Source organism: Streptomyces sp. NPDC025806, assembly GCF_055558275.1.
On the sequence record NZ_JBVHMU010000005.1, the window covers coordinates 168,681 to 276,404 of the forward strand.

A 107,724-nucleotide genomic window follows, 5' to 3' on the forward strand; every position below is an offset into this window, starting at 1 on the left:
GCGCTGAGGCCGGACATCCGGGCAGGTGCGACCGTGAAGCCGAGGCCCAGCAGCGCGATCGCGATCCCCATGACGAGGTTGTGCGACGCGAGGACGGGCTGGTTGGCGGTGAAGTGCACGACCCAGGGGGAGATGGCGCAGTAGAGGCCGAGCAGGAACACCGGCCCGTCCACGAGCGCGCTTTGGCGGCCACCGAGCATGCGTGCGTACCGGTCCCGCATTTCGTGTACGTCGGGGTGACTCGAGAGATCGCCCCTGTGATGGGAAACGTCGGCCATGGAAATCGACTCCTCTTTCACCGAGTCCGACCGCGTCGCGCGGTGGGGCCGACCATCGGGACGGCAGAGCCGCGCATATCCATTCTGCACTTATTTGTTACTTATGTGTACCCGGGTTGACCAGGTGATGGTTGGGGATCATGGCGGCCTCGGCGAGCTCGGGCACCTCCGCGACCGCGATGCCCGCCGCGGCGAGCACTCCGATCCCGTCCGCGCCCGGCACGAACGTGTCCGGCTCGCGCCACGCCGTCACCACCCGGCCCGCACCGGCCTCCACGATCAGCCGGGCGCACGGCTTCGGCCGCGAGGCCCGCCGGGCGCAGGGCTCCAGGCTGCTGTAGACGGTGGCCCCGGCCAGGCGCGGCTCGTCGGCGCCGAGTTTGGCGAGCGCCGCCTCCTCCGCGTGCACGGTCGGGTCGCCGCCCTCCCGCGAGTAGCCGCGGGCCAGCTCGGTGCCGTCCGCCGCCACGACCACCGCGCCCACGCTGAACGCCGTCCGCGACGGCGGGCACAGCGTCGCCAGGTCGCAGGCGATCCGCAGCCAGTGCCGGTCCGCCGGGGTGGCCCGCGCCGAGGTCCCCGGGACCGTGGGCGCGTACCGCGTCACGATGACGTCCCCGACCTGCTCGCTGCCGAGGACCCGCATCCGGCTGCGCGGTCCGCCCGGGTAGGCGCCGGGTCCGAACAGGCGCGGCGCGTCCGGATCGCCCACGACCAGGGGTGCCACGGCCAGCCGCAGTTCGTCCGCGAGGCCGAGCCGCAGCAGCTGGGTGTGCACCCGCGCCCCGCCCTCGACCATCAGTCGCCGCACCCCACGCCCGCCCAGGTCGTCGAGGAGCGCCGCCCAGTCGACGGCCGGGCCGAGCGCCACGACCTCGGCGGCGGCCCCGAGCCGCTCCCGCGCCCGCCCGGCGCCCTCGTCCGTCGTGTAGACGAGCCGGTCGCCGCCCGTCGTCCAGAACGGGTCCGCCGGGTCGAACGCGCCCGACGCGCTCACCGTCACCTTGAGCGGGAACGCGGGGCGGCCCTCCTCGACCCGCCGGGCGCGCCGCGGCTCCGAGTTGACGAGCAGTCGGGGCCGGTCGGCGCGCAGGGTGCCCGCCCCGACGAGCACCGCGTCGCTCGCCGCGCGCAGGGCGTCGACCCGGTCGAAGTCCTCGGGGCCCGACAGCAGCAGCCGCTCCGGGCCGGTGTCGTTGAGACAGCCGTCGAGCGAGACGGCGGCGGACAGCAGCACGTGGGGGCGGGACATGGCGGCTCCGTGACCAGGAAGGACGTGGAGAACGAGCCTATCGAGACCGGGATTCGGGACGGCGGCGGCCATCAGGGGGAGTGCGGCCCGGGACCGAAGGCGGGGACGGGCCTCGGACTCAGGCCGGCGGATGGGTCCGGCTCGCCCCGATGTCCGCGCTCAGCCAGTGCTCGGGCAGCAGCTCCACCAGGGCCACCCCCTCGGGGCCGAATCCGCGCAGCGCGTTGTCGGTGTACGTGGCCACCACGTCCGGGGCCAGATACCGGCCGACGATCGCCGCGATGTCCTCGGCCGTCGCCGTGCGCAGCCGCACCGGGCCCTCCGCCGACACGTACCGGAACGTGGGCTCGACGCGCTGCACGAGCAGCGTGGCCCGGCCCGCGGCGGCCAGCAGGCGCGCCTTGCGGCTGTCGCTGCCGGTGACGACGGTGAACGGGCCGCCGCCGGGCCGGTAGGCGTACCAGATCGGGACGTTGAGCGGGCCGCGCCCGTCGCGGGCGTCGACCGCGAGGCACGCGGGATGCGTCCCGGCGAGGAACTCCTCGCGCTGCTCCGGCGTGAGCGGCATGGCCCTCCCTCGGTCGTGGGACGGTGCTGCCCCTCCCGTTGTACCGGTGGTGCGCGGGTCACGCATGTGGCGGAAGTGCGAGATCGCCGAGGCGGCCCCAGAATCTTAGACATGTCCCTTATGTCCGCAGGTGTGACATGGCTCGGACTCGGCCTGACGGTCGGCACGGCCGGACTGGTGACCTACGGTCTCGCGGTGCTGCCCTGTTCGGCCTCGGTCCGCCAGGAGGACGCCGAGACGGCCTGCCGCCCGGCACGCCGTACGGCACTGGCGCTGGGGTTGCTGGGTGTGGCCTCACTGGTCGTGGGCACGGTGTTCCTCGTGCTCCACATGACGGACTTCAGCTGACACGGATCCCGAAGCACTCACGAAGGAGCGTTCCATGACCACCGGTCAGAAGACCGTCATCACGCCCGTACGGGATCTCGACGCGGCCAAGGCCCTCTACACGGAACTGCTCGGCGTGCAGCCCGCCGTCGACGAGCCGTACTACGTGGGCTTCGAGGTCGCCGGACAGCATTTCGGGCTCGATCCCAACGGACACAAGAGCGGGATGACCGCACCGGTCGGCTTCTGGACCGTGGACGACATCACCAAGTCGGTGGAGTCCCTGGTCGCCCGGGGCGCGGAGGTCGTCCAGGACGTGACCGAGGTGGGCGGCACCCGGCGGGTGGCCAAACTCAAGGACGCCGACGGCAACGTGTTCGGCGTGCTCCAGGACTGATCCGCGCACGGCCGGGGCCGGCACCCCCTCGGGGTGCCGGCCCCGGCCTCGGCGCCGATCGCTCAGAACCCGCCGTACGGGCGCGTGATGACTTCCATCCCGTGGCCCGCCGGGTCCACGAAGTAGACCCCGCGGCCCCCGTCGTTGTGGTTGATCTCGCCCGGTCGCGCGAGGCGCGGATCGGCGTAGTACGTGATGCCGGCGTCCCGGATCCGCCGGAAGGTCCCGTCGAACTCCTCCTCGGTGACGAGGAAGGCGTAGTGCTGGGTGACGATCGAGTCGGCCGGGACGGTCGCGAAGTCGAGCGTCACGCCGTTGCTGAGTTCGAGCGGGATGAAGGGGCCCCATCCGTCCCCGGCGACGAGCCCGAGAATGCCTGCCAGAAACTCGGCGGACTCCCGGTTGTCCCGGGAGTGGACGATGGTGTGGTTGAGATGTACGGCCACGGTGGATTGCCTCCAGAAGGCAACTCCGGCACCTCCATGCCTCACCCGGACGGTGACCGGCACGCGATGCTGTCTCGATCGTAACCCGCCCGCCGCGCCGGTCACACAGTTGTTCGCAGCGCCCCGTCGAAGGTCGCCGCCGCCAGTCCGAAGGACAGCGTCATGCCGATGCCGGACGTCACCGTCAGCGCCCGGACGCCCGGGGCGAGGTCACGGACCAGGAGCGGGCCGCGCGGGCTGCTCGCGTAGACCCCCTGCCAGCGCTCGGTCACCCGCACCCCGGCCGGGTCGACCCCGAGGACCCGGGCCGCCTCGCGCAGCAGCAGGCGGTTCGTCGCCTCGTCCTGGAAGGGGATCTCGGTCGTGTCGTACGCGTGCGAGTCGCCGACCAGGACCGTGCCGTCGGGCAGCCGCGTGAACATCACGTTGGCGCCGATGTCCAGCAACTCCGCGCCGTGCCCGCTCACTTCGTCCCGCAGGGCGGTGGCGGACGGCATCGCGGTGAAGCCGTCGTAGCGCAGCATCGAGGTCGCGGTGAGGACCGCCGCGTCGCTGCGGAAGCCGGCCGGCGCCGCTATCCGGGCCATCGACAGACGGCAGCGCTGGACGCCGTGGGCCTCCGCCTCGGCCGGGCGCAGCCGGTCCAGGTCGTGGCCGACGCAGAGCAGGACCTGGTCGCCGTGCACCGGGCCCCGGCTGGTGTGCACGGTGCCGCTCTCGACGCCGACGACGTTCGTGCCCCACGCGATGTGCACACCCGGCTGCGCGGCGAGCCACGCGGCGAGCTTCGGCGCCGCCTCCCGCGGGTTCACCCGCAGGTCGGCGGGGAGCACGGCGCCGCCGACCAGATCCTCACGTCCGTGCGGGGTGCGGCCGAGGGCGTCGGCCACCTCGTCGCGGGTTTGCATGCGGACCGCGTCGGCGCCCCGCTCGTCGCGCAGTTCCTCCAGGACGGCCAGTTCGGTCGCGGACCTCGCCACGACGAGCGCGCCCGCCTCCGGGGCCCACAGTCCGGCTTTCGCCGCGGCGTCCAGCCATCCGGTCCGGGACCGCCGCGCCAGGTCGAGCAGCTCCCCGCGCTGGGCCGTGACGCAGCAGTGCCCGAAGTTGCGGACGGACGCGCCGACCGGCCGCAGGTCCCGCTCGACGATCGTGACGCTCAGTCCGCGCCGGACCGCCTCGACGGCGTGGGCGAGGCCGACGATGCCCGCGCCGACGACCACGAGGTCGGAGCGGGTGCCCGGCAGGCAGGAGCGGGCGGGAGTGGGTGCGGTTGCGATGCTCATGCCGACCACCCTGCGGACCGATCCACACCTTGGGCAAGTGTTGTCTATACAAGTTTCCCGACTGTTTACCGGACGGCCGCCAGGCCTCACCTTGATTCGCCCGGCACCGGGCTGCGAGACTTCGAGTTGTGAAGATAAGTGATGACGGGCCGCTGCATCAGCGGCTCGGGGCCGAGTTCCGGCGGCGGATCGCGTCGGGGGAGTGGCCCGAGGGGCAGCCCGTGCCGACCGAGGCGCAACTGTGCGAGGAGTTCGGCACCTCGCGCGGACCGGTCCGCCAGGCGCTGGCGCAGCTGCGCGGCGAGGGCCACCTCGTGGGCGGGCGCGGCCGGCCGCCGGTGGCCCGCAGGATCGCGCCCTCGCAGCCGTTCGCGTCCCTGATGTCGTTCACGCAGTGGGCGCACTCCATCGGGCGCACCCCGGGCCAGTACACCGTCGAGGTCGCCCGCCGCCGCGCCCTGCCCGACGTCGCGGGCCGGCTCGGCCTGGACGAGGGCGCGCCCGTCGTCGACCTGGTCCGGGTCCGTCACCTCGACGGGGTGCCCGCCATGATCGAGCGCTCCACGTTCGTCCTCGACGCCGGCCTGCACCTGTTCGCCGTCGACCCCGACGCCGGATCCGTCTACGAGGCCCTGACCTCCCGGGGCGTCGACCTCCACCACGCCCGGCACACCATCGACGCCATCGCGGCCGGACCCGAGGACGCCGGACTCCTCGGCATCGAGGCCGGGCAGCCGCTGCTGCGCGTCCGCAGGCTCGCCCACACCCGTGACGGCACCCCCGTCGAGTACGCGGACGACCGCTACCTGCCCGCCATGGCCACCTTCACCATCGAGAACACCGTCGGGGGCCGCACCGTCGCCGGACGCGACCCCTCCGACGCCGCACCGCACCGAACCACCAGTGAGGAAACCGAGTGACCGCCCAGACCCCCGCCCCCGCGATCGAGCTCGCCGTCTTCGACATGGCCGGCACCACCGTCGAGGAGCACGGCGCCGTGTACGAGGCGCTGCGCCACGCCGTCGAGACGACCGGAGCGACCGTCGCCGCGACCGACCTGCAGACCTGGATGGGCACCGACAAGCGCGAGGCCATCGCCGCGCTCGTCCGCATCGGTGGCGGCACGCCCGACGCCGCGCTCGTGGAGCGCCAGTACGAGGTGTTCCGCGCGTATCTGCGCGAGGCCTACGCGAAGACGCCGCCGGAGCCGATCGCGCAGGCCGACAAGGCACTTGCCGAGCTGCGCGCCCGCGGCATCAAGGTCGCGCTCACCACGGGCTTCAGCGACGACGTGGCCCTGCCGCTGCTGGAGTCGCTGGGCTGGGCGACGGGCGAGGGCGGCAACCTCGACGCCGTCGTGACCTCCGACGAGGTGCTCCGCGGCCGGCCGGCCCCGTACATGATCCACCGCGCCATGGAGAAGGCCGGTGTCGTCGACGTGCGCCGGGTGCTCGTCGCCGGGGACACCGTCGTCGACCTGGAGGCGGGGACGAACGCGGGCGCCGGGGTCGTGGTGGGCGTGCTCACCGGTCAGCTGACCCGCGAGCAGCTGGAGGCCCACCCGCACTCCCACGTCCTGGACAGCGTCGCGGACGTCCCCGGCCTGCCGGAGACGTCCGCGCGCGCCTGACCTACGCCAGCGCCGCGTCCACGATGGCCTGCGCCTCGGCCTGCACCTGGGCGAGGTGCTCGGCTCCGCGGAAGGACTCGGCGTAGATCTTGTACACGTCCTCCGTGCCGCTGGGCCGGGCCGCGAACCACGCGTTCTCCGTGGTCACCTTCACGCCGCCGATCGCCGCGCCGTTGCCCGGCGCCTTGGACAGCCGGGCCGTGATCGGCTCGCCCGCGAGGGTGTCCGCGGTGATCGCGTCCCCGGTGAGCTTCGCCAGGCGGGCCTTCTGCTCCTTGGTCGCCTTCGCGTCGATCCGGGCGTACGCGGCGCCGGACGCCCCGTGCTCGGCGGCGAGTTCCGCGTAGTACGCCGACGGGGTCCTCCCGGTGACGGCGGTGATCTCGGCGGCGAGCAGGGCCAGCAGGATGCCGTCCTTGTCGGTCGTCCAGACCGTGCCGTCCGTGCGCACGAAGCTCGCGCCGGCGCTCTCCTCGCCGCCGAACGCCACCGAGCCGTCGACCAGTCCGGGCACGAACCACTTGAACCCGACCGGCACCTCCACCAGTTCACGCCCGAGCGAGGCCGCGATCCGGTCGATGACGGCGCTGGAGACCAGCGTCTTGCCGACGGCCGCCGACGCCGACCAGTCGGGCCGGTGCGTGAACAGGTAGTGGATCGCGACGGCCAGATAGTGGTTGGGGTTCATCAGGCCCGCGTCCGGGGTGACGATGCCGTGCCGGTCGGCGTCCGCGTCGTTGCCGGTCAGCAGGTCGTAGTCGTCCCGCCGGGCGAGGACCGAGGCCATCGCGGGCGCCGAGGACGGGTCCATCCGGATCTTGCCGTCCCAGTCCAGCGTCATGAACCGCCACGTCGGATCGACCTCCGGGTTCACCACCGTGAGGTCGAGCCCGTACATCTCGGCGATCCGCGCCCAGTAGTCGACGCTCGCCCCGCCCAGCGGATCGGCGCCCACGCGCACCCCGGCCGCCCGGATCGCCTCCACGTCCACGATGTTCCTCAGGTCCGCGACGTAGTGCTCACGGAAGTCGTACGGCTCCCAGGCCGGCTCGGCGTCCGAGCGCGGGGACCACGCGGGGTCCTCCAGCAGCTCGTTGGCGCGGTCCGCGATCCACGCGGTGGTCGTCGAGTCGGCGGGACCGCCGTTCGGCGGGTTGTACTTGAAGCCGCCGTCGCGCGGCGGGTTGTGGCTCGGTGTGATCACGATGCCGTCGGCGCGGTCGGCCGGCCCCGTCGCGTTCCACCGCAGGATCGCGTGGCTCAGCGCGGGCGTCGGCACGAAACCGTCGTGCGCGTCGGCCAGCACCCGCACCCCGTGCGCGCTCAGCACCCCGAGCGCGGTCTTCAGCGCGGGCCGGGACAGGGCGTGCGTGTCCGGGCCGATGAACAGCGGGCCCGTGATGCCCTCGGCCGTGCGGTGTTCGACGATGGCCTGCGTGATCGCGGCGATGTGCTTCTCGTTGAAGGCGCCGTCGAGGCTGGAGCCGCGATGGCCACTCGTACCGAAGACGACACGCTGCTCGGGGCGCGTGACGTCGGGCTCCCTCGTGTAATAGGCATCGATCAGCTCGTCGAGGTCGACGAGGTCGTCCGGCCGGGCGGGGGTTCCAGAGCGGTCAGTCATGGGAGCAGTCTCCCATCCGCGGTGCGGGCGGGACCGGGACGCCCGGCGACGTGTCCTGTCCGGTGGCGCGCGGCCACCGGACCGGACGGACCGTCAGTACCGTCAGCCCTGGGACCCTTCCTGAGCGTCCTGTGCGTACTGCTCCAGGGCCTGGGCGATGTCGGCCTCGGACGCCTCCTTGGTGATGTCGAGCTCGGAGAGCACGCCGGTGCCGTTCTCCTGCTCCAGGAGCGCGAGCAGGATGTGCTCCGTGCCGACGTAGTTGTGCCCGAGGCGCAGCGCCTCACGGAACGTCAGCTCCAGTGCCTTCTTCGCGTCCGCGTCGAACGGGATGAGCGCGGGGACGTCGCCGTCGCCCTCGGGCAGTGCCGCCGTCGCCGCCTGCCGCACGGTGTCGAGCAGGACGCCCTGCGCGCGGATCGCCTTGGCGCCGAGCCCGTCCGGCTCGTGCAGCAGCCCGAGCAGCAGGTGGGCGGTGCCGATGGAGCCGTGGCCGCCGGCCTTCGCCTCGTTCTGCGAGGCGACGACGACGTTGCGCGCCCGCGGGGTGTAGCGGTTGAAGCCCTGCTGCGGGTCGAGGTCGCCCTCGGAGCCCTTCGCCACGAAGCGCTTCTGCGCCGCCTGGCGGGTGACCCCCATGCTCTTGCCGATCTCCGTCCAGGAGGCGCCGGAGCGGCGGGCCTGGTCGACGAAGTGGCCGATCAGGTGGTCTGCGATGTCGCCGAGGTGGTCCGCGGCGAGCACCGCGTCCTGGAGTTGTTCGAGGGCGTCGGTGTGGACGTTCTTGATGGCCTCGATCAGGTCGTCGAGGCGTACGGGCTGTTTCATGCCGACCGGATTCGTCATGAGGCAACCTTAGGTTGACAGTGCCCGGGTGTCAACCTTCAGTTGACACCTCGCTTCGAGGGGGAGGGCGGCGCGCGTTCGGGCAGCCTTCGTCGGGGAAATGCCGCCCGCAGGGCGTGCATTTCAGGGGCGCGGGGAACTGCGCGAGAAGCCCCACCGGGCGGCACCCGGCGACGAAGGGGCGAAGCTACGGCGCCGAACCGCACCCGCCCCCACACCCGCGTAGGCTGCCGACCCGTCGACCGCCACGGAGGAACCACGACGATGCCCGCCGCCCACGTCACCCTCACCGACGTACTGGCCACCGCCGCCCCGGACGCGACCGGCGCCCTGTGGCGCCTGGAGGGCGCGGCCCGCCAACTGGACGCGAACATGATCCGGCTGCGAGAGGACACGCAGGGCACCGCCCACGTCGAGGCGGACCTGGACGTACTCCTCCTCGTGATCGCCGGAGGCGGAACGCTCCATCGGGCGGGCACCGACGAGGAGTTGACCCCCGGCGTCCTCGCCTTCGTCCCGCGCGGCGAACAGCGAGCCGTGAGCGCGGGCCCCGACGGCCTCGTCTACCTCACCGCCCACCGCCGCCGCCCCGGCATGACGATCCGCCGTGCCCAGGGCGCCGTGACCGCAGGGGGTGGCGAGGCGCCGTGCCTGCTGCCCCGGGTCTGCGCGGAGTGCGGCCGCGCGACCGACGACGCCGCCGCGCGCTACTGCTCGCGCTGCGGCGAGCGCCTGCCGACCGCGGAGAGCCGGCCGTAGCGATCTCGGTACGGCCGTCGGGCCATAGTCATCCGGCCGTAGTTCCGTCGACGCGATCGCGCCAGTGGTCGTATTCCGAACTTCGGTGTCCGCCATGCGTACGGCCCCTGACGTCCGGGGCACGTCACTTCCGGCCACTGATTCAACACGGACGGTTGCCGAAAGGCGGGGGTCCGAGATGAGATCGCGGACCGTCCGGGGCAGACTCTGGCCCGCGGCGGACACCGGCTCCCGCTCCGGCCGCCGCGGAGTGGGGAAGCACCACCGGGGGAGCCCGCGCGTGTGGGGCGCGCGGGCTCCCCGACCCCGCCGGACCACTCCCGGGCCGCTGCTCCGGGGGCGCCGCGCGGCCCGCGTCGATACCGTTCCGCCATGGCCGACTACCGCATCGAGACCGTCCGCAACGGCGATCGCGACTGGACCGCCCGCAACGACCGGGGCGCCGAGGTCCGCATCGCCCCCGCCGACTCCGCCGGCGCCCAGCCCTCCTTCACCCCCGTCGAACTGCTGCTCGCCGCTCTCGGCGGCTGCGGCGGCCTCGTCGTGGACCGCACCGCCCGCACCGTCGAGCACGACGCCCTGCGCATCGTCGTCGAGTCCGTGTCCCGCCCCGAGGACGACGGACGGATCGGCGCCGTCCGCGTCTCGTACGAGATCGAGCTGCCCGAGGGCGACCCCCGCGCCGCAGAGGCGCTGGAGCGCGGCATCCGCCTCACCCACGAGAAGTACTGCACGGTCAGCCGCACCGTCGAGCACGGCGCCCGCGTCGAGGCCCTGGGTCCCGACGGGACGATGCTCTTCATGGGCGGCTGACCGCGGACCGGCCCGCCCGCGCTACGGCAGGGCGTGCACCTTCGGTCCGACCGCGCTCGACCACGCGCCGCCCGCCGTCGCGTCCCAGTTGGTCGACCAGGTCATCGCGCCGCGCAGCCCCGGGTACGTCTTCGACGGCTTGAACGTGCCGCAGCCGGTGCCGCGCGCCAGGCAGTCGAGGGCCGCGTTGACCACTGACGGGGCGACGTAGCCGCTGCCCGCGCCGCGCGTGGACGCCGGGACGCCGAGTCCGACCTGCGACGGGTCGAGGCCGCCCTCCAGCTGGATGCAGGCGAGCGCGGTGAGGAAGTCGACGGTGCCCTGGCTGTAGACCTTGCCGTCGCAGCCCAGCATCGAACCGCTGTTGTAGTACTGCATGTTGACGACCGTGAGGATGTCCTTCACGTTCAGCGCGGTCTTGAAGTACTCGCCGGCCGTCGACTGCATGTCGATCGTCTGCGGCGCCATCGTCAGCACGAACTTCGACCCGGCCTTGGCGGCGAGCTGACGCAGCGCCTTGGTCATGTACGTCGAGTTCAGCCCGTTCTCCAGGTCGATGTCGACGCCGTCGAAGCCGTACTCCTGCATCAGCGCGTACGCGCTGTCGGCGAAGGCGGTCGCGGAGGCGTCGCTGTTGACGGAGATGCTGCCCTTCTCGCCGCCGACCGAGAGGATCACGGACTTGCCCGCGGCGTGCTTCGCCGCGATGTCCGCCTTGAAGTCCGCGGCGGAGGCGTACCCGACGGCCGGGTCCAGGTTGAACGTGATCTGCCCGGGCGTGGTCGTCGCGTCGGCGAAGGACACGGCGATGATGTCGTACTGCGCGGAGACGTCACGGAGCTTCTGCACCGTCGCGCCGTTGTCGAAGTTCTGCCAGTAGCCGGTCAGCGCGTGCGCGGGCACCGTCCCGCCACCGCCACCGCCACCGCCTCCGCCGCCCCCGGCCTTCGCCGTGCGCGCGCTCACCGCCGTGGACCGGGCGGACTCGCCCGCCGCGTTCGACGCGCTGACCTGGAAGCTGTACGCCGTGTCGGCCGCGAGCCCCGTGACGGTCGTGGCGGCGCCCGCGACCGAGGCCACCTTCGTGCCGTCCCGGTAGACCGTGTAGCCGGTGGCGCCGGTGACCGGCGTCCAGGACAGGTCGACCGACGAGGCGGTCACGGTGCCGGCGACGAGCCCCGAGGGCGTCGCCGGGACCACGACCGGGTCGGTGCCGCCGCCCCCGTCCGGGCCGCGCACGTCGAGGTCGTCCGCGTAGTAGGCGCTCTGCCCGTACCAGCCGTGCGTGTAGATCGTGACCGACGTCGTGTTCGCGCCGGTCGTGAAGCTCGTCGTCAGCTGCTGCCAGGACGATCCGCCGGGGGTCCAGGTCGAGACGTCGGTCGTGCCGGTGCCCCGGGCGCCCAGGTACACATAGCTGCCCTGCACCCAACCACTCATCTGGTAGGTCGAGTTGGGCTTGACGGCGACGGTCTGGCTGCACTCGGCGGTGTCCTGGCCCGACGGGGTCGCCTTGAGGGCCTTGGCGCCGCCGTGCACCGGGGAGGTCACGGCGGTGCCGCTGTTCGCGCTGCACGTCCAGCCGCTCAGGTCCGCCTCGAAGCCGGCGTTCTTGGCGACGTTCACATCGGCGGCCTGGGCGGGCGCGGCGAGCGCCGTGACGCCGAGCGCCGCGGCCGAGGTGACGGCGAGCAGGGCGCCGCCGAGTCGCCGGCCGTTGCCGGATCTGCGATGACGTACACGGTCCACGGGTGCCTCCGGGGGGAGAGGTGAGGAACGAGGAGTGAACGGTGGCCACCGCTGCTGTGCGCCAAAGCTGGTCCAGACCAATCGAGTTGTCAAGAGTTCACGTTCCGGCCGGGCCCGATGAGTTCTCCGGCGGGCCGCGGTCATCACAGGTGGGAGGGCCGCGCAGGACCGGCCCTCGGACGATCACCGGAGGCCGCGATGAGCGCGCACACGAACGCCGGAACGGCGCTGAACAAGGAGTTCAGCGCCGTCCTGGAGAAGAGCCCGGAGCCGGGCGGATGGACTTATGTGGTGTGGCCGGAATCGGCCGCCTTCTTCGGCACCCGGGGCCTGGTCAAGGTCCGCGGCACCGTCGACGGCCGCCCCTTCACCAGCTCCTTCATGGCCCTCGGCGACGGCCGCCACAAGCTCCCCGTGAAGGCCGAGCTGCGCCGGGCGATCGGCAAGGAGGCGGGCGACTCCGTCACGGTCCGGCTGGAGGAGCGGCTCGGCTGAGCGGGCCCCGGCGGCTCAGGGCAGGCCGCGTACGTACGCCGCCTGGCCGGCGTGCTGAAGGTCGTCCGACAGCACGCTGAGCAGCCGGACGCCCAGCGACACCGGCGGGTCCCACCGGGTGTCGACGATCCGGTCGAGCGCCGCGTCGTCGAGCCCGGACAGGAAGGCCAGGGTCTGCTCGTGCACCGCGTCGTAGTACTCGCGCAGCACCGCGCCGGACTCCACCCGCACCTCGCCGACCTGCTTCGGTGAATGCCCGTACCCCGTGTCCGCCTCGGGCAGCGGCAGGCCGAAGCGCTCGGCCCAGCCCTGGGACCGCCACACCTGCTCGCGGTCCGCCGCGTCCGCCAGGTGGTCGTCCTGCACCCGGGTGAGATGCCAGATCAGCCACGCGACGGAATTCGCCTCGGCTGTCGGGCGGGCATGAAGATCCGCCACGGAAATACCGTCGAGCACCGCGTGCACTTCCTCGCGAATTCTTCCGTAACCGTCGATGAGTACCTCGTGTGAGCGCATGAGGAGCAGTGTCGTCCACCGTGCCGGTTTCGGCCAATTCTGGGCCCGACTTTGTCAAGAGAGTGGCGCGAAAGCTGTGGTGACAGTGGGTCCTGAGTGCCGATACTCAACAGGTGGGATGGTTGAAATCCGTTCTGCGACAACGGGACACGGTACGTCGAGAACCGCATCGCCGGCTGTTCCTGCCGCCGCGCTCGATCACTGATCAATTGCTCATCACGTACTGATCAATGACGTCAGGCAATGGGGGAGATCGTGCACGACGAATTCCTGTGCCATGTCACGGCGTACGGAATCTGCGGCGGACAGCGCGTGGGGGTCCCGCTCGGCACCTACCGCGCCCCGACCCTGCCGCTGGCTCTGTGGTGGTTACGGGACCGGGCGACCTGGATCGCCGAGCGCCTCGACCCCCGCCCCGGGCTCCCGCACTTACCCGACGGGGCCCTCGTGCCCGTCGCCGAGGACGCCCCCGACGTACCGGCCCGGCTGCGCGACTGGTGCACCGACGACGGGCAGCAGGACCGCGCCGCGGAGGAGCTGGCCGACGGCCGGCTGGTGCGGATCGCCGCCCACGACGACACGACCGAGTACGAACTCCTCGCCGAGTCCGTCGACGCCCTGCGGATGGCCAGGACAGCGCCGCGCGTCACATCCCCCGGCAGGACTGCCCTGCCCGTCCCGGGGTAGCAGCCCGCTGCGGAAGCCTCCACGACGGAGGTCCTCCCGGTGTGAGAGAGACGCGGAATGACCGAACGATTCGACGAGGCGCCGGCGCCGAGATGCGGCGCGGCGACCATGGAACCCCTGTGGGGGGCGACCCACTACTCGGGCGGCACGGGGGCCAGCGCCCAGGCGCGCGCCTTCGCGGAGGCCTTCCTTGCCCGGCTGCGGCAGACCTGGAGCGTGGCCCTGGACCGCGTGACCGCCGGCGACGTCCTGCTGGTCGTCAGCGAGCTGATCACCAACGTGGACCGGCACAGCCCGGGCCCCTGCGTCCTCGAGCTGGAGGGGACGCCCTGCCAGGTCACCGTCACCGTCTACGACAGCGGGGTCGCCGTCCCGTGTCGACGGCCGCGCGATCCCGCCCGGGTCGGCGGACACGGACTCGAGATCGTGGGCGCGCTCGCCGAGCTCAGGGTGGAGCGCGTACCGGTCGGCAAGCGCGTCAGCGCCGTCCTGACGCTCCCGGCCTGACCGTGCGGTCCTGACGTTCCCGGCCCGAGAGCTCCGGCCCGACCCTCCCTTTGCCCGGCTTAAGGGCCCTTTTGCGCGCCACGCCGCCTGAAATGAACCTTTTGTCCGTTTATCGGTTCTACGGTGCGGGGGTCGGTGTCCGTGTGGGGGGACACACAACGCGCCCTCGCGCGGCGCGGGTTGGGATGTCCATGAGTTCCAGCAAGGGAATGAGCCGCAGGGAGATGGGGCGCCTGGGCCTCGGGGTCGGTCTCGGTGCTGCCGCCGCGGCGACGCTCAGCGGCTGCGCCGGCGAGGCGGAGCAGCCCCGCCCCCAGGCCGGTCCGGGCCGCCGGCCCGAACGGCCCACGGCGCCCAAGAAGGCCGCCCCGCGGCTGATCGGTGACGGCTCCACCGCGTACACCGGGGCCCAGCCCAACCAGCCGGCCGCGCCCGCGCCGCTGGAGCCGGGCCAGACCCCGCCGCAGTTCGTGATCTTCTCCTGGGACGGCGCCGGCGAGGTCGGCAACGGTCTCTTCCCGCGCTTCCTCGACCTGGCCCGTGAGCACAACGCGCACATGACCTTCTTCCTCTCCGGCCTCTATCTCCTGCCGGAGTCCAGGAAGCGGCTCTACAACCCGCCGAACAACCCGGTCGGCGCCTCCGACATCGGTTACCTCACCGACGGACACGTCCGGGAGACTCTCAGGAACGTCCACCAGGCGTGGATGGACGGCCACGAGATCGGCACCCACTTCAACGGACACTTCTGCGGCGGCTCCGGCTCCGTCGCCAACTGGACCGCCGCCCAGTGGCGCAGCGAGATCGAGCAGGCCCGCACCTTCGTCAAGTCCTGGCGCACCCACACCGGTTGGCACGACCACCCCTCGCTGCCCTTCGACTACGACAAGGAACTCATCGGCGGCCGCACCCCCTGCCTGCTCGGCCAGGAGAACCTGCTGCCTGTCGCCCGCGAGCTCGGCTGGCGCTACGACGCCTCCTCGCCCGGCGGACTCCAGCGCTGGCCCGACAAGAAGCAGGGCATCTGGGACCTGCCCCTGCAGGGCATCCCGTTCCCCGGCCACCGCTTCGAGGTCCTGTCGATGGACTACAACATCCTCGCCAACCAGTCGAAGAACTCCACCCGCGCCCCGTCCTACAACTACCCCGGCTGGCGCACCCAGGCCACCGAGTCCTACCTCGCCGGATTCCAGCGGGCCTACGAGACGAACCGCGCCCCGTTCTTCATCGGCAACCACTTCGAGGAGTGGAACGGCGGCATCTACATGGACGCCGTCGAGACCACCCTCAAGCAGATCTCCGACAAGAAGGACGTACGGCTCGTTTCCTTCCGTCAGTTCGTCGACTGGCTGGACGCCCAGGACCCGGCCGTCCTCGACCGGCTGCGCTCGCTCCAGGTCGGCGAGCGTCCGCCCGGCGGCTGGAACACCTTCCTGCGCCCCGAGAAGGCCGGGACGGCGGGCAAGCCGGCCGGGGGCGGCGCCGGTCACCGGGCGTAGTGAGGCAGGATCGGGAGGAGACACACGTACGCCGCACGAGGAGGAGAGCCGGATGAACAGGCCGATCACCGCGGGAGTGGACGGATCACCCGAGAGCGCGGCCGCCGCCGCGTGGGCGGCCCGCGAGGCGGTGCGCCGCGACCTGCCGCTGCGGCTCGTGCACGTCGGACAGCTCCTGCCCGAGACCCTGGTGCTCGCCGCCGACGAGGCCGCGCAGATCCAGTGGGCGCACGACCTGCTCGCCGAGACCCGACGGGAACTCGCCGAGCGCCACCCCGGACTCGCCGTCACCACCGACGTCCTGGAGGACGACGGCGCCGGTGAGTCCCTGATCGCCGCCGCGGCCGGCGCGGAACTCCTCGCGCTCGGTTCGCGCGGCCACGGCCCGCTCGTCGGCTTCCTGCTCGGCTCCGTCGGGCAGCAGGTCATCGCGGGCGCCGAGCGCCCCGTCGTCCTGGTCCGCTCCGGCGACGAGGCCTCCGCCGAGGCGGCTGGGCGCGATGTCGTCGTCGGGCAGGAGGGCGATCCGCAGGACAGCGCGGACGCCCTGGAGTTCGCGTTCCGCGCCGCCGCCGCCCGCGGCGCGCGGGTGCGGGCGGTACGCGCCTGGAGCCTCCCGCCGGTCTTCGCCTACAGCCCGGCCTCGCTCGAACTCCTCGACGAGTCCGGCGGCCTGGAACCGTACGAGAAGAAGGCTCTCGGCGACGCCCTCGCCCCGCTGCGCGAGCGCTACCCCGACGTGCCGGTCGTCGAGCACACCGAGATCGGCAGCGCCGGACAGGTCCTCCTGTCGGTCGCCTCCGACGCCCAGCTCCTCGTCGTCGGGCGGCGCGCCCGCCGCACCGCCGTCGGAGCCCGCATCGGCTCCGTCGCCCACGCGGTCCTGCACCACGCGCCCTGCCCGGTGGCGGTGGTGCCGCACCGGGCTTGAGTCTCCCCTTACGTCAGGCTGCATGCTCGAGACCGACGAAAGGGCACGGGCATGCAGTACGCGATCGGGCAGCTCTCCGAGGCCGCCGGGGTGACGGTGCGAACCCTGCACCACTACGACCGCACCGGGCTGCTCTCGCCGAGCACCCGCACCCCGGCGGGCTACCGCCGCTACGGCGACGCCGACCTGGCCCGCCTGCGGCAGATCCTCTTCTACCGCGAACTCGGCTTCCCCCTCGACGAGATCGCCGTCATCCTCGCCGACCCGGACGCCGACGTGCTCGACCACCTGCGGGCCCGCCGGCGTCAGCTCACCGAGCAGATCGAACGGCTCACCCACCTCGCCGCACTCACCGACCGGGCCATCGAGGTGCAGACGACCGGCGTGCGCCTCACCCCCGAGGAACGCCTCGACGTCTTCGGCGACATCACCTTCGACCTCAGCTACGCGACCGAGGCCGACGTCCGAGGACAGGACTCGGCGGGCCACCGCACCGCGATGGCCCGCGCCGCCGCCCACTCCAAAGAGGACTGGCGCACCCTGATGCGTGAGGCCGCCGCCTGGCGCCGCGACCTGCTCGCCGCCTACGACGACGGCCTGCCCGCCGACAGCCCCGAAGTCATGGCCCTCGCGGAGGAACAGCGCCGCCACACCGCCCGCTGGTTCACCCCCTGCCCGCCGCGGACCCACCGCCGCATCGCCGACGGCTTCGCCCGCGACCCCCGCGCCTTCGCCCTCGTCGTCCCGCCGGGCCAACAGCGCCCCGGCCTCGCCGCGTACCTCAGGACCGCGATCCACGCGAACGCGGCCCGCCTCGACGCCGACCCGGAGACCTCTGAGGATTCCCCGGATCAGTGATGGAGGCCCCGCCCGTCTCGGGGCGCGGTGCGCGACATCTCTGCCGGTCGCGGCGCACAGGCCGTGCCGCAGACGCCCCGGCTGCCCCTGAGCAGCGTCGAGCAGTCGGCGCCTTCGCCCTCGCATCACCCGAGCCGGCCGGCCGCCTGGTCGAGCCGGCCGCCGACACCCACCCTCCCCGGAGCAGCCGTGAAGATTCTCATCGCCACCGCGGGGTCCCGCGGGGACATCGCCCCCTACACCGGACTCGGCGCCGGACTGCTCGCCGCCGGGCACGACGTGTGCCTCGCCACGCAGGAGGAGTTCGCCCCGATGGTGCGGGCCGCGGGGCTCGGCTTTCGGGCGCTGGCCGACGGCCCGCGCCGTCCCCCGGGGGCGGGCCGCGCGCTGATACGGACCGCCGCCGCGTTCGTCGCCGAACTCGGGCGCGGCTTCGAGGACGTCCTGGAGGCCGACACCGACCTGATGCTGCTCTCCGCCACCACGGCCCCGCTCGGCCCGCACCTCACCGAGGCCACCGGGATCCCCGCGGTCGGCGCGCACCTCCAGCCCAACGCCCCCACCGGCGCGTTCCCGCCCGTCGTCGCCGGGACCCGCTCCCTGGGACGGTTCGGCAACCGCCTCGCGGGCCGCTTCGCCCTGCGCATGGTCGACCGGGTCTACGCCTCCGCCGTACGGGACCTGCGCGCCCGTCTCGACCTGCCGCCCGCGCACGGCCCCGAGATCCGGCGCCGCGAGGAGCGCGCCCGCCGTCCGGTGCTGCACGGCTTCAGTGAGGCGCTCGTGCCGCTCCCCACGGACTGGCGGCCCGGACTGGAGGTCGTCGGCACCTGGTGGCCGTATCTCGCCACGCGTGAACTGCCGCCGGAGGTCGAGGACTTCCTCGCCGCCGGGCCGCCGCCCGTCCTGGTCGGCTTCGGCAGCATGGCGGCGGGGGAGGGGGAGCGGCTGAGCGCGCTCGCCGTCGAGGCGCTGCGCGGCGCGGGGCTGCGCGGCATCCTCCAGTCCGGCGCCGCCGGGCTCGCCGCCGACGCCGACGGCATCCTCACCGTCGGCGAGCTGCCTCATGAACTCCTGCTGCCCCGCACCGCCGGCGTCGTGCACCACTGCGGCGCGGGCACTTCGGCCGCCGCCGCTCGCGCGGGCGTGCCCTCGGTGCCGGTGCCGGTCACCGCCGACCAGCCGTTCTGGGCCGACCGGCTGCACCGGGCAGGAGCCGCCGTCGCCCCGGTCCCGTTCGCGGAGCTCACCGCCGCCCGCCTCACCACGGCCCTGCGGGCCCTGCCGGAGGCGACCGGGGCACAGGACGTCGCCGCCCGGATGGCCGCGGAGGACGGCACCGGCGCGGCGGTGAAGGCCGTCGAGCGCCTCATGCGTGACTGAGGATCGCCACCAGCGCCGTGCACTCCAGGGCGAGCTGCGCGCCGAGCGCCCACCGGCGCACCCGCACGCCCGGTGCCGCCTGCACCACCACGAGCGCGGCGAGCCCGAGCACCAGCGCCCCGGCGAACACCTGGTTCGGCAGCGAGGAACCGCACTGCTCCCCGTAGGTGAGACAGCGTCCCGCCCGTTCGGACATCAGGGTGAGCACGGCCGTGCCGAGGGCCGCCGGAAGGAACAGCACGGCGGACACGACGGACCAGAAGCGCAGCCGCTGCGGCGACTCGGAAGGCCCGGAGAGCCCGGAGGGCAGAGGATCCATGGCGCCATGGAACGCGCCGGGCCCGCACCGGCGCACCGGTGCGGGTACTCAACGGCAGGGGCGCGCGTACTCAGGCGTTGAGCGCCACCACGGCCTCGTCCGTGTAGGGCAGGAAGGTCAGCGTCTGCTGGAAGTACAGCTCGATGCCGTGCGCGTCGTGCGCCGTGTAGCCGATCGCCAGGTCCTGGCCGAGCCGCAGCTCGAAGTCGCCGCCCCGCGTGGACAGCACGAACGCGCCGTTGAGCGCGGGCGCCCAGATCAGCTCGCCGTTCAGGATGCGGCCCAGGTGGTTGGCGATCGGATAGCCGTGGTCGGAGGTCTCGCTGACGGCCGTGTAGGCGTCCGCGCCGAGCAGCAACGCGTACGGACCGTCGACACCGGCGAGGCGCAGCGCGGTCAGGGCCCGGCTGATCGTGTCGGGGTAGTCGCGCGGCTCGGCCGGCAGGCTGAGTACCGGGTTCGAGGTGCGCTCGCGCAGCCCCGGGATGCCCGCCGCCGCGTACCCGTCGAAGATCGCCTGGTCCTCCGCGAAGGCCATGGCGCGGGCCGCGTCCTTCACCGGCTGCCAGTCGGAGTCCTGCGCGCCCCGCTCCACGTCGTCGACGGCGTCCCGGCTCACGGTGAACGGCACCCGCAGGTCGACCAGCTGCTGCACCCCGCGCAGCCGGGCCAGGACGCCCGGCGCGGGCGGGCTGATGTCGCTGAGATGGCCGGTGCCGACCGCGGCGAGCTCGGGCCCGTCGGGCCCGGTGACGTCCACGACGCGGCGGCCCGCCACATGGCGCTGGAAGGTGCGCCGCGCCTCCTCCTCGATCTCGGCCCAGGCGGCGGGGGTGATCGGCGCGAGTTCCCGGTGCAGGTTCGTACTCATGGTGCTCAGGCTCCTTTGAGGCTGCCGATGCCGAGGGTGCCGTCGACGGGGTCGGCGGTCCGGGCGGGCGGCGCGGGCAGGTCGTCGAGGAAGTCGGCGGTCGGCACGTGGAAGAGGCAGCCGGTGACCGCCGTGGAGAAGTCGAGGATGCGGTCGTGGTTGCCCGGCGGGTCGCCGAGGAACATGTTGCGCAGCATCCGCTCGGTCACGTCGGGCGTGCGCGCGTAGCCGATGAAGTAGGTGCCGAACTCGCCGGCGCCGACCGTGCCGAACGGCATGTTCTCGCGCACGATCTGCCGCTGCGTGCCGTCCTCGTCGACGATCGTGTTGAGCGCGACGTGCGAGTTCGACGGCTTGACGTCGTCGGCCATCTCCACGTTGGTGAGCTTGGCGCGGCCGATGACCTTCTCCTGCTCGGAGGTCGGCAGGGCCTCCCAGGCCGCCATGTCGTGCACGTACTTCTGCACGATGACGTAGCTGCCGCCGCGGAAGTCCGGGTCCTCGTCGCCGATGTGGACGGCGGCCGGCGCGGCGTTCCCCGTGGGGTTCTCGCTGCCGTCGACGAAGCCGAGCAGATCGCGCTCGTCGAAGTACTTGAACCCGTGCACCTCGTCCACGACGGTCACCGCGCGGCCGAGCCGCTCGATCAGCAGCCGGGCCAGCTCGAAGCAGAGGTCCATGCGCCGGGCGCGGATGTGGAAGAGCAGGTCGCCGGGGGTGGCCGGGGCGAGGTGGCGCGGCCCGGCCAGGGCCTGGAAGGGGTGCAGGTCGCGCGGGCGGGGCCCGGCGAAGAGCCGGTCCCAGGCGGTCGACCCGATCCCCGTGATGCAGGTGAGGGTGTCCTCGGGGGCGCGGAAGGCGACCGATCTGCGCAGCCCCGACAGGTCCTCCAGGGTGTCCCGCACGGTCTCCTCCCCGCCGGGCGCGACGGTGACGACGAGGAAGACCGAGGCTTTGACGGGTGCGGTGAGGACGTCCTGCGGTTGAACCACGAGCTCTCCCTGCACAGGTGGCGGCGAATGCTGGCCTTTGACACCTTATGGGCAGTGGTGGAACGCGGCATGTGCGCCTGATCGAACGATGTGTCCGACCTCACCCCCGTGCGGAGCGGAGGCGGCGCGGAGCCGGTTGGTTCGATGTTAAACTTTGAACCAGGCCCCGACCGTTCTCCCCCGTACGGTCGGGGTCCTTTTTTGCCCTGGGAGATGTCCCATGGGGACATGTGTCCCGGTGGGACGCAAGCGGGAGTACGGTGGAGGGGCGGGGGCACGCGAGAGCGACGAAGGAGTCGAGCCATGAAGGCACTTCAGTACCGGACCGTCGGAGCAGCCCCCGAGGTCGTCACCGTTCCCGATCCGGAACCGGGCCCCGGGCAGGTCCTCCTGAAGGTCACCGCGGCCGGTGTCTGTCACTCCGACATCGCCGTCATGAGCTGGTCCGCCGAGGAGCTCTCCTTCCCGCTGCCCCTCACCCTCGGCCACGAGGGTGTCGGCACCGTCGCCGCCCTCGGCGCCGGAGTCACCGGTCTGAGCGAGGGCGACTCCGTCGCCGTCTACGGCCCCTGGGGCTGCGGCGCCTGCATCAAGTGTGCCGAGGGCAAGGAGAACTACTGCCTGCGCGCCGCCGAACTCGGCATCCGCCCGCCCGGCCTCGGCGCCCCCGGCTCCATGGCCGAGTACATGCTCGTCGACGACCCGCGCCACCTCGTGCCCCTCGGCGGCCTCGACCCCGTCGCCGCCGTGCCGCTCACCGACGCCGGCCTCACCCCGTACCACGCCATCAAGCGCTCGCTGCCCAAGCTCGTACCCGGCTCCACCGCCGTCGTCATCGGCACCGGCGGCCTCGGCCACGTCGCCATCCAGCTGCTGCGCGCCATGACCGCCGCCCGCGTCGTCGCCCTCGACGTCTCCGAGGAGAAGCTCGCGCTCGCCCGCACCGTCGGCGCCCACCAGGCGATCCTCTCGGACGCCGGCGCGGCGGCGAAGGTCCGCGAGCTCACCGGCGGGCGCGGCGCCGAGGCCGTCTTCGACTTCGTCGGCATCCAGCCCACCGTCGACACCGCGGGAGCCATCGCCGCGACCGAGGGCGACGTCACCCTCGTCGGCATCGGCGGCGGCGCCCTCCCCGTCGGCTTCGGCCGGCAGAAGTACGAGGTCAGCGTCACCGCCCCGTACTGGGGCAGCCGCGCCGAACTCATCGAGGTGCTCGACCTCGCGCGGGCCGGCGACGTCTCCGTGCACACCGAGACGTACTCGCTCGACGACGCCCCCGAGGCGTACGCGCGCCTGCACGACGGCAAGATCAACGGCCGGGCCGTCATCCTCCCCAACGGCTGAGCCGTCCGCTCCCTGCCGGACCGAGTGGCCGGTACTCTGCGGTGAACAGGCCGTTTCTCTCAGGGGGTTGGGGTGTCGGGCGTGCGGACCAAGTGGGTCGGGAGCTGGGCGTTCTGGTATGTGACCGCGATCGCAGGACTGTCCGCCATGATCGGCGTGGGCCTCACCCGGCGCCACGTCGCCCCGACCGTCGTCGCGTTCCTGGCGGCCGTCCTGCTCGTCTCGCGGTTCGGCTCGCGTCTCGAGAAGGGCTGGCGGCAGGCCGCCGCGGACGCCGAGTTCCGCAAGCTGGTGGAAGGCGCGCCGGCTCCGGACGCCGGCCGGTAGGGGAGAGGAACGCGCGGTGATCGGGCGGCGGTTTTCGGCCACGCGGATCGTGCAGCGCTCAACTGACGGCGTGGAGCAGCCTGTTCCGGGTGACGGGTGATCAATAACCTGAGGTGGACCGTCCGTCACCCCACTCAGGGAGCTCCATGTCCACCGCGCAGATCCCCGACATCCTGTCGCCGGAGTTCGCCGCGAACCCCTATCCCGCCTACCGCGCCATGCGGGAGTCCGCGCCGCTCATCCGGCACGAGCCGACGCAGAGCTGGATCGTCTCGCGGTACGCCGACGTCGAGCGCGTCTTCAAGGACAAGGAGGCGCAGTTCACCACCGACAACTACGACTGGCAGATCGAGCCGGTGCACGGCCGGACGATCCTCCAGCTCAGCGGGCGCGAGCACGCGGTGCGCCGGGCGCTCGTCGCCCCGGCCTTCCGCGGCAGCGACCTCCAGGAGAAGTTCCTGCCCGTCATCGAGGCCAACTCCCGTGAGCTGATAGACACCTTCCGCGCCACCGGCTCCGCCGACCTCGTCGCGGACTACGCCACCCGCTTCCCGGTCAACGTCATCGCCGACATGCTCGGCCTCGACAAGGCCGACCACGCCCGCTTCCACGGCTGGTACACGACGGTCATCGCCTTCCTCGGCAACCTCGCCGGCGACCCCGACGTCGCCGCCGCGGGCGAGCGCACCCGCGTCGAGTTCGCCGAGTACATGATCCCGATCATCCGGGCCCGCCGCGACCACCTCGGCGACGACCTGCTCTCCGCGCTCTGCGCCGCCGAGGTCGACGGCGTCCGCATGAGCGACGAGGACATCAAGGCGTTCTGCAGCCTGCTCCTCGCCGCCGGCGGCGAGACCACCGACAAGGCCATCGCCAGCATCTTCGCCAACCTGCTCACCCACCCCGAGCAGCTGGCCGCCGTGCGCGAGGACCGCTCCCTGATCGCCCGCGCCTTCGCGGAGACGCTCCGCTTCACCCCGCCCGTCCACATGATCATGCGGCAGTCCGCCGTCGACGTGGAGCTGAGCGGCGGCACCGTCCCCGCGGGCGCCACCGTCACCTGCCTCATCGGCTCCGCCAACCGCGACGAGAACCGCTACAAGGACCCCGACCGCTTCGACATCTTCCGCGAGGACCTGACCACCACCACCGCCTTCTCGGCCGCCGCCGACCACCTCGCCTTCGCACTCGGCCGGCACTTCTGCGTCGGCGCGCTGCTCGCCAAGGCCGAGGTCGAGACCGGAGTGAACCAGCTCCTCGACGCCATGCCCGACCTGCGGCTCGCCGACGGCTTCGACCCCGTCGAACAGGGCGTGTTCACCCGCGGCCCGCAGTCCCTGCCGGTGCGCTTCACCCCCGTGGGGGCCTGACCTCCGCCGGGGTCCCGTGTAGCATGGCGGTATGCATCGTTCTTCGTGCCTGAACTGGTGGCGCCTCACTTAGAGGCGGCCACCCACTCAGCACGTACAAGGGCCGTCCCCGGACGGCCCTTTCTGCTTCCCCGGAAGTCTCCGGAAGTCTCCGGAAGCGGTGCCGTCCCGAGGGCGACCACGACCCCGGGAGACAGACACCATGAGCACCAGCACCGGCACCGACGTCCTCGGCACCAGTACCGCGCAGGCCCGCAGCGCCGAGCTCGAGCAGCTGATCCGCAAGGACTCCGCACGGTTCCGCGTCCTGACCGGAGACCGCCCCACCGGGCGCCTCCATCTCGGCCACTACTTCGGCACCCTGCACAACCGCGTCAGACTCCAGGACCTCGGCGTCGAGACCCTCGTCCTCGTCGCCGACTACCAGGTCCTCACCGACCGTGACATCGCCGAGAACCTGAAGGAGTACGTCGAGGAGCTCGTCCTCGACTATCTCGCCATCGGCATCGACCCCGAGCGCTCCACGATCTTCACGCACAGCGCCGTGCCCGCCCTCAACCAGCTGCTGCTGCCCTTCCTGAGCCTCGTCTCCGTCTCCGAACTCAACCGCAACCCCACCGTCAAGGACGAGATCGCCCACTCCCGGCAGGCCTCCGTCAGCGGCCTCATGTTCACCTACCCCGTCCACCAGGCCGCCGACATCCTCTTCTGCAAGGCCGACCTCGTCCCCGTCGGCCAGGACCAGCTGCCCCACCTGGAGATCACCCGCACCGTCGCCCGCCGCTTCAACGAGCGCTACGCCAAGGGCCGTCCGGTCTTCCCCGAGCCCGAGGCGCTGCTCTCCACCGCGCCGCTGCTGCTCGGCACCGACGGCGGCAAGATGAGCAAGAGCCGCGGCAACGCGATCTCCCTGTCCGCCGACGCCGACGAGACCGCCCGGCTCATCCGCGGCGCCAAGACCGACGCCGAGCGCCGCATCACCTACGACCCTGCGCACCGGCCCGAGGTGTCCTCCCTCGTGCTGCTCGCCGCGCTCTGCGAGGACAGCGACCCGCACCGGGTCGCCGAGGAGATCGGCGACGGGGGCGGCGCCGCGCTCAAGCGCCGGGTCACCGAGGCCGTCAACACCCGCCTCGCCCCGATCCGGGCCCGCCGCGCCGCGTTCGCCACGGACCGGGCGCTGGTCAGGGACGTGCTCCGGGCCGGCAACGCCCGCGCCAACGAGATCGCGGAGCGGACCCTCCGGGAGGTGCGGGAAGCCATGGGCGCCGATTACTAGAGCCCCGCCAGGGGCCCGGCGTCTACGCTGCCGGTGTGCAGCAGAATCGGAGGCGTGACCGGCGACCGGGGCGGCGGCCGGCGCCGGGCCCGGCGCCGGTGCAGGCCCCGCCTCTGGCCGGTGCGGACATCGTCCTCATAGGGCACTTCAGCGCACGCCACAAGAATCACACGGCTCGCATGGACGCCGCCGAGACCGAGCTGACCGCCGCGGGCGCCCGGGTCGTCGGACGGATCGTGCAGCGGCGCGGGGTCTCGGCGGGCGGCGCCGCCAAGATGGACCTGCCGCACTCCACCCGTACGGTCCTCAGCCCCGGCAAGGCGCGGGAGGCGGCGGCCCTGTGCGCGCGGACCGGGGCCGACGCCGCCGTCTTCGTCACACCGGTGACGGACCGTCAACGCGCCCTGCTGGCCGAACTGTTCGGCTGCCCGGTGCTCGGGCCGCTCAGTGCACCACCGGAGTGAACCGCACCGGCAGCGAGGTCAGACCCCGCATCCAGATCGACGGACGCCAGGTGAGCTCCGCCGGCTCCACCGCGAGCACCAGGTCCGGCAGCCGGTCCAGGAGCGTCTCCACCGCCGTGCGCGCGATGACGTCGGCGAGGAGCGGCGCCGGATAGGGGCAGCGGTGCTCGCCGTTGCTGAACGACAGGTGCGCCGCGTTCTCCGCGCCCACGTGCGACTCGGGCCAGATCTGCGGATCCGTGTTCGCCGCCGCGAGCCCCAGCACCACACAGTCGCCGGCGCGGATCAGACGGCCACCGAGCTGGGTGTCGCGCACCGCCCACCGGCCGATGAAGTTCTGCGTCGGCGTGTCCAGCCACAGCACCTCGTTGAGCGCCTCGCCGACGCTCACCCGGCCGCCCGACACGTTCAGCGCGAACCGCTCGTCGGTCAGCAGCAGCCGCAGCGTGTTGCAGATCCAGTTCGCCGTCGGCTGCTGGGCCGCGGCGATCACCGAGATCAGGTCCTGCACGATCTCCTCGTCGGTCAGCCCCGCCGGGTCCAGGATCATCCGCGAGGTGACGTCCGCGCCGGGCCGCTCCCGCTTCTCCTTGACCAGCGCCGCGATCCGCTCGCCCACCCGCACGTACGCGGCGACCGGATCGTCGCCCTCGGCCGCGTCCAGCGAGATCCGCAGATCGTCCACCAGATCCTGCGTGTCCGTACCCAGCTGCGGCATCCCGCACATCTGCACCGCGGCCCGCATCGGCAGCGCGTGCGCGTACGCCGCCATCAGCTCGGCCTGGCCGCTGCCCGCGAACCGCGAGATCAGCGCGTCGGCGATCTGCCCGCAGTCCCGGGCCAGTTCGAACTGGTCGACCTGCTCCAGGGCGTGCGTGATCACCCCGGCCCGTCGCTGGTGCTCCGCGCCCTCCGTGAACAGCACCGAGGGCTGGTGGCCGACGAACGGCATCAGCGGCCAGTCCGCGGGGATGTTCTCCCACTGGTTCCAGCGGCGCGAGTCACGGGCGAACAGCTCGTCGTGCGCGGTCACATAGCTGACCTCGGAGTAGCCGAGCACCAGCCACGCCGGTACGCCCCCGTCGAGCAGCACGGGGGCCACCGGACCGTGCTCACGGCGCAGCGAGCGGTAGAGCTGGGACGGCGTCTGCTGGTACTCCAGGCCGCTCAGCGGGACCGCGCCCGCGTGCGCCGGGCAGCCTGCGGGGGCGGTGGGGCTCTGGTCGGTCACGGTGTCGTCTCCTGGGCCATGGCCAGTTCGTAGAGGTGGTCGACGAGGGTGATCAGCACGTCCTTGCCCGAGGATCTGACCCGGGCGTCGCAGTCCACCATCGGCACGTGGGCGGGCAGCGCGAGCGCCTGGCGGATCTCGTCGAGGGAGTGCCGCACCGGCTCGTCGTCGAACCGGTTGACCGCCACCACGAACGGTGTGCCGTGGTGCTCCAGCCGGTCGATGGCGTACCAGGAGTCGTCCATGCGCCGGGTGTCGACGAGGACGACCGCGCCCAGCGTGCCGGAGAACAGCCGGTCCCACAGGAACCAGAAACGCTCCTGGCCCGGGGCGCCGAACAAGTAGAGGACCATGCGGTCGTTGAGGCTGATGCGGCCGAAGTCGAAGGCCACGGTGGTGGTCGTCTTCGAGGCGACGCCCGCCGTCGAGTCGACGCCCACCCCGGCCTGCGTCATGACCTCCTCGGTGTTCAGCGGGCGGATCTCGCTGACCGAGCGCACCAGCGTGGTCTTGCCGACGCCGAAGCCGCCCACGACGACGATCTTCAGGCCGGTGTCCGCGGTGTCGCCGAGCGGGGTGCGCGCGGAAAGCTCCGAGATCGCGGACCGTTCAGAGGTTGCGGAGCCCATGGAGCACCTCCTTGAGAAGGGCGGAATCGGGGAGCGCGGCGACCCCTGGGGCCGCGCGCGGATGACGGGCGGTGACCTTGCCGCCGGCCAGCAGGTCGCCGAGCAGGATGCGGATCACGGTGATCGGCATCCTCAGCTCGGCGGCGATCTCGACCACGGCCGTCGGATGCCGGCACAGCTCCAGGATCCGGACGTGCTCGGACTGCATCCCCGCGGTCGGGGCGCACTCGCTGACCACCAGCGTGACCAGGTCGAACGAGGTGTCGTCGACACGCGAGCGGCCCCCGGTGACGGTGTAGAGCCGGTCCGGGTCGCCGGTGTCCACCGGCCGCCGGGTCACGAGGCGCCGCTCCCCACGACGGGCTCGCGCGGCGCGGCCTGCAGGTGCTCGCCGATCTGCTCCACCAGCTCCGTCATCTGGTGCCCGACGACGCCCGGGTCGGCGTCCTCGTCCGCGAGCACCGCGAGGTGGGCGCCGTCGCCCGCGTCCACGATGAACAGCAGGCCGCCGTGGAACTCCGTCATCGAGTGCCGGACACCGCCGGTGCCGTCGCCGAACTCGACGGAGGCGCCCTGGGCGAGGGCCTGGATGCCGGAACAGATCGCCGACAGCTGGTCGGCCTGGTCGAGCGTCAGATGCTCGCTCCAGCACAGCTTCAGGCCGTCCCGGGACAGGACCAGGGCGTGCCGGGTGCCGGGGGTGCGCTCCAGGAGGTTCTCCAGGAGCCAGGTCAGGCTGGTGTCAGTGGTCTGCATGGCGGGTCGGGCGGACCGGGCCGGCGGGGGAGCCGGGGTGCCGCCCGTGCCTCCAATCTCAGGTGTCGAGCGGGGGTGAGTGGGTCTCGGGAGCGGCGGCTACGCGGGACGGTCCGGCCCGGCCGCGTCGTCCGCCGGGCCGCCGGGGTGTCGGCCGGAGGTGTCCGGCGCGGACGGGGCGCCGTCATCGAGCCGGCTCTCCGCGGTCCTGCGCCCCCGGTGGAAGGCGCCGAAGCGGGCGCCCGCGCTCCGGGCGGGGTCCGTGGCGCGCCCGGGGGAGGGCGCGGGACGGGAACGCTCCTGTTCGGCGGCGGCCATGGTGCGGCCGGGGGCGCGCACCGGCAGGCCGCCGGGCGTCGCGCCGGTCGAGGGCGCGGGGCGCGGAGCGGGCACCTCGGCTCGCTCGTGCGTCTCCTCCGGCGCCGGCGGCGCGGCAGACGCGGGCTCGGCGACCGGCGCCGCGGCGGGAGCGGACGCGGCCGGGGCGGGCGGCGCCATGGCGTCGGGCCGCACGGCCTCCCGCTGCTGGGCCAGCAGCTGCGGGGGCAGCAGGACGACGACACCGGTGCCGCCGCGCGAGGACGGCCGGAAGTTGACGTCGATCCGGTACTTCAGCGCGAGCCGGCCGACGACCGCGAGCCCGAGCCGGGTGCCCTGGAGCGAGGCGAGGTCGGTGACCCGTCCGGAGACGGCCTCCTCCGCGCGGCGCATCGCGGCGTCGGCCATCTTCAGGCCGCTGTCCTCGATGGTGACGACGATCCCGGCGGACCGTTCCTCCACGTAGACGTGCACCTCGTCGATGGGCGGCGAGAAGTTGGCCGCGTTGTCCATCAGCTCGGCGAGCAGGTGCATCACGCCTTCGGCGGCGAACCCGGCGATCGCCGCGTTCGTGGCGCAGTGCAGCCGCACCCGCTGGTAGGCGGCGATGCGGCCGACGGCGCCGCGCAGCACGCTCTCCATGACGATGGGCTTGTTCCAGGCACGGCTGGAGCGACCGCCCATGAGCAGGGCGAGCCGGTCCGTCATCAGGCCGAGCTGGGAGGTGGAGTGGTCCAGGCGGAGCAGATCGCCGAAGACCTCCTCGCCGTGACGTTCCTGCATGCTGCGCAGATCGGCCAGCATGCTCACGGACTTGGCCTGGACGCGGCTGAGCGCCTTCGCGGAGGCGGCCTGCGCCGCGGCGGCGCGGCGCTCGCTCAGCGCGAGCTCGCGCAGGAACGCCTCGGCGGGCACGCGGAGCACCGGGGTCGCGGGCCAGTCGAGCTCCGCGAGGACCGCGTCGGCGGACACACCGTCGTGCAGCCGGGCCACGGCGGTCGGGAACGTCTCCTGGGTCATACGGGCCAACTCGGCGGTGCCCCGGTCGAGTTCGGCACGTGCGGCGTCCCGCTCGGCGGCGGCCTGCCGGGCGCGGTGGTCCACCGTCTCCAGGGCAGCGGTGAACTCGTCCAGAATCCGCCGCAGTTGCGGATCGGAGGGGGCCTGCGCGGCCGGCGCCGCCTCGGCGCCCTCCTCGACGCGGCGCAGCACGGCGGGCAGTCCGAGGTTCACGAGCTGGGCGGTCTCGGCGGTCTGCTGCGTCAGCCGGCCCTGTGCCAGGGCGAGTTCCTCGCGGGCCCGCCGGGCGTCGCGCCGGGCACGGTCACCGGCCGTGTGCCCCAGGAGGACGGCGACGGCCAGAGCCGCCCAGGCGACCACGACCGTGACGACCGCCCAGCCGGTGGCGCCCGACGGGGCGAGAGCGGCGGCGGCACCGGCCGCCGCGGCGGCCGCCACGAGCACGGCGAGCGGTCTGCCGAGCGAGGTGCGCCGGGCCTTCGCGGTCGCGCGCGGGCGGGGAGGAGCAGGCACTGACATTCCGCGGTCCTCGGTCCTTGAGTGCGGGGGTGATGCGCCGACCGGTCACGTCGACGGCTCGGTCCACCAGGCGGACGCCGAATGGGACGCCGATCTTCCGGACCGTACGAGCGCTCATGCTAGTCATGCCGCGGGCCGAGCAGATCGGACAATCCGGGTAGTACGCCCTGGCGGTGACTTCGTCGTGAACTCGCCTTCTGCGGCAGGGGGCGTGATACGGCGTGAGGAACCGGAAGGGGAGGCGGAAGCCGGTCCGGGAGGGGGCGGAACGGGACCGCGTGCGGGGCCGCGAACGACGGATGCCCCCGGCGCGCGAGCGCCGGAGGCATCGGAACCGCCCGGGGCAAGGCGCCGGGCGGATATTTTCGGCCAAACGTCGGGCCGGAGCCGGTCCCGGACGAGGACGGCGCCGGGCCGGGCTCAGCCCTGGACGTGCTGCTGGTGCGCGCTGCCGCCGGGCGCCGCCGTGGCCTGCGCGAGCATTCCCTCGGCGTGCTCCCTGGGCAGCTGCTGCTCCAGCCCGCAGAAGGTGCACTGGGTGCGGTACTTGGTCGAGATCGGGAAGAGCGGTACGAAGAACAGCGTGAACTTCGTGACGTACTTGCGCAGGGCGTGCGCGGCCGGATTGCCGCAGTTGCCGCACAGCAGCGTGAGCATGGCGAGCTGGTACACGTAGCCCCGCGTGCCGAAGATGATCATGATGTCCCCTCCCGATGGCCGACCCGCCGCCGGGATCCCGGGGCTGCCGTCATCGTAGGCGGCCCCGGCCCGGTCCTCACAAGCCGTAACGCCTGGTCGTCAGCTCCTCCTGGGCGAGCCGGCGCAGCGCGAGGAGCACCGGCTCGAAGAGCACCGCGGCGCCGACCACGATCTCGGCCTTCTCCGTGGTGTCGTCGTAGCGGTCCAGATGGTCGAGGTCCACCGTCGCGATCTCCTCCACGGCGCGCCCGTAGGGGGTCAGCTGTTCCGGCGGGAACTCGTAGCCGACCCGGGGCAGGGTCGCCAGCGAGCTGATCAGGGCGCGGTAGCTGGGGGAGAGCGCGCCGATCTCCCGCGCGTGCGTCCAGCCGAGCTCGTCGAGCAGCGACTCGACCAGCGCGGTCGCCCGCACGATGTGCGGGTCCTCCGGGTCCGGGTCCGGCGGCTGGGGCAGGGCCCACATCGCGGCGCCCACCCGGAACGTCGTGTTGAGCGAGTCGTCGTCGATCGCCGCGATCACCTCGCGCGCCGTGGCCACCGGCACCCGGCCGACCTGGATCAGCGCCCGGATCAGCGCGAGCCGGCGCACGTGCGCCTCCTCGTACTCCGCCTGGGTCGCGCTGATCCGCCGCCCCGGCGGGAGCAGCTCTTCGCGCAGGTAGTACTTGATCGTGCCCACCGGCACCCCGCTGCGCTCGCTCAGCTCCGCAAGCCGCATCTCTTGTGCCCCTTCTTGGAAAGTGCCACTATCCAACCATGGCTCTGGTGATCGCCACAGCCGCAGCACGCTCATGGCCTGCAGTCTCACATTGGTAGTCCGACGGATCGGGGGAGTCGTGTCCGCGCACACACAACTGGGACGCTCGACCGCTGCCGTCGATGAGGAAGTCGTCGTCTTCCTCATCGGCATGCGGATCAATCACTTCTGGGCGGTGCACCGCTGGGTGCCGGTGTTCCTCGCCATGCCCATGATGCTCAGGGAGCTGAAGAAGGACCGCAGTCTGGGACTCCTCGACCACATTCTGGGCACCGCGAGCCCGCGGTCCTATTTCGTCATCCAGTACTGGGAGTCCAAGGACAAGCTGCTCACCTACGCAGCCCTGCCCGACAAGCGGCACCGCCCGTGGTGGGCCCGGATCAACAAGCTCCTGCGCAACAGTGGCGGCCACGTCGGGCTCTGGCACGAGACCTACGTCGTCCCGGCCGGCTCGTACGAGACCATCTACGGGGACATGCCGCCGTACGGGCTCGCCAAGGCCCACGGGATGCGATCGCTCAAGGACGGCGTGCAGGCCCGCGACCGGATGTCGGCCTGAAACGGTCACGGACAGCCACGCGGCGGCTACCAGGTGTCCCCGCGCGGTCGTCCGGGCGGGCCGAATCGGCAATCCGCCCGTCGTGATGAAAAGATTGGGCCATGGCAATCAAGACCTACTTCGACATCACGATCAACGACGAGCCCGCCGGGCGGATCACGTTCAACCTCTTCGAGGACGTCGTCCCGAAGACCGCGGAGAACTTCCGCGCGCTGTGCACCGGTGAGAAGGGCTTCGGCTACGCCGGTTCCTCCTTCCACCGCGTCATCCCGCAGTTCATGCTGCAGGGCGGCGACTTCACCGCCGGCAACGGCACCGGCGGCAAGAGCATCTACGGCGAGAAGTTCGCCGACGAGAACTTCCAGCTCAAGCACACCAAGCCGGGCCTGCTCTCCATGGCCAACGCGGGCCCGAACACCAACGGCTCGCAGTTCTTCATCACCACCATCGTCACCGACTGGCTCGACGGCAAGCACGTCGTCTTCGGCGAGGTCGAGGACGGCATGGAGCTCGTGAAGAAGATCGAGTCCCTCGGCTCGCGCAGCGGTGCCACCGCCGCCAAGATCACGATCTCCGAGTCCGGCCAGCTCTGATCCACCGGCTCTGATCCACGCGTAGAGGCCGGGCCCCGCCATGCGGCGGGGCCCGGCCTCTACGCGTTCCCGGACCCACCCGCACCCGGGCGGAGCGCAGTAACGAGCAGTAACTTCCCGCACTCAACTCCCGGCGGCCCCGGGCGCGTTAGGGTCACGCTCACCGATCGTGATCCAACTCGTCGTGCCCACAACCCGGGAGGCATCCGTGCGCCTGCGCACCGTACCCACGCTCCTGCTGTCCGCCGCTCTGACCGCCGGCGCCCTCGCCGCGACCGCCGCACCGGCGACCGCCGCGGATCAGTCCTTCGAGGACCGGCTGCGCGCGATACCCGGCGTGTCCGTCACCGGCGTGACGGACAAGGAGGGCTTCCCGCTCTACTCCCTGTCGATCACCCAGCCCGTCGACCACGACGACCCGGCGGCCGGCACCTTCCAGCAGCGCTTCACGCTCTGGCACAAGTCCGCCGACCGGCCCGTCGTCTTCTACACCGGCGGCTACGGGCTGTCCTCCTCTACCCGCGAACCCACCACGCTCCTCGACGCCAACCAGTTGAGCATGGAGCACCGCTTCTTCGGCCCGTCCGTCCCCGCCGGGGCCACACCCTGGAACAAGATGACCGTCCAGCAGGAGGCCGCCGACGAGCACGCCGTCGTCCAGGCCGTCAGACCGCTGTACGAGAAGACCTCGAAGTGGCTCGCGACGGGTGGCTCCAAGGGCGGCATGACCGCGACCTACCACTACCGCTTCTACCCGCGCGACTACGACGGCGTCGTCGCCTACGTCGCCCCGAACGACGCGAACAACGACGACGACAGCACCTACGAGCGCTTCTTCACGTCCGTCGGCACCCAGCAGTGCCGGGACGCACTCGCCGCCGTCCAGCGCGAGATGCTCGTCCGCCGCGACACCCTGCTCCCCAAGTTCGAGCAGACCGCGAAGGACGAGGGCTACACCTTCTCCGAGACGCTCGGCACCACCGACCGCGCCTACGAGTTCGCCGTCCTGGACCAGGTGTGGAACTTCTGGCAGTCCGGCACCGCCGCCGACTGCCCCACCGTCCCCGACGCGAAGACCGTCTCCGACGACGCGCTCTACACCTGGTCCCTCGGCCACGGCCTGTCCGTCTACGAGGACTCCACCCTCGGCGCCAACGGCAGCGGCCCCTACTACCGGCAGGCCGCCGCCCAGCTCGGCTGGGCCGACCTCAAGTTCAAGAACCTCCAGGGCGTGCGCCACTACCCGGACATCTACCAGCCCAACTCGGTCCTGCCCGAGGGCATGCGCACCACCTACGACGGCACCGCGATCAAGGGCGTCGACAAGTGGGTGCGCAACGACTCGCGGCGCATGCTCTTCGTGTACGGGCAGAACGACCCGTGGAGCGCCGAGCAGTTCACCCCGAGCGCCCACGACTCGTACAAGTACGTCGTGCCCGGCTCCAACCACGGCGCGCGGATCTCCGCCCTGCCGGCCGACCAGCGGGACGCCGCCACCGCGACGATCCGCCGGTGGGCCGGGAAGTAGGCCTGTCGCCGGAGCCCGGCGTCAGGCCTTGCGGGCCACGCCGCCGTACGCGTCGACCGCCGGCCCGCCGGCCGGCGCGGCGCCGGGCTCCGGCCGCCAGTCCGTGACCCGCACGACGCCGGGCTCCAGCAGCTCCAGGCCGTCGAACAGCGAGGTGAGCTCCGCGACCGAGCGCACGTGGTACGGCACCGCGCCGCTGTCCTTGTACGCCTCGGACGCGGCGATCATGCCCGGGCTCGTGGCCGTGCCGTCGCTGACGGCCAGGAAACTGCCCGGCGCGAGCCCGGCCATGAGCTCCTTGATCAGTCCCTGCGCCCGCTCGACCGGGTCGACGTGCCCCAGCGTGTTGAGGATCATCAGCGCGACCGGCCGCGACAGGTCGAGCGTGCTCGCGGCCTGCTTCAGGATCGTCGCCGGGTCGTAGAGGTCCGCGTCGAGATACGCCGTGGCGCCCTCGGGCGTGCTGGTCAGCAGGGCCCGCGCGTGGGTCAGGACCAGCGGGTCGTTGTCCACGTACACGATGCGCGCGTCCGGGGCCACGCTCTGCGCGACCTGGTGCGTGTTGTCCCCGGTCGGCAGCCCCGTACCGATGTCCAGGAACTGCCGCACCCCCTGCTCGACCGCCAGATGGCGCACCACGCGGCCCAGGAAGTACCGGCTGGTGCGGGCCACGTCGACGAGCCCGGGGAATATCTCCTTGATCTGGTCACCGACCTGCCGGTCCACCTCGTAGTGGTCCTTGCCGCCCACGAAGTAGTTCCAGAAGCGGGCCGAATGCGGCGTCGTGGTGTCGATGCGGCTGCGCAGCTCGGACGCGGCGGCGTATCCGGAACCCTGGTCCGACATGAAGTGCCTCCTCAAACACGGGTGTTCGAGCCAGTCAATCATCAACTCCCGTCACGCACGCGGGCCCACGGGAACGTCCAGCGGCCGGGCCAGACCCGTGATGCCCTCGTCGAGGCGCTGCAGATGGCGCAGCACGCGGAACGTCACGGTGTTCGCGGCCGGTACGCCGAGACCGTCCGTCTCCAGCATCGCCGCGATGCTCGCGCCCGACTCCACGCGGCCGCTCTTGTCGGCCTCGGTGACGTGCGCGACCAGCACGTCGATGTTGTGCGCGATGCGCCGCGCCGCACGCCCGAGCCGGGGATCGGCCCCGACCCGCTTGCTGTAGGGCACGAGCTCGGCCGTCGCCGCGAGGGAACGCGCGTGGTACGCCGAGGTCTCCAGCAGGGCCACCAGATAGCGGGCCGTCTGACGGCGCTCGCGCAGCGGCGTGATCGGATGCGTCAGCGGCTGGGTGGACGCCCGCAGGTCGTCGAGCGCCGTGTCCAGGTCCCGCGCCTTGTCGAGGAGGTCGGCCGCGGGTCCGCCGCTGAGCTGTTCGACCGCGCCCGCCACCACGTCGCCGAGCCGCTCCAGGACCGTCGCCAGCTGCTCGTCCGTCCGGCTGTCGGTGCGCACCGGGAGCACCAGCATCGCGGCGACGATGCCGCAGGCCGCGCCGAGCGCCGTCTCCTCGATGCGCAGCACGAGCACGTCGACGCTGTACGTGTTGAGCAGGGTGTAGAGCAGCCCGAGCATCGCCGTCACGAAGAACGACATCAGCGCGTACGAGAGCGGGGCGGTGAAGAACATGGCGAACACGCAGAGCAGGACGAGCCCGAACGCGATCCACGTGTGGTGGCCGACCGCGCCCGCGAGCCCCACACCGGCGAGGACGCCGAGCACCGTGCCGAGCAGCCGCCGGTAGCCCTTGACCACGATCTCGCCCGTGGACGCGGTGTTCAGGAACACGACCCAACAGGTGAGCACCGCCCAGTACCAGCGCTGGGCGGACAGGAACTCGCCGCCGACGATGGCGAGCGAGGAGCCCACCGCGACCTGGAACGCGGCGCGGGTCGTCGGGCGGCGCAGCCCCGACGGCTCCTCCTCCGTCTCCTCGGCGATCTCCTTCTCCACCGAGATCGACACGTCCTCCGCGTCGAACTCCTCGCGCGAACGCGTCGTCGCGGGGGAGTCGTCCGACTCGTCCTGCGGTCCGTCCAGCGCGAGCCGCAGACCGAGCACGGCGCGGGCCGCCTCACCGATGCCGCGGAACACGTCCTGCACGGCGAGCGTGGCACCCGGCGGGATGCGCTCCTCGTCGCGGTAGCCGAGCAGCCGGTTGCGGATCTGGGCGACGGCCGCGCCCCGGTTGGACTCCGCGGGGCGGATCACCATCAGGTGGAGGGCGCCCAGATCGCGGCGCAGCGTCGCCGTCGCCTCGTCCTCGCGGCGCAGCAGCCGCCCGGTCGCCGGTACCGGCGCGCCCGGCAGGTGCAGGGTCAGGGTGTCGGCGCGGTCCGCGCTGCGGGCGTTCAGAAGCAGCATCCCGAGCCGTTCGGCCGCGACCTCCGCGTCCGCGACACGGCGCTGGACGAGCGCGGCGGCCGCCTCGTCGCGGGTGCCGTCCTCCAGGCGGCCCTGGATCATCAGCGCCGACTCGTGCAGCCGGGCCGTGTGCCGGCGCAAGTCGTCCAGGACGTCGTCGAGCTCCTCGGGCGGCGCGTCCAGCAGCCGCGTCTGCGCCGTGACCAGTTGTCCGAGCCGGGCCCGGAACGCCTCGCGCAGTCGGCCGAGCACCTGCTGCGGGGTCTCCGGCACCAGCGCGAACCGCGCCACGGCACTGCACGCGAAGGCGATGGCCAGGACCCCGTACAGGGGCGGCAGTTGGCTCGTGCCCGCGCCGACGAACAGGGACACGAAGTACACCTGGAAGCCGATCAGGCCGAGCGCGGTGCCCCGGTCGCCGAAGCGCCGGGAGTAGACCGCGCCGAAGATCAGCGCGATGAAGAAGAGGTCGCCCGCCACGACGCGGTGGTTGAGGACGGCGCCCAGGGATATCGCGACGAGCGCGACCGGCAGCCCGAGCGCGAGCGTGACGGCCTGTCCGCGGACGGTCTTCTCCCGGATCGCGAACGTGCTCACCATCGCGGTCATGGCGCCCACGACCATCTGCGTCACGCTCATGCCGATGATCGCGAGCACGGCGAGCGCGAGACCGATCGCGGCGACGGTCCGCAGTCCCGCCATCAGCCGGAGCAGACCGGGGTCGGACGCCACGAAGCGGTCCCAGGTTCCCTTGAGGGTCGGCCGTCGCGCCACCGTGTCACTCCAAGATCGATCCGTCGTGCCGCCTCCGAGCATACGAGCCCACGGAAGCGGCTCCGACGTGCGGCCGTTCGGTCGGAACCGGCCGGGACGCGCCCGCCGGTTGCGGCCGACCGGCGCGGTCGCATCGGACGATCAGCACATGATCGATGTAGTGGTGATGCTGAGTGGAGTCGTGGGAGTCGCCCTGCTCGCCGAGGCAGTGTGGGCGATGCGGCGCAGCGTTCAGGAAGGGGGTGACACGACCGCGGTCGTGGCCAAGGGCGTCAGCATCGCGCTGGCCGCCTCACTGTGCGGTGCGCTCGGCCTGGCCGCCGTGCTCTTCTTCGCCGTCCCGCACTAACTCGTCTCCTCGACCGCCTTCAGGACGGCCGCCACGAGCGGTCCCGACGACTCGCCGCCCCGGCCGCCGCGCTGCATCACCGCGGCGGCGGCGAGGTCGCCGTGCCAGGCGGCGAACCAGCCGTTGGGGTCCTCCTGTCCGACGACCTCCGCGGAGCCGGTCTTCGCGCCGATGTCCCCGGAGAGTCCGGCCATGGACCCGGCGGCCGAGCCGGAGGTCGCTGTCGTGTGCAGCAGGTCCCGCAGCCGTCGGTGGGCCGTTCGGTCGAGGGTGCGCGTGGCCTTCGCGAGCGCGCGGTGGTCGACGGACGGCGCGACGAGGTACGGCTGGCGGAACGTGCCGGTGCGCGCGGTGGAGATCACCGACGCCATCGTCAGCGGGTTCATCCGCACCTCGCCCTGGCCGATCAGCGCGGCGGCCTTCGACGCGGCGTGCTGCACCGGCACCGACCCGTCGAACGCGTCGACCCCGACCGACCAGCGGGCACCGATGCCGAACACCTCACGGGCCTGGCGGGGCAGATCGTCGTCCGCGAGCTTGCCGGCCTGCGTGATGAACGCGGTGTTGCAGGAGGCCGCGAAGTCGGCGCGGAAGGTGCCGCCCGGGATCTCGAAGTCGTCCACGTTGTGGAAGGTCCAGCCGCCGTACGAGGCGTTCTTCGGGCACGGGTGCGGCGCGTCCGGTGTCGCCAGCTTCTTCTCCAGGAGCAGCGATGCCGTGATCATCTTCATCGTGGACCCGGGCGCGAGCCGACCCTCCAGCGCGGTGTTCGGCCCGTCGGTCCGGGAGTTGGCGACCGCGAGCACCTCGCCGGTCGAGGGCTTCAGGACGACGATCGAGGCGTCGGAGCGCTTGGCCACCTCTTCCTCGGCCGCCTTCTGCACCTGCGGGTCGATCGTGGTGCGCACCGTCCCGGGCCGCCCCTCGGCGACCTTGAGCAGCGTCTCACCGGCGGGCGGCTCGGCGTCCCCACCCGCCCCGCCGACCGGCACCACCCGCAGTTCGAGCCCGGGCCGCCCACCCACGGCCTTGCCGTACGTCCGGCCGAGCCCGGCGACCACCGGCGCGAGCGAGGGGAAGTCCCCGGTGTCGAGCGCCTTGCCGTCGCGGTCCGTCGCGCTCACCGGTGCGGGGCCCGTGTCCCGCACCGAGAGGCGCTCGCCCTGGTCCAGCCGAGGATGCAGCACCGACGGCGCCCAGCGCACGACCGCCTTCCCGTCCCCGGCCCGCCGCACCACCGTCAGCGCGTCCTCGTAACGGAGCGGCGCCCGCGCCCCGTCGTAGCGGAACTCGGCGCGCACCGCGTAGGGGACCCGGGTGCCGCGCGCCGTGCCGGGCCGGATGGTGACCGGGGTGAGGCGCGCCCCGTCGAGGTACTCGCGCAGCGCGGCCTTCGCGGCCTTCTCGTCGTCGGTGCGGGACGCGGCGCGTCCGGCGTCCCCATCGGCCCACGCGTCCAGGAACCCGGCGGCGGCCGAGCGGACCTCGGAGGCGGACAGCGGACCGGTGCGGGGCGCCGCCTCACCGGGCGTCACCACCGCCCAGGCCACCGTGCCCGCCCCGGCGACGGCGAGCGCCGCCGCTCCCGCGAGCCATGCCTTCCTGCGCCTGGTGTGCCGCTCGCCGCCCACGGGCCCTCCGACCTCGTCGTTCCACACCCCCTGGGCCCTCACCGTAGGCAGGCCCAAGGGGCGTGTCCCTGTCGGACTGCGCCGTTCAGGTCAGCGCAGGCCCAGCGCGCCCAGGGTCAGGTCGGCCATCGCCGCCTCGCCCCGCGCGTTGGGGTGCACGGGCACGAAGTTGGTGCCGAACAGCGCGGGCTCCACCCAGCGGGTGCCGCTCGACTGGCACGCGTCGTGCCCCTCGGAGGCCGTGCCCAGGTCGACGTACGTGGACCCGGTCTCGGCGGCGGCCCTGCGCACCGCCTCGTTCAGGTGCGTCTGGATGTCCCGCACGTACGAGACGTCGCCGGAGGCGATCGGCATCTTCAGGAAGCAGCCCGCCTGGGCCTTCGCCGGCATGATCCACGGGTAGCCGAGCACCGCGACCCGTGCCTTCGGTGCCTTGTTGCGCACCGCCTCCAGCGCCGCCTTCACCGCCGGGTACGTCTTGCCGTCGATGTCCTTGGCGAAGCTGTCGCCGTACAGGGTGCGGCACGGATCGCCCTGACCGGCCGTCGCGATCCCGGCGGAGGCGCAGGCCAGGATCGTGTTGATGAACGTGTTGTTGTCGTTGCCGCCGATGGTCAGCGTCACCAGCCGGGTGTCGTCCGACAGCGCGTCCAGCTGCGGGGCCACACCCGGGTACTGGGACCCGGCGAAGTCCTTGGTCTGCGCGCCGCCGCAGGTCACGTCCTTGAGCGCGGCTCCGGTCCGCGTGGCGATCACGTGCGGGTAGTTCGCCGTGGACCGGGCGCACAGCGGGCTTGCCGAGGGGTCCAGGGGCAGCACCCCGGACGCGGCGCTGTAGCTGTCGCCGAGGGCGACGTAGGGGAGGGGCTGCCCGGTGGCATGGGCCGGCCCGCCGAGGGTGACGAGGGCTGCGCCGGCCGTGGCCGCCACGGCCGCGACACGGCCGCCGAACGCGCGGATCGCCATCTGAACTCCTTCGAATGCGGCTCGGCCCAAGGCCAAGTTCCGTGTGAGAACAGGGGGTTCCAGCGCGCTGAAGTTGAAGCTACCGACGAGTTCGAAAACGAGTCAATAGGCGTGCACGGACATGACAAATGGGCGGGCGGGGCCGATGAGGCCCCGGCCGCCCATCAGGGGGTGCGACAGCTCAGCGCACGTGCTCTCCGGGCGCGGGGCGGGCGAAGTCGAGGACGTTCTCGGCGGTGCGCTCGGTCTCCCGGGCCGCCGAACGGACGTCGGCGAGCACGTCGCCCTGCTCGTCCACGAGCTGGTCGTAGATGGGGGCAGGGGAGCTGGAGGGTGCGGGCACGGTGTGAACTCCTGTTGGTGTGGATCTTCAGGTCCCCTGGGGCGGGGGACGAGAGGGGGACAGACAGGGACCTTATGCGGGCGCGCGGGCCCGCGCGCGAGCGGGGGTCCATTACTGACGAGTTGTCCAGGAAGCCGTGCGAGACTCGGAACATGCTGATCAGGGATGCCCGCGCGGACGACTGGGAGCGCGTCTGGCCCTTCTGGCGGCGGATCGTCGCCGCCGGCGAGACGTACACCTGGGACCGCGACACCGGTGAGCCCGAGGCCCGCGCGCTGTGGACCGGGCCGGGCCGGCGGGTGTTCGTGGTGGAGGACGACGCCGGGACGGTCGTCGCCTCCGCGTACGTGAAGGCCAACTACGGAGGGCCCGCCGCGGACGTCGCGAACGCCGGATTCATGGTGGACCCCGCGCGGTCCGGCCACGGCTACGGGCGCGCCCTCGCCGAGCGCGTCCTGGCCGAGGCGAAGGCGGACGGGTTCCGGGCGATGGTCTTCAACGCGGTCGTCGAGACGAACCCGGCCGTCCGTCTGTGGACCTCGCTGGGCTTCACCGTTCTGGGCACGGTCCCGGACGCGTTCGACCACCCGCGTCACGGACGGGTCGGGCTGCACGTGATGCACCGGGTGCTCTGAAGTCCCCGGGCGCTCAATGGCCGGCGAGCAGCTTCACCGCGACCACGCCCATGCCGATCACCGCGTTGAGCGCGCCCACGACCAGGGCGCCCAGCGGGCCCGCGCCCGTGCGCAGGCCGCCCGCGCAGCCCCAGGCCGCCAGGGACGCCACCTCACTGCCGACCGCGATCCACAGCGCCGTCGTCAGGTGCAGGGCGCCCAGGGCGGACAGACCGATCAGCAGGAGCGGCCCGGCGGCACTCGTCAGCAGGGGGCTGGAGACGAAAAGTGTGTGCCGGATCTCCGTGAACCGGGGCATCCGGCCGTGCGCCACCGGATGGGCCTGCATGTCGGCGACCAGTGTGGCGAGCCACAGGCCGAGCGCGGTGACGCCGACCGAGGCCGCCGCGCCGAGGTGGGAGGCGTGTCCGTTCTGGGCGAGGCCCACCAGTACGGCCAGCAGCGTCAGTGACGCGTAGATGCGCTCCTTGAGCCGCTCGCGCAGTACGTCGGCCCGCTCCTGCGCCGCGATCTGAGGCGCGATCTGAGGCGCCGTCCCCTCGGTCATGTCCGCAATCTAGGACGGCTGTGCCCCGCGCCCGCAAGTTACTCAACCGTAACCGCTGCGACGCTACCGGCGGTAACCCCCGGGCCGATAGCGTCCGGCGACGCGCGAGGAGCCGGTGGCATCGGCCCCCCGCGCCTGTCGGCCTGCCCGCCTTCCGGCCCGTACCCAGGAGGTCCGCCTTGCCCGCCCCCACCCGTCTGCTGGCCGCGGCCGTCACCGCCGCCGCCTGCCTCGGCGCCCAGGCCCTGCCCGCCGCTGCCGCGTCCGGCGCGACCGGGGAGGTCTCGCGCGGGGTCCCGATCCCCGCGTTCTACGACCCGCCCGCCGAACTCCCCGCCGCCGACGGCGCCGTGATCCGCACCGAGCCGCTGCCGCTCGCCCTCAGCCTGCCGACCCTGCACGGCCCGCTGCCCGGGACCGCGACCCGGCTCATGTACAAGACCACCGACGCCTCCGGGCGGCCGGCCGCCGTCACCGGCGCCTACATCGAGCCCGCCGCCCGGTGGCGCGGCACGGGTCCCCGCCCGCTCGTCGCGCTCGCCCCCGGCACCATGGGGCAGGGCGACCAGTGCGCGGCCTCGATGGGTCTGGAGCACCCGCTGCGCCTCAACGGGCAGACCGTGTCCGTCGGTTACGAGGACCTCGCGATCTACCGGCTGCTCGCCAAGGGCGTCGCCGTCGTCGTCACCGACTACATCGGCCTGGGCGCCACCGACCGGCTGCACACCTATGTCAACCGGCTCGATGAGGCGCACGCCGTGCTCGACGCGGTCCGTGCCGCCCGCTCCCTGAAGCAGGCCACGGTCACGGAGGGCTCACCCGTGGGCCTGTTCGGCTACAGCCAGGGCGGCGGTGCCACCGCGGCCGCCGCCGAACTCCAGCCCGCGTACGCCCCGGACGTCCGGCTCTCCGGCACGTACGCGGGGGCCCCGCCCGCCGACCTCACCGAGACGACCAAGGCGATCGACGGCACCGACCTCGTCGGCGCGCTCGGCTGGTCGCTCAACGGCTTCCTCCAGTCGGACCCCGAACTGAGGCCGATCGCCGAAGCTCACCTCGGCGCCCAGGGCAAGGCCGCCCTGAAAGACCTGTCGACGATGTGCGTCGGCGACGCGATCTTCTCCTACTCGTCGCAGCGCAGCTCCTCGTGGACGAACGACGGGAGGTCCCTCGCGCAGATCATCGAGGCCGAACCGCGGCTCCAGGTCTTCCTGGCCGAGCAACGCATCGGCAAGCTGCGGCCCGCGAGCCCGGTGCGGGTCGCGACCGGGGTGAGCGACGACCTCGTCCCGCACGGCCAGGCGCGGCAGCTGGCCGTCGACTGGTGCGGGCGCGGTGCCCAGGTCACGTACAAGCCCGTGGTGCTGCCGGACGTGGGCCGGGCGCTGATCAACCACTTCGCGCCGCTCCTGACCGACCAGGGGCCCGCGGTCGACTGGCTCACCGACCGGATCGCCGGGAAGCCCGCGGGGACGAACTGCTCGACGCTGCCCTGGAAGCCCTGACCTCCGGAAATTCGGCGGAGTCCGGGGTGGGTCCTGTGTCAGCATGACCGGGTTTTCCGCCCCGCTCCGCCGATCGAAGGGACCTGCCGCCGTGGCCCGTTCCGTCACGCTCATCCGTTCCGACGCCCTGTCCGACGTCGCCGAGTACGCCTACGCCGCGACGGCTCCGGCCGAGGCGCGGCTCGTGTTCCTCGCCGGTTCCTGCCCGCTGGACGACGGCGGCTCGACCGTGGCCGTCGGTGACTACGCGGGCCAGGCGGCGCGCTGCGTCGCGAACCTGCGGACCGCGCTCGCCGCCGCGGACGCGACGCTGGAGGACGTCATCAGCACCCGTGTCCTGGTCGCCACGACGCGGCAGGAGGATCTCGTGACCGCGTGGCAGGTCGTACGGGACTCCTTCGGCGATCACGACGTGCCCAGCACGCTGATGGGCGTCACGGTGCTGGGCTACCACGACCAGTTGGTGGAGGTGGAGGCCGTCGCGGCCGTCGTCGACGGCGCCGAGGGCTGACCCTGTTCCCTTTTTGGTCTCCTTGACGAAAAAGACTCCCCGATTTAGAGTCATGCTGACTCGAACGAGGGGAGCCTTTCGTCATGGCCGACATCACCAAGCGCTTCGGCTGGCGCCATCTGCGGGGCACGCCGACCGCCCACATCCGTCACCACCGCGGTGGCCGGCTCGCCCACGACGGCGCGGGCGTGAGCTTCTGGTTCCGCCCGCTCGTCGCCGCGCTCTCCGAAGTGCCGGTCGACGACCGGGAACTGGCGATGACCTTCCACGGACGTACCGCCGACTTCCAGGACATCGCCGTCCAGGCCACGCTCACGTACCGGATCGCCGACCCGGCCGTCGCCGCCGAGCACCTCGACTTCTCCGTCGACCCGGACACCGGCGTCTGGCGCGGCGCCCCGCTGGAGCAGCTCTCCACCCTTCTGACGGAGAGCGCCCAGCAGCACGCGCTCGACGTCCTCGCGCGCACCCCGCTGGAGACGGCCGTGACCGACGGCGTCACAGCCGTACGGGAGCGGGTCGCGGCCGGGCTCGCCGCCGAACCCCGGCTGCCCGCCTCCGGGATCGAGGTCGTCGCCGTCCGCGTCATGGCGCTGCGCCCCGAGCCCGAGGTCGAGCGCGCGCTGCGCACCCCGGCCCGCGAGCGGATCCAGCAGGAGGCCGACCGGGCCACGTACGAACGCCGGGCCGTGGCCGTCGAGCGCGAGCGGACCATCGCCGAGAACGAACTGGCCAGCCGGATCGAACTCGCCCGCCGGGAGGAGCAGCTCGTCGAGCAGCGCGGCACCAACGCCCGCCGCGAGGCCGAGGAGCAGGCCGCCGCCGACGCCGTGCGCGCCACGGCGGAGGCCGAGCGTTCCGTCCGGCTGGCCCGCGCCGAGGCCGAGGGCGCCCGTGAGATCGGCGAGGCCCGCGCCCAGGCGCAGGCGGCGTGGCTGCGGGTGCACGCCGACACCGACGCGGCCACCCTGCACGCGCTCACCGGCACCCGGCTCGCCGAGAACCTGCCGCGCATCGACAGCCTCACCGTGTCCCCGGACGTGCTGACCGGGCTGCTGGCGAAGCTCGGCGCCGGGCAGGGTGCGAACGGCGGCCGGTCGGCATGAGCCTCGCCCCGCGCGCCGTCCTCGTTCATCGCACCACCGAGTACGAGGAGCTGGTCGCCCACCACGGGACACACGGCCAGGCCGCGTTCTTTCTGGCCGGACGGGGACGTGCCATCGAGGAGATCGCCGAGCGGCACCACCGGGCGCACCGGGCGCTCGCCGAGGCGGCCGCGGCCGTACCGCTGAACTGGCGCCAGGCCCGGGTGGAGCGGGCCGACCTGGACCGCTTCCTGTTCGCGCCGGAGGACGTCGTGGTGGTCGTCGGTCAGGACGGGCTCGTGGCCAACGCGGCGAAGTACGTGGCCGGGCGGCCCGTGGTGGGCGTGGACGCCGAGCCGGGCCGCAATCCGGGCGTGCTCGTCCGGCACCGGCCCGCCGACGTGTCGCGGCTGCTGCCCGCCGCGCTCGCGTCCGGGGCCGGGGTGGACGAGCTGACCATGGTCGAGGCCGTCACGGACGACGGTCAGCGCCTGGTCGCGCTCAACGAGATCTACGTGGGCTCCGCCGGTCATCAGACCGCCCGCTACCGCCTGGGCCTCGAGGACGACGGGGGTGTCGTCGAGGCCCAGGCCTCCTCCGGAGTGCTGGTCGGCACCGGAACGGGGGCCACGGGATGGATCCGCTCGGTGTGGCAGGAGCGCGGCGGCGGGCTCGCGCTGCCGGCGCCGACCGACGACCGCCTCCTGTGGTACGTCCGCGAGGCCTGGCCCTCGCCGGCCACCGGGACGAGCCTGAACGGGGGCGAACTGCGGGCCGCCGCCCGGCTGAGCCTGACCGTCGAGTCCGAGCGGCTCGTCGCCTTCGGCGACGGCGTGGAGAGCGACGCGCTCGGCCTGACCTGGGGTCAGACCGTCCGGGTGGGCCGCTGCGCGGACCGGCTCAGGCTGCTCGTCTGAACGGGGTTCACCAGGTCAGCGGATAGCGCACCGGGTGGGCGCCGATGCGGCCGGGGAGCAGGCCGATGGCGACGAGGAGGGCGGTGCCGAGCGCCAGCAGGGGGAGGAACGGCAGTGGGTGCGGCGCCTGGAGCACCACGATCACCGTGGTGGCCACGGCGGGGGAGTGCGAGGTGTGGGTGAGCATCATCGCGCCGAGCGAAAGACCGGCGGCGACGGCCGCGGCCCAGCCGTTGCTCCCCATGACGGCGAGCGTCCCGAAGCCTATGGCGGCGGAGAGCAGCTGGCCGCAGATGATGTTGCGCGGCTGTGAGATCGGCAGACCGGGCGCGCCGTGCACCAGCGCGGCGCTCGCCGCCAGCGGCGGTATGAGCAGCGGCTGGTGGAGCAGGCCCCGACCCCGACGAGCACGAGCAGGGCGCCGATCGCGAAGGCGGTGGTCCGCAGGACGTGCAGGGGGTGCGGACGAGGCGCGGCGGGCGGGGGTGGCGTGGGCATGCGGGACTCCGGTCGGGCGGCTGGGGTCCCGCGATCATAAACAAAACGTTGAATGAGGGTTCAAGTATCCGCATGGTGGTCAGCGCGCTCCTCCCGGGCGCGCCGCCTGCTAGCGGGCCGCGCGCAGGACCTCCAGCGCCCGGTCCGCGTGCGCGCTCATCCGGAACTCGCTGCGCACGACCTCCAGGACGCGGCGGTCCGTGCCGATCACGAACGTCGCCCGCTTCGTGGGCAGCGGACCGAAGCCGCGCGCCGCGCCGAACTGCCCGCGCACCACGCCCTCCGGGTCGGAGAGCAGCGGGAAGCCCAGCGTGTGGCGCCCCGCGAACTCGGCCTGCCGCTCGACCGCGTCGGAGCTGACCCCGACCGGCCGGGCGCCCACCTCGGCGAACTCGGCCGCCAGATCGCGGAAGTGGCAGGCCTCGGCGGTGCAGCCCGGCGTCAGCGCGGCCGGGTAGAAGAACAGCACGACCGGCCCGTCCGCCAGCAGCGAGGAGAGCGAGGTCGGCGTCCCGGTCGCGTCGGGCAGCTCGAAGTCCGGGACGACGGAACCGACTTGGATCCGGTTGGCTGTGGGCACGGCACACTCCACGGTTCGGGGGTCGGGCGCGGTTCTACGGGGACGAGCGCGATCGTACTCGCCGGTACGGGTAGGGATCGGGCGCGGGGCCCGCAGGGCCCGGGGCGCTTCGCCCCTCGCCTTCCCCCTCGCTTCACGTCGATGTCGGATTCCTGCCGGAACCACGCCCCGCCCCGGTGCTTGACTCCTCGTATGACGACCACCCCGCACGACGAGCTCGCCCGCCGCTTCCGCGCCCTGCATACCGCCTCCCGTCCGCTCGCCCTCGCCAACGCCTGGGACGTCGCCTCCGCCCGCGTCGTCGAGGCCGCCGGAGCGCCCGCGATCGCCACCACGAGCGCCGGGGTCGCCTGGTCGCTCGGCCGCCCGGACGGGGACGCGCTGAACCGCGAGGACGCCCTCGGCGCGATCCGCCGCGTCACCGCCGCCGTCACCGTCCCGGTCACCGTGGACATCGAGAGCGGGTACGGCGCCGACCCCGCCGAGGTCGGCGCGACCGTGCGCCAGGTGCTCGCGGCCGGAGCCGTCGGCATCAACATCGAGGACGGCACGCGTCCGCCCGCCGAACTCGCCGCACGGATCCGCGCGGCCCGCGCCGCCGCCGACGCGGAAGGCCTCGACCTGTTCGTCAACGCCCGGGTCGACACGTACCTCTTCGGACTCGGCGCGGAGGCGGACCGGCTCGCCGACACCCTGGACCGGGCCCGGCAGTACGTGGACGCGGGCGCCGACGGCGTCTTCGTCCCCGGAGTCGTCGACCTCGACGTCCTCACCACCCTCGCGGCGAAGATTTCCGTACCGCTCAACGCCATGGCGGGGCCGGGCGCCCCCACCGTCACCGCACTGGGCCGGGCCGGTGTGGCCAGGGTCAGTCTCGGCTCGGGCGTCGCGCAGGCCGCCTACACGGCCGCTCGCCGGGCCACGCTCGAACTGCTCGGCACCGGCGGCTACGGACCGCTCGCCGACGCCCTCGACTTCGGCGACCTGAACGCCCTGCTCACGGCAGGGCCCGCCGCGGGCGCCCGCGGCGCCGAGGGGTAGCGTTCCGGCGGGGGCGCCGGCCGTGCCGGGCCCTGGACGACGCGGTGCGCGGGAGGGAGCCGGTGATGGTGGAGTGGCGATGGATGAGCCGAGGCGCCCGCCAGGTCCCCGACCCCTGGGCGACTCCGCTGATCTGGACCGTCGCCTACGCGGGCGCGTTCGCTCTGGTCGTCCTCCTCGACGTGTGCGGGATGCTCGACCGCACCGGCGTCGCACTCGTCACCGTGTCCCTGCTCGCCGCCCTGCTGGGCAGCCGGGGCCGCCTCGCCGCGGCCCCGGGCACCGCCCTCCTGTGCTGGATCTGCCTCAACGTCCTGGGCACCGAACCCGCGGGCGAACTCTCCTGGGCCGGCCACCGCGACCCGGGCTGGATGGCCTGCCTCCTGACGGCCACGGTCCTCGGCACGGTCACGGCCCGCGTCCTCCACGCGCGCGCCGCCTACCACCGCCTCTCCCCGCCGGACGACCCGAACTGACGGTGCGGGCGCGGGCATGTGGATCCGCCACATATGCGCTCGGGTCGTCCGAGGTGCCGTACTACGCTGCTCCTCCATGATCAGCAGCAGGGAAGACGGCTACACGCTCTCCACCGACCCGGCGCGGGTCGACCTCGACCTCGTGCACCACTGGCTCTCCACCGACGCCTTCTGGGCCCTCGGCCGAAGCCGCGAGAAGGTCGAGACGGCGGCACGGAACTCGGTGAACCTCACCGTCCACGACGCCGCCGGAGCCCAGGTCGCGTACGCCCGGGTCGTCACCGACCACGCGACCTTCGTCTGGCTCTGCGACGTCTACGTCAGCCCCGCGCACCGCGGCGTCGGTCTCGGCACCTGGCTCGCCCGGGCGGTGCGCGATCATCTCGAACCGTGCGGCCTGAAACGCGTGCTGCTCAGCACACGCGACGCCCACGCGGTCTACGCCCGGGCCGGGTTCGTCCCCTACCCCGATCCGGACGGCCTCATGGTCCTCACGCCGTGACGGAGGCTCAGACGCGCACGCCTTGACGGGAGACGGCCCGACCTGCACCGTTGGCCGGGGCTGCGTTCCGGTCGAGGGGGAGACGTGAACAGACGACTGCTCGGTGCGTGCACGGTGATGTCGGCGCTGGCGGTGGTCGGAGGCCTGGTCGCGCCCGCCGCGTCCGCGCCCCGCGCCGACGGCGACCGGGGCCTGCCGCTCGGCGCGCCCGGCCTGACCGAGACCCGGACCACCCGGACGCTCCAACCCGGCGTCACCCTCACCCGCATCGTGCGCGGCGCCGACGCCCCCGCACTGCCGTGGACCGTGGAGGTCTCCATCCCCGGCGGCCCGGGCTCACCTGACCCCGACGCCCCGCCCAGCGCGCTCAACGACCGGGCCAGCGCCGACCGGTTGGTGACCGCGCTGCGCGCGGACGGCTTCGACGCGCGCACCGAAGAGGTCGTCACCGAGGCGGTCGCCGACTACGCGGGCGGCAGCCTCGGCCGGCGCGTCCGCGTCGGGACCTTCGACGCCCGGACCGACGCCGACGCCGTACGCACCCGGCTGCGCGCCGCCGGCTACACGGGCTCCACCGTCTACACCGGCTGGGACGGGGACGCGGACGACCGGGGGCCCTGGCGCGTCGACGTCCTCACCATCGACCCGCATCGCTTCCGCGGCTCGCTGAAGGCCTCGTACGGACCCGATCTGGAGCAGCGCGAGACGACCAGCCGGCTGGCCGCCGACGCCGGGGCGAGCGCCGCCGTGAACGCGGGCTTCTTCGTCCTCGACCCGCGCGCGGGCGCACCCGGCGATCCCGCCGGCATCGGCGTCTACGACGGGCGGCTGCTGAGCGAACCGGTGCGCGGACGCCCCGGGTTCGTGTTCCGCGAGGACGCCCGGCGCGGCGAGATCAGCCGCCTGTCCTGGCAGGGCCGGGTGGCCGGCCCGCACGGCTCGCTCCCGCTGGACGGCGTCGACCGCGTCCCCGGCCTGATCCGCAACTGCGGCGGCACCGCCGACGACACCCCCACGGCGCTCCCGCTGCACGACGTCACCTGCGCCGACCCGGACGAACTCGTCGCGTTCACCCCCGAGTTCGGCGCCCGCACCCCGGCCGGTGACGGGGCGGAGGCGGTCCTGGACGCGACCGGCGAGGTCATCGAGGTGCGGACGCCGCGCGGTGGACCGCTCCCGGCCGGCGGCAGTTCGGTCCAGGCCACCGGAGACCTCGTGGACGACCTGGAGGGGCTCGCGACCGTGGGGCGGCGCCTCGCGGTGCGCGGCGATCTGCGCGACGAGGACGGCCGCAAGCTCACGCCCACCCCGGGCACGAGCGTGCTCAACGGCGGACCCGAACTCGTCCGGGGCGGACGCCCGCACGTCACCCCCGCGGCCGACGGCATGGTCCAGCCCGGCAACCCGAGCTTCTACTACGGCTGGGTCCACAAGCGGAACCCGCGCACCCTCGCCGGGATCGACGCCGCCGGACGCACCGTCCTCGTCACCGCCGACGGCCGGTCGACCGACGCGCTCGGACTGTCGATTCCCGAGAGCGCCGCCGTGGCCCGGAGCCTCGGCCTGCGCGACGCCGTGAACCTCGACGGGGGCGGCTCGACCACGATGGTCGTGGACGACGCGGTGATCAACAAACCGTCCGACGCGACCGGTGAACGGCCGGTGGGAGACGCCCTGTTGATCCTGCCCTGAGCGGGAGCACCGCGCCCGGCGCCGCCCGAGTCGTCCGACTATCCGTGGATTGCGTCCATCGTGTGAACCTCGGCCGGCGCCGCAACCGCGCGGCGCCCCGAGCGCCTCTCGGAGGGGGACAGGAACGGCTCACCCCACCGAGGAGAGCGGCATGCAGACGATCACGACGCACCCCGACGACCTGCTGATGTACGACGCCCCGCCGGCCGGCGACTGGCTCCTGCCCCCGCCGAACCCGGCCGACCGGCTGCCCTGCCACGTCGACCCGCGCGACCTGCGCCGCCTCGACCTGCACGCCCTGCTCACCGCGGCCGGGGTCGCCCCCTCGCCCGGCGACACCGAGGCGATCGAACGACTCAGCGCCCTGCCCGACACCGTGCATCACGCGCTGCGCCGCTGGCTCGGGACCTGCGGCCGGTGCGGGTCCACGACCTGAGCGCCGCCCCCGCCCGTGACGTCAGCCGCGTCGGATACAGGCTGTACGCGGCGAGCGGTCTGACCTCCACCGAGCACACGACGCCGATGCCCCCGTCCTCGTCCCCGCCCGGGCCCGTCCCCGGCCCCAGATGGGTGCGCAGCAGCTCCAGCACCTTCGCCGACAGCCGCGCGAGCGTCCCCTCGCTGCGCCCGGGCAGCAGCGCCACCTCCACGTGCGCGACCGGGGTGTCCTCGTCCTCGCTCCCCATCACGTACGTCTCCGTGGCCGCGCGGAAGAAGACCTTGCACGTCCCCTGGGAGCCCGCGGCCTCCACCACCAGCGCGTGCAGCGCGGCGGCGAAGGCCCGCCGGTCGAAGGTGCCGGCGAGCCCCGGCGAGTAGTCGACGGTGACGTGAGGCACGGCGCCTCCAGGGCAGGTGCACAGGGCGGAAAAATAAGTTCAGAATGCAACTACAGCGTCTGTCACCTTAACCCCCCGCGCCGTCCGGGGCAGAATCGCGGCGACGTGCCGACGACGTAGGGGGAGGGCGGGGCGGATGCCCGAGAAGGAGATCGCCGGGGCGCGGCGGGAACTGCGCCGCTCGGTGGAGGAGTTGGCCCGGCACATGGAGCGGTTCGCGTCCGAGCTGGTTCCCGGAGCCGCGCCCGGCCTCACCGGCTTCGACCACCTGTGGACCGACGACCCCTGGACACCGGACGGCCGTTACCAGGCCCTGTCCGGGCGCCTTCCGCGCCCGGCGGAGGCACTCGGGCCGGACTCCGGGCTCCCGGAACGGGCCCGTGCCGTCCTGGCGGCGGCGGGCTGGACGACCGGGACCGGAGCGGGGGAACGCGAGAGCGTCCGGACGCGGTACGACGCGATCGTCTCCGGGGCCCGGGACGGCTTCGAGATCCAGTTCCGGCTGTCCGCCCGGGCCGTCGACCTCTACGGCCGCACCCCCGTGACCCGGCTGTACACCTGGGTGAGCCCCGAACCCGTCGTCACCACGCGGACCGTGAGCCCGGGGCACGAGCTGTGCCCCGAGTGCGAGGGGCTCGGCGGGTGCCCCACCTGCGAGGGCCGCATCGTCTTCCTGCGCAGCGGCTCCTACACCGGCTACCGCTCCGGCTGCCCGGACTGCCACGGCGACAACGTGTGCCTGGTGTGCCGGGGTGCGGGTCAGCGGCCGCGGCGGTCCGGCTGAGCGCGGTCAGGCGTCGTCACGCGGGCGAGCCGCCGGCCCCGGAGGTCCCGGGGCCGGCGGCTCGCCTGTGCGTACTGGTGGTGGCGGATCAGGCGCCGCTCGCGTCCAGCATCTCGTCGCGCTCGACGATCTTCACGCGCTCGCGGCCCTGCGGCTCGCCGAGCGCCTTCTCGGCGGCGTCGAGCTTGTACCAGCCCTCCCACGTCGTGTAGCGCACGCCGCGCTCCCCGAGGAAGGCCTCGACGGCCTCGGGGGCCGGGGTGGACGGCGTCTGGAGGCGGCCCTCGGCGTGGTCCTCGAGCAGGTTGGCGATCGTCTCGTTGGCGTCGCCCTTGGTGTGCCCGATCAGGCCCACGGGACCGCGTCGGATCCAGCCGGTGACGTACGTCGACGACAGGTGCGTGCCGCCCTCCTCGATGACACGGCCACCCTCGTCGGGCACGGTGCCGGTGGTGACGTCCCAGGGGAGCTTGGGCAGCTCGTCGGAGAGGTAGCCGACGGCGCGGTAGACGGACGTGATGTCCCAGTCGGTCGTGCGGCCCGTGCCCTTGACGTTGCCCGTGCCGTCCAGCTCGGTGCGCTCGGTGCGCAGGCCGACGACCTTGCCGTCCTCGCCGAGGATCTCGACCGGCGACTCGAAGAAGTGCAGGAAGAGCTTGTGCGGGCGGTCGCCGACGTCGCGGATCGCCCAGTTCTCCAGCGTCTTGGCGACCATGTCGGTCTGCTTGTTCTTGCGGCGCTCCGCGATCGAGCCCTCGTCGTAGTCGATGTCCTCGGGGTTGACGATGACCTCGATGGTGGGGGAGTGGTCCAGCTCGCGCAGCTCCATGGGGCTGAACTTGGCCTGGGCCGGTCCGCGGCGGCCGAAGACGTGGATCTCCACGGCCTTGTTGGCCTTGAGCCCGTCGTGGACGTTGGCCGGGATCTCGGTCGGCAGCAGCTCCTCGGCGGTCTTCGCGAGGATGCGGGCGACGTCGAGGGCGACGTTGCCGACGCCGAGGACGGCGACCTTCTCGGCCGACAGGTCCCAGGTGCGGGGCACGTCCGGGTGGCCGTCGTACCAGGAGGCGAAGTCGGCGGCGCCGAAGGAGCCGTCCAGGCCGACGCCGGGGATCTTCAGCTCGCGGTCGAACATGGCGCCGGTCGAGAAGACCACGGCGTCGTAGAACGCACGCAGATCGTCCAGGTGGATGTCGGCGCCGTAGTTCACGTTGCCGAAGAGGCGGACCTGCGGCTTGTCGAGGACCTGGTGGAGAGCGGTGACGATGCCCTTGATGCGGGGGTGGTCGGGGGCGACGCCGTAGCGGATCAGGCCGAAGGGGGCCGGCATGCGCTCGAAGAGGTCGATGGACACCCCCGGCTCGGCGGCCGCGGCGGACTTGAGCAGCGCGTCTGCGGCGTAGATGCCGGCGGGGCCGGCTCCGACGACGGCGACCCTCAGGGGGCGGGGCATGTTCAGGTTCCCTTCGAGTGGTCCAGGGGGTACTCGAAGAGATCTTAAAGTAAGGCAAGCCTTAGTTGGCAGGCGGGTCCGGTCTATGGGGTCATAAGGGAAGGTTATGAGATGCCATAGCCTGGCTTGGGTGCCTGCGGGCTTCGGGCATAGACCGTACGGTGCCGCTGTTGGACACGTCCGGGCGGGGCTGAAGGTCAGCCGTGCCACGTAGTACAGGGAGCGTCGCATGACCAAGGAAACCGAGAAGGCCGTACTGGCGGGCGGCTGCTTCTGGGGGATGCAGGACCTGATCCGGAAGCTGCCCGGAGTGCTGTCCACTCGCGTCGGCTACACCGGCGGTGACACTCCGAACGCGACGTACCGCAACCACGGCGATCACGCCGAGGCCATCGAGATCGTCTACGACCCGTCGGCCACCACCTACCGTGACCTGCTGGAGTTCTTCTTCCAGATCCACGACCCGAGCACCCGCGACCGCCAGGGCAACGACCTGGGCCGCAGCTACCGCTCCGCGATCTACTTCGCGGACGACGCGCAGCGCGCGACCGCCGTCGACACCATCGCCGACGTGGACGCCAGTGGCCTGTGGCCCGGCAAGGTCGTCACCGAGGTCGAGCCGCTCGGTGACTTCTGGGAGGCCGAGCCCGAGCACCAGGACTACCTGGAGCGCTACCCCGACGGATACACCTGCCACTTCCCGCGCCCGAACTGGAAGCTGCCCCGGCGCGCGGAGGCCTGAGAGAAAATCACGTGACCGGGTCGGCGGGGCGCGTTACCGTCGACTCATGAACGTCATCCACCGCAGCATCACCGCGACCGCGCGAGCGACCAGCTCGCCGGTTGCCGCCGCCTGACGTTCCACCTTCCACCGGCGACCGGACACGGTCCGCCGGTGTTTCTCTGTGGTGCTCCTCTGGCGCTTCCACCCTGTGACGATCGCGGCCCGCCGTCCGGCGCCTCCGCCTCGACGCGACGACCCCACGGTCACGCGGACGCACAGGAGACACCCCATGAACAGTGAGACCACGAAGACGAGCACCGGTACGAGCGTCGATCCGGGCACGAGCCCAGGATCCGGCATCGACACCGACACGGTCGTACGGACCTTCGTCGAGTACTTCGAGGACCGCGGACACCGCCGCATCACCGGCTCGACCCTGCTTCCCCCGCCCGGCGACCCGGTGCTGTTCACCACCTCGGGCATGCATCCGCTCACCCCGTACCTGGAGGGGCGCCCGCATCCCCTCGGCCGGCGCCTGGTGAACGTCCAGCGCTGTCTGCGCACCACCGACCTCGACGAGGTCGGCGACCGCACCCACCTCACCGTCTTCGAGATGCTCGGCAGCTGGTCGCTCGGCGACTACGAGGGCCGGCAGAGCCTCGAATGGGGCTACGACCTGCTCACCGAGGGCTTCGGCGTCGACCCCGGCCGGCTGCACGCCACCGTCTTCGGCGGCGACGAACAGGTCGGCCCGGACACGGACTCCCTCGAACTCTGGCAGGAGCGCGGCGTGCCCGTGGAGCTCACCGTCGACGACAACTGGTGGTCCAACGGCCCGGTCGGCCCCTGCGGCCCCGACTCCGAGATCTTCCTGTGGACCGGCGACACCCCGCCACACTCCACGCCCACCCAGGACGACCGGTGGGTCGAGATCTGGAACCACGTGATGATGCGGCACCGCCGCCTCGACGACGGCTCCCTCGTCCCGCTGCCGCAGCGCAACATCGACACCGGTCTCGGTCTGGAGCGCCTCACGACCCTGCTGCAGGGCCGGAGCTCCGTGTTCGAGTGCGACGTCTTCGATCCGTGGCGCCGACTGGTCCCGACGCTGTGGCCGCTCGACGAGTCCGACCTGCGCCTCGTCTGCGACCACCTGCGCTCCGCCGTCGTCATCCTCGGCGACGGCGTCCGCCCCTCCCACACAGGCCGCGGCTACGTGCTGCGCCGGCTGCTGCGCCGCACGCTCACCGTCCTGTGGCGCGACGACCCCTCGCGCAGCCTGGGCGACCTGCCCGCCGAGCTGGTCCGGCACACCCAGGACCACTTCCGCCAGGACGGCGGCCCGGAGCCCGACGCCGTACGGCAGTTGCTGGCCGACGAGGAGCGGCGCTTCCGCCGGCTGCTCGAGCGCGGACGGCGCGTCCTGGCCCGGCCGCGCTTCCAGGGGCCGCTGGACGAGGAGGACTTCCGGTACCTCCACGACACGCACGGCCTGCCCCGCGACCTGGTGGTGAGCCTGCGCGACCGGTGAGCCTCAGGTGTGGATGTCGTGAAGATCGTGGAGGCCAAGTGAGTGACAGGGGGCGATTCTGGCGGTGTGTCGCCCCTTAACGGTCGATTTGTCTGCTCATCCTTTCATGTGAAGAACCATCAGACATGGAGGTGGTACGGATGAAGCCGACCGCTCGAGGAATCATCGTGGCAGGGGCGGGACCCCTGCTGGCGCTGGGGTGCTGGACGGCCAGCGCCGTGGCCGCCTCGGACGCGCCGCATCCGGCGTCGTCCGGACAGGCGCAGGTGCCGTTCGGTGTGCAGGGTGCGGCCGGTCCGGGGCTGGACGTCCCGGGGTACGGGGATGACGACGACGCGCAGCAAGGGCCTTCGGGCTACGGCGCGTCGGAGGGTCCGAAGGGCCATGACGAGCACGGTCCCAAGGGTGGTGACGAGCAGGGCCCCAAGGGTCATGACGAGCACGGACCCAAGGGCGGCGACGAGCAGGGCCCGAAGGGTGGCGAGGACGAGGGGCCTTCGGGCTACGGCGAGGAGACCCCGCCGACCTCGCCCCCCGTGACGCACCCTCCGGTCACGACTCCGCCGGTGACGCATCCGCCGGTCACGACTCCGCCGGTGACGCATCCGCCGGTCACGACGCCTCCGGTCACGACACCTCCGGTGACGCATCCGCCGGTCACGACACCTCCGGTGACGCATCCGCCGGTGACGCATCCGCCGGTGACGACTCCTCCTGTGACGACGCCTCCCGTGACGCATCCGCCGGTCACGACGCCGCCGGGGACGACGACCCCGCCGACGGGCCACCACACGAAGCCGCCGGAGCTCGCCGAGTCCGGTAGCGACAAGGGGCTGTACGTGCTCGGCGGGATCGCCGCGGCCTGCGTCGCGGCCGGTGCGGTCTGCCTGCGGATCGCCCGCCCGGCGAAGCGCCGCGCGCACTGAGCGGAGCCCGCGAGGACGTGTGCCCGCGGCCGGACCCCTCGTCCGGCCGCGGGCACACGCGTTCCTACTTCTGCCGGGCGTGCTTGGCGCCGTAGAACACCGAACGGGCCGCGCGGATCCTGGCCGCCTGCCGGTCGGTGTCGCGGGCGAGCTCCAACGCCGCCCGCAGCACGTCGGGGTCGGCGAGCCGGCCGCTGCCGTCCGGCGGCACCCGCCACATGTACGTGTGCTGCTGCACCCCGGTGATGTCGTCGGCGTGCGGCGACGGCACGGAAAGCTCCGTTCCGGCGCCCAGCAGTACCGCGTCGTCCTGCGGCTGCGGCCAGTCGTCCGCGCTGCCGGGCTGGGTGAGGATGTAGAACACCGGACGCGGCGGCGCGTGCTCTTCGAGCACCGGCACCTTGCCGGCGTCGTCGCCGAGCTCCCACAGGACGGTCAGCCCGAGCGGCTGATGCACCCGTAGCGCGTCGAAGCGGCGACCGGCCGGCAGCCGGGCGAGAAAAGGTGCCTGCTCCCACTGCGCGAAGGCCTTTTCAGGCTGCGCATGACAGGCGGCTAACCACTGGGCCCCGTCCATGAGTTGACCGTACGTCACACCCCTGTGGTCGGACAGCGGGAACGCCGGTTTGTCCAGGGAGGTGATGCTTCGCCCGTACGCGGCGCGCGCCCGGGGCCGGATGGACCGACGGACTCCGGCGGCTGGGAACCGAAGCCCGCGCAGTGCCCCGGGGCGCGCTGGGGGCCGCCGGGCGAGAGGGGAGGGCAGCGGCCCGGCACCACTCCACGAGGCCGTGTGGTGCGGTGCATGAGCTCAGTGGACCGCGCAATTCCGGCCACGGCGAGGGTGCGTGAGTGACCGGGGTGTGCGCACGGTTCACACGGGGCGCGAACACCGCCGGGATCAGGCCGAGTCGAGGGGCGGAGCCGGTGCGTGAGACCGCCTGTCCCGTGGGCCCCTCCCGAACCGCGCCTCGATTCCGGCCACTTCGCCCCCGTCACGTCATCCCCACGGTTTGACCACGACGGCTCCACGACTACAGTGCGGGAATGGCACCTGAGCGCGCGCCGAGCGGCTACCGGACTGACGGGCTGTGGGCCGCCTCCGCGATCGCGTTCGCCGCGCTGGTCGTCGGCTGCGGGGTCGCCCTCCTCGGCATGATGGAGTTCGGCGAGCGCTGCACGCAGGGCCTGACCGAGGGGCCCGGTCGGCTGATCCGCGTGCACGACCGGGCGTTCCCGCCCGCCACCGTCTGCGTGTTCGATCAGGGTGAGGTCGCGTCCGTCGGCGGCCGGGCACCGCTCGGCTTCCTGCTGTGGGCCGCACTCGTCGTCATGGTCGTCACCCTGCTCGGGGCCCTGGTCGCCGAGTGCCTCGACCCGCGGCCCGGCAGTGATCTGGTGCGCCCCATGTCCCGTACCGAGAAGGTGCGCAGGACCGGGGCGGCCTTCTTCGTGCTCGGCTCCGTCTTCCTCATGGCCTACCTCCTCGCCGTGTGGAGGCTCCTGCCCAGCCCGTCGACGGCCTGTTCCGACGGTGACGGCTGGAGCTCCAGCGCGCCGCGGACCCTCGACGCGAGCCTCTTCCCGCCCCAGGCGACCTGCCGGTTCGTCAGCGGTGAGACGAGGGGGATCAACCCGGACTGGCTCGTGTCGCTCGTCGTCGAACTGACCGTCCCCGCACTGATCGCCGCCTTCGCCTTCGGGCTCGCGGTGCGGCGCCGCGCGGCCGAGCGGGCGGGCGGCGGGCCGGGGACCTCGCCCCTTCCCGGCCGCCGTCCTCCGTCTAGAGTGGGCTGATCATGACGCGCTTCCGAGAGGCCGTCCGCGACCTGCTCCGCGAGCGGGTGCTGGACGCCGCATACGAGCTGGTGACGACGGAGGGCTGGGGGCGGCTCCGGGTCGCCGCCGTGGCGCGGACCGCGGGGGTCAGCCGGCAGACGGTCTACAACGAGTTCGGCTCGAACTCGAAGGACGCGATCGGCCTGGCCCTCGTGGAGCGCGAGGCCGAGCGGTTCCTGCTCGGGATCCAGCGGGAGCTCGACGCGCACCGCGACTCCCTCGACGCGGCTGCTCGCGCGGGTGTCGGTTTCGTCCTCGGCCAGGCCGCGGACAACCCGCTGATCAAGTCCGTGCTCACCGCGGCCCGCGGCGGCGAGGACGACGACCTGCTCGCCTATCTGACGACCCGCCCCGAGCCGGTCTTCGACACCGCGACGGTCATGCTGGACGCCTACGCGGCCGACGCCTGGCCCGAGGTCGACGACCTCTCCCGCAGCCTCGCCGTGGAGGCGATCGTCCGGCTCACGGTCAGTCACATCGTGCAGCCCGCCGCCTCGCCCGAGGAATCGGCCCGGAGGATCGCCGCGATCACCACCCGGATCGCCTATCCCGCGCCGACCGCCGAAGACTCCTGACGGGACATCAACCCCCTTACGCGCCGCGGGCCTTCACCGGAACGACGCCTCGCGTCCCCATGGTGACGGCTTCTTCACGCCTCGATTGCACCGATCCCTGCGCGGGCCATTGACGCCCGGCCGGACGGGTGTCACTTTGCCGGACAGTACGTGCCTCAAGTGTCCAATGACGTGATCCGTGAGGAGCCCGGCCGTGCCGTTGCACCGCGAGACCGAACCCCTGCACGAGGCACCGCCCTGGCGGGACCCGAAGCGCTACCTGTGGCTGATGGGCCTGATCGTGCCGTGCTTCCCCTTCATCGCCTGGGGCCTGGTGGAACTCACCGGCCTCGCCGTCTTCTGGTGGAGCGGGGTGATCCTGCTCTACGTCCTCTTCCCGGTCATCGACCAGCTCATCGGCAAGGACTCCGCGAACCCGCCGGACAGCGCCCTCGCCCGCCTGGAGACCGACCGCTACTACCGGTGGTGCACGTACATGTACCTGCCGCTCCAGTACGCGGGCCTCGTCGCCGGCTGCGCGCTGCTCACCGGCGGCGACCTCTCGCTCATCTCCCGGATCGGCCTGACGGTCACCCTCGGCGGCGTCGCCGGCATCGGCATCAACACCGCCCACGAACTGGGCCACAAGAAGGAGTCCACCGAGCGCTGGCTCTCCCGCGTCGCGCTCGCGCAGACCGTCTACGGCCACTTCTACATCGAGCACAACCGCGGGCACCACGTCCGGGTGGCCACCCCCGACGACCCGGCGAGCGCCCGGCTCGGCGAGAGCTTCTGGCGTTTCCTGCCGCGCACCGTCGTCGGCAGCCTCGCCTCCGCCTGGCGGCTCGAGAAGCGCCGCCTGACCCGCCGCGGCGGCTCCCCGTGGACCCCGCGCAACGACATCCTCAGCGCCTGGGCCATGTCCGCGGCCCTCTTCGCCGCGCTCGCGATCGCATTCGGACCGGAGGTCCTGCCGTACCTCGTCGGTCAGGCCGTCTTCGGGTTCTGCCTGCTCGAAGTCATCAACTACACCGAGCACTACGGCCTGCTGCGCGAGCGCACCGAGAGCGGCCGGTTCGAGCGCTGCGCCCCCAAGCACAGCTGGAACAGCGACAACGTCGCCTCCAACGTCTTCCTGTACCACCTCCAGCGGCACAGCGACCACCACGCGAACCCCACCCGCCGCTACCAGGCCCTGCGCCACTTCGAGGACGCCCCCGAACTGCCGACCGGTTACGCGGGCATGATCGTCCTCGCGTACTTCCCGCCGCTGTGGCGCCGCGTCATGGACCACCGGGTGCTCGCCCACTACGGAGGCGACGTCCGGCGCGCCAATCTCCAGCCCGCGCGGCGCGGCGCGCTGCTCGCCCGGTACGGCGCGGGAGAGCGTCCCGAGGGCACCCCGGGCGTCGTCGCATGAGCCGGTACCGCTGCCCGTCCTGCGACTACGTCTACGACGAGGGCGCGGGCCATCCCCGCGAAGGCTTCCCGGCCGGAACCCCGTGGGAGGAGGTCCCCGACGACTGGTGCTGCCCCGACTGCGGCGTCCGCGAGAAGATCGACTTCGACCCCGTGGGGGTCTCCTGAGAGCAGGGGTGACCGGCTCCGCCGACACGGGGATGAGACGGCGGAGCCGGGCCGCGCAGAACGCGACCCGCTCATTGTCGTGCCTCAACTCGACCTCTGCCAGAGGGACTTGTGTCGGTGTTGCGGGTGGGGTCGGTGGATCGAGTGGGTGTGCCGGGGCGCCCGGGTGGAGGGCGCCGGACGGGACACGAGGGGCACGCGTTCCCCGCCGCCGGGCGGTGAGCGAGAAGCCGTCCCATAATGCGGGCAACCGCACCCGCAGCGAAGGGAACAGGCAGTGGCTTCTCGACTCAACCCCTACATCCAGTTCGACGGCGACGCCCGCCCGGCCATGGAGTTCTACCAGCAGGTGTTCGGCGGGGAGTTGGCCCTGAACACCTTCGGCGAGACGGGCGCCCCGGGTGTCGAGCAGGTGGCGGACAAGATCATGCACGCCATGCTCGACACCCCGTCCGGCTACACCCTGATGGCCTCCGACACGCCGCCCGGCATGGAGTACCGGCCGGGCCGCAACATCTCGCTCTCGCTCAGCGGCGACGACGCCGACGAGCTGCGCGGCTACTGGGCGAAGCTCTCCGAAGGCGGTGTCGTCGGCGTGCCCCTGGAGAAGCAGATGTGGGGCGACGTCTTCGGCATGTGCACCGACCGCTTCGGGATCGCCTGGATGGTCAACATCTCGGAACCGCAGGGCTGAACGCCTCGGCCTCCGGGACGCGCGCCGTGTGCAGCACGGGCGTCGGCGGTCGCGGCACCCGCAGGGCCGGCTGATGTTCGTGGGTCCGGTGCGAGAACCAGGTGAGCGTGCCGGACCTGCCCGCGCACACGCCCCAGCCGTCGCTGAGCGCCGCCACCCGGACGAGCCCCGGATGCAGCCCCGTGGCGTCCCGCAGGACACCCGGCTGCGTACCGGACACGGCGGTGATCAGGTGGCGCCCGTTCCACCACATCTCCACGGTGTGCGCTCCACCGGCCCGGGGCTCGCCGGCCAGACGCAGCAGGATGTCGACGCAACGGCCGACCGGCCGCACATACGCGCCGAGCCCCCAGTCCAGCAGCCGTGCGGTCACATCGCGGTCCACGAGCGCGATGTCCTGCGTGGTGACCCCCGCGTCGATGTGGACGTAACGCGGATCCATGCCGTTCATCCTTTCTGTCTCTGGGGGCTCACCCGGCGCTCACTCCAAGTGAGTGGTGGTGTCGGGAGAGTCACCTACAGACTCAGGTCATTACTCCGTTCGTGCAACTCGGAGCCGGCCCCGCGCTCGGCGGGCACGCCGTACGCTGGCGCGATGACGACCCGAATGATCATCCTCAACGGCGGTTCCAGCGCCGGGAAATCAGGCATCGTGCGGTGCCTGCAGGAGCTGCTCCCCGAGCCCTGGCTGGCGTTCGGCGCGGACTCGTTCGTCGACGCGCTGCCCGCGCGCATGCAGTCGGGGCAGGAGGGCATCGACATCGAGCCGGACGGCACGGTGCAGGTCGGCGAGGCTTTCCGCACCCTGGAGACGGCCTGGACCGAGGGCGTCGTCGCGATGGCGCGGGCCGGTGCCCGCATCGTGATCGACGAGATCTTCCTGGGCGGCGCGGCCTCGCAGCAGCGCTGGCTGCGGGCCCTCGGCGACCTGGACGTGCTGTGGGTGGGCGTGCACTGCGAGCCCGAGGTCGCTGCGGAACGCGAGGTGGCCCGCGGCGACCGGGCCCGGGGGATGGCCGCCGCCCAGGCGAAGACCGTCCACGAGGGCGTGGTCTACGACCTGGAGGTCGACACGACCCGCACCGGCGCGATGGAGTGCGCCCGCGTCATCGCGGCCCGTACGGCCTGAGTCGCGGCCCGGCGCCGCCTCAGGCGTCGCCGAGCGGCTCGCCCGCCGGGCCCTCGTGGTGCGGCGCGGGGTCCCGCGGACCCGCCGGCCTGCTGTCCCAGCGTTCGAGTCGCCAGCCGTCGGCGGGGGAGCCGGTCACCACGACCATCCCCGTGTTGTCGAGGTGCTGATCCGCCGCTTCGAGGGGGGGGCGAGGCGGGCCGCGCGGGCCGCGGTCCACATGCGGATCGCGGCGCCGTGACTCACCATGGCCGCGGTCCGGGCGCCGCCCGCGGCGGCCTCGGCGACGACCTCGTCGAACCGGGAGAGGGCGGCGAGCCCGGTCTCGCCGCCGGGCATCCGCCGGTCCAGGTCTCCGGCGGCCCAGGCGAGCGCCGTCGTCAGATAGGTCGTGATGGCCGCCTCGTCGCCCCGCATCTCCAGCTCGCCGGCCTCGATCTCGCGGATGCCGGACCGGACCACGATGTCGAGTCCACGCGCCTGCGCCAGCGGCGTCGCCGTCAACTGGGTGCGCAGCAGTGTCGACGCGTACAGGGCGTCGATCCGCTCCTCCGCGAGCGCTCCGGGCAGCGCCGCCGCCTGCCGCTGCCCGAGCGGCGTCAGCCCCGGGCCCGGCTCCGCCGTGTCCAGGAGGCGCATCAGGTTCGCCGGAGTCTGACCGTGCCGGATGAGCAACAGACGCATACGAGGGCCGCCTTCGGACTCGTGGATCAACGGTGTCCACTCTGCCATCCGGCCTGGTCGGGACGCGCCCCCGATGGAGTGATGGCCGGTGGGCGACCAGGACGGACGGATATGAATGAACCCCGAATGACCCCCTGTACGTGAAGAATCCCCCCACAAGAGGAGTCTGTTCTGTGTCCATTCGTCTGGTGTTGAGCGCCGCCGCCGGAGCCCTCGCCCTGCTGGCCGTCGCCCCCCTGGCCCAGGCCGCCGCGCCCGGAGAATCGGTGACGGTCGACCGCGTCGGCCATGTCTCCGCCGACGGCACGGTGTCGCTGTCCGGCACCTACCGCTGCTCCGGCGCCGAGGGCCCCGTCTTCGTCTCGTCCTCCGTGCGCGACACCGAGAACCCGGGTCTGCGCCGTGGCATCGGCGGCACCCGCGCCGTGTGCGACGGCGCCGAGCACGCCTGGCACAACACGGGCCAGGTGCCCGAGGGCGCGGTCGAGCCGGGCGAGGCCGAGGTCGAGGCGACGGTCCTCGAACTGGCTCCGGAGGGCGGCCTGCCCGTGCCACGCTTCCACGCGACGGGGCAGCAGGACGTGCTGCTGGTCGCCGGCGACTGACGGAGTCCTGTGAAGCGGCCCGGGCGCGCAAGGCCCGGGCCGTTTCAGTGCATTGCCGGCCCGCGACGCGCGGGGCTGCGCGGTGGACCCTGCACCTCGGCGAGCGCCCGCCGCACGGCCAGCCGGCCCGCCGTGCGGAACGCGCCGGCGTGCGAGTCGACCTCGTGCACCCGCACGGCGCGCAGGACGACGGCCACGGCCGGCCGGGAGTCCGGGCCGAGCGCCGCCAGTTCCGCGCGGAGCCCCTCCTCGACGGCGGCCACGTACACGGCCAGTTCCCCGGCCGGCACCGGGTGGCGCCGCTCCAGGCCGGCGTGCACCTCGAAGACGAAGCCCGGCTCCCAGGGCTCGAAGTCCACGAGGATCTCCGCGAAGTCGGCGGGGCAGCCGGCCTGGCGCGCGTACACGACCCGCAGGTCCCGCAGCGGGCGCGGCGGAAAGGTGGCGGGCGGGGCGTCGTCGGGGGTCATGGGAGCACGTTAGGGCCTCTTGGCGCGGCAGGCCGTGGCCCCGGCCCCGCCCGCTCGTTGGGCAGTCCGTGGTTGACACGGGGAAAACCGTTCCTGCGCCGCGCGACCAGCACGGGGAGCCAGGGCGGGACGATGCGAGGACGCGGGCGGCGACGCATTCCGCGACGCCGATCTACGACGCGCTCGTGGCGCACTGGCAGGCGCTCGGCCGCGAGGTGCCCGGGCGGCCGGACGCGACCGGGACCCGGCGCGGGGAACCGGCGGACCTGTTCGGCCGGGGCTGATCCACAGCACTCACCCACCGGGAGGGGGTGACGTGCTCATGGTCGGCAAGGTACTGTGCATTGCATGGAACCAGGCAAGACGAGTAAGCGCGACGCGGGGAAGGCGGCGAGCCAGCTCCGCAAGGGCGTGCTCGAGTACTGCGTCCTGGCGCTGATGCGCGACGGTCCGCTGTACGGAGTGGAGCTGCTGCGCAGGCTGGAGGAGAGCGGGGCGCTGGCCACGAGCCAAGGCACCGTGTATCCGCTGCTGTCCCGGCTCAGGCGGGACGAGCTCGTCGAGACGAGCTGGCAGGAATCGGCGTCCGGACCGCCGCGGCGCTACTACGAACTGACCGCGGCGGGTCATGCCGCACTCGCCGAGTTCACCCACGTCTGGCCTGCGTTCCGGGATGCCGTGGACCACTTTCTCGCCCCGTCACGGCAGGGCGACCACCGATCAGGAGACACCCCATGAAGACCGCCGAGCCGTCGGCCCGGATCCAGGACTACCTCGCGTCGGTGGAGCGTGAGGCCGCGGGGCTGCCCGCCGAGCGCAGGCAGGAACTGATCGCGGACCTGGCCGAACACATAGCGGTGGCCCTCGCCGAGCGCCCCGACGCCGAGACCGAGGTGCTGCGCGAGCTGGGGGACCCGCGCACCATCGCCGCGACCGCGCTGGCCGAGGCCGGAGTCGCCGCACCCGCCAAGGGCGGCGTGCACCCGGTGGCCCCCGTGCTGCTCCTGGCGCTCGCCTCGCCGGCCGCCCTCGTGTGGTCGTTCCTGCAGCTCGGCTGCTGGATCGTGGGCCTCGTCCTGCTGTGGATGTCCGCACGCTGGACGGTCGCGCACAAGACGGTCGGCACCCTGCTCGGCGTCGTCGGCCCTGTTGTCGTCTCCCTCGCGATGGCGACCGTCGACCCGGCCGGCGAGCTGCCGCAGATGCTGTTCGCCCTGGGGGTCATCGCGCTGGGCGTCGCGGGCGGTGTCTACCTCTGGTGCACGCGCAAGCGCTGAGCCGTCACGCCGCACACACGGCCGGGGAACGCTGACGCCGCCACGGGGGGAGCGGCGTCAGCGTGTGCCGAGTGTGACACGGGCGCACCCTCGGGCGCGCCCGTTTCGTTGGAGAACCTCCGGCTCACCCGCCCGCGGTGAGCGCGGCGACGTCGGCCAGGACCCGGGCCGCCGGAGCCGGATCGACCAGCCACCTCAAGTGGCTGCCCGGCAGCGTGCGCACGTCGTACGGGTTGTCCGGGGTCGGTGCGTTCCCCTCCCTGATCAGCCGGTCCTGCAGTGCGAGCGGCAAGCTCGTGTCGTCGGCCAGGCGCACGTACGTCTTCGGGATCCGTCCCCACGTCGCGGCCCGCGCCCGGTCGGCCGAGCCGCCGACGTCCAGGTTCTCGTCCGGCTGGAACGTGTTGAGGAACGTCAGGAACTGCTCGTCCGTGACGTCCGCCGCGAACGCGGAGCGGAACGCGGCGAGCGCCGCCGGGTCCGCGGTGCGGAAGTTCACCCGGAGCAGGCCCAGTTCGGCCGGGTTCCCGACCATGGCGAGGGCCAGCGAACCCGCGTCCACGGCGGCCATCTCCTGCTCCGCGTAGTAGTCGCCCACGTCCAGGTCGACCGGGCACCACGCCGACACGTACACGAGTCGGTCGATGAGATCGGGCCGGGCGTTGGCCGCCGCCGTCGCCGTGACCCCGCCACGGCTGTGCGAGACGAGGATCACCGGCCCGTTCCGCTTCGCCCGTTCCAGCACACCGATCAGATGCGCCGCGTTGTCGGCGAGCGTGACGCCCTTGATGGCGCCCGGTGCCTCGGCCAGCGCCGCCGTGTCCTGCGGCGCCTGGTACGCGTAGGTGTAGGTCGCCGCGAAGCCGTGCCCGGGCAGGTCCACCGCGACCGGCCGGTGCCCCAGCAGCCCCAGTTCGGCCTGGAGCGGCGCGAACGAGAAGGAGTTCGCGAACGCGCCGTGGACCAGTACGAAGGTCGGTTGCATCAGGTGTGCTCGCTCTCTGCCGTCGGGGCGCCGCTGCCGTCGCACGCTACGCAGCCGGTGATCACGGGCGCCACCGGTTTCGCGGCCTCCGTTCGTGGAGCGCGGGCCGCCCGGCGTCGCTCACCCGACTGCCGCGCTCCGGGGGCGGGCGTCGGCCGCCGATGGCACGGTGAAGTCGTGGCTGCCGCCGCGCTCCGTTAATCCCCCCCGGCGGGCGCGGCGGCCCACACTCTCCCCGAACTCCCTACGCCGGTGCGGCGTTCTCCCGCTCCGGCCGCTCCGCGAGCAGGTGCAGTGCCGAGTCCCGGGTGTCCGCCACATGGGCCCGCGCCAGTTCCTCGGCCCGTGCCTCGTCGCCGTCGCGGATCGCCTCGAAGAGCCGCTCGTGCGCCCCGCACATCGGCTCGCCGTCGGCCTGCCCCGACGTGAGCCGGAACAACCGGCGCAGCCGCGAGTCCAGCGGCGCCATCACGTCCACGAGCAGTGGATTGCCCGACAGCTCCACGATCCGCCGGTGGAAGTCCGCGTTGAGCGACACCGCCGCCCGCAGCCGGCCCGACTCGGCGGCCTTGCGGGCCCGCGCGAGCAGCTTCTCCAGGTCCTTCAGCTCGGCGGGCGTCGCCCCGCGGGCGACCAGCCGGGCCGCGAGCCCCTCCAGGTTCTCCCGGATGTCGAACAGGTGCGCCGCTTCCTCGGGCCCGAAGCCCGCCACCACCGAACCCCGCCGCTGCTGCACCGTGAGGAAGCCCTCCGAGGCGAGCCGCTGCATGGCCTCGCGCACCGGCACCCGGGACACCCGCAGCTCGTCGGCGATCTCCCGCTCGACCAGGCGCATCCCCGCCGGGTACTGCCCCTCGATGATCCGCTCGCGCAGCTCCACGTAGACCCGCTCGCGCAGGGACCGATGGGTGTCCCCGATGGCGGTGTCGGCGGTCGTACGGGGCGTCGGCATGACAGGAGCTCCAGGCGGTGCTGAGACGGGTGGTGCAGAGCCGATCTTCGCAGACCCGGTGACCCGGCAGGAAGATCCGTTCCCGAGAAGCGTTGTCTGGTATTCGGTATACCAGTTACGTTGACGTCGCACCGCGCTCACCAGCCACTTTCCCAGACGCTGGGCCGAGCTGTACGACTGAAGGAGATGACATGCGCGAGGCTGCCGCCCCGCCCGAACCCGCCGCCCTGCTCGGAGCGACGCTCCCCGACGGCCGCACCGTCGACGTCCGCCTGCGCGGCGGGCGGGTGCACGCCGTCGAGGAACACGTCCTCGGCCGGACCCCGGCACCGGACGAGCTGCCCCTGCACGGGGCGCTGCTGCTGCCCGCCTTCGTGGACGGCCACGCCCACCTCGACAAGACCTTCCTCGGCGGGCCCTGGCAGCCGCACCGCGAGACCGCCACCCTCCAGGAGCAGATCGCCTCCGAGCGCGCCGCCCGGACCGGCTCGCCCGTGCCGGTCGTGGAGCGGGCCGCCGCCCTCGCCCACCGCATGGTCGCGCACGGCACCGGGCACGTCCGCAGTCACGTCGACATCGACCTCGCGACCGGACTCGACCACCTCCACGCGGTGCAGACGGTCCGTGAACAGTTCCGCGACCGGCTCGGCATCCAGATCGTCGCCTTCCCGCAGAGCGGCGTCATCGCCGCGCCCGGCGTCGCGGACCTCCTCGACGCCGCCCTCGCCGAAGGCGCCGACCTGATCGGCGGCCTCGACCCGGCCGGCTTCGACCAGGACGCGGCCGGCCAGCTCGACATCGTCTTCGGCCTCGCCGAACGCCACGGCAAGGGCATCGACATCCACCTCCATGACGGAGGCGAGAGCGGCACCGCGCAACTGCGCGACATCGCCGCCCGCACCGCCGCCCTCGGTCTCGGCGGCCACGTCGCCGTCTCCCACGCCTACGCCCTCGGCGACGTCGACGACGCCGAACTCGACCGCACCGCCAAGGCGCTCGCGACCGCCGGCGTCTCGATCATGACCAACGGACCGCGCGGCCCCCTCCCGCCCGTCCTGCGCCTGCGCGAGCACGGCGTCCGCGTCTTCGGCGGCTCCGACAACATCCGCGACACCTGGTGGCCGTACGGAACCGGCGACATGCTGGAGCGCGCCACGATCATCGGCCTGCGCTCCGGCCTCATGACCGACGCCGAACTCCACCACGCCGCCGCCCTCGTCACCGACGAGGCCGCCGCCGCGCTCGGCCTCACCGACTACGGACTCACCCCCGGCAGCCGCGCCGACCTCGTCGCCGTCGCCGCCGGATCCGTCCCCGAGGCCGTCGCCGCGCACCCGCGCCGCGTCGCCGTCCTCCACGCGGGCCGCGTCGTCGGACCCGGGCCGATCGACCCCTACCCGCGCTACGCGCAGGCGGGAGACACCAGATGACGACCGCCACCGACAGCCCGGCACGCCCCGACGCCGCACCGGGTGCCGAGGAGCAGGGCGCCGGGCGGCTCGCCGCGGGCCGGATCGGCACCTTCGACCTCGTCTTCTTCGTCGTGGCCGCCGCGGCCCCGCTCACCGTTCTCGCCGGCGTCGCCCCCTTCGCGATCGGCATCGGCGGGTCCGGCGCGCCCCTGGCCTACCTGGTCTCCGGCGCCCTGCTCGCCCTCTTCGCCGCCGGCTTCACCGCGATGAGCCGCCACGTCCGCAACGCCGGCGCCTTCTACGCGTACGTCGCCCGCGGCCTCGGCCGCGCGCTCGGCGTCGGCACCGCCTACGTCGCCGTCGTCTCCTACAACCTCGTCACCCCGGGCGTCGCCGCCGCCTTCGGCTACTTCGCCACCGGCTCCGTCCGGGACGCCACCGGCGCCGACGTGCCGTGGTGGCTGCTCTCCGGCGTGTGCGTGGCCGCCGTCGGCGTGCTCGGCTGGCTGCGCGTCACCCTGAGCGCCAAGGTCCTCGGTGTCGCGCTCGTCCTGGAGGTCCTTTCGCTGCTCGTCATGGACGGCGGCATCCTCGGCGACCGCGGCACCGCCGCGCTCGACCCCGCCTCCTTCGATCCGTCGACCCTCGCCGTCGGCGGCGCGGCCGGCATGTTCGTCCTGGTCATCGGCGCGTTCACCGGGTTCGAGTCCACCGCGATCTTCGCCGAGGAGGTGCGGGACCCGCAGCGCACCGTGCCCCGCGCCACGTTCATCGCGATCGGCTTCCTCGCGGTGTTCTACGCGGCCGGGTGCTGGCTCGTCATGGGCGCGTTCGGGACTGACCGCGCCGTGGAACTGGCCCGGGCCGCCGCCGGACCCGATCTCACCTTCACCGCCGCCGAGACGTACGCGGGCCCGTGGCTCGCCGACGCCATGCACGGCCTCATCGTGGTGAGCGCCTTCGCCGCGACGCTCGCCTTCCACAACGCCGCCGCCCGCTACCTCTACGCGCTCGGCCGTGAGGGCCTGCTGCCCCGGAGGCTCGGCGCGGTGTCCCGCCGGCACGGATCGCCGAGCGGCGCCGTCGTCGCGCAGACCCTGTTCAACCTCGCCCTGATCGGCGTCGGCGCGCTGCTCGCGGCCGACCCGTACGGGGAGGTCTTCCTCTGGACGAACAGCGTCGGTGTTCTCGGCATCATGGGCATGCAGGCGCTGGCCGCCCTCGCCGTGTGGGCGTACTTCCGCCACGACCGCAAGGGCCTGTCGGCCTTCCGTGTGGTCTGGGCGCCGCTCGTGTCCTGTGCGGGCCTGGCCGTGCTCACCGTTCTCGCGGTGATCCACTTCGACCTGCTCACCGGCCGCACCGGTCTCACGAACACGGTGCTGCTGGTGCCGCTCCCGCTGGTCCTCGTCGTGGGCCTGGCCGTGGCTCTCCGCATCCGCCGCCGCGAACCCGAGCGGTACGCGTCGCTGACCACGGTCGACGTCGAGCGCGACTGACCCCGTCCGAACCCGGCGGCTCCTGCCTCATCTCCCGGTGGGGCAGGAGCCGTTGGTGGCGTGGCGTCACCCATCGCACAGGCTCATGTGGACGACCACTGTGATGCCGCCGGTCTCAGGCGCCCACCGTGCCGTCCACGCCCTCCCTGAGGAAGTCCGCGTGGCCGTTGTGGCGGCCGTACTCCAGGAGCACGTGGACCATCACCATCCGCAGCGACACCTGCTCCTCCCAGCGCGGCTGGTAGCCGGCCACGTCCAGCGACGCGGCCGCGCGCTCGACGCGCCGGGAGTGCTCCACCTCGGCCTCCCACGCGCCGAACGCCTCGGCGCGGCTCGAACCGGTCGCGTCGTACGCGGCCTGGAAGTCGACCTTGTCGGACCAGACCATCGGCGCGTCGTGGTCCTCGAACACGCGGCGGAACCAGGCGCGTTCGACCTCGGCCATGTGCCGCACGAGGCCGAGCAGGGTGAGCGTCGACGGCGGCATCGACCGCTGCTTCAGCTCCTCGTCGCCGAGCCCCTCGCACTTCATGGCGAGCGTCGCGCGCTGATAGTCGAGGAACGCCCGCAGCGTCTCCCGCTCGTCGCCGAAACTCGGCGGTCCCACCCGGTGATCGACAGTCACTGGACCCCTGCCCCTCGTCCTTGCCTTCGGTGATCGACGGCAAGTATCCCCGCTCAGCCGCGCAGCAGACGGGCGACCGCGTCCTGGCCGCGCAACTCGGCCTGTTCCAACGCCGTCTTGCCGTCTTTGTCCTCGACGGAGCGGTCGGCGCCGGCCGCCAGGAGCAGCCGCACGCTCTCCTGGTGGTCCTCGCCGCCGTCGCCGAGGACGACCGCCTCCAGCAGGGCGGTCCAGCCGAGATCGTTCACGTGGTTCACGTCGACGTCGATGTCCGGGCTGGTGGTGACTTCGCGGATGTAGTCGACGTGCCCGTGCTCGCCGGCCGGGATGAGGGACGTACCGCCGTAGCGGTTCACGATCGTGTAGTCGGGGTCGGCCCGGGCGAGGGTGCGGGCCATCGCGGCGCTGCCCGTCACTCCGGTCACCAGCCAGGGCGTGTCGTGCCGGGCGTCGAGGGCGTCGGGGTCGGCGCCCGCGTCGACGAGGGCCTTCGCGGCGTCCACGTGGTCGCCGGACGCGGCCAGGAGCAGCGCGGTGCGCTCGTCGCCGTCGCGGGTCTCCAGGTCGGCGCCGCGCTCGACGGCCGTACGGACGGCGTCGGCGTCACCCGAGCGGGCGGCCCGGAGCAGGTCGGCGTCCGCGCCGGCGTCCTCGGCGGCGGAGGAGCTCGGGCGGCCGGACCCGGTGCTTCGGGTCTCGGCCGTGCACGCGCTCGCCAGGACGAGCAGACCGGTGATGGCGACGTACACGAGGGTGTGGCGGCGGGGAGAGGCGGCCATGGTTCTTCCCTTCTCGGCGCGGGGGTGCCGGGCGTGCGGGTGATGTGCGAACGGGCGGTGGCGGACGGCGGGAGCCGCCCGCCACCGCCGCTCGTACAGGGGGTGACGCTCTATGGACGAATCGTCGGAGACAGGAGAAGGGGTCAGAAGGGCTTGGTCGGCAGGTACTTGCCGTCCAGGGTGATGACCGCGCGCTCGCCGCCCTCGGGGTCGGCGACCTTCTTCACGTCCAGCTTGAAGTTGATCGCGGAGATGATGCCGTCGCCGAACTGCTCGTGGACCAGGGCCTTCAGGGTGGTGCCGTAGACCTGGAGCATCTCGTAGAAGCGGTAGATCGTCGGGTCGGTGGGGATGCCGCCCGGGATGGAGCCGCGGGTCGGGATGGTCTGGAGGAGGAGGATCGCCTCCTCGTCGAGGCCGAGCAGCTCGCCGACGGCCTGGGCGGACGCCTCGGGCAGGGCGTGCTGGCCGAGGACGGCGGCCGTCACGAACGCGGGGGACAGGCCGGCCGCGTCGGCGATCTGCTGCCACGACATGTCGCGCCGCGTCTTGGCGGCGACGGCGGCGGTGGCGACGGCGTCGCGGGCCTCGGGGGAGAACTGGGCGTGGATCATGAGGAGTTCCTTTCGCGCGGGGCCGGGAGTGGGGTCCCGGCCCCCGGGGAGGTGGGGGGAATGTGTGGGGAGCTCGGCCCGTGGGTCAGGCGGCCGGCACCGGGGTGCGGGTGCCCGTCTGGAGCACCTCCATGGAGCCGGAGGCGATGTCGAACACCCAGCCGTGCAGGGTGAGCCGCCGCTCGGCGAGGGCGCTGACGACGGAGGGGTGGGTGCCGAGGTTCTGCAACTGCGCGATCACGTTGGCGCGGACCAGGGTGGCCACGCGGGAGGAGGCCGACTCGTCGGCCGGACCGGCGGCCGTACGGGCGCGGGCCCGGGCACCGTCCGCGTGCCGCAGCCAGTCCGCGATGACCGGCGCCGCCGACAGGTCGTGCTCCTCGGCCAGGGCGGTCATCGCCCCGCAGGACGAGTGCCCGCACACGACGATGTCCTGGACGCCGAGCACGGAGACGGCGTACTCGATGCTCGCGGCGACGCCGTCCGACCCCGGCGCGTACGCCGGGACCAGATTGCCCGCGGTCCGGATGACGAACAGCTGGCCCGGCTCGCTCTGCGTGATCAGCTCGGGGGGCACCCGGGCGTCGGAGCAGCCGATGAACAGCGTCTCCGGCCGGTGCTCCGACGCGAGCTGGGCGAACAGGTCTCGCTTGCCGGGGAAGACGTCGCGGCGGAAATGCGCGACACCGTCGAAAAGCTTGTCCATCCGTCACTCCCTTCGGGTTTCTGCCGAGCCCCGGGGGCCGGCAGAAGCAACCCTGCACGACCTGGCCCTATAGTGTCCAAGACTTGATATCCATGACTCCTATCGATGCCATCTATGGCGAGCCGTCCTATAGTGCTCACATGGGTCCTGAGCTGCGACATCTCCGCTATCTCATCGCCGTGGCGGAGAACGGGAACTTCACTCGGGCCGCGGAGGAACTGCGCATTTCGCAGCCCACGCTGTCCCAGCAGATCAAGCAGCTGGAGCGGGTGGTCGGCGCCCAACTCCTCGACCGCGGCGGACGCGGCGTGCGCCTCACGGACGCCGGCGAGGCCTACGTCCACTACGCGCGCCGCGCACTGCGGGACCTGGCCGCCGCCGACCGTGCCGTGCTCGACGTCGCCGATCTCTCACGCGGTCATCTGCGCCTCGCGATGACGCCGACCTTCACCGCGTACCTGATCGGCCCGCTCGTGCGTGCGATGCACGAGCGGCACCCCGGCATCACGCTCGACGTGCGCGAGATGGCCAAGGACCGGATGGAGGCGAGCCTGCTGGCCGACGAGATCGACCTCGGCATCGCCTTCGAGGGGCCGCATCTGCCCGGGATCGGCGCCGACGCCCTGTTCACCGAGACCCTGAGTCTGGTCGTCGCCGGGCCCGGCGCACCGGACCCGGACCGCGCCGCACTGCCGGTACGCGGCCTCGCCGAGCAGCAACTCGCCCTGCTCAGCAGTGACTTCGTGACCCGCGAACACGTCGACGCCTACCTCGCCGGGCATCGCGTCACCCCGCCCATCGTCGTCGAGGCCAACTCCGTCCAGGCGATCACCGAGATCGTGCAGCGCGTCCCGGGGCTCGCCACCGTGCTGCCCGACGCCGTCACGGACGACCACCCGCACCTCGTTCCCGTCGCGCTCGATCCGCCGCTGCCCGCCCGCCGCGTCGCGCTCCTGCACCGCGAGAGCGGCTACCGCAGCGCGGCCGCCCGCGCGTTCACCGCCCTCGCGCACGGGCTCGTACGGGAACGGGGATACGCGCCCGCCTGACGGGGCCTCGGCCAATTCGGGATCCCATCTTTGCCTCGGGGTCGCGTTTGGTATACAAAAAGTGACATGCCTGTGCCGTCGTCCTCAGCCGCCGCCCCGACCGCCTCCTCCCCGCATCCGCGCCGCTGGTGGGCGCTGAGCGTCCTCGGGCTGGCCCAGCTGATGATCCTGCTCGACAGCACGATCGTGAACGTGGCCCTGCCGTCCCTGCAGACCGAACTCGGCATGAGCGACGGCGACCGCCCCTGGGTGGTCACCTCCTACACCGTCGCCTTCGGCGGCCTCCTCCTGCTCGCCGGGCGCGTGGCCGACCACGTGGGCCGCAAGCGGGTCTTCGCGATCGGCCTCGGCGGCTTCGCGCTCGCCTCCGCCGGGGCCGGCCTCGCGCCCACCGCGCAGGCACTGTTCGCGGCGCGCGCCGTCCAGGGCGCGTTCGCCGCGCTGCTCGCCGCTTCCGCGCTCGCGCTCGTCGCGACGACCTTCACCGACCCGCGCGAACGCCGCCGCGCCATCGCCCTCTTCGGCGCGCTCGGGGGCGCCGGCGCCTCGCTCGGTGTCGTCCTCGGCGGCTTCCTCACCCAGTGGTTCGGCTGGCGCTGGTGCCTCCTGGTCAACGTGCCCATCGCCCTCGCCGCCCTGCTCGGCACCGTCTGGACCCCGCCGGACCTCACGTGCCGCCTCACCGGCCGGATCGACATCGCCGGTGCCGTGCTCGGCTGCGGCGGCCTGACCGCTCTCGTCTACGGCTGCAGCCAGGCCGAGGCGCAGGGCTGGACCGGTCCGACCGTGCTCGGCTCCCTGGTCGGCGGATCGGTCATGCTCGGCGCCTTCGCCTGGTGGCAGACCCGCGCGACGACCCCGCTGCTCCCGCCGCGCCTCATGAAGGACCGCCGCCGCGTCGCCTCCCTGCTCGCGGGCGCCGCCCTCATGGCGGGCCAGCTGTCCGTCGCGCTCTATCTCACGTACTACCTGCAGACCGTCCTGGACTGGTCCGCCGTCGCCAGCGGCCTCGGTTTCCTGCCGATCAGCCTCGTGACCACGGGCACCGCCACCCAGCTCGGCACCCGTCTGCTGCCCCGCTTCGGGCCCCGCGTCATGATGACCGCCGGCCTGTTCATCTCCGCGTGCGGCCTCTTCCAGCTCACGCTCCTGACGCCGGACTCCACGTACGCGGGAGACGTCCTTCCCGCGCTCGTCACCTTCAGCGTCGGCAACGGCGGCAGCTTCCTCGCCATCATGACCGGCGTCACCTCGAACGTCCCCGAGCAGGACTCCGGCATCGCGTCCGCCGCCGTGAACTCGGCTCAGCAGGTGGGTGGTTCGATCGGCTCGGCGGTCTTCAACACGGTCGCCGCGAGCGTGGCGGACACGGCGGCGGGCGGCGCCCGGGCCGCGGCTCTGGAGGGCTTCACCCTGGCGATCTGGTGCCCCCTGGTCGCCCTCCTTCTCGCGGCGATCGCCACGGCGTCCCTGGCGGGGCCGCCCCGCCGGATCCCGCGCCCGGTCCCGGACGCGGCGCCGCGGCGGGCGGCTTCAGCAGTCGGTGAACAGGGCCGTTCCGCCCGGTCGATCCCTGGCGAATGAGCCGGGGGGCACGGCAAGGTCGGGGTCATGAACGACGAACTCCGCATCGTGCGGGCGGGATCCCTCCGGTCGGCCTGCCGGATCAGCGGGCCTGACGCCGGGCCGCCCCTTCTCCTGCTGCACGCCCTGGGGGAGGACAGCCGCGACTGGTCCGGCGTCGCTCCCGCCCTCGCCCGCACGCACCGGGTGCACGCCCTCGATCTGCGCGGGCACGGCCGCAGCGAGTGGCCCGGTACGTACAGCGTCGAAGCGATGCGCGACGACGTCCTCGGGTGTCTCGACGTGCTGGGCCTCGACCGTGTCGATGTCGTCGGGCACTCGATGGGCGGCGTCGTGGCCGCTCTGCTCGCGATGCACCGGCCCGCGCGCGTCCGCCGGCTCGTCCTCGAGGACGTCCCGCTGCTGCGGCCCCGCGATCCGAAGCCCGCGACCCGGCCGGACGGCGAGCTCTCCTTCGACTGGGGCGTCGTGGCCGCGATCCGCGCGCAGCTCGACCACCCCGACCCCGCCTGGGCGGAAGGACTCCGGGACATCACCGCCCCGACGCTCGCCGTCGCGGGCGGCCCTGCGAGCCACGTGCCGCAGGAGGACATCGCCGAACTCGCCCGGCGCGTTCCCGACGCCCGCCTCGTCACGATCCCGGCCGGCCATCTCGTCCACCACACGCGCCCTCACGCGTTCCTCGACGCGGTGCTGCCTTTCCTGAGCGGCGGCGGGGTGTAATTTGCGGGGCGCGCCGCCCCCTTGCGGCTGATTTGTATGGAGATCATGGATTCTGTCCGTCGACACCGCAGTCGACCAGAAAGCCACTTCATGCGCTTCCGCAGATCCTCCCGCTGGGTGCCCGTGACCGCCGCCGCGTTCGTCGCCGTCGGCCTCACCGCCGCACCGGCCGCCGCAGACGGTGCCGAGTACGCCCGGTACACCCTGGACGCGGCGCCGCCGGCCTCCACCGGAACGGTGACCACCGCCGCGACCGGCGGTCCGCAGGGGACGTTCACGACGAACAGCACCCGGCCGGGCGTCTCGGCCGGCGGCTCCGCCTTCCTCGGCGAGCAGACCCCGTTCGGCCAGGTCTACGGATCCTCGCAGGGCACGCCCTATCTGAACCTCGCCACCGCCTCCGGCCGCACCCCGTCGACCACCAGCTTCACGTTCGACCAGGTCCCGACGCCCGGTGGCTGGGGCATCGCGCTCGGCGACATCGACGCCGACGACGTGAAGATCACCGCCACCGGCCCGGACGGACAGGCGCTGACCGCGCAGCAGCTCGGTTTCCAGGAGTCGTTCAACTACTGCGACGCCAGCCCCCGCCCCTCCACCTGCACGGGCGGCACGTACACCGACGAGCCCACCTGGGACGCGGCGACGCAGACCCTGCACGGCAGCGGCACCGACACCTCCGGCGCCTCCGGCTGGCTGCGCCCCACCGCCGAGGTCCGCACCCTCACCCTGACCTTCTCCGTCAAGACCGGCATCCCCTCGTACCAGGTGTGGTTCGCCGCGCAGACGGCGCACGTCAGCGGCAACGTCGCGACCGAGAGCGGTGACCCGCTCCCGGAGGGCACGGTCCTCGAGCTGAACCGGCCCGACGGCACGCCCGTCCTGGACGACGCCAACGAGCCTGTCACCGCCACGCCCGACGCGGACGGGGACTACACCTTCTCCGACGTGGCCTCCGGCGGCTACACGGTCCATGTCACCCCGCCGGACGGCTACGACGTGAAGGGCGCGGACACCGAGAAGGCCGACGCCGCGCACGGCGACGCGACGGGCGTCGACTTCACGGTCGCGCCGTCCAAGGAGGACTGCACCTGCGAGGAGCCCGGCCGGCCCGGGTACGGGGACTGACCGACCCGCACCCCGGCACAGCACAGCGGCCGGTCGTTCGTGACGTCACGAACGACCGGCCGCTGTGCTGTGCCGGGGCGGAGGAGCCGCGCTAGGCGAGTTCCGGCTGGGCGTCCGCAGGACGGGCCACCGGCTTCGCCGCAGGCGCCGTTTCCGCCTCGTCCCACAGCGCCGTCGTCCGCGCGTACAGCGCGATCACCGAGCCGAGCAGCGCGAGCAGGAGCGGGCCGAAGGCCCACGGGTAGGCGGCCATCTCGGTCGGCAGCCAGCGGTACGCGATCAGGAACACGGTGAAGACCGCGGTGCCGTAGGAGACGAGCCGCGTCGCCGAGACGTCCCAGCCGTGCGCGAACGCCCGCATGGCCGCCTCGATCGTGAGGGCGAACACCACACCGGCGACGAGGTCCACCCCGTAGTGGTAGCCGAAGCCGAGGGTCGCGGTGAGCGTGGCGACGAGCCAGAACGTGCCCGCCCAGCGCATGCCGCGCGACCCCTTGCGGGTGTGGATGAACAGGCTGGTCGCCCACGCGGTGTGCAGACTCGGCATGCAGTTGCGCGGCGTGATCTCGTCGAACGGGATCGGGTGCGGGACGCCGATGGTGGGCAGCGCGTCGGGCCACACGTTGGCCGCCGCCCACTGGCCGCCCTCGGCGCCGTACGCGTAGATGGGGCCGACGACCGGGAAGATCATGTAGATCGCGGGACCGAGCAGGCCTATGGCGAGGAACGTGCGGACGAGGTGATGGGCCGGGAAGCGCCGCTCGGCCGCCACGTTGCGCAGCTGGTACAGGCCCACGAGGGCCGCGGCGAGCGGCAGTTGGCCGTAGACCAGGTGCAGGAAGTGGCCGCTGAACGGGTTCGTGGCCTCGACGACCTGGCCGACCAGCCACGACGGGTTGGCGAGCGCGTGGTCGGCGGTGGCCACGTAGGGGTCCAGGACGTCCGGGCGGGTCTTGGACGTGATGAGCAGCCAGGTGTCACCCGTCTTGTGACCGAGCACCAGCAGCATGCCGAGCCCGACGCCCTTGAGGAGCAGGAGCCGCTCCGCGCCGGTGCGGCGCACGACGGCCAGGACGGCGAGCCCGAGGGTCACCCACAGGGCGCCGTTGCCGAACTGGAGACTGCCGCCCACCACGAGGCGCACCAGCAGGAACACCAGGTCGATGCCGATCGCGCAGGCCAGTGCGATGGCCCGCTGCCGCCAGGTGAGCACGACCATCGTCAGCGCCAGACCGGCGTAGAGCAGGGGCCCCGAGCGCGGCGCGAGGACGATCTCCTGCGCCTGAACGGTGAGCGGACCGAGCTGGCCGTACCGGCGCGCCACGATCTCCAGCGCGACGAAGAAGACGAGCGTCACGACGCCCGCCGCCGACCAGAGCAGGGTGCGTGTCCGTTGCCGGGGAGCGGGGAGTTCGCCGCGGCGCTGTGAAGGTATTCGTGGTGGTGTGGGGTTCACTTGCCTGACTCATCGGTGGGTTCGGGGCAGTTGGTCATCTGTCGGCTCGGTATGGCATGAATTTCCGGTGAAGAGCATGCGATCGGTGTGATCGTCATGAGTTCGAACATGCTAACGGCAGGAAGATGCGCCTGACAGGGGCATCACAGGGAATCGTCCGTGACCGTGTCGGAGCCGCCGTTTCCCGCCCGGGCCGAGCGGTGGACCGGTGGTGTCAGTCGGCGTCCACGTCGTCGAGCGCGTGCAGCATCGCGCCGAGCACCCGCAGGCAGGTGGCGACCTCCGCCTCCGTCAGATCGCCGCCGACCTGCCGGAGCAGCGCGTGTTCGCGGTCCAGCACGGCGTCGATGCGCTGCTCGCCCGCGGTCGTGAGCCGGATGAGGGACGAGCGCCGGTGCGCCGGGTTCGGGATGCTCTCGACGAGACCGGCGTCCGCCGCCTCGTTCACCATGCGCTGCACGAACTGTCGGCTGATCTCCTGCGCCCGGCCCATCTGCGGCACGGTCATCGGCCCGTTGCGCCGCAGCAGCGTGAGCACGGCGCGTACGCCGACGCTCAGGCCGTCGCGCGTCAGGCCGTGTTCGACGCTGCGCTGGGCACGCCGGTACAGCGGGCCCACCAGGTCGTAGACCTCGGTGAGGCGGCGGCCGAGTGCGTCGGGAGGGAGCGGGGCTCCGGAAGCGGTCACCCGGACATCATGACACCTGGGTTGCCAAGTGGCCTCCAAGATGACACCTTGGTTGTCATGAATGCCGCTTCAGATCGTGCCTCGGATCGTGCCTCGGATCGTGCTTCGGAATCTGCTGCGGGCCGTGCTCCAGGGCGTGACCCGGGCTCGCTGCGCTTCTTCGGTTCGGCGGACGGAGACCTCGCCTACCTCGACGCGGGCGCCGGCGACCTGGTGGTGCTGCTCCACGCCGGCTTCGTCGACCACCGCCTCTTCGAGGCGCAGATCCCCGCCCTCGCCGTCCGTCACCGCGTGATCGCCCCGGACGTACGCGGCCACGGCTTCTCGGCCAACGCGACCGAGCCGTTCCGCTGGGCCGACGACCTCGCCGCGCTCCTGCGCCACCTCGACGCCGGTCCCGCCGTACTGGTCGGGCTCTCGATGGGCGGCGCGATCGCCACCGACACCGTCCTCGAACACCCGGACCTGGTGCGCGCCGTGGTCGCCTGCGGGGCCGCGACCAGCGAGTTCGAGTACAGCGATCCCTGGTACCGGGAGATCCTCGCCGAGTATGCGCGCACCATGGCGGCCGGTGACATCGAGGGCTGGCTCGCGGCGTTCCTGCGCGTCGTCCCCGGCGCCCACCGCCGGATGGAGGACATCGACCCCGTCATCCTGCGCCGCCTGCGCGAGATGGCGCTGCACACCCTGTCCAAGCACAGCCCCGGCGAACCGAACCTGCACACGCCGATGACCGACACCTGGTCCCGCGTCCCGAAGATCGACGTGCCCGTCCTCGCCGTCAACGGCTCGCTCGAACCGGACGACCTCCTCGCCGCCGCCGGCCGGCTCGTCGACACCGTCCCCGACGGACGGTCCGTCGTCATCGAGGGCGCCGGCCATTACACCAACCTCGAACAGCCGGAACGGTTCAACGCGATCCTGCTCGAGTTCCTCGACGCCCTCTGAACCCGGTCCTTCTGGACCTGGCCGCGGAGGGGGAGCGCGGGGGGGGGGGGGGGGGGGCGGGGGGGGGGGGGCCCCCCCCCGCCCCCCCCCCCCCGCGGCGCCCCCCCCCCCCCCCCCCCCCGCCCCGCCCCCCCCCCCCCCCCCCCCCGGGGGCCGCCGGGGCCGGGGCGGGGGGGGGGGGCGGGGGGGCGCCCCGGCGCCGGGGGCCCCGGCCCCCCACCGCGCGTGACCGTCAGGCGTCGCCCGACGCCCCGAGCCGGTCGAGGACGTACGCGACCGCGCGCCGGACCGCGTCGCGCGCGGCGTCCGTGTGGTCCAGGCCCTCGAATCCGTGCCGCGCACCGCGAATCTCGATGACCTCGACCACCGATCCCTCCGTGGCGTCGGCGGACCGCAGGAACTGGTCGACCGTGTCCGCGAACACCGGCTGCTCCAGCTCCGGGCGCAGGACGACGATCGGCAGCGAGCCCGCGCGGCCGATCGCCTCGGCCGGACGGAACCGCCCGGCCGGCACGCCCCAGTTGGGCATCGGCGCCATGATCGGGTAGCAGGCGACCAGGCAGCGCAGCCAGGACGGCGGCCCGTCGAGCCACTCGGCGGTCAGAGGTCCGCTGCCGGACAGGAACCACAGGGCGATCCGGTCGCCGTCGATGCGCGGGTCGTCGCGCAGCGCCTGGACAGCGTCGGCCAGGTCACCGGCGGCCACCGGATAATCGGTCACGTCGTACAGCCGGTGGTCGACGGTGGCGCCCAGGACTCCGAGCGAGGCCGCGTGACGGGCGTACCCGGTGAGGGCCGGCCAGTCGCGCGGCGTCGGCTCGACGCCCTTCGGGACGGGCCCGCCGTGGATGAACAGGACGGCGGGCAGGGGGAGTTCGTGCGCGCCCTCGCTTCCCTCGGGCAGGTACAGATCGAGGCTTCCGTGGCGTTCGCGCGGCAGCGGCGGTACGTCGAGGAGGAAGGTGCCCGGGCCCTCGGCCGCCTCCGGCTCGGTTGGTGGCGCGTCGAGCCGCTCGCCCTCGCCCGCCGCCGCGGCGATCAGGGTCCGCGCGAGCAGGTCGGGGTGGGTGAGCATCGGCCAGTGACCGGTGGGGAGTTCGAAGAAGGTGACGTCCGGGCGGACCAGCGCGGCGAGCATCGGATCGCCGAAGCGGATCCGCATCCGCACGGTCTCGATCGAGGCGCCGTTGTAGTGGCAGAGGATGCCGGTGGTGGGGATGCCGGCAGCCGCTCCCGTCAGCTTCAGCGGCTCGGTCAGTGTGGCGACGGGGTGGGGCGTGGCCGCGGCGGTGAGCTGTTCGAGCGCGGCGCCGGAGAGGTCCCGGACGCTGCCCCAGTACTGCCACTGCTCCGGCGCGGGCACCGGGACCGCGTCTCCGGCTCCCGCACCCCGCGCCGCCCCCTGAGCGAACAAGGACGCGCGCAGCGACTGGTCGGGCACGGCGGCCAGTGCCGGTGTTCCGTCGGCGGGAATCGGGGAGTCGATGTAGACGATCCGGGCGATGCGCTCGGCCCGGCGGTCGGCGGCCCCCTGCGCCGGAAAGACGCCGTAGTCGTGTCCTACGAGGACGATGTCCCGTTCCGTGGGGACCCCGGCGGCGTCGACGGCGGCGACGACCTGCTCGATGTGGGCGTTCAGGGTGATGCTTCCGGCCGCCGCCGCGTCGGCACCGGAAAGGCCGACGACGCGGATCTCGGCCCCGGGCAGGGCCTCGGTCAGCCTCCGGGCCGATTCCGCCCAGGTCCCGGCGTCCGTGAAGAAGCCCGGGACCACGATGAACACGCTCATGTCACACTCCCCGCTCGGTCTGCTGGTGGCCTGGAGAACCGGCGTGCGTCCCCGGCCGCCGGTAGGTTAGAAACTCCCCCTGAGGGAGGTTCAAGTGCGGGTGGACGACGACGGACGGTGGAGCATCGGGGAGCTCGCCGAGCGTGCGGGCACGACGGTGAAGACGGTGCGCTTCTACTGCGAGAGCGGCCTGCTGCCCGAACGGGAACGCAGCGGCGGCGGCCACCGCCGTTTCGGCCCCGAGGCGCTCGAACAGCTGCGGCTGATCCGGTCCCTGCGCGGACTGGGCCTCGCGCTCCCGCAGATCCGCCCGATCCTGGACGCGCACGATCCCGGGCCCGGCCCCGATCACGCCGACCCGTACGAGGAAGCGGCCGAGGCCGAGGCGTCGACCGCGGACACCGCGTTCGCCGACGCGGTGGAGCAGCAACTGCACGCGCTGGGCGGACAGTTGAAGGCGCTGCGCTGGCAGGAGGCCGCCCTCCAGCTCGTCCGGCAGAGCGCTCCCCGCGAACGTGCCGCGACGCTGCGCCTCGTCGGTTCGCTCGGCAGCCCGCCGACCACGGACGCCCTGGCCCGCTTTTGGCGCGGCTGGCTGCCCGTGCGGATGCCCGCGCGGGCGACCGCGGCGTTCCTCGACGCGGCGGTGCCGCAGGTGCCCGACGCGCCGGGGCCCGGCCAGGTCCTCGCCTTCGCCCGCCTGCACGCGATGGTTTCCCGGCCGTGCTCGCCGGCCCGGCCCACCCAGCCCACGGCTCATCAGGAGGCGGGCCCGCGCGAGGTGGCGGGCCTGTACGCAGGGCTGGCCGAGGCGTACGAGCTGGCCGGCGTCCACCTGCGGGCGGGCCGGACCCCGCGGCCGGGCGAGGCGCTCGACGCCTTCGTCGACACCTACGCGCGCGTGCGGCAGCGGCGCGACACCCCCGCCTTCCGGCGCGAACTGGCCGGGCAGCTCGCCGGAGACCCACGCCTCGACGGCTACTGGGAGCTGGTGACCGAGGTGATCACCCCGGCCGGTGCGCGCCCGGAGCCCACACCCGGCTCGGCCCACGACTGGCTTCAGGCGGCCCTCGACGACGACGTCGCGCACCGGGCGGTCTGAGCCACCCCGGGATCGCCGTGGGGGACCGGGCGTTAATGGCTTGCCTCTGCGGGGGACTCCTGGATCAAATGACCGGCATGGTCACCCCGACACACCCCGGCGCGCAGGCCGCCGCCCCTGACGCCTCCCCGGTCCGGATCGGCGCACTCGCCCCTCTGACGCGCCCCGGCTGGTCCGAGGCGGGCCGACACCTGCTCACGGGGCTGGAGTTGGCCGTGCGAGACGTCAACGCGTCCGGAGGTGTCGCGGGCCGCCCACTGGTCCTGGACGTCCGCGACACGGCGGCCGACCCGGACAAGGCGGCGGCAGCGGTCACCGAACTCGCCGCCTCGGGCGTGGCCGCCGTGGTGGGGGAGTACCACAGCGTCGTCGCCCGCACCGCCGCCACGACCGCCGCCGCGCTCGGCGTGCCGTACCTCTGCTCGTCCGCGGTCCTCGACGCACTCGTCGTCGACGGGCCGACGGACCACGTCGCGCGTATCGCCCCGCCGCAGTCCCGCGGCTGGCGCCTGTACGCCGACCACCTTCTGTCCGAGGGGCACACCCACATCGCCGTCGCGGCCCAGCCGAGCGTCTACTGGGCGTCCGGCACCGAGATCCTCCGCGACCACCTGGCGCCGCACGGCGGCACGGTGACCACGCTCGACGCGGCCGGTCTCGCCCCCGAGCCCCTCTGTGACGCGCTCGTCGCGACCGGCGCCACCGCCCTGCTCCTCCTGGTCGGCCACCCGGAACCGGCCGTGCCCCTGGTCAAGGCGGTGCGCGCGGACCCTCGCCTGACCGGCCTGCTGATCGGGGCCCCGGCCGGACAGCCCGAGTTCGCCGAATGGCGCCGGCTGCTCGGCGCCGACGGCGCGGGGATCCCGTTCCTGCGCTACCTGCCCGAGACCCTCACCCCTCTGGGTGCGCGGGTCGAACGGGCCCTGCGCGCACTCCTGCCCTCAGGCCCTTCCTTCGTGGCCTTCGAGGGCTACGACACGATCGTGGCGCTCACCGACGTGTTCCGCGCCCACGGCGTCGACCGCGACCTGATCGCCAAGTCCTGGCCGCTCGTCGACATCGAAGGCACCCGGGGCCGCATCCGCTTCACCCGCCCGCCGGGCGGTCATGTGTGGCAGTGGACCTGGCTGCCGGTCCAGGTCGTCGACCGGGATCCGGCGGCCCCGGACCGCTTCCGGGTGCTGCGCGACGGTCAGGCCGCCTGACACAGCGCGCGGGGCGCGGCCGGTGCGGCGGAGCCGACGGGAGTCGCCACGGTCCGTGCCCGGTTGCGGGCGAAGACGACCAGACGCAGGACCGCGAACCGGGCGATCCCCGCGAGCCCGGAGGCGGTGAGGTACACGCCCTGCTCGGTCAAGGTGCTCGCGTCCGAGGCGAGTTGATGCAGGACGAACATCGCCAGGCAGGTCATCGCGTACGCGGCGCCCGCCGATCCGGCGGCCTGCGCATGCTGCCGCCAGGTGGCCCGCCCGCCCGCGCCGAACGTGAACCGGGCGTGCAACTCGGTGGCGAGCAGCGTCGACACGACGGTGATCAGTGCGTTGGCCAGCACCCAGGGGACCCAGGAGGCCAACGCGGCCACGGCGAAGCTGGAGGCGACGCCGATGCCGCCCCCGCAGAGCGTGAAGCGGGCGAAGGCGACGACGGCGCCAGGTGCCGACTGTGACCGGCTCTGCAGCGATTCCATGCCCCACCCCTTTGCTCGCGCCTTGCGCTCCTGCGTTCTCGACATGAGAAACGCTACGTTGCGTTCGAAGAGATGGCAACACAATTATTGCGCTCTAACTGAATAATCCCAGCTAGAGGCAGGAAAGTTGTTGCAATGAGTCTGGGTCTAACGCAACGAATGCGATCTCTGTCGTTGCAATGAATGGGAGTGAACGGGCCGCGTGCACCGGGCCGTTCCGTCCGGCGGCGGGTGGCCTCCGGGCTACGATCACGCCCGGGGGCGGGAGAGTTCACGGGGAGGCCGATTCATGATCACTGACGCGGGATCGGGGCGGAGAAGTGTGCTCCTGCTGGGCGCGGCGGCGTTCCTGTCAGCGTGCGCGCCGCAGCCGGCGCGGCGCTCCGACAAGGCCGACGGCGACGTCGACGGCGACGGCGACGTCGAGGTGCGTACCGACCCGGAGCCCCTGGAACGCCGGTTCACCGCACTCGGTCCGCTCTCCGACCCGCACTGGCTCGGCCTGGTGCTGGGCGTCGCCGATGCGCGGGCCCCGGGTCCGAGCGACGTCCGCGTGGTCGGCTTCGCCCGGCCGACGGAAGGCAGGACGAAGTCCCTTGTGGCGGCGCACGCACACGACGTGCGCCCCGAGCGGCCGGAACGGGTGCCCGAAGAACTGCTGCCCTTCGCCCCGAAGGGGGCCCGCTGGCTGCGCAGTGAGTCCTTCGATCGCCGGATGACGCAGGGCACGTACACCGGCGCGTTCTACCTGGACGAGGGCTCGGGGCGGGTCTACTTCGACACGACCAACCCGAGCGTCGCCGACGACCCGCAGGCGTGAACCGGCCTCATGACTGAGGCGGCCCCGCACCGGCGGTGCTCGCCCCCGCCGCGTGCTCGCCCTCCGTGTCGATGTGCGGCAGCACCCGGTCGAGCAGGCGCGGAGTCCACCACGCATGTGAACCGAGCAGCGTCATCACGGCCGGCACGAGCAGCAGGCGTACGACGGTCGCGTCGATCAACACGCTCACGGCCAGGCCGAGTCCGAGCATCTTGACCACGATGTTGTCGCTGACGATGAACGCGGCGAAGACGCTCACCATGATCAGCGCGGCACAGGTGATCACCCGCGCGGTGATCTCCAGTGCGTGGGCCACGCTCGCCCGGGCGTCGCCCGAGCGCATCCAGAACTCGTGGACCCGGGACAGCAGGAAGATCTCGTAGTCCATGCTCAGGCCGAAGATGATCGCGAACATCATCATCGGCACGTAGCTCTCGATCGGGACCTTCCCCGAGACGCCGAGCGCGGGACCGCCCCAGCCCCACTGGAAGACGGCCACCACCACGCCGTACGAGGCGGCGATGGACAGCACGTTGAGCACGGCGGCCTTCAGCGCGACGAGCAGTCCGCGGAACACGATCAGAATGATCAGGAAGGCCAGAGCGACGACCACGGCGATGATGAGCGGCAGCCGGTGCGCCACGATGTCCCGGAAGTCGACCTGCGCGGCCGTGGTTCCCGTGACGTAGCCGTGCGCCGACGTGCCCGAGACCGCCTGCGGGAGCGTGTCGTCGACCAGCCGGTTGGTGAGATCGGTCGTGGCCGAGCTCTGCGGCGAGGTCTTGGAGTAGACGGTGCCGACCAGCACGTCCCCGTCCCCGGTCGGGGTCAGCGGCGTCACGGCCGCCGCGCCCGCCACGTCGTCGAGTGTCTTCTGCGCCTGCGAGGCGAGCGCCGACCGCTGCCCCGAGGACACGCTCGACTGGTCGACGACGACGGTCAGCGGCCCGTTGGAACCCGGCCCGAACGCGTCCGCCATGATGTCGTACGCCCGCCGGTCCGTGAACGACGTCGGATCGGCGCCGTCCCCGATGTGCCCCAACTGGATGGACAGCAGCGGGATCGCGAGCACCAGCACCGTGACGAGCCCACCCGCCAGGAACCACCAGGGCCGCCGCTCCACCCGCTGCGCGTACCGGTGCCACGTGCCGTGCGCGGCCTTCTCCGGATCGGCGTCGGACTCCGCGACGGGCCGGCCCAGCCGCAGCCGGTCGATGCGCCGGCCGATGAGCCCGAGCAGGGCCGGGACGAGGGTGAGCGCGCCAGCGACGGCCGACACCACCGTCACCGCCGCCGCCAGGCCCAGCTTGCTGATGAACGACACCCCGGACACCGAGAGGCCGGCCAGCGCGATGATCACGGTGCAACCCGAGACCAGCACCGCCCGCCCGCTCGTCGCCGTCGCGCGCCCCGCCGCCCGCACGGGATCGGCCCCGTTGATCAGGTTCTGCCGGTGGCGCGTGATGATGAACAGCGCGTAGTCGATGCCCACCCCCAGGCCGATCATCGTCGCCAGGGTCGGTGACACCGTCGCGAACGTGAACGCGGACGCCAGCAGGCCCAGACAGGCCAGCCCGCCGAGCACCGCGAGCAGCGCCGTGACCAGCGGAAGCGCGGCGGCGATGACGCTGCCGAACCCGATGACGAGCACCACGATCGCCACCGCGAAACCGATCGCCTCGCTCACCCGGTCGTCCGCGGGCGGCCGTGCCAGCTCACCGAGCGGACCGCCGTACTCGACGTCGACCCCCGCCGCGCGCAGCGGCTGCACGGCGCTGTCCACGCCGTGGAGGTAGTCGTCGCCGAGCGTGGAGGGCTGTACGTCAAAGCGGACCGTGATGTAACCGGTCTTGCCGTCGTCGGACAGCGGACCCACGTTCGCCGGGGAGGTCTTCTGTCCCGAACTCGACGACGGCTGGGTGCCGCCCGCCGCCAGCGGGTTCTGCGCCGACAGCACGTGCGGCAGCTTCGTCAGGTCACCGACCGTCTGCCCCATCTGGCCGCTCACCGAGGACAGCGGATCCTTCCCGTCCTGCAGCACGATCTGGCTGCTGTACCCGCCGGCCGCCGGATCGTGTTCCTTCAGGACGTCGAGCCCTTCGGAGGACTGCACACCGGGGAGCGAGAAGTCGTCCGAGTACTCGCCGCCGAACGACCGGTTGAGCACCTGCAGCGCCGCCAGGACGACCAGCCAGGCGACCACGACGATCACGAAATGCCGGGCACACCACTCGCCCAGCCTCCGCAGCACCCCGCCCCGGTTCGCATCCCTCGGCGACGACGTGCTCGGGGTCCGGGACATGCGCTGCTCCTGGGCGGGATCGGCCCCCCAACGCTCCTGCATCCATTAAACGCCCGGCACGATCGCCTCGTCCTGGCGAGCGCGGGGCGCCGCGGAGCCTCCCGCCGGAGCCCTACGGAGTGCGGTGGGCCGGGTCCGCGTCGCCTTCCGCGTCACCCTGCGCAGGGCTGTGGCGCGGCCAGTCGGGCGCCGGGTCCTCCGCGAGCAGCGGGCGCAGCGCGCCGATCGCCGCACCGATGCAGACATCGCGCAACTGCGTGCGCGTGCACGTCTCGTGCGTGAGCCAGTCGACGCACAGGACCCGCACGAAGACCAGCCAGCTCTTCAGCACGCCGGACACGGCCTCACGAGCGTGCTCGTCCGTCAGCGGGAGCACGGCCAGCAGGCGTGCGCGCAGGGAGTCGAGCTCGCTCGTCATGATCGTCTGGATCACGGGGTCGCCCGCGAGGACCCGGTTCGCGGCGAGCACCGCGTTCCGGTTGGCGATGAAGTAGTCGAGATGGACGTCCATCCCCTGCGTGAGCTGCTCCACCAGTGACGCGGCCGGATCGAAGCGCGTCCCGGCGAGCAGTTGGTCCGCCGCCTCCTGGTACACCGCCGCGAACAGCGCGTGCTTGCTGGGGAAGTGCCGGTACAGCAGAGCCCGGGAGACACCGGCCGCCTCCGCGACCTGCTCCATCAGCACGTCCGCGTACGGGTGCGCGGCGAAGAGCCGGGCGCCCACGGACAGGAGCTGGGCGTGGCGGTCGGCGGGAGAGAGGCGCTGGCGGGGAGGCACGGACAGCAGCTTAGTTGACATACGTCTACCGGCGCGGGACGCTGAGAGAGCCTAAGTAGACACATGTCAACTAAGCTCCGCCGCGGCGGCTTGGAGGGATCATGACCAGGGCCAGAACTCTGCGTGCGCTCACCTCACTGACGGGCTGGTCCTGCGTGGCGATCGGCCTGTTCCACGTCGCACTCGGCAACGCGGCGATCCCCGGGGCCGGTTCCGCCGGTGCGACCGTGGACAGCTGGGGCCGCTTCATGGGCGCGAGCTTCGCGGGCTACGGCCTGGCCTGGCTCTGGGCCGCGCGTCAGCACCCGATCCCCGCGACGCCGGTCCGCTGGCTCGCCTCGGCGTTCCTCCTGGGCGGGGCGGCCCGCCTCCTCTCTCTGGTGACACAGGGGCGCCCGCACTGGTTCCAGCTCGCACTGACCGCGATCGAACTCGTCCTGCCGCCGGTCCTGTTGTGGCTGGCGGGGGCGGAGGAGTCGGCCGCGCGGACGCCGGAGAGGGAAGCGGTGCCCGCGGCCTCCGGCGACCTCGGAGGGCGGGCCGCCGACTGAGAAACTCCGGGGCGGCGAGCGGTGCTGCCTGACAGGATCGGGCCATGCTCAGGGGAGAACTGCCGCCGCTGCCACCGTCCTTGCCGCTGCTGCGCAGAGCACGGACCGTTTGGGAGGGGCTGGCCGGGGTGCCGGTGGCGTTCCCGCCGCAGGGCGGAGTGAACGTGGCGGTCTCCCCGAAGTCGTCGCTGTGCCCTGCCGGTTGGGTGGGCCTGGTGGCGCTGGGCGGATCGCTGATCGTGACGGCGCCGAGCGAGGGCACGGCCACGACGGTCCGCCGTGCGCTGACGCGGCTTGCGCTGGAGCGGGTCCTGGACGGCGGGTCCGTGCGGGAGGTGCTGCCGGTGGCACAGGTGCTCGGCCCGGCGACGCTGGCGTACGTCACGCAGGAAGGATTCCGGCCGGTCGCAGCCAGTGGGGCGAGTGCCGCTGTACGCGAACTGGACGCGCGGCACCCGGAACTGAGGCGTCTGGAAGAGCTTTCCGGCGCTGACGACGCGGGGGAGGCGACGCCGGCCGAGATCACCTCGCCGCTCTTCGTGGTCCGGGAGGGCGGCGAGTCGGTGGCCGCCGCGGGCTATCGCGCGTGGCCCGGACGGACGGCCCACCTCAGCGTGCTGACCGCGCCGGCCGCACGGGGGCGCGGTCTGGCACGCGCGACCGCGTCGGCGGCGGTCGCACACGCCCTCGCCGCGGGACTGCTCCCGCAGTGGCGGGCCCGGGTGCTCGCCTCGCGACGCGTCGCCGCCGCGTTGGGCTTCCAGGAACTCGGCCGGCAGTTGAGTGTCGAGCTCGCCGAGCCGTGATCACGCGGAGTCGTCGTAGTGCATCGTCAGGAACTCCTCCATCGCCGCGTCGGCGCCCTCGCGGTCCCCTGTGGCGAGGAGATCCAGCAGCAGGCCGCGGACCGTGGCGAGACCCAACCGGGCCCGACTGCGGGCCTTCGCCGGGTCCGTGCCCGAGGCGATCTCGGCGGCCGTGAGGGGATCGATCCAGTCCGTGACGAGTCCGTCCAGGATCGACGCGGCTCCGGGCCGGCCGCGCAGCGCGTACCCGTACAGCTCGAAGAAGAGGCGCTCCTGACCGGCGAGCGCGGGATCGGTCAGCTGTCGCCACAGGTGCCGGGCGGCGTCCGAGGGGGAGAGCGCCGGGTCCGCGTGCAGGCGGGACAGCAGCTCGCGCTGGCGCTGCTCGGCCGCCCGCACGATCTCCACGAGGAGCTGTTCCTTCGTGCCGAAGTAGTGGATCAGCATGCGATGGCTGACCCCGATCGCGGAGCCCAGGCCGCGCAGGCTCAGATCCGTGAGGCCGTGCTCCGTGACATGGGCGAGCGCGGCGTCCACCAGCTCGGCGCGCCGGCCCGTGTCGGCGCCCTGGCGCCCTGATCCCCGTACGGCTTCCGCATGTGTCACCCCAGGACTGTACCGTTCGGTACATCGCGCGTGTACCGTTTGGTACATGAGGGCTGTCACCGTGTCGATCGATGTTCCCCACGCGCCGGGCCAGGTCTACGACTTCCTCGACGTCATGGCGCACCACGAGCGCTTCACCGACCACTATCTGACCCACTGGCGCTGCGGCGGACCGGAGCGGGGCGCGGGTGCGCGTGCCACCGTGACCGCCGCCCTGGCCGGCGCGAAGGCCGAGGTCGCCATCGAGGTCGTCGAGGCGGATCCGCCCCGGCGCATCGTCGAGCGGAACGTCAGCGCGGGCGGTCGCCGCGTGGCCCACGGCACGTACACCGTCGAACCGCTGAGCGCGCGTCGCAGCCGCGTCACGTTCACGTACGCGTGGGTGCACGCGCCGCTCGCCGACCGGCTGCTGGCGCCTGCCGTACGGGCCACGATGCGGCGCGCCAACCGGACGGCGATGCGGCGGCTGGCCGTGGAGCTGGATCGGCACGTGTCCGCGGCCGGGGCCTGAGGCCGGTCCTGCGGCGTGTCGTCCCGCAGCGATGATTTCGCGGGCCCGGCCCGGTCTGTCCTTGTACGGAGACGAACCGGCCGAATCCACGGGAGTACGTCATGGGCCTGATCCACCTCGAACTGTTCGCGACCCTCGACCTCGTCGCGCAGGCGCCCGGCGGTCCTGACGAGGATCCGGTGGGATTCCCGTTCGGCGGCTGGCAGGCACCGCTGTTCGACGAGGTCACCGGGGCGCAGGTCGACGCCGCGTACGCGGGCACGGACGCGCTGCTGCTCGGGCGGCGCACCTACGACATCTTCGCCGCGTACTGGCCCCACCAGAAGGGTGGCGAGGACGGCGACATCGCCGACCTGTTCAACCGGGTCCCCAAGTACGTCGCCTCGCGCGGCCGGCCCGACCTGTCCTGGGCCGGCTCCACCCAACTGGGCCCCGACCTGCCGCAGGCCGTACGGGAGATCCGCGACCGGCACGAGAGCATCAAGGTCGTCGGAAGCCTCGACCTCGTGCAGACCCTGCTGCGCGAGAAGCTCTTCGACCGGATCGACCTCTGGCTGCACCCGATCGTGCTCGGCGTCGGCAAGAAGATCTTCGACGGCGGTGAGGTGCCCACCAACGTGACGCTGCTGGGGCCCCCGGAAGCGACCCCGAAGGGCGCCGTGTACCTGCGCTACGCCCTGGCCGACGGGACTCCGGCCACAGGGGACATGTCCGCACCCGACCGCGGTGCCGTGGACGACGCCTGACGGCTCCCGTCGCGCGGCTACGCCTCGTCGCCGCGCAGCGTCAGCGCGAGCAGGCCGGGGAAGCGGGCGTCGAACTCCTCGCGACGCAGCCGGTTGAGCCGTCTGGGCCCTTGGTCGCGCTGCTCCACGAGCCCCGCGTCGCGCAGCACGGAGAAGTGATGGCTCTTGGCCGCGCGGCCGACCGGCACGTCGAAGTCGCTGCAGCTCAGCACCCAGTCGGGGGAGCCGGCCAACTCGCGGACCAACTGGATGCGCACGGGATCCGCGAGCGCGGACAGCGCGGCGACGAGCGGCACGTCGTCGGGGTGCGTGTGGACCGGCGCCGCCCGGTGGCTCGCCCGGTGCGCCGGGCTCGGTCCCTCGGTCAGCCGGCCCATTCCCCGATCCTCCTCCGAAAAGCAGTGTTCGATGACCATCGTACACTGCTACTGTTCCGAGTGTTCGCAACCCATCGAACACTCACGGAGGGTGGAACCACCCATGCGCGCAATCGAGTTCGACCAGTACGGCGGCCCCGAGGTACTCCGGACCGTGACGGCCGAGGCGCCCGAACCGGGCCCCGGAGAGATCACCATCGACGTCGCCTGGGCGGGGGTGAACTTCGCCGACGTCAAGGCCCGCGCCGAGGGCTACCGCGTCCCGTCCCTGCCCTTCCGGCCCGGACTCGAGGTCTCCGGGCGCGTCCGCGCGATCGGCGAAGGCGTCGAAGGCCTGAGCCCCGGACAGGAAGTGGCCGCGCTGGTCGACGGCGGCGGTTACGCCGAGGTCGTCCTCGCGCGGGCCGCACGCGTCTTCCCGCTGCCCGAAGGCCTCGACCTGCGTACCGCCGCCACGCTCCCGACCGTCCTGCCCACCGCGCACGCCCTGATCCACGAGGTCGGCAGGCTGCAACCGGGAGAGACCGTCCTCGTGCACGGCGCGGCCGGCGGCGTCGGCACGGCGGTCGGACAGCTCGCCCGGGCGGCGGGCGCCGGCGCGGTGTACGGCGTCGCCTCCAGCGACGACAAGGCCGACTACGCCCTCAAGTACGGCTACGACAAGGTGTTCCGCCCCGACACCTTCGACGCGGACGTGCGCCGGGCGACCGGGGACCGGGGCGTCGACCTGATCCTCGACCCGGTGGGCGGTGACACCCTGCGCCGGGGCCTGGAGGCCCTCGCCGTCTACGGCCGTCTCGTGTCCTACGGCAACGCCGGCGGCGCCGCCCCCTGGCAGGCCGGCCAGGCCGAACTCGCCTCGCGGGGCCGCTCCGTCAGCGCCTTCTCCGTGCTCAACCTGGCCCAGACGGACCCCGAAGCCCTGCGCGCCCTCACCGAACGCGCCCTGCGCGCCGCCCTCGACGGCAAGGTCACCCTCCCCGTCACCGCCGAACACCCCCTGGCGGAGGCGTCCCGCGCCCACGAACTCCTGGGCAGCCGCGCCTCCACCGGCAAACTGCTCCTGCGCCTCACCGACTGACCTGGAGCCGAACACCGATGGACCTGACCACCCGCGAGATCCGCCTGCCGCTCGGAGAGGTCGTCGCGATCCTGCGGGACCTGAACGAGTTCGTCGTCTCCCTGGACCGCCTCGGCTCCCGGCAGGCGGCGGGCACGGCCGACGACGCCACCGTCGGCGGATTCGTCGCCGACTGGGACGTCGCCCGCCGCCTGGCCCGTGCCCGCCGGACGATCGACCTCGCACTCGACAGGCAGGTGACCGAGGAGGAGAACGCCGCGATCGACGCCCTGTGCGAGCGAGGTCGCTTCTACGGCGACGACTTCCGCGGCGACGGCGAGCCGCGCGATCAGGGGCAGTAGGTGTCGGCGGCGGGACGGGTCCCCGTGGCGAGGAAGCGGGAGACCGTCGCGTCCCCGCAGGCGTTGCCGTTGTCGAGGTACGCGTCGTGGCCGGTGGAGTCGACGGTCACCATGACGGCCCGCCGGCCGAGGGCCTTGCGCAGGTTCCTGGCTCCGCTCAGCGGAGTCGCGACGTCGCGCTCGTTCTGGACGAGCAGGACGTTGGACGGGCCCTGGTCGGTGACGGTCACCGGCGGCTCCTGCGCCTTGTAGGGCCAGGCCGCGCAGACCATCGCGCTGCGGGGCATGCCGGCGGTGAGGGGGAACTCGGCCCGGCTCCTGGTGACGCCCTCCTGGTAGAGGGCCGTCGACGTGGGCCAGGCGATGTCGTTGCAGAGGGTGCCGGCGCCCACGGCGGCGACGTTCTGCAGTACCGCATCCGGGGGCCCGGCGGGCGCGGGCGGCAGCGTGCCCCGCTCCGCGGCGCGCATCAGGTCCGCCAGTACGGGGAAGTCGTCGGGGTCGTAGAGGCTGTCGAGCATGGTCTGCCGCAGCACGTTGCCGTTGAGCTCGGGCGGATTGGCGCCGGGCCAGGGGAGCGGCTCCTTGTCGAGCCGGGCGGCCAGGCTCAGGAAGCGGGTGCGCACCTCTTCGGGCGTGTCGGCGATCCGGTGCGGATTGCCGGGCGTCGCGGCCCAGCGGGCGAACACGGGGAAGGTGTCCTCCACGCCGCGTTCGTGGTGGGCGAGCCAGCCGCGCGACACCTTGGTCGGGTCCGGGTCGTCGTTGCTGTCGAGCACGAAGCGGTCGGTGCGCTGCGGGAAGAGCTGGGCGTAGACCGCGCCGACGTACGTTCCGTAGGACACGCCCCACGCCGAGATCCGCCGCTCGCCGAGCGCCGCGCGGAGCCGGTCGAGGTCACGGGCCTCGTTGCGGGTGCTGAGGTGCTTGATGAGCTCGCCGCCGTTGGCCGCGCACGCGTCGGCCATCCGCCGGGCGGTCTCCATGGCGCCGTCGACCGAACCGTCGGCGTCGGGCCACGGGCGCAGCTTGGACAGGGCCAGATCGCCGTGCTCCAGTCCGCAGTCGACGGAGGTGGACGGGGCCAGGCCGCGCGGCGCGAAGCCGATGAGGTCGTACGCGTCCCGCACGGACTGCGGCAGCTTCTGGCCCTTGCCGGACGGATCGTTGAGGCTCGACCCGCCCGGACCGCCGGGGACGAGGAACAGCGCGCCGCGCCGGGCTCCGGCGTTCTCGCTGCGGATCCGTGAGACGGCGATGCCGATCTGCTCGCCGCCGGGGTCGGCGTAGTTCATGGGGACGCGCAGGGTGGCGCACTCCTGACGCGGGTCGACGGTGGTGCCCGCGCACTTCTTCCAGTCCAGGCCCCTGGCCGCGGAGGGGGAGGCGGAGGGGGCGGCGGAGGCGGAGGCGGTGAGCGGCGGGAGGGTCGCCAGCGCGAGGGCGGTGGCGGTGGCGGCCAGAAGCGCGGAGTTCCTCTTGATCGGAGTCATGGGAGGAGCCTCGCGCACGCCCGCCTCCACACCCATCCGGCCAACTGCCGTACCCGTGCGGGGGATTACCCCCGAGGGCGCCTTCAGGGCCGGCCGGGGGCCGTGCGCCTCACCCGGTACGCCCCGGGCGGCGGCTACCGTCGGGGCATGACTGCTGACTCCCTGCGCTCCGTCACCGTCGAGCGCACCGCCCCGAACCGGTTCACCGCGACGAACGTCCGCGGCGGGACGGTGAGCTTCGAGACCGGCGACGGCGCCGCCTTCACGCCGGTCGAACTGCTCCTGGCCGCGATCGGCGGCTGCACCGCCGCCGACGTCGACGTCGCCACCACCCGGCACGCCGAGCCCGACACGTTCTCCGTCACCGTGACCGGGAACAAGGTCGCCGACGAGGACGGCAACCGCATGACCGATCTGGAGGTCACGTTCACCGTCGCGTTCCCGGAGGGGGAGGGCGCCGACCGGGCGCGGGCGATCCTGCCCCGCGCCGTCAAGACCTCCCACGACCGCCTGTGCACGGTCAGCCGCACCGTGGAGGCGGGAACGCCGGTCGCCATCCGGGTGACCGACGCCTGACCCCGCTGACCTGCGACATCAAGGCCCCGACGGCAGTCGGGGCCTTTCGCGTACCTCCCCGGAACCACTCGTTCTCTGTGACCCACCTCACATTACCGGCGGTATCTGAAACAGGGTGTCGCAGGTAAATTGCGGGTACCGCACAGGTGGAACCTCGTGTCTGAGTAACCGTCAGCGCCCCGAGCGGCGTGACCCCCTCCGTCCCTGACTCCCAGGGGCTCACGAACGAGAGTGAGGACCCTCCGCGATGGAGCAGCAGCACGTCGACGTCCTGGTCATCGGCGCAGGAATATCCGGCATCAGCGCCGCGCGCCACGTCCTGCGGGACAACCCCCGCGCCTCGCTCGTCGTGCTCGAGCGCCGCGCCCGCGTCGGCGGCACCTGGGACCTCTTCCGGTACCCCGGCATCCGCTCCGACTCCGACATGCCCACCTTCGGCTTCGGCTTCCGCCCCTGGACCGACGCGCGCATCCTCGCGGGCGGCGCACAGATCCGGCAGTACGTCGAGGACGCGGCGGCCGACGGCGGCATCCTGGGCCGCGTCCGCTTCGGCCGCCGCGCGATCAGCGCCGACTTCTCGCACGAGACGGGCCGCTGGGCCGTCGAGGTCGAGGACGAGAGCACCGGCACGCACGAGTCGTACAGCGCCGGCTACCTCGTCGGCGCGACCGGCTACTACGACTACGACAAGCCCTACCGGCCCGATTTCCCCGGCGAAGCCGACTTCCAGGGCACGATGGTCCACCCCCAGCAGTGGCCCGAAGACCTCGACCACACCGGCAAGCGTGTCGTCGTCATCGGCTCCGGCGCCACCGCCATCACCCTCCTCCCGGCGATGGCCGGCGAGGCCGAGCACGTCACCATGCTGCAGCGCTCGCCCACGTACATCCTCGCGCTGCCCGAGGTCGACCCGCTCACCTCCGTGCTCCAGAAGCTGCGCGCCCCCGCCCGGCTCATCCACAAGATCGTCCGGGCCCGAAATGTCGCGCTGCAGCGCGGGAGTTACGCCTTCTGCCGCAAGTACCCGCGCTTCGCCCGCAAGGTCCTCCTCGGTCTCGTCCGGGCCCAGGCCGGCAAGGGCGTCGACATGAAGCACTTCAGCCCCCGCTACAAGCCCTGGGACCAGCGGCTGTGCGTGGTCCCCGGCGGCGACCTGTTCAAGGTGCTCAAGAGCGGGAAGGCGTCCGTCGCCACCGACCACATCGACACCTTCACGCCCGACGGCATCCGCCTGAAGTCCGGTGCGGAACTGAAGGCGGACATCGTCGTCACCGCCACCGGCCTGAGCGTCCGTCTGATGGGCGGCATGGAGCTCACGGTCGACGGCCGCCCCGTCGACATCACGAACCGGGTCCTCTACAAGGCGGTCCTGCTGGAGGGCGTGCCCAACATGTCCCTCGTCATCGGCTACACGAACGCTTCCTGGACCCTGAAGGCGGACCTCGCGGCCGACTACACCGCCCGCCTCCTCGCCCACATGCGGCGCCACGGTCACGACATCGCCACCCCCGTCGCGAGCGACGGCGACCGCTCCGACTTCTCCGTCATGGGCGAGGCGCTCACCTCCGGCTACATCGCCCGCGCCGACCAGGTCATGCCCCGCCAGGGCACGCGCGACCCGTGGCGCCTGTGGAACAACTACTACCGCGACCGCGCCATGCTCCGCGACGCCCCCATCGACGACAGCCCCCTGCGCTTCGACAAGGCGGGCCCCACGGCCGCGAACGACACGGCCGCGAACGGCACGGCCGACACAGCCGGCGCCGCCCAGGAGCCGACCCGCGCCGCCTGAGGACCGGCACCGCACGCCCGCAGCACCCACCCGCAGCACCCGCCCCACCCGAGCCGCCACCCTCCGAGCCGACGATCGAGGACGAAGATGACCGCGAACCTGACCAGGAAGGTCTACGACGAGCGCCTGCGGACCCTGTCCGAGGGCTCCGTCAACGTCAACTTCAACGCGTTCAAAGACATCAAGTGGGACGACCCCGAGTTCGCCGTCGACCCCGAGGACCCCCGCTGGGTGCTGACCTCCGCGGACGCGCTGGGCGCCCACCCCTGGTACAAGGAACAGTCCCTCGAGACGCAGATCCGCATCGGCATCTGGCGCTGGGCGGTGATCGCCAAGGTGGGCATGCAGTTCGAGAACATCCTCATGCGCGGCGCGCTGGACTACCTCTACGAACTGAACAACCAGAACCTCGAGTTCAGGTATCTCACCCACGAGATCACCGAAGAGACCCACCACACCCAGATGTTCCAAGAGCTGGTCAACCGCACGGGCGTCGACACCGCCGGCGGCAAGCGCTGGTTCCGCAAGGTCAGCCGCTTCCTGCCGCTCGCCGGTTCCCTCTACCCCGAGGCCTTCTTCACCGGCATCCTCGCCGGCGAGGAGCCCATCGACCACCTCCAGAAGGCCGCCCTGCGCAGCGGCGAACCCGTCCACCCCCTCCCGCAGCGGATCATGCAGATCCACATCGCCGAGGAGGCCCGGCACATCTCCTTCGCCCACGAGTTCCTGCGCCTGCGCGTCCCCCGCTTCGGCAAGGCCCGCCGCGGCGCCCTGTCCGTCCTCTTCCCGCTCATCATGCGGGTCCTGTGCGACGTCATCATGATTCCGGACCGCAAGGACGCCGCCCGGGTCGGCATCCCGGACTGGGTCGTCAAGGACGTCTTCTGGAAGTCCGAGGCCGGCGAGAAGATGCTCCACGACCTCTTCTCCGACGTGCGCATGCTCGCCGACGACCTCGGCCTCATGAACAAGGTGTCCCGCCCCGTGTGGCGCGCCCTGCGCATCGACGGCCGCCCCGCCCGCTTCCGCGGCGAGCCCGCCCCGCTCACGGACTGAAGTCCCGCTCGCCGGCTGACGCCCCGCGAGACCCGCACCACCCTTCGCTGAACGCCCGAACGGAGACCAGCCCGCCGTGCCGTACGTCGTCACCCGATCCTGCTGCGCCGACGCCTCCTGCGTGCTGGCCTGCCCGGTCAACTGCATCCACCCCGCCCCCGGCGAGCCCGGCTTCGCGACCGCCGAGATGCTCTACGTCGACCCGCGCACCTGCGTCGACTGCGGCGCCTGCACCAGCGCCTGCCCCGTCGACGCGCTCAAGCCCCACACCGCGCTCGGCGAGGCGGAGCTTCCCTTCCTCCAGCTCAACGCCGACTACTACAAGACCAATCCGCACGACGACCGCACCCCCATGTACGTCGTCCCCAGGCAACGCACCCTGCCCGCAGGCGAGTTGAAGGTCGCTGTCGTCGGCGCCGGCCCCGCCGGACTGTTCGCGGCCGACGAACTCCTGCGCCACCCGGGCGTCAGCGTCACCGTCCACGACCGCCTGCCCACGCCGTACGGACTCGCGCGGGCCGGGGTCGCCCCCGACCACCAGGACACCAAGCAGGTCACCCGCCTCTTCAGGACCATCGAGTCGCAGCCAGGCTTCAGCTACCGCCTGGGCGTCGAGATCGGCACCGACCTCACCCACACCGACCTGCTGCGCGAACACCACGCCGTCATCTACGCCGTCGGCGCCGCCACTGACAAACGCCTCGGCATCGAGGGCGAGGACCTGCCCGGCAGCGTCTCCGCCACCGACTTCGTCGCCTGGTACAACGGCCACCCCGACCGCGCCCACGACGACCACCGCCTCGACACCGAGCGCGCCGTCGTCATCGGCAACGGCAACGTCGCCCTCGACGTCGCCCGCATCCTCACCGCCGACCCCGACACCCTCGCCCGCACCGACATATCGGACCGCGCGCTCGCCGCACTGCGCACGAGCAAGATCCGAGAGGTCGTCCTCCTCGGCCGCCGAGGTCCCGCCCAGGCCGCGTTCACCGTGCCCGAGCTCCTCGCCCTGTCCGCCCTGAAGGACGTCGACGTCACCGTCGAGGGCTGGCCCGAAGGCCTGGACGCCGACGCCTCCGATGCCTCCGACGCCTCCGGCGCATCCGACGTCAGCGAGAAGACCCGGCTGCTCGCCCAGCTGGCCGCCCGCACCCCGTCCGAGGGCCGGCGCCGCATCGTGCTCCGCTTCCTCGCCGCCCCGGCCCGCCTCACCGGCGACAGCCGCGTAGAGGCTCTGGAGATCAACCCCACCACCCTGCACACCGACGAGGACGGCACCGTACGCGCCCTGGCCTCCGGCGACACCGAGACCCTGGAGACCGGTCTGGTCCTGCGCTCCGTCGGCTACCGCGCCCGCCCCGTCCCCGGCCTGCCCTTCGACGAGGCCACCGCGACGGTCCCGCACGAGGCCGGCCGCGTCGAGCCCGGCGTCTACGTCGCGGGCTGGATCAAGCGCGGCCCCACCGGATTCATCGGAACGAACAAGACCTGTGCCCACGAGACCGTCGAGTCCCTGCTCGACGACTTCGCCCACGGCCGCCTCACCCGCCCCGTGTCCGCCGTCGACGTGGCGCCTCAGGCCCTCGGCCTGAGGGACTGGCACGCCATCGACCAGGCGGAACGCGCGGAGGGCGAGGCGCAGGGCCGCCCCCGCGTCAAGTTCACGGACAGGGAGTCCCTGCACCGCGCCGCGAAGAACACCCCGGCCGTCACCGCCTGACGGCGACCGGTACGCGACGCCCTCCCCGAACCAGGGGAGGGCGTCGTCGTCAGGCGCCCTCCAGGTCCGCCACCCGGTCGTCCGGCGACAACGCGACACCGTAACCGCGCAGCGTCGCGTCGAGCACCGCCCACACCGACCGGCACAGCATCGCGCGCAGCTCCTCCTCCGACAGCTCGCGCTCGGGGTCGCGCATCCACTGGTTCACCGCGCTGTCCACGAACCCGACGATCCCGATCGCGACCGACCGGATCGGCGCCTCCTTGACCCCCAGCGCCTTGAGCACGTCGCCGAAGCGATCACTCAGCATCATCGCGATCGCCGTCTTGGTGTCCGCCACGAGCGAGCCGTCGCCCATCGCGTGGTCCGCCACACCCATGTAGGCGTAGAGCCGCGGATGCTGCGCCACCCAGTCCAGATGCGCGCCGACCACGCGGCGCACGGACTCCTCGACCGTCCCGTCGAACGTGAGCGTCGGCTCCATCCGCTTCACGAACGACTCGACCACGCGCCGCCGGATCAGCTCGTCCAGCGACGCACGGTCCTTGAAATGCCGGTAGAGCACGGACCGGGGCAGGCCCACGCGCTCCGCGAGCCGCTGCACCCGGAACTGCGCGCCCTCCTCCTCGATGAGCGCGACCGCGGCGTCCACCAACTCGACCTGACGCTGCGCCTTGTGCTCGTCCCAGCGGGTGGAGCGTCCGTCGATCTGCGGCTCACCGCCGGTTCTTTGCGCCATCCCCCCAGGATATCGGCCGTCCGAACACATACGCGCCTTCACATGCGTTCTGCCCCTGCCTTGATCGCCTCCCGGATGCGGTGGTAGGTGCCGCAGCGGCAGATGTTGCGGATCTCGTCGAGGTCGGTGTCGGTGATCTCGTGGCCGGCGGCTCTGGCCTGATTGACCTTGGCGACGGCCGCCATGATCTGGCCGGGCTGGCAGTAGCCGCACTGGGCCACGTCGTACTCCAGCCAGGCCTCCTGCATCGGGTGCAGCTCGGTGTCGACGGTGTCGGCGAGGCCCTCGATCGTGGTGATCTCGTCGTCCGGCGCGATGTCCTTGACCTGGACCGAGCAGGGGTTGAAGGCCTTGCCGTTGACGTGGGAGGTGCAGGCCTTGCAGACGTTGATGCCGCAGCCGTACTTCGGGCCGGTGACGCCGAGGACGTCGCGCAGGACCCACAGCAGCCGGACGCTGTCGTCGACGTCGACGGTGACGGGCTTGCCGTTGAGGATGAAGGTGTGGGTGCTCACGTGCGCTCCTCAGAAGGTGTGGCTCAGGCCGTCGGTCGGCGATGCGGGGACGGGCGGGACGAACGGCTTGACCTCGAAGTCGACCGTGCCGTGGTTGACCGGGAATCGTGTGGGCACGGTCCCGGTCGCTCGCGCGTAGGCGCAGGCCACGGCTGCGACGGACGCGGCGACGCCCGCCTCGCCGGCGCCGCCCGGCTGCTGCGAGTCCGAGGGCATCACGACGCACTGGAAGTCGGTCGGGACGTTCCACTGCCGGGTGTAGAAGTAGTTGTCCCAGCTGGCCTCGAGGAAGTGCCCGTCGCGCAGGTGCAGGCTGCTGGTCAGCGCGAGCGCGATCCCGTCCGAGACGCCGCCCATCATCTGCGCTTCGAGGCCCTTGGGGTTGATCACGAGCCCGGCGTCCACGGCGATGACGGCCTTGGTCACGCGCGGCCCGGTCACCCCGTTCGGTACCTTCCGGTTCACGGTCTCGGGCCGGCAGTCGATCTCGACGAGAACGGCGGTGGCGCCCTTGTACTCACTGTGGATCGCGATGCCCTGCGCCGTCCCGGCGGGCATCGACCTGCCCCAGTCACCGACCTCGGCGACCTTCTTCAGCGCCGCCGTGACCCGCTCGTTCTTCAGGAACGCGAGGCGGAACTCCAGCGGGTCCTTGCCGAGCTTCTTCGCGAGCTGGTCGACGACCAGCTCGTTGGCGCAGGCGACGTCGGGGGAGTAGATGTTGCGCATGCTCCCGGTGTTGAACCGGGCGTCCGCCTCGCTGAGCAGCTGCGTGACGACACCGAAGTTGTACGGGAGCTCCTGGGTCAGGGTGAAGATCGTCTCGGAGAAGGCCAGCCCGCCGAGCCCTGTGGGCAGCCGGTCCGCCGTCGCCGTGATCATCTCGCCGAGCCCGTGACTGAAGTCGGTGACGACACTCGTGTGCCGCTGCTCGAAGGTGAGGACCTGCCCGGCGAGATACGTGGCCCGGATCCGGGACGTGGCCATGGGATGCACCCGGCCCTGGCGGGGTTCGTCGGCGCGGTGCCACATCAGCTTGACCGGCTTGCCCATCGCCTTGGACACCTTGGCCGCCTCGATCGCGGCGTCGCCGAACAGCTTGTGCCCGAAGGAGCCGCCACCGGTGACGACGTTGACCTTCACCGCGCCCATCGGCAGCCCGACGGCCTTGGCGATGTCGCCCTGGGCCACGATCGGTGACTTCAGGCCCGCCCACACCGTCGCCCGGTCGGAGCGGACGTCGGCGATCGCGCAGTTCGGCTCCAGCGCGGCGCTGCTGCGGAACATGAAGGTGAAGTCCGCCTCCACGGTCTTCGCGAGCAGCGGGATGTCCGGGACGGCCAGCGGGAGTTCGGCCTTCCGCAGCCGCGCCAGGATCGTCTCGTCGGACTCTCCCTCCACCGAACCGGCGGCCCACTCCACGTCGAGCGCCCGCACGGCGTCGATGCACTGCCCGAACGTCTTCGCGCGCACCGCGACCCCGGTGTCGACCACGGCCACGTCCGTGACACCCGGCAGCGCCAGGACCGCGGCCTGGTTGCGGACGGACTTCGGCGACCCGTTCAGCGTGGGCGGGCGGCAGACCATGGTGGGCAGGGCGTCCGGCACCTGCAGGTCCATCGCGTACTTCTTCTGCCCGGTGACCGCGAGACGGGCGTCGTCGCGCCCGTGCGGCTTGCCGATCACGGAGAAGTCCGAGGTGGGCTTGAGCTCGGCGGCGACGACCTTGACCGTGCTGCTGGCGGCCTTGACCGCCAGGTCCCCGTAGGACACGGACGACCCGTCCGGCGCGGAGATCACCCCGGCCTTCGACTCCAGCAGGTCGACCACCGAGCCGAGCTCGATCGCCGCCGCCTCCAGGAGTGCCTTGCGGGCGATGGCCGCGGCGACCCGGACCGGCGTGAACATCGACACCGTGGTGTTCGAGCCGCCGGTCAGCTGGTTCAGGAGCAGCTCGGGGCGGGCCGGCGCCAAGGTCACATGGACCTTGTCGACGGGCAGGTCGAGCTCCTCGGCGATGATCATCGCCGTCGAGGTCGTGATGCCCTGACCGACCTCCATCCGCGGCAGCTCGAACGACGCCGTGCCGTCCTCGTGCAGCACGATCTTGATCAGCGCGGACGTCGGCCGCGCGGCGTCGGTCTGCATGTCCTCCAGGTCGTACAGCTCCGGAATCTGCGGCAGCGAGGGCACGGCGGCCTGCGCCGGTGCGCTCAGCGTGAGGTCGGCACCGACCGCGAGCGTCGCTCCGGCCAGGACGTACCCCAGGAACGCGCGGCGCCCCAACGGCGCGCGCTCACCGCGTCGACGGGTGTGACCACCCCTGGAAGGGACATCGGTCATCGAGCGTTTCCTCTCTGCTTCCGGTCGCGTCCGCACCCGCTCCGGCCGTCCGGCCCTGACGCGGTGTGCGGGGTCCATCATGCTTGATCGGTGCATGGCGAGCGGAACTTCGGATTTCTGTACGTGAGCAGACCATGCGTCAGATATGAGCAGCGCAACGATAGTTGGGCCGATGCCAGGTCAAGTGAGGCGGTTCGGTGACGCGTTCACGACTTCGCCGCGTACCGGAACCTTTCCACACGCGCGCTTCACCGGCTCTCCGTATCGGCGTGCTTCACTCTCGGCTCAAGATCAACATCTCCACCGGATCAGAGAATGGGCCGACCGTGAACATACGCACGACCCGACGGGCAGCAGCAGCCCTGCTGTCACTCGCGCTCCTCCCCGCCGCCCTCGCCGGCGCCACCGTCGCGCAGGCGCAGACGCCGTCCCCCGCGCCGAAGGTGACGATCGGCGAGCAGACCACCGACCCGCAGAAGGTGCGGGACTTCTGGACCGCCGAGCGCGTCGGCCAGGCCCTCGCCAACGAGAAGAAGGACCAGGCCGCCTTCGACCGGAAGGCCGCGGCCGCGACGGGGGAGGGCAGGCGCAGACCCGTCGAGCAGACCCGCCCGGCGCAGTCCGCGCCGGCGGTCTCCGGCAGGACGATCGCGCCGCTCGCCACGAGCTCGGCGGTGCCGGAGATGCCGTACGCCCAGCCGGTCCCGTTCCCGCAGTCCCAGCCCGCCGTCATGGTCGGGAAGATCCTGTTCACCGCGAAGGACGGCACCACGCACGGCTGCACCGGCTCGTCCATCGTCACCGCCAACAAGAACACGGTGTGGACCGCCGGTCACTGCGTCCACCCCGGTGACGGCTCGGGCGCCGAGGGCTTCTACAACGACATCGTCTTCATCCCCGGCTTCAAGAAGAACGACCAGGCGCCCGAGGGCTACGACGCCCCGTGGGGCGAATGGGCCGCCAGGGCGAAGGTCGCGCCCACCGCGTGGACCGCGGACGGCGACATGTTCTGGGGCGACATGGCCGCCTTCACGGTCGTCCCGCCGGCCGGCTACACGAACCTGACCGACACCCTCGGTGCCTTCGGCTACAAGTTCGGCTCCGGCCCCGACTGGTCGGACATCATCGACGCCGGCTTCCCCGGCGACGGCTACCGGCGCACCGACATGGACGGCTTCACGCAGTTCTACTGCACCGGCAACGCGCAGGACGCCACCCCGTTCTTCCCCGTGGACGACCGGCTGGAGATCGACTGCGACATGGGCCACGGCGCCTCGGGCGGCCCGATGTCCACCCCCGAGGGCCAGATCGTCGGCGTCAACTCGCACGGCGAGGAGGACAGCGCGGGCAACATCTCCTCGGCGCTCCTGTACAGCTCGGCGCACGCCGACAACGCCATCGACGTGATCAACCGGATCGGCACGCTCAGCTAAGGCCTTTCGGTCCGCCACGGGGGAGCGGGCACCGGGCGCACTCTGCCCGGTGCCCGCTCCCTCGGCATCAGCGGTCCGGGCCCGCGAACTCGGGATCGAGTGCCGCTCCCGTCGGCGGCGGCCCCGCGTTGGCCCGCCTCTGGCTCACGTACGCGGTCCTGATCGCGTCGGTCGACATCTTCTGCCAGTCCTCCGGAAGCCTCAGCCCTGCCGCGGCGCGCTCCTGTTCCCACCGCGCGACCAACGCCTGTCGTGTGCGCGGCATTTCGTCGGCCGGCGGCCTGGGGCTGACCGTCACCCCCGACGTCGGTTCCCCGAGGGAGGACACCGTCACCGCGGCCCCCGCCCCCAGGACGAACGCCGCCGCCACGCCCCACCACGCCTTGCGCCCCATCCCGCACCCCTGCCTCGCACCCGTCCGACAATGATCAAGGAGCGTACCCGCACGCGAACCTGGGCAAGGAGACGGCGACTACCTCCTCGCGCCGCTCCGGGTACGGCACTTCACCCGCACCTCATCGATCTGACGGACGGCCGGTCAGCACGCGGACCAGCTCGGCGGGACGGCTGAGCGCGACGGCGTGGCCCGCGGCGATCTCCTCCGGCACCACGCCGAGGCGCTCGCGCACGACCCGGCGCAGGAAATCGGGCGGGAAGAAGCGGTCCTCGGTGCACAACACGTACCGGGTCGGCACGTCCGGCCACGCCTCCAGGGGCCACGGTTGCGCCGAAGCGGCGGCCGACGGATGCGCCCGCTCCCTGCTCATCGCCTCCTCGGCGAGGGCGCGCGGCACGTCGTGGTAGAACGCGACGTGGGGGTCGTCGCTTCCGGTCAGGCCACCGTCCCGCGCGGCCTGACGCCGCACCGCCTCGGGATACCCGGTCCGGCTCCACCACTCGTCCGGCGACTCACCCGGCGCCGGGACCATCCCGGCGACCAGCACGAGCTCGTCGACCGGGCGGCGCACGGCAACCAGGGGAGCGGTGAACGCCCCGAACGACTGCCCCACGACGACCAGACCCCGCCGGTCACCGACCGCCTCGACCACGGCGTCGGCGTAGTCGTCGAGGGTCAGCGCGTCGTCGTCCGCCGGAAGATCCGGAGCCACGACGTCGTGCCCGCGCGCCCTGAGCTCGACTCCGACCAGATGCCAGTACCAGCCGACGTCCCCGGCTCCGTGGATCAGCACGTAGGTGCTCACGACGTGTCTCCTCGCATCCGGTCAGACGTTCGTCGATGTCCCGGGCCGAGGTCCGCGGCCCTCGCTGCGTCGAGATCCTCGCAGGTGTCGAGGCCCGCCGGGCGGTCACGAGGCACGGAGGGGCGCGCGGAGGCACGTAGGTGCACGTACGCGGCCGACCGGCATACGTATCCGTCCCCCGGGGGCTACCGATCTTGCGTATCTCCCCACGTCAGGGCGCGTTCAGCAGGACGGAACCCGGACCGTACGCCCCCCGACGAAAG

At 72.6% G+C, this 107,724-nt stretch carries 118 protein-coding genes and 1 pseudogene (1 of these 119 cut by a window edge); 66 read left to right on the forward strand and 53 right to left on the reverse strand.

What is annotated here, in order from left to right; genetic code table 11:
* The 3 genes from ACZ4E1_RS13450 to ACZ4E1_RS13460 form a co-directional block, all read right to left on the reverse strand.
* On the reverse strand, positions 1-278 hold the 5' portion of the coding sequence (locus ACZ4E1_RS13450; protein WP_399123795.1) for an SPW repeat protein. 169 nt of this gene lie to the left of the window's left edge; the window shows 278 of its 447 coding nt (coding positions 1-278); it begins with the start codon at positions 276-278; the stop codon falls past the left edge of the window.
* Between the two features lie 97 nt (positions 279-375).
* A complete protein-coding gene (locus ACZ4E1_RS13455) occupies positions 376-1,530 on the reverse strand; it encodes a dihydrofolate reductase family protein (protein ID WP_467538856.1) in 1,155 nt (384 codons plus the stop codon).
* Positions 1,531-1,648: 118 nt separating this feature from the next.
* Positions 1,649-2,098 (reverse strand): pyridoxamine 5'-phosphate oxidase family protein, encoded by a 450-nt coding sequence (locus tag ACZ4E1_RS13460; RefSeq protein WP_467538858.1) that lies wholly within the window; start codon positions 2,096-2,098, stop codon positions 1,649-1,651.
* A 120-nt stretch (positions 2,099-2,218) separates the two neighbouring features.
* Between ACZ4E1_RS13460 and ACZ4E1_RS13465 the strand changes: the two genes are divergently transcribed.
* Both ACZ4E1_RS13465 and ACZ4E1_RS13470 read left to right on the forward strand, forming a co-directional pair.
* Positions 2,219-2,446: a hypothetical protein gene (locus ACZ4E1_RS13465; protein ID WP_467538860.1), complete on the forward strand. Its 228-nt coding sequence runs from the start codon at positions 2,219-2,221 to the stop codon at positions 2,444-2,446.
* Between the two features lie 34 nt (positions 2,447-2,480).
* On the forward strand, positions 2,481-2,822 hold the full coding sequence (locus tag ACZ4E1_RS13470) for a VOC family protein (RefSeq protein ID WP_399123798.1): 342 nt from the start codon (positions 2,481-2,483) through the stop codon (positions 2,820-2,822).
* Positions 2,823-2,884: 62 nt separating this feature from the next.
* Here the strand turns inward: ACZ4E1_RS13470 and ACZ4E1_RS13475 are convergent, their stop codons facing one another.
* Positions 2,885-3,268, reverse strand: coding sequence for a VOC family protein (locus ACZ4E1_RS13475; RefSeq protein WP_467538862.1), 384 nt, complete (start codon positions 3,266-3,268; stop codon positions 2,885-2,887).
* 101 nt (positions 3,269-3,369) lie between these two features.
* Positions 3,370-4,554, reverse strand: coding sequence for a TIGR03364 family FAD-dependent oxidoreductase (locus tag ACZ4E1_RS13480; protein WP_467538864.1), 1,185 nt, complete (start codon positions 4,552-4,554; stop codon positions 3,370-3,372).
* A 128-nt stretch (positions 4,555-4,682) separates the two neighbouring features.
* On the opposite strand from ACZ4E1_RS13480, the gene ACZ4E1_RS13485 reads away from it, so the two are divergent.
* Together ACZ4E1_RS13485 and ACZ4E1_RS13490 are read left to right on the forward strand one after the other, a co-directional pair.
* The gene (locus ACZ4E1_RS13485; RefSeq protein WP_467538867.1) at positions 4,683-5,474 is read left to right on the forward strand and encodes a GntR family transcriptional regulator; all 792 of its coding nucleotides are present in this window, start codon (positions 4,683-4,685) and stop codon (positions 5,472-5,474) included.
* Positions 5,471-6,184 carry a phosphonatase-like hydrolase gene (locus ACZ4E1_RS13490; RefSeq protein ID WP_467538869.1) on the forward strand — a complete coding sequence of 238 codons (714 nt, stop codon included), beginning with the start codon at positions 5,471-5,473 and terminating at the stop codon, positions 6,182-6,184. The genes ACZ4E1_RS13485 and ACZ4E1_RS13490 overlap by 4 nt, the downstream gene beginning before the upstream one ends.
* A 1-nt stretch (position 6,185) precedes the next feature.
* Here ACZ4E1_RS13490 and pgm read toward each other — a convergent pair whose 3' ends face one another.
* Together pgm and ACZ4E1_RS13500 are read right to left on the reverse strand one after the other, a co-directional pair.
* Positions 6,186-7,808 carry a phosphoglucomutase (alpha-D-glucose-1,6-bisphosphate-dependent) gene (pgm, locus tag ACZ4E1_RS13495; protein ID WP_467538872.1) on the reverse strand — a complete coding sequence of 541 codons (1,623 nt, stop codon included), beginning with the start codon at positions 7,806-7,808 and terminating at the stop codon, positions 6,186-6,188.
* A 102-nt stretch (positions 7,809-7,910) separates the two neighbouring features.
* Positions 7,911-8,654: a Clp protease N-terminal domain-containing protein gene (locus tag ACZ4E1_RS13500; protein WP_467538874.1), complete on the reverse strand. Its 744-nt coding sequence runs from the start codon at positions 8,652-8,654 to the stop codon at positions 7,911-7,913.
* A gap of 264 nt (positions 8,655-8,918) precedes the next feature.
* Here ACZ4E1_RS13500 and ACZ4E1_RS13505 point away from each other — a divergent pair, with 264 nt between their 5' ends.
* Together ACZ4E1_RS13505 and ACZ4E1_RS13510 are read left to right on the forward strand one after the other, a co-directional pair.
* Positions 8,919-9,413, forward strand: coding sequence for a hypothetical protein (locus tag ACZ4E1_RS13505; RefSeq protein WP_467538876.1), 495 nt, complete (start codon positions 8,919-8,921; stop codon positions 9,411-9,413).
* Positions 9,414-9,785: 372 nt separating this feature from the next.
* Positions 9,786-10,226 carry an OsmC family protein gene (locus tag ACZ4E1_RS13510; protein WP_467538878.1) on the forward strand — a complete coding sequence of 147 codons (441 nt, stop codon included), beginning with the start codon at positions 9,786-9,788 and terminating at the stop codon, positions 10,224-10,226.
* A 21-nt stretch (positions 10,227-10,247) separates the two neighbouring features.
* Here the strand turns inward: ACZ4E1_RS13510 and ACZ4E1_RS13515 are convergent, their stop codons facing one another.
* Positions 10,248-11,975 (reverse strand): chitinase, encoded by a 1,728-nt coding sequence (locus ACZ4E1_RS13515; protein WP_467538881.1) that lies wholly within the window; start codon positions 11,973-11,975, stop codon positions 10,248-10,250.
* A 198-nt stretch (positions 11,976-12,173) separates the two neighbouring features.
* Here ACZ4E1_RS13515 and ACZ4E1_RS13520 point away from each other — a divergent pair, with 198 nt between their 5' ends.
* Positions 12,174-12,470, forward strand: coding sequence for a DUF1905 domain-containing protein (locus ACZ4E1_RS13520; RefSeq protein ID WP_467538882.1), 297 nt, complete (start codon positions 12,174-12,176; stop codon positions 12,468-12,470).
* Positions 12,471-12,485: 15 nt separating this feature from the next.
* On the opposite strand, the gene ACZ4E1_RS13525 is transcribed toward ACZ4E1_RS13520, so the two are convergent.
* Entirely contained in the window at positions 12,486-12,986 is a 501-nt protein-coding gene (locus tag ACZ4E1_RS13525; protein WP_467538885.1) for a mycothiol transferase, read from the reverse strand.
* Between the two features lie 255 nt (positions 12,987-13,241).
* Between ACZ4E1_RS13525 and ACZ4E1_RS13530 the strand changes: the two genes are divergently transcribed.
* The 6 genes from ACZ4E1_RS13530 (at position 13,242) to ACZ4E1_RS13555 (ending at position 18,851) form a co-directional block, all read left to right on the forward strand.
* The gene (locus ACZ4E1_RS13530) at positions 13,242-13,673 is read left to right on the forward strand and encodes a hypothetical protein (protein ID WP_467538888.1); all 432 of its coding nucleotides are present in this window, start codon (positions 13,242-13,244) and stop codon (positions 13,671-13,673) included.
* Positions 13,674-13,730: 57 nt separating this feature from the next.
* Positions 13,731-14,180 carry an ATP-binding protein gene (locus ACZ4E1_RS13535; RefSeq protein WP_467538890.1) on the forward strand — a complete coding sequence of 150 codons (450 nt, stop codon included), beginning with the start codon at positions 13,731-13,733 and terminating at the stop codon, positions 14,178-14,180.
* Positions 14,181-14,371: 191 nt separating this feature from the next.
* Positions 14,372-15,679 carry a polysaccharide deacetylase family protein gene (locus ACZ4E1_RS13540; RefSeq protein ID WP_467538892.1) on the forward strand — a complete coding sequence of 436 codons (1,308 nt, stop codon included), beginning with the start codon at positions 14,372-14,374 and terminating at the stop codon, positions 15,677-15,679.
* Positions 15,680-15,731: 52 nt separating this feature from the next.
* Positions 15,732-16,610 carry a universal stress protein gene (locus tag ACZ4E1_RS13545; RefSeq protein WP_467538895.1) on the forward strand — a complete coding sequence of 293 codons (879 nt, stop codon included), beginning with the start codon at positions 15,732-15,734 and terminating at the stop codon, positions 16,608-16,610.
* A gap of 51 nt (positions 16,611-16,661) precedes the next feature.
* Positions 16,662-17,468 carry a MerR family transcriptional regulator gene (locus ACZ4E1_RS13550; RefSeq protein WP_467538898.1) on the forward strand — a complete coding sequence of 269 codons (807 nt, stop codon included), beginning with the start codon at positions 16,662-16,664 and terminating at the stop codon, positions 17,466-17,468.
* 189 nt (positions 17,469-17,657) lie between these two features.
* Positions 17,658-18,851 carry a glycosyltransferase gene (locus ACZ4E1_RS13555; protein WP_467538900.1) on the forward strand — a complete coding sequence of 398 codons (1,194 nt, stop codon included), beginning with the start codon at positions 17,658-17,660 and terminating at the stop codon, positions 18,849-18,851.
* Here ACZ4E1_RS13555 and ACZ4E1_RS13560 read toward each other — a convergent pair.
* From ACZ4E1_RS13560 to ACZ4E1_RS13570, 3 genes are all read right to left on the reverse strand, one after another.
* A complete protein-coding gene (locus ACZ4E1_RS13560; protein WP_467538902.1) occupies positions 18,838-19,170 on the reverse strand; it encodes a hypothetical protein in 333 nt (110 codons plus the stop codon). The two genes, ACZ4E1_RS13555 and ACZ4E1_RS13560, sit on opposite strands and share 14 nt — an antisense overlap.
* Positions 19,171-19,240: 70 nt before the next feature.
* A complete protein-coding gene (locus ACZ4E1_RS13565; protein ID WP_467538905.1) occupies positions 19,241-20,041 on the reverse strand; it encodes a family 1 encapsulin nanocompartment shell protein in 801 nt (266 codons plus the stop codon).
* A 5-nt stretch (positions 20,042-20,046) separates the two neighbouring features.
* Entirely contained in the window at positions 20,047-21,033 is a 987-nt protein-coding gene (locus tag ACZ4E1_RS13570; RefSeq protein ID WP_467538909.1) for a Dyp-type peroxidase, read from the reverse strand.
* Positions 21,034-21,336: 303 nt separating this feature from the next.
* Between ACZ4E1_RS13570 and ACZ4E1_RS13575 the strand changes: the two genes are divergently transcribed.
* From ACZ4E1_RS13575 to ACZ4E1_RS13595, 5 genes are all read left to right on the forward strand, one after another.
* Positions 21,337-22,377 carry an NAD(P)-dependent alcohol dehydrogenase gene (locus ACZ4E1_RS13575; protein ID WP_467538910.1) on the forward strand — a complete coding sequence of 347 codons (1,041 nt, stop codon included), beginning with the start codon at positions 21,337-21,339 and terminating at the stop codon, positions 22,375-22,377.
* Between the two features lie 81 nt (positions 22,378-22,458).
* Positions 22,459-22,704 carry a hypothetical protein gene (locus ACZ4E1_RS13580; protein WP_467538912.1) on the forward strand — a complete coding sequence of 82 codons (246 nt, stop codon included), beginning with the start codon at positions 22,459-22,461 and terminating at the stop codon, positions 22,702-22,704.
* A 146-nt stretch (positions 22,705-22,850) separates the two neighbouring features.
* The gene (locus ACZ4E1_RS13585; RefSeq protein WP_467538914.1) at positions 22,851-24,074 is read left to right on the forward strand and encodes a cytochrome P450; all 1,224 of its coding nucleotides are present in this window, start codon (positions 22,851-22,853) and stop codon (positions 24,072-24,074) included.
* A 202-nt stretch (positions 24,075-24,276) separates the two neighbouring features.
* On the forward strand, positions 24,277-25,353 hold the full coding sequence (gene trpS, locus ACZ4E1_RS13590; RefSeq protein ID WP_467538916.1) for a tryptophan--tRNA ligase: 1,077 nt from the start codon (positions 24,277-24,279) through the stop codon (positions 25,351-25,353).
* Positions 25,354-25,532: 179 nt separating this feature from the next.
* Positions 25,533-25,817 (forward strand): hypothetical protein, encoded by a 285-nt coding sequence (locus tag ACZ4E1_RS13595; RefSeq protein ID WP_467538918.1) that lies wholly within the window; start codon positions 25,533-25,535, stop codon positions 25,815-25,817.
* On the opposite strand, the gene ACZ4E1_RS13600 is transcribed toward ACZ4E1_RS13595, so the two are convergent.
* The 7 genes from ACZ4E1_RS13600 to ACZ4E1_RS13630 all read right to left on the reverse strand — a co-directional run bounded on the left by ACZ4E1_RS13600 (position 25,798) and on the right by ACZ4E1_RS13630 (position 31,707).
* A complete protein-coding gene (locus ACZ4E1_RS13600; protein ID WP_467538921.1) occupies positions 25,798-27,048 on the reverse strand; it encodes a cytochrome P450 in 1,251 nt (416 codons plus the stop codon). The two genes, ACZ4E1_RS13595 and ACZ4E1_RS13600, sit on opposite strands and share 20 nt — an antisense overlap.
* Complete coding sequence (locus ACZ4E1_RS13605) at positions 27,045-27,677, reverse strand: GTP-binding protein (protein WP_467538924.1); 633 nt, start codon at positions 27,675-27,677, stop codon at positions 27,045-27,047. Before ACZ4E1_RS13605 ends, ACZ4E1_RS13600 begins: the two co-directional genes overlap by 4 nt.
* On the reverse strand, positions 27,658-28,017 hold the full coding sequence (locus ACZ4E1_RS13610) for a DUF742 domain-containing protein (protein ID WP_467538925.1): 360 nt from the start codon (positions 28,015-28,017) through the stop codon (positions 27,658-27,660). Before ACZ4E1_RS13610 ends, ACZ4E1_RS13605 begins: the two co-directional genes overlap by 20 nt.
* Positions 28,014-28,433: a roadblock/LC7 domain-containing protein gene (locus ACZ4E1_RS13615; RefSeq protein WP_467538926.1), complete on the reverse strand. Its 420-nt coding sequence runs from the start codon at positions 28,431-28,433 to the stop codon at positions 28,014-28,016. The genes ACZ4E1_RS13610 and ACZ4E1_RS13615 overlap by 4 nt, the downstream gene beginning before the upstream one ends.
* Before the next feature lie 99 nt (positions 28,434-28,532).
* On the reverse strand, positions 28,533-30,290 hold the full coding sequence (locus ACZ4E1_RS13620) for a sensor histidine kinase (RefSeq protein WP_467538927.1): 1,758 nt from the start codon (positions 30,288-30,290) through the stop codon (positions 28,533-28,535).
* Positions 30,291-30,710: 420 nt separating this feature from the next.
* Positions 30,711-30,989, reverse strand: coding sequence for a zinc-ribbon domain-containing protein (locus tag ACZ4E1_RS13625; protein ID WP_467538929.1), 279 nt, complete (start codon positions 30,987-30,989; stop codon positions 30,711-30,713).
* A gap of 76 nt (positions 30,990-31,065) precedes the next feature.
* Positions 31,066-31,707 carry a MerR family transcriptional regulator gene (locus tag ACZ4E1_RS13630; protein ID WP_467538930.1) on the reverse strand — a complete coding sequence of 214 codons (642 nt, stop codon included), beginning with the start codon at positions 31,705-31,707 and terminating at the stop codon, positions 31,066-31,068.
* 118 nt (positions 31,708-31,825) lie between these two features.
* Here ACZ4E1_RS13630 and ACZ4E1_RS13635 point away from each other — a divergent pair, with 118 nt between their 5' ends.
* The 3 genes from ACZ4E1_RS13635 (at position 31,826) to ACZ4E1_RS13645 (ending at position 34,426) form a co-directional block, all read left to right on the forward strand.
* Positions 31,826-32,305: a DUF4188 domain-containing protein gene (locus ACZ4E1_RS13635; protein ID WP_467538931.1), complete on the forward strand. Its 480-nt coding sequence runs from the start codon at positions 31,826-31,828 to the stop codon at positions 32,303-32,305.
* 101 nt (positions 32,306-32,406) lie between these two features.
* On the forward strand, positions 32,407-32,898 hold the full coding sequence (locus ACZ4E1_RS13640) for a peptidylprolyl isomerase (protein ID WP_399123831.1): 492 nt from the start codon (positions 32,407-32,409) through the stop codon (positions 32,896-32,898).
* 208 nt (positions 32,899-33,106) lie between these two features.
* Positions 33,107-34,426 (forward strand): S28 family serine protease, encoded by a 1,320-nt coding sequence (locus ACZ4E1_RS13645; RefSeq protein ID WP_467538933.1) that lies wholly within the window; start codon positions 33,107-33,109, stop codon positions 34,424-34,426.
* A gap of 21 nt (positions 34,427-34,447) precedes the next feature.
* On the opposite strand, the gene ACZ4E1_RS13650 is transcribed toward ACZ4E1_RS13645, so the two are convergent.
* Positions 34,448-35,272 carry an SAM-dependent methyltransferase gene (locus tag ACZ4E1_RS13650; RefSeq protein WP_467538935.1) on the reverse strand — a complete coding sequence of 275 codons (825 nt, stop codon included), beginning with the start codon at positions 35,270-35,272 and terminating at the stop codon, positions 34,448-34,450.
* A gap of 51 nt (positions 35,273-35,323) precedes the next feature.
* Positions 35,324-37,501: an FUSC family protein gene (locus ACZ4E1_RS13655; RefSeq protein ID WP_467539593.1), complete on the reverse strand. Its 2,178-nt coding sequence runs from the start codon at positions 37,499-37,501 to the stop codon at positions 35,324-35,326.
* Between the two features lie 220 nt (positions 37,502-37,721).
* On the opposite strand from ACZ4E1_RS13655, the gene ACZ4E1_RS13660 reads away from it, so the two are divergent.
* Positions 37,722-37,922: a hypothetical protein gene (locus ACZ4E1_RS13660; RefSeq protein ID WP_188335215.1), complete on the forward strand. Its 201-nt coding sequence runs from the start codon at positions 37,722-37,724 to the stop codon at positions 37,920-37,922.
* Here the strand turns inward: ACZ4E1_RS13660 and ACZ4E1_RS13665 are convergent.
* The 3 genes from ACZ4E1_RS13665 to ACZ4E1_RS13675 form a co-directional block, all read right to left on the reverse strand.
* On the reverse strand, positions 37,919-39,580 hold the full coding sequence (locus ACZ4E1_RS13665; protein ID WP_467538937.1) for a penicillin-binding transpeptidase domain-containing protein: 1,662 nt from the start codon (positions 39,578-39,580) through the stop codon (positions 37,919-37,921). The genes ACZ4E1_RS13660 and ACZ4E1_RS13665 overlap by 4 nt on opposite strands.
* A 63-nt stretch (positions 39,581-39,643) precedes the next feature.
* Positions 39,644-40,519 carry an SGNH/GDSL hydrolase family protein gene (locus ACZ4E1_RS13670; RefSeq protein WP_467538939.1) on the reverse strand — a complete coding sequence of 292 codons (876 nt, stop codon included), beginning with the start codon at positions 40,517-40,519 and terminating at the stop codon, positions 39,644-39,646.
* Positions 40,520-40,700: 181 nt separating this feature from the next.
* Positions 40,701-40,862, reverse strand: a complete 162-nt coding sequence (locus tag ACZ4E1_RS13675; RefSeq protein ID WP_399123837.1) for a hypothetical protein — start codon at positions 40,860-40,862, stop codon at positions 40,701-40,703.
* A 152-nt stretch (positions 40,863-41,014) separates the two neighbouring features.
* Here ACZ4E1_RS13675 and ACZ4E1_RS13680 point away from each other — a divergent pair, with 152 nt between their 5' ends.
* A complete protein-coding gene (locus tag ACZ4E1_RS13680) occupies positions 41,015-41,497 on the forward strand; it encodes a GNAT family N-acetyltransferase (protein ID WP_467538944.1) in 483 nt (160 codons plus the stop codon).
* 13 nt (positions 41,498-41,510) lie between these two features.
* On the opposite strand, the gene ACZ4E1_RS13685 is transcribed toward ACZ4E1_RS13680, so the two are convergent.
* Complete coding sequence (locus ACZ4E1_RS13685; protein ID WP_467538946.1) at positions 41,511-42,044, reverse strand: hypothetical protein; 534 nt, start codon at positions 42,042-42,044, stop codon at positions 41,511-41,513.
* A 179-nt stretch (positions 42,045-42,223) separates the two neighbouring features.
* Between ACZ4E1_RS13685 and ACZ4E1_RS13690 the strand changes: the two genes are divergently transcribed.
* From ACZ4E1_RS13690 to ACZ4E1_RS13705, 4 genes are all read left to right on the forward strand, one after another.
* The gene (locus ACZ4E1_RS13690; RefSeq protein ID WP_467538948.1) at positions 42,224-43,549 is read left to right on the forward strand and encodes a lipase family protein; all 1,326 of its coding nucleotides are present in this window, start codon (positions 42,224-42,226) and stop codon (positions 43,547-43,549) included.
* A 43-nt stretch (positions 43,550-43,592) separates the two neighbouring features.
* Positions 43,593-44,060, forward strand: a complete 468-nt coding sequence (locus ACZ4E1_RS13695) for a RidA family protein (protein ID WP_467538950.1) — start codon at positions 43,593-43,595, stop codon at positions 44,058-44,060.
* An 83-nt stretch (positions 44,061-44,143) separates the two neighbouring features.
* Complete coding sequence (locus ACZ4E1_RS13700) at positions 44,144-45,166, forward strand: SPFH domain-containing protein (RefSeq protein WP_467538953.1); 1,023 nt, start codon at positions 44,144-44,146, stop codon at positions 45,164-45,166.
* A complete protein-coding gene (locus ACZ4E1_RS13705; protein ID WP_467538955.1) occupies positions 45,163-46,062 on the forward strand; it encodes an NAD(+)/NADH kinase in 900 nt (299 codons plus the stop codon). The genes ACZ4E1_RS13700 and ACZ4E1_RS13705 overlap by 4 nt, the downstream gene beginning before the upstream one ends.
* 7 nt (positions 46,063-46,069) lie before the next feature.
* On the opposite strand, the gene ACZ4E1_RS13710 is transcribed toward ACZ4E1_RS13705, so the two are convergent.
* Positions 46,070-46,402, reverse strand: a complete 333-nt coding sequence (locus tag ACZ4E1_RS13710; protein ID WP_467538957.1) for an HPP family protein — start codon at positions 46,400-46,402, stop codon at positions 46,070-46,072.
* A 267-nt stretch (positions 46,403-46,669) separates the two neighbouring features.
* Positions 46,670-47,140 (reverse strand): peroxiredoxin, encoded by a 471-nt coding sequence (locus tag ACZ4E1_RS13715; RefSeq protein ID WP_467538959.1) that lies wholly within the window; start codon positions 47,138-47,140, stop codon positions 46,670-46,672.
* Positions 47,141-47,332: 192 nt separating this feature from the next.
* On the opposite strand from ACZ4E1_RS13715, the gene ACZ4E1_RS13720 reads away from it, so the two are divergent.
* From ACZ4E1_RS13720 to ACZ4E1_RS13740, 5 genes are all read left to right on the forward strand, one after another.
* Complete coding sequence (locus tag ACZ4E1_RS13720; RefSeq protein WP_467538961.1) at positions 47,333-48,181, forward strand: isocitrate lyase/PEP mutase family protein; 849 nt, start codon at positions 47,333-47,335, stop codon at positions 48,179-48,181.
* 65 nt (positions 48,182-48,246) lie between these two features.
* Positions 48,247-48,657, forward strand: coding sequence for a hypothetical protein (locus tag ACZ4E1_RS13725; protein ID WP_467538963.1), 411 nt, complete (start codon positions 48,247-48,249; stop codon positions 48,655-48,657).
* A gap of 76 nt (positions 48,658-48,733) precedes the next feature.
* Positions 48,734-49,159 carry a GNAT family N-acetyltransferase gene (locus tag ACZ4E1_RS13730; protein WP_467538965.1) on the forward strand — a complete coding sequence of 142 codons (426 nt, stop codon included), beginning with the start codon at positions 48,734-48,736 and terminating at the stop codon, positions 49,157-49,159.
* A gap of 84 nt (positions 49,160-49,243) precedes the next feature.
* Complete coding sequence (locus ACZ4E1_RS13735) at positions 49,244-50,851, forward strand: phosphodiester glycosidase family protein (protein WP_467538968.1); 1,608 nt, start codon at positions 49,244-49,246, stop codon at positions 50,849-50,851.
* Positions 50,852-51,002: 151 nt separating this feature from the next.
* A complete protein-coding gene (locus ACZ4E1_RS13740; protein WP_467538972.1) occupies positions 51,003-51,287 on the forward strand; it encodes a hypothetical protein in 285 nt (94 codons plus the stop codon).
* On the opposite strand, the gene ACZ4E1_RS13745 is transcribed toward ACZ4E1_RS13740, so the two are convergent.
* Positions 51,208-51,690, reverse strand: coding sequence for a 5-carboxymethyl-2-hydroxymuconate Delta-isomerase (locus ACZ4E1_RS13745; RefSeq protein WP_467538974.1), 483 nt, complete (start codon positions 51,688-51,690; stop codon positions 51,208-51,210). The two genes, ACZ4E1_RS13740 and ACZ4E1_RS13745, sit on opposite strands and share 80 nt — an antisense overlap.
* A 136-nt stretch (positions 51,691-51,826) precedes the next feature.
* Here ACZ4E1_RS13745 and ACZ4E1_RS13750 point away from each other — a divergent pair, with 136 nt between their 5' ends.
* Complete coding sequence (locus ACZ4E1_RS13750) at positions 51,827-52,474, forward strand: DnaJ-like cysteine-rich domain-containing protein (protein ID WP_467538976.1); 648 nt, start codon at positions 51,827-51,829, stop codon at positions 52,472-52,474.
* An 88-nt stretch (positions 52,475-52,562) separates the two neighbouring features.
* On the opposite strand, the gene ACZ4E1_RS13755 is transcribed toward ACZ4E1_RS13750, so the two are convergent.
* Positions 52,563-53,927: an FAD-dependent oxidoreductase gene (locus ACZ4E1_RS13755; protein ID WP_467538978.1), complete on the reverse strand. Its 1,365-nt coding sequence runs from the start codon at positions 53,925-53,927 to the stop codon at positions 52,563-52,565.
* Between the two features lie 229 nt (positions 53,928-54,156).
* Between ACZ4E1_RS13755 and msrA the strand changes: the two genes are divergently transcribed.
* From msrA to ACZ4E1_RS13770, 3 genes are all read left to right on the forward strand, one after another.
* Positions 54,157-54,669, forward strand: coding sequence for a peptide-methionine (S)-S-oxide reductase MsrA (gene msrA / locus ACZ4E1_RS13760; protein ID WP_467538980.1), 513 nt, complete (start codon positions 54,157-54,159; stop codon positions 54,667-54,669).
* Between the two features lie 340 nt (positions 54,670-55,009).
* Positions 55,010-56,182 (forward strand): alanine--tRNA ligase-related protein, encoded by a 1,173-nt coding sequence (locus tag ACZ4E1_RS13765; RefSeq protein WP_467539594.1) that lies wholly within the window; start codon positions 55,010-55,012, stop codon positions 56,180-56,182.
* Between the two features lie 167 nt (positions 56,183-56,349).
* The gene (locus tag ACZ4E1_RS13770; protein WP_467538982.1) at positions 56,350-57,108 is read left to right on the forward strand and encodes a hypothetical protein; all 759 of its coding nucleotides are present in this window, start codon (positions 56,350-56,352) and stop codon (positions 57,106-57,108) included.
* Positions 57,109-57,172: 64 nt separating this feature from the next.
* Here the strand turns inward: ACZ4E1_RS13770 and ACZ4E1_RS13775 are convergent, their stop codons facing one another.
* Positions 57,173-57,685, reverse strand: a complete 513-nt coding sequence (locus tag ACZ4E1_RS13775; RefSeq protein ID WP_467538985.1) for a hypothetical protein — start codon at positions 57,683-57,685, stop codon at positions 57,173-57,175.
* A 470-nt stretch (positions 57,686-58,155) separates the two neighbouring features.
* On the opposite strand from ACZ4E1_RS13775, the gene ACZ4E1_RS13780 reads away from it, so the two are divergent.
* The 5 genes from ACZ4E1_RS13780 (at position 58,156) to ACZ4E1_RS13800 (ending at position 61,782) form a co-directional block, all read left to right on the forward strand.
* A complete protein-coding gene (locus tag ACZ4E1_RS13780; RefSeq protein ID WP_467538988.1) occupies positions 58,156-58,905 on the forward strand; it encodes a hypothetical protein in 750 nt (249 codons plus the stop codon).
* Positions 58,906-58,907: 2 nt separating this feature from the next.
* Positions 58,908-59,522 carry a TetR family transcriptional regulator gene (locus ACZ4E1_RS13785; RefSeq protein WP_467538989.1) on the forward strand — a complete coding sequence of 205 codons (615 nt, stop codon included), beginning with the start codon at positions 58,908-58,910 and terminating at the stop codon, positions 59,520-59,522.
* Positions 59,523-59,715: 193 nt separating this feature from the next.
* Positions 59,716-60,921 (forward strand): alkane 1-monooxygenase, encoded by a 1,206-nt coding sequence (locus tag ACZ4E1_RS13790; RefSeq protein ID WP_467538992.1) that lies wholly within the window; start codon positions 59,716-59,718, stop codon positions 60,919-60,921.
* Positions 60,918-61,088, forward strand: a complete 171-nt coding sequence (locus ACZ4E1_RS13795; protein WP_467538995.1) for a rubredoxin — start codon at positions 60,918-60,920, stop codon at positions 61,086-61,088. The genes ACZ4E1_RS13790 and ACZ4E1_RS13795 overlap by 4 nt, the downstream gene beginning before the upstream one ends.
* Positions 61,089-61,365: 277 nt before the next feature.
* The gene (locus ACZ4E1_RS13800) at positions 61,366-61,782 is read left to right on the forward strand and encodes a VOC family protein (RefSeq protein ID WP_188335187.1); all 417 of its coding nucleotides are present in this window, start codon (positions 61,366-61,368) and stop codon (positions 61,780-61,782) included.
* On the opposite strand, the gene ACZ4E1_RS13805 is transcribed toward ACZ4E1_RS13800, so the two are convergent.
* Complete coding sequence (locus ACZ4E1_RS13805; protein WP_467538998.1) at positions 61,757-62,224, reverse strand: pep a2; 468 nt, start codon at positions 62,222-62,224, stop codon at positions 61,757-61,759. The two genes, ACZ4E1_RS13800 and ACZ4E1_RS13805, sit on opposite strands and share 26 nt — an antisense overlap.
* A gap of 153 nt (positions 62,225-62,377) precedes the next feature.
* On the opposite strand from ACZ4E1_RS13805, the gene cpt reads away from it, so the two are divergent.
* Positions 62,378-62,911: a chloramphenicol phosphotransferase CPT gene (cpt, locus tag ACZ4E1_RS13810; protein ID WP_467539000.1), complete on the forward strand. Its 534-nt coding sequence runs from the start codon at positions 62,378-62,380 to the stop codon at positions 62,909-62,911.
* A 19-nt stretch (positions 62,912-62,930) separates the two neighbouring features.
* On the opposite strand, the pseudogene ACZ4E1_RS13815 reads toward cpt, so the two are convergent.
* Positions 62,931-63,595 (reverse strand): annotated as a pseudogene (locus tag ACZ4E1_RS13815) (histidine phosphatase family protein).
* A gap of 173 nt (positions 63,596-63,768) precedes the next feature.
* Here ACZ4E1_RS13815 and ACZ4E1_RS13820 point away from each other — a divergent pair.
* Positions 63,769-64,200 carry a DUF6299 family protein gene (locus tag ACZ4E1_RS13820; protein ID WP_467539002.1) on the forward strand — a complete coding sequence of 144 codons (432 nt, stop codon included), beginning with the start codon at positions 63,769-63,771 and terminating at the stop codon, positions 64,198-64,200.
* Positions 64,201-64,244: 44 nt separating this feature from the next.
* Here the strand turns inward: ACZ4E1_RS13820 and ACZ4E1_RS13825 are convergent, their stop codons facing one another.
* A complete protein-coding gene (locus tag ACZ4E1_RS13825) occupies positions 64,245-64,670 on the reverse strand; it encodes a hypothetical protein (RefSeq protein ID WP_467539003.1) in 426 nt (141 codons plus the stop codon).
* A gap of 348 nt (positions 64,671-65,018) precedes the next feature.
* Between ACZ4E1_RS13825 and ACZ4E1_RS13830 the strand changes: the two genes are divergently transcribed.
* Both ACZ4E1_RS13830 and ACZ4E1_RS13835 read left to right on the forward strand, forming a co-directional pair.
* On the forward strand, positions 65,019-65,408 hold the full coding sequence (locus ACZ4E1_RS13830) for a PadR family transcriptional regulator (RefSeq protein WP_467539006.1): 390 nt from the start codon (positions 65,019-65,021) through the stop codon (positions 65,406-65,408).
* Positions 65,405-65,947: a DUF1700 domain-containing protein gene (locus ACZ4E1_RS13835; RefSeq protein WP_467539009.1), complete on the forward strand. Its 543-nt coding sequence runs from the start codon at positions 65,405-65,407 to the stop codon at positions 65,945-65,947. Before ACZ4E1_RS13830 ends, ACZ4E1_RS13835 begins: the two co-directional genes overlap by 4 nt.
* 124 nt (positions 65,948-66,071) lie before the next feature.
* Here the strand turns inward: ACZ4E1_RS13835 and ACZ4E1_RS13840 are convergent, their stop codons facing one another.
* Positions 66,072-66,932: an alpha/beta fold hydrolase gene (locus tag ACZ4E1_RS13840; RefSeq protein ID WP_467539012.1), complete on the reverse strand. Its 861-nt coding sequence runs from the start codon at positions 66,930-66,932 to the stop codon at positions 66,072-66,074.
* A 244-nt stretch (positions 66,933-67,176) separates the two neighbouring features.
* Positions 67,177-67,884, reverse strand: coding sequence for a GntR family transcriptional regulator (locus ACZ4E1_RS13845; protein ID WP_467539014.1), 708 nt, complete (start codon positions 67,882-67,884; stop codon positions 67,177-67,179).
* Between the two features lie 191 nt (positions 67,885-68,075).
* Between ACZ4E1_RS13845 and ACZ4E1_RS13850 the strand changes: the two genes are divergently transcribed.
* Together ACZ4E1_RS13850 and ACZ4E1_RS13855 are read left to right on the forward strand one after the other, a co-directional pair.
* Positions 68,076-69,314, forward strand: a complete 1,239-nt coding sequence (locus tag ACZ4E1_RS13850; RefSeq protein ID WP_467539017.1) for an amidohydrolase family protein — start codon at positions 68,076-68,078, stop codon at positions 69,312-69,314.
* Positions 69,311-70,795, forward strand: a complete 1,485-nt coding sequence (locus ACZ4E1_RS13855) for an APC family permease (protein WP_467539020.1) — start codon at positions 69,311-69,313, stop codon at positions 70,793-70,795. Before ACZ4E1_RS13850 ends, ACZ4E1_RS13855 begins: the two co-directional genes overlap by 4 nt.
* A gap of 115 nt (positions 70,796-70,910) precedes the next feature.
* On the opposite strand, the gene ACZ4E1_RS13860 is transcribed toward ACZ4E1_RS13855, so the two are convergent.
* From ACZ4E1_RS13860 to ACZ4E1_RS13875, 4 genes are all read right to left on the reverse strand, one after another.
* Positions 70,911-71,420, reverse strand: coding sequence for a DinB family protein (locus ACZ4E1_RS13860; protein ID WP_467539022.1), 510 nt, complete (start codon positions 71,418-71,420; stop codon positions 70,911-70,913).
* A gap of 53 nt (positions 71,421-71,473) precedes the next feature.
* Positions 71,474-72,199, reverse strand: a complete 726-nt coding sequence (locus tag ACZ4E1_RS13865) for an ankyrin repeat domain-containing protein (RefSeq protein WP_467539024.1) — start codon at positions 72,197-72,199, stop codon at positions 71,474-71,476.
* A 143-nt stretch (positions 72,200-72,342) separates the two neighbouring features.
* Entirely contained in the window at positions 72,343-72,813 is a 471-nt protein-coding gene (gene cynS / locus ACZ4E1_RS13870) for a cyanase (RefSeq protein ID WP_467539027.1), read from the reverse strand.
* Positions 72,814-72,898: 85 nt separating this feature from the next.
* Complete coding sequence (locus ACZ4E1_RS13875) at positions 72,899-73,519, reverse strand: carbonic anhydrase (protein ID WP_467539030.1); 621 nt, start codon at positions 73,517-73,519, stop codon at positions 72,899-72,901.
* Positions 73,520-73,659: 140 nt separating this feature from the next.
* Here ACZ4E1_RS13875 and cynR point away from each other — a divergent pair, with 140 nt between their 5' ends.
* From cynR to ACZ4E1_RS13895, 4 genes are all read left to right on the forward strand, one after another.
* A complete protein-coding gene (gene cynR / locus ACZ4E1_RS13880) occupies positions 73,660-74,568 on the forward strand; it encodes a transcriptional regulator CynR (RefSeq protein ID WP_467539031.1) in 909 nt (302 codons plus the stop codon).
* 66 nt (positions 74,569-74,634) lie between these two features.
* Positions 74,635-76,152: an MFS transporter gene (locus ACZ4E1_RS13885; protein ID WP_467539033.1), complete on the forward strand. Its 1,518-nt coding sequence runs from the start codon at positions 74,635-74,637 to the stop codon at positions 76,150-76,152.
* Between the two features lie 27 nt (positions 76,153-76,179).
* The gene (locus tag ACZ4E1_RS13890; protein WP_467539035.1) at positions 76,180-76,875 is read left to right on the forward strand and encodes an alpha/beta fold hydrolase; all 696 of its coding nucleotides are present in this window, start codon (positions 76,180-76,182) and stop codon (positions 76,873-76,875) included.
* Between the two features lie 90 nt (positions 76,876-76,965).
* Positions 76,966-78,003: a hypothetical protein gene (locus tag ACZ4E1_RS13895; protein WP_467539037.1), complete on the forward strand. Its 1,038-nt coding sequence runs from the start codon at positions 76,966-76,968 to the stop codon at positions 78,001-78,003.
* Between the two features lie 91 nt (positions 78,004-78,094).
* Here ACZ4E1_RS13895 and ACZ4E1_RS13900 read toward each other — a convergent pair whose 3' ends face one another.
* Both ACZ4E1_RS13900 and ACZ4E1_RS13905 read right to left on the reverse strand, forming a co-directional pair.
* Entirely contained in the window at positions 78,095-79,384 is a 1,290-nt protein-coding gene (locus ACZ4E1_RS13900; RefSeq protein ID WP_467539595.1) for a DUF5933 domain-containing protein, read from the reverse strand.
* A 289-nt stretch (positions 79,385-79,673) separates the two neighbouring features.
* On the reverse strand, positions 79,674-80,147 hold the full coding sequence (locus tag ACZ4E1_RS13905; protein WP_467539039.1) for a MarR family winged helix-turn-helix transcriptional regulator: 474 nt from the start codon (positions 80,145-80,147) through the stop codon (positions 79,674-79,676).
* Between the two features lie 57 nt (positions 80,148-80,204).
* Between ACZ4E1_RS13905 and ACZ4E1_RS13910 the strand changes: the two genes are divergently transcribed.
* On the forward strand, positions 80,205-81,095 hold the full coding sequence (locus ACZ4E1_RS13910) for an alpha/beta fold hydrolase (protein WP_467539041.1): 891 nt from the start codon (positions 80,205-80,207) through the stop codon (positions 81,093-81,095).
* 232 nt (positions 81,096-81,327) lie between these two features.
* On the opposite strand, the gene ACZ4E1_RS13915 is transcribed toward ACZ4E1_RS13910, so the two are convergent.
* Positions 81,328-82,884 carry an alpha/beta hydrolase gene (locus ACZ4E1_RS13915; protein ID WP_467539043.1) on the reverse strand — a complete coding sequence of 519 codons (1,557 nt, stop codon included), beginning with the start codon at positions 82,882-82,884 and terminating at the stop codon, positions 81,328-81,330.
* 94 nt (positions 82,885-82,978) lie between these two features.
* Between ACZ4E1_RS13915 and ACZ4E1_RS13920 the strand changes: the two genes are divergently transcribed.
* Both ACZ4E1_RS13920 and ACZ4E1_RS13925 read left to right on the forward strand, forming a co-directional pair.
* Positions 82,979-83,986, forward strand: coding sequence for a helix-turn-helix domain-containing protein (locus tag ACZ4E1_RS13920; protein WP_467539045.1), 1,008 nt, complete (start codon positions 82,979-82,981; stop codon positions 83,984-83,986).
* Between the two features lie 77 nt (positions 83,987-84,063).
* Complete coding sequence (locus ACZ4E1_RS13925; protein ID WP_467539046.1) at positions 84,064-85,191, forward strand: ABC transporter substrate-binding protein; 1,128 nt, start codon at positions 84,064-84,066, stop codon at positions 85,189-85,191.
* Here the strand turns inward: ACZ4E1_RS13925 and ACZ4E1_RS13930 are convergent.
* Positions 85,179-85,673, reverse strand: a complete 495-nt coding sequence (locus ACZ4E1_RS13930; protein WP_467539047.1) for a GtrA family protein — start codon at positions 85,671-85,673, stop codon at positions 85,179-85,181. The two genes, ACZ4E1_RS13925 and ACZ4E1_RS13930, sit on opposite strands and share 13 nt — an antisense overlap.
* A gap of 289 nt (positions 85,674-85,962) precedes the next feature.
* On the opposite strand from ACZ4E1_RS13930, the gene ACZ4E1_RS13935 reads away from it, so the two are divergent.
* Complete coding sequence (locus ACZ4E1_RS13935) at positions 85,963-86,493, forward strand: hypothetical protein (protein WP_467539048.1); 531 nt, start codon at positions 85,963-85,965, stop codon at positions 86,491-86,493.
* 7 nt (positions 86,494-86,500) lie between these two features.
* Here the strand turns inward: ACZ4E1_RS13935 and ACZ4E1_RS13940 are convergent, their stop codons facing one another.
* On the reverse strand, positions 86,501-88,795 hold the full coding sequence (locus ACZ4E1_RS13940; protein ID WP_467539050.1) for an MMPL family transporter: 2,295 nt from the start codon (positions 88,793-88,795) through the stop codon (positions 86,501-86,503).
* Between the two features lie 112 nt (positions 88,796-88,907).
* Positions 88,908-89,573, reverse strand: a complete 666-nt coding sequence (locus ACZ4E1_RS13945; protein ID WP_467539051.1) for a TetR/AcrR family transcriptional regulator — start codon at positions 89,571-89,573, stop codon at positions 88,908-88,910.
* Between the two features lie 101 nt (positions 89,574-89,674).
* Here ACZ4E1_RS13945 and ACZ4E1_RS13950 point away from each other — a divergent pair, with 101 nt between their 5' ends.
* Together ACZ4E1_RS13950 and ACZ4E1_RS13955 are read left to right on the forward strand one after the other, a co-directional pair.
* Positions 89,675-90,124: a DUF4345 domain-containing protein gene (locus tag ACZ4E1_RS13950; RefSeq protein ID WP_467539052.1), complete on the forward strand. Its 450-nt coding sequence runs from the start codon at positions 89,675-89,677 to the stop codon at positions 90,122-90,124.
* Positions 90,125-90,168: 44 nt separating this feature from the next.
* The gene (locus tag ACZ4E1_RS13955; protein WP_467539054.1) at positions 90,169-90,930 is read left to right on the forward strand and encodes a GNAT family N-acetyltransferase; all 762 of its coding nucleotides are present in this window, start codon (positions 90,169-90,171) and stop codon (positions 90,928-90,930) included.
* On the opposite strand, the gene ACZ4E1_RS13960 is transcribed toward ACZ4E1_RS13955, so the two are convergent.
* Positions 90,931-91,536 carry a TetR/AcrR family transcriptional regulator gene (locus ACZ4E1_RS13960; protein ID WP_467539056.1) on the reverse strand — a complete coding sequence of 202 codons (606 nt, stop codon included), beginning with the start codon at positions 91,534-91,536 and terminating at the stop codon, positions 90,931-90,933.
* Between the two features lie 46 nt (positions 91,537-91,582).
* Between ACZ4E1_RS13960 and ACZ4E1_RS13965 the strand changes: the two genes are divergently transcribed.
* Together ACZ4E1_RS13965 and ACZ4E1_RS13970 are read left to right on the forward strand one after the other, a co-directional pair.
* On the forward strand, positions 91,583-92,047 hold the full coding sequence (locus ACZ4E1_RS13965) for an SRPBCC family protein (protein WP_467539058.1): 465 nt from the start codon (positions 91,583-91,585) through the stop codon (positions 92,045-92,047).
* Between the two features lie 101 nt (positions 92,048-92,148).
* Entirely contained in the window at positions 92,149-92,793 is a 645-nt protein-coding gene (locus tag ACZ4E1_RS13970; RefSeq protein WP_467539060.1) for a dihydrofolate reductase family protein, read from the forward strand.
* 17 nt (positions 92,794-92,810) lie between these two features.
* Here the strand turns inward: ACZ4E1_RS13970 and ACZ4E1_RS13975 are convergent, their stop codons facing one another.
* The gene (locus tag ACZ4E1_RS13975; protein ID WP_467539063.1) at positions 92,811-93,170 is read right to left on the reverse strand and encodes an ArsR/SmtB family transcription factor; all 360 of its coding nucleotides are present in this window, start codon (positions 93,168-93,170) and stop codon (positions 92,811-92,813) included.
* 103 nt (positions 93,171-93,273) lie between these two features.
* Here ACZ4E1_RS13975 and ACZ4E1_RS13980 point away from each other — a divergent pair, with 103 nt between their 5' ends.
* Together ACZ4E1_RS13980 and ACZ4E1_RS13985 are read left to right on the forward strand one after the other, a co-directional pair.
* Entirely contained in the window at positions 93,274-94,251 is a 978-nt protein-coding gene (locus tag ACZ4E1_RS13980) for a quinone oxidoreductase family protein (protein WP_467539065.1), read from the forward strand.
* A gap of 17 nt (positions 94,252-94,268) precedes the next feature.
* Positions 94,269-94,592: a hypothetical protein gene (locus tag ACZ4E1_RS13985; RefSeq protein ID WP_467539067.1), complete on the forward strand. Its 324-nt coding sequence runs from the start codon at positions 94,269-94,271 to the stop codon at positions 94,590-94,592.
* Here ACZ4E1_RS13985 and ACZ4E1_RS13990 read toward each other — a convergent pair.
* Entirely contained in the window at positions 94,580-96,085 is a 1,506-nt protein-coding gene (locus ACZ4E1_RS13990; RefSeq protein WP_467539069.1) for an alpha/beta hydrolase, read from the reverse strand. The genes ACZ4E1_RS13985 and ACZ4E1_RS13990 overlap by 13 nt on opposite strands.
* Positions 96,086-96,232: 147 nt before the next feature.
* Here ACZ4E1_RS13990 and ACZ4E1_RS13995 point away from each other — a divergent pair, with 147 nt between their 5' ends.
* The 4 genes from ACZ4E1_RS13995 (at position 96,233) to ACZ4E1_RS14010 (ending at position 101,229) form a co-directional block, all read left to right on the forward strand.
* Positions 96,233-96,661 carry an OsmC family protein gene (locus ACZ4E1_RS13995; RefSeq protein ID WP_467539071.1) on the forward strand — a complete coding sequence of 143 codons (429 nt, stop codon included), beginning with the start codon at positions 96,233-96,235 and terminating at the stop codon, positions 96,659-96,661.
* A 247-nt stretch (positions 96,662-96,908) separates the two neighbouring features.
* Positions 96,909-98,453 carry a flavin-containing monooxygenase gene (locus tag ACZ4E1_RS14000; RefSeq protein WP_467539073.1) on the forward strand — a complete coding sequence of 515 codons (1,545 nt, stop codon included), beginning with the start codon at positions 96,909-96,911 and terminating at the stop codon, positions 98,451-98,453.
* Positions 98,454-98,540: 87 nt separating this feature from the next.
* Positions 98,541-99,509 (forward strand): AurF N-oxygenase family protein, encoded by a 969-nt coding sequence (locus ACZ4E1_RS14005; protein WP_467539077.1) that lies wholly within the window; start codon positions 98,541-98,543, stop codon positions 99,507-99,509.
* Positions 99,510-99,585: 76 nt separating this feature from the next.
* The gene (locus ACZ4E1_RS14010; RefSeq protein ID WP_467539079.1) at positions 99,586-101,229 is read left to right on the forward strand and encodes an FAD-dependent oxidoreductase; all 1,644 of its coding nucleotides are present in this window, start codon (positions 99,586-99,588) and stop codon (positions 101,227-101,229) included.
* 49 nt (positions 101,230-101,278) lie between these two features.
* On the opposite strand, the gene ACZ4E1_RS14015 is transcribed toward ACZ4E1_RS14010, so the two are convergent.
* Genes ACZ4E1_RS14015 through ACZ4E1_RS14025 form a run of 3 tightly spaced genes read right to left on the reverse strand, consistent with a single transcriptional unit; the run spans position 101,279 to position 104,826 of the window.
* Positions 101,279-101,968, reverse strand: coding sequence for a TetR/AcrR family transcriptional regulator (locus ACZ4E1_RS14015; protein ID WP_467539081.1), 690 nt, complete (start codon positions 101,966-101,968; stop codon positions 101,279-101,281).
* Positions 101,969-102,006: 38 nt separating this feature from the next.
* Positions 102,007-102,483 carry a (2Fe-2S)-binding protein gene (locus ACZ4E1_RS14020; protein WP_467539083.1) on the reverse strand — a complete coding sequence of 159 codons (477 nt, stop codon included), beginning with the start codon at positions 102,481-102,483 and terminating at the stop codon, positions 102,007-102,009.
* Between the two features lie 9 nt (positions 102,484-102,492).
* On the reverse strand, positions 102,493-104,826 hold the full coding sequence (locus ACZ4E1_RS14025; RefSeq protein ID WP_467539085.1) for a molybdopterin cofactor-binding domain-containing protein: 2,334 nt from the start codon (positions 104,824-104,826) through the stop codon (positions 102,493-102,495).
* A gap of 326 nt (positions 104,827-105,152) precedes the next feature.
* On the opposite strand from ACZ4E1_RS14025, the gene ACZ4E1_RS14030 reads away from it, so the two are divergent.
* Positions 105,153-106,259 (forward strand): trypsin-like serine peptidase, encoded by a 1,107-nt coding sequence (locus ACZ4E1_RS14030; RefSeq protein WP_467539087.1) that lies wholly within the window; start codon positions 105,153-105,155, stop codon positions 106,257-106,259.
* A 67-nt stretch (positions 106,260-106,326) separates the two neighbouring features.
* Here ACZ4E1_RS14030 and ACZ4E1_RS14035 read toward each other — a convergent pair whose 3' ends face one another.
* Both ACZ4E1_RS14035 and ACZ4E1_RS14040 read right to left on the reverse strand, forming a co-directional pair.
* On the reverse strand, positions 106,327-106,653 hold the full coding sequence (locus tag ACZ4E1_RS14035) for a hypothetical protein (RefSeq protein WP_467539090.1): 327 nt from the start codon (positions 106,651-106,653) through the stop codon (positions 106,327-106,329).
* 121 nt (positions 106,654-106,774) lie between these two features.
* Entirely contained in the window at positions 106,775-107,461 is a 687-nt protein-coding gene (locus tag ACZ4E1_RS14040) for an alpha/beta fold hydrolase (protein WP_467539092.1), read from the reverse strand.
* Between the last annotated feature and the right edge of the window lie 263 nt (positions 107,462-107,724).

Bases quoted from the DNA above. Each gene is read 5' to 3' on its own strand.
- ACZ4E1_RS13950 (WP_467539052.1), top strand. From the start codon at position 89,675: ATGACCAGGGCCAGAACTCTGCGTGCGCTCACCTCACTGACGGGCTGG.
- ACZ4E1_RS13540 (WP_467538892.1), top strand. From the start codon at position 14,372: ATGAGTTCCAGCAAGGGAATGAGCCGCAGGGAGATGGGGCGCCTGGGC.
- ACZ4E1_RS14025 (WP_467539085.1), bottom strand. From the start codon at position 104,826: ATGACCGATGTCCCTTCCAGGGGTGGTCACACCCGTCGACGCGGTGAG.
- ACZ4E1_RS13585 (WP_467538914.1), top strand. From the start codon at position 22,851: ATGTCCACCGCGCAGATCCCCGACATCCTGTCGCCGGAGTTCGCCGCG.
- ACZ4E1_RS13565 (WP_467538905.1), bottom strand. From the start codon at position 20,041: ATGAGTACGAACCTGCACCGGGAACTCGCGCCGATCACCCCCGCCGCC.
- cynR (WP_467539031.1), top strand. From the start codon at position 73,660: ATGGGTCCTGAGCTGCGACATCTCCGCTATCTCATCGCCGTGGCGGAG.
- ACZ4E1_RS13780 (WP_467538988.1), top strand. From the start codon at position 58,156: ATGGCACCTGAGCGCGCGCCGAGCGGCTACCGGACTGACGGGCTGTGG.
- ACZ4E1_RS13545 (WP_467538895.1), top strand. From the start codon at position 15,732: ATGAACAGGCCGATCACCGCGGGAGTGGACGGATCACCCGAGAGCGCG.
- ACZ4E1_RS13955 (WP_467539054.1), top strand. From the start codon at position 90,169: ATGCTCAGGGGAGAACTGCCGCCGCTGCCACCGTCCTTGCCGCTGCTG.
- ACZ4E1_RS13750 (WP_467538976.1), top strand. From the start codon at position 51,827: ATGCCCGAGAAGGAGATCGCCGGGGCGCGGCGGGAACTGCGCCGCTCG.
- ACZ4E1_RS13655 (WP_467539593.1), bottom strand. From the start codon at position 37,501: ATGGCGGGACTGCGGACCGTCGCCGCGATCGGTCTCGCGCTCGCCGTG.
- ACZ4E1_RS13840 (WP_467539012.1), bottom strand. From the start codon at position 66,932: ATGCAACCGACCTTCGTACTGGTCCACGGCGCGTTCGCGAACTCCTTC.
- ACZ4E1_RS13930 (WP_467539047.1), bottom strand. From the start codon at position 85,673: ATGGAATCGCTGCAGAGCCGGTCACAGTCGGCACCTGGCGCCGTCGTC.
- ACZ4E1_RS14035 (WP_467539090.1), bottom strand. From the start codon at position 106,653: ATGGGGCGCAAGGCGTGGTGGGGCGTGGCGGCGGCGTTCGTCCTGGGG.
- ACZ4E1_RS13965 (WP_467539058.1), top strand. From the start codon at position 91,583: ATGAGGGCTGTCACCGTGTCGATCGATGTTCCCCACGCGCCGGGCCAG.
- ACZ4E1_RS13620 (WP_467538927.1), bottom strand. From the start codon at position 30,290: ATGTCAGTGCCTGCTCCTCCCCGCCCGCGCGCGACCGCGAAGGCCCGG.
- ACZ4E1_RS13825 (WP_467539003.1), bottom strand. From the start codon at position 64,670: ATGACCCCCGACGACGCCCCGCCCGCCACCTTTCCGCCGCGCCCGCTG.
- ACZ4E1_RS13550 (WP_467538898.1), top strand. From the start codon at position 16,662: ATGCAGTACGCGATCGGGCAGCTCTCCGAGGCCGCCGGGGTGACGGTG.
- ACZ4E1_RS13605 (WP_467538924.1), bottom strand. From the start codon at position 27,677: ATGGGCTCCGCAACCTCTGAACGGTCCGCGATCTCGGAGCTTTCCGCG.
- ACZ4E1_RS13480 (WP_467538864.1), bottom strand. From the start codon at position 4,554: ATGAGCATCGCAACCGCACCCACTCCCGCCCGCTCCTGCCTGCCGGGC.
- ACZ4E1_RS14015 (WP_467539081.1), bottom strand. From the start codon at position 101,968: ATGGCGCAAAGAACCGGCGGTGAGCCGCAGATCGACGGACGCTCCACC.
- ACZ4E1_RS13915 (WP_467539043.1), bottom strand. From the start codon at position 82,884: ATGAGCGTGTTCATCGTGGTCCCGGGCTTCTTCACGGACGCCGGGACC.
- ACZ4E1_RS13805 (WP_467538998.1), bottom strand. From the start codon at position 62,224: ATGGATCCGCGTTACGTCCACATCGACGCGGGGGTCACCACGCAGGAC.
- ACZ4E1_RS13980 (WP_467539065.1), top strand. From the start codon at position 93,274: ATGCGCGCAATCGAGTTCGACCAGTACGGCGGCCCCGAGGTACTCCGG.
- ACZ4E1_RS13500 (WP_467538874.1), bottom strand. From the start codon at position 8,654: ATGACGAATCCGGTCGGCATGAAACAGCCCGTACGCCTCGACGACCTG.
- ACZ4E1_RS13650 (WP_467538935.1), bottom strand. From the start codon at position 35,272: ATGTCGGACCAGGGTTCCGGATACGCCGCCGCGTCCGAGCTGCGCAGC.
- ACZ4E1_RS14005 (WP_467539077.1), top strand. From the start codon at position 98,541: ATGACCGCGAACCTGACCAGGAAGGTCTACGACGAGCGCCTGCGGACC.
- ACZ4E1_RS13985 (WP_467539067.1), top strand. From the start codon at position 94,269: ATGGACCTGACCACCCGCGAGATCCGCCTGCCGCTCGGAGAGGTCGTC.
- ACZ4E1_RS13940 (WP_467539050.1), bottom strand. From the start codon at position 88,795: ATGTCCCGGACCCCGAGCACGTCGTCGCCGAGGGATGCGAACCGGGGC.
- ACZ4E1_RS13975 (WP_467539063.1), bottom strand. From the start codon at position 93,170: ATGGGCCGGCTGACCGAGGGACCGAGCCCGGCGCACCGGGCGAGCCAC.
- ACZ4E1_RS13510 (WP_467538878.1), top strand. From the start codon at position 9,786: ATGGCCGACTACCGCATCGAGACCGTCCGCAACGGCGATCGCGACTGG.
- ACZ4E1_RS13520 (WP_467538882.1), top strand. From the start codon at position 12,174: ATGAGCGCGCACACGAACGCCGGAACGGCGCTGAACAAGGAGTTCAGC.
- ACZ4E1_RS13720 (WP_467538961.1), top strand. From the start codon at position 47,333: ATGACGACCACCCCGCACGACGAGCTCGCCCGCCGCTTCCGCGCCCTG.
- ACZ4E1_RS14000 (WP_467539073.1), top strand. From the start codon at position 96,909: ATGGAGCAGCAGCACGTCGACGTCCTGGTCATCGGCGCAGGAATATCC.
- ACZ4E1_RS13630 (WP_467538930.1), bottom strand. From the start codon at position 31,707: ATGCGGCTTGCGGAGCTGAGCGAGCGCAGCGGGGTGCCGGTGGGCACG.
- ACZ4E1_RS13925 (WP_467539046.1), top strand. From the start codon at position 84,064: ATGGTCACCCCGACACACCCCGGCGCGCAGGCCGCCGCCCCTGACGCC.
- ACZ4E1_RS13505 (WP_467538876.1), top strand. From the start codon at position 8,919: ATGCCCGCCGCCCACGTCACCCTCACCGACGTACTGGCCACCGCCGCC.
- ACZ4E1_RS13875 (WP_467539030.1), bottom strand. From the start codon at position 73,519: ATGGACAAGCTTTTCGACGGTGTCGCGCATTTCCGCCGCGACGTCTTC.
- cynS (WP_467539027.1), bottom strand. From the start codon at position 72,813: ATGATCCACGCCCAGTTCTCCCCCGAGGCCCGCGACGCCGTCGCCACC.
- ACZ4E1_RS13995 (WP_467539071.1), top strand. From the start codon at position 96,233: ATGACTGCTGACTCCCTGCGCTCCGTCACCGTCGAGCGCACCGCCCCG.
- ACZ4E1_RS13595 (WP_467538918.1), top strand. From the start codon at position 25,533: ATGGACGCCGCCGAGACCGAGCTGACCGCCGCGGGCGCCCGGGTCGTC.
- ACZ4E1_RS13775 (WP_467538985.1), bottom strand. From the start codon at position 57,685: ATGGACGGGGCCCAGTGGTTAGCCGCCTGTCATGCGCAGCCTGAAAAG.
- ACZ4E1_RS13755 (WP_467538978.1), bottom strand. From the start codon at position 53,927: ATGCCCCGCCCCCTGAGGGTCGCCGTCGTCGGAGCCGGCCCCGCCGGC.
- ACZ4E1_RS13845 (WP_467539014.1), bottom strand. From the start codon at position 67,884: ATGCCGACGCCCCGTACGACCGCCGACACCGCCATCGGGGACACCCAT.
- ACZ4E1_RS13850 (WP_467539017.1), top strand. From the start codon at position 68,076: ATGCGCGAGGCTGCCGCCCCGCCCGAACCCGCCGCCCTGCTCGGAGCG.
- ACZ4E1_RS13460 (WP_467538858.1), bottom strand. From the start codon at position 2,098: ATGCCGCTCACGCCGGAGCAGCGCGAGGAGTTCCTCGCCGGGACGCAT.
- cpt (WP_467539000.1), top strand. From the start codon at position 62,378: ATGACGACCCGAATGATCATCCTCAACGGCGGTTCCAGCGCCGGGAAA.
- ACZ4E1_RS13895 (WP_467539037.1), top strand. From the start codon at position 76,966: ATGCGCTTCCGCAGATCCTCCCGCTGGGTGCCCGTGACCGCCGCCGCG.
- ACZ4E1_RS13885 (WP_467539033.1), top strand. From the start codon at position 74,635: ATGCCTGTGCCGTCGTCCTCAGCCGCCGCCCCGACCGCCTCCTCCCCG.
- ACZ4E1_RS13680 (WP_467538944.1), top strand. From the start codon at position 41,015: ATGCTGATCAGGGATGCCCGCGCGGACGACTGGGAGCGCGTCTGGCCC.
- ACZ4E1_RS13695 (WP_467538950.1), top strand. From the start codon at position 43,593: ATGACCGGGTTTTCCGCCCCGCTCCGCCGATCGAAGGGACCTGCCGCC.
- ACZ4E1_RS13970 (WP_467539060.1), top strand. From the start codon at position 92,149: ATGGGCCTGATCCACCTCGAACTGTTCGCGACCCTCGACCTCGTCGCG.
- ACZ4E1_RS13670 (WP_467538939.1), bottom strand. From the start codon at position 40,519: ATGGCGATCCGCGCGTTCGGCGGCCGTGTCGCGGCCGTGGCGGCCACG.
- ACZ4E1_RS13535 (WP_467538890.1), top strand. From the start codon at position 13,731: ATGACCGAACGATTCGACGAGGCGCCGGCGCCGAGATGCGGCGCGGCG.
- ACZ4E1_RS13855 (WP_467539020.1), top strand. From the start codon at position 69,311: ATGACGACCGCCACCGACAGCCCGGCACGCCCCGACGCCGCACCGGGT.
- ACZ4E1_RS13660 (WP_188335215.1), top strand. From the start codon at position 37,722: ATGATCGATGTAGTGGTGATGCTGAGTGGAGTCGTGGGAGTCGCCCTG.
- ACZ4E1_RS13455 (WP_467538856.1), bottom strand. From the start codon at position 1,530: ATGTCCCGCCCCCACGTGCTGCTGTCCGCCGCCGTCTCGCTCGACGGC.
- ACZ4E1_RS13700 (WP_467538953.1), top strand. From the start codon at position 44,144: ATGGCCGACATCACCAAGCGCTTCGGCTGGCGCCATCTGCGGGGCACG.
- ACZ4E1_RS13835 (WP_467539009.1), top strand. From the start codon at position 65,405: ATGAAGACCGCCGAGCCGTCGGCCCGGATCCAGGACTACCTCGCGTCG.
- ACZ4E1_RS13890 (WP_467539035.1), top strand. From the start codon at position 76,180: ATGAACGACGAACTCCGCATCGTGCGGGCGGGATCCCTCCGGTCGGCC.
- ACZ4E1_RS13640 (WP_399123831.1), top strand. From the start codon at position 32,407: ATGGCAATCAAGACCTACTTCGACATCACGATCAACGACGAGCCCGCC.
- ACZ4E1_RS13795 (WP_467538995.1), top strand. From the start codon at position 60,918: ATGAGCCGGTACCGCTGCCCGTCCTGCGACTACGTCTACGACGAGGGC.
- ACZ4E1_RS13935 (WP_467539048.1), top strand. From the start codon at position 85,963: ATGATCACTGACGCGGGATCGGGGCGGAGAAGTGTGCTCCTGCTGGGC.
- ACZ4E1_RS13470 (WP_399123798.1), top strand. From the start codon at position 2,481: ATGACCACCGGTCAGAAGACCGTCATCACGCCCGTACGGGATCTCGAC.
- ACZ4E1_RS13575 (WP_467538910.1), top strand. From the start codon at position 21,337: ATGAAGGCACTTCAGTACCGGACCGTCGGAGCAGCCCCCGAGGTCGTC.
- ACZ4E1_RS13865 (WP_467539024.1), bottom strand. From the start codon at position 72,199: ATGGCCGCCTCTCCCCGCCGCCACACCCTCGTGTACGTCGCCATCACC.
- ACZ4E1_RS13910 (WP_467539041.1), top strand. From the start codon at position 80,205: ATGAATGCCGCTTCAGATCGTGCCTCGGATCGTGCCTCGGATCGTGCT.
- pgm (WP_467538872.1), bottom strand. From the start codon at position 7,808: ATGACTGACCGCTCTGGAACCCCCGCCCGGCCGGACGACCTCGTCGAC.
- ACZ4E1_RS13990 (WP_467539069.1), bottom strand. From the start codon at position 96,085: ATGACTCCGATCAAGAGGAACTCCGCGCTTCTGGCCGCCACCGCCACC.
- ACZ4E1_RS13685 (WP_467538946.1), bottom strand. From the start codon at position 42,044: ATGACCGAGGGGACGGCGCCTCAGATCGCGCCTCAGATCGCGGCGCAG.
- ACZ4E1_RS13705 (WP_467538955.1), top strand. From the start codon at position 45,163: ATGAGCCTCGCCCCGCGCGCCGTCCTCGTTCATCGCACCACCGAGTAC.
- ACZ4E1_RS13730 (WP_467538965.1), top strand. From the start codon at position 48,734: ATGATCAGCAGCAGGGAAGACGGCTACACGCTCTCCACCGACCCGGCG.
- ACZ4E1_RS13785 (WP_467538989.1), top strand. From the start codon at position 58,908: ATGACGCGCTTCCGAGAGGCCGTCCGCGACCTGCTCCGCGAGCGGGTG.
- trpS (WP_467538916.1), top strand. From the start codon at position 24,277: ATGAGCACCAGCACCGGCACCGACGTCCTCGGCACCAGTACCGCGCAG.
- ACZ4E1_RS13615 (WP_467538926.1), bottom strand. From the start codon at position 28,433: ATGCAGACCACTGACACCAGCCTGACCTGGCTCCTGGAGAACCTCCTG.
- ACZ4E1_RS13525 (WP_467538885.1), bottom strand. From the start codon at position 12,986: ATGCGCTCACACGAGGTACTCATCGACGGTTACGGAAGAATTCGCGAG.
- ACZ4E1_RS13465 (WP_467538860.1), top strand. From the start codon at position 2,219: ATGTCCGCAGGTGTGACATGGCTCGGACTCGGCCTGACGGTCGGCACG.
- ACZ4E1_RS13725 (WP_467538963.1), top strand. From the start codon at position 48,247: ATGGTGGAGTGGCGATGGATGAGCCGAGGCGCCCGCCAGGTCCCCGAC.
- msrA (WP_467538980.1), top strand. From the start codon at position 54,157: ATGACCAAGGAAACCGAGAAGGCCGTACTGGCGGGCGGCTGCTTCTGG.
- ACZ4E1_RS13740 (WP_467538972.1), top strand. From the start codon at position 51,003: ATGCAGACGATCACGACGCACCCCGACGACCTGCTGATGTACGACGCC.
- ACZ4E1_RS13830 (WP_467539006.1), top strand. From the start codon at position 65,019: ATGGAACCAGGCAAGACGAGTAAGCGCGACGCGGGGAAGGCGGCGAGC.
- ACZ4E1_RS13560 (WP_467538902.1), bottom strand. From the start codon at position 19,170: ATGGATCCTCTGCCCTCCGGGCTCTCCGGGCCTTCCGAGTCGCCGCAG.
- ACZ4E1_RS13625 (WP_467538929.1), bottom strand. From the start codon at position 30,989: ATGATCATCTTCGGCACGCGGGGCTACGTGTACCAGCTCGCCATGCTC.